This window comes from Photobacterium sp. TY1-4, assembly GCF_025398175.1.
Taxonomy (GTDB): domain Bacteria; phylum Pseudomonadota; class Gammaproteobacteria; order Enterobacterales; family Vibrionaceae; genus Photobacterium.
In genome coordinates, this window is sequence record NZ_CP099735.1 from 57672 (window position 1) to 173014 (window position 115343).

112 protein-coding genes, 1 pseudogene and 1 riboswitch (1 of these 114 only partly in view) are annotated in these 115343 nt (G+C 53.1%); of the genes and pseudogenes, 68 read left to right on the forward strand and 45 right to left on the reverse strand.

All coding sequences use genetic code 11. The features are described from left to right. Positions 1-897: the 5' portion of an NADP-dependent oxidoreductase gene (locus NH461_RS16825; RefSeq protein WP_261603770.1), read on the reverse strand. Its footprint begins 99 nt before the window's first position; only the first 897 of its 996 coding nucleotides appear in the window; it begins with the start codon at positions 895-897; the stop codon falls past the left edge of the window. Positions 898-1085: 188 nt separating this feature from the next. Here NH461_RS16825 and NH461_RS16830 point away from each other — a divergent pair, with 188 nt between their 5' ends. After that, complete coding sequence (locus NH461_RS16830) at positions 1086-1514, forward strand: MarR family winged helix-turn-helix transcriptional regulator (protein ID WP_261603771.1); 429 nt, start codon at positions 1086-1088, stop codon at positions 1512-1514. 179 nt (positions 1515-1693) lie between these two features. On the opposite strand, the gene NH461_RS16835 is transcribed toward NH461_RS16830, so the two are convergent. Next, positions 1694-1909, reverse strand: a complete 216-nt coding sequence (locus NH461_RS16835; RefSeq protein ID WP_261603772.1) for an acetyltransferase — start codon at positions 1907-1909, stop codon at positions 1694-1696. Positions 1910-2128: 219 nt separating this feature from the next. On the opposite strand from NH461_RS16835, the gene NH461_RS16840 reads away from it, so the two are divergent. Next, the gene (locus NH461_RS16840) at positions 2129-4768 is read left to right on the forward strand and encodes an ATP-binding protein (protein WP_261603773.1); all 2640 of its coding nucleotides are present in this window, start codon (positions 2129-2131) and stop codon (positions 4766-4768) included. A gap of 656 nt (positions 4769-5424) precedes the next feature. On the opposite strand, the gene NH461_RS16845 is transcribed toward NH461_RS16840, so the two are convergent. Both NH461_RS16845 and ylqF read right to left on the reverse strand, forming a co-directional pair. After that, positions 5425-6600 (reverse strand): MFS transporter, encoded by a 1176-nt coding sequence (locus NH461_RS16845; protein ID WP_261603774.1) that lies wholly within the window; start codon positions 6598-6600, stop codon positions 5425-5427. Between the two features lie 812 nt (positions 6601-7412). Then, positions 7413-8366: a ribosome biogenesis GTPase YlqF gene (gene ylqF / locus NH461_RS16850; RefSeq protein ID WP_261603775.1), complete on the reverse strand. Its 954-nt coding sequence runs from the start codon at positions 8364-8366 to the stop codon at positions 7413-7415. 453 nt (positions 8367-8819) lie between these two features. Here ylqF and NH461_RS16855 point away from each other — a divergent pair, with 453 nt between their 5' ends. From NH461_RS16855 to NH461_RS16865, 3 genes are all read left to right on the forward strand, one after another. Further along, complete coding sequence (locus tag NH461_RS16855) at positions 8820-9974, forward strand: M20 family metallopeptidase (protein WP_261603776.1); 1155 nt, start codon at positions 8820-8822, stop codon at positions 9972-9974. Beyond that, positions 9974-11518, forward strand: a complete 1545-nt coding sequence (locus NH461_RS16860) for an AbgT family transporter (RefSeq protein ID WP_261603777.1) — start codon at positions 9974-9976, stop codon at positions 11516-11518. The genes NH461_RS16855 and NH461_RS16860 overlap by 1 nt, the downstream gene beginning before the upstream one ends. A 611-nt stretch (positions 11519-12129) precedes the next feature. Beyond that, complete coding sequence (locus tag NH461_RS16865; protein ID WP_261603778.1) at positions 12130-12411, forward strand: hypothetical protein; 282 nt, start codon at positions 12130-12132, stop codon at positions 12409-12411. A 44-nt stretch (positions 12412-12455) separates the two neighbouring features. On the opposite strand, the gene NH461_RS16870 is transcribed toward NH461_RS16865, so the two are convergent. Continuing rightward, positions 12456-13481 carry a YdcF family protein gene (locus tag NH461_RS16870; RefSeq protein ID WP_261603779.1) on the reverse strand — a complete coding sequence of 342 codons (1026 nt, stop codon included), beginning with the start codon at positions 13479-13481 and terminating at the stop codon, positions 12456-12458. Positions 13482-13656: 175 nt separating this feature from the next. Here NH461_RS16870 and NH461_RS16875 point away from each other — a divergent pair, with 175 nt between their 5' ends. Further along, the gene (locus tag NH461_RS16875) at positions 13657-14046 is read left to right on the forward strand and encodes a VOC family protein (RefSeq protein WP_261603780.1); all 390 of its coding nucleotides are present in this window, start codon (positions 13657-13659) and stop codon (positions 14044-14046) included. A gap of 150 nt (positions 14047-14196) precedes the next feature. Here NH461_RS16875 and NH461_RS16880 read toward each other — a convergent pair whose 3' ends face one another. Beyond that, positions 14197-15825 carry an AMP-binding protein gene (locus NH461_RS16880; protein WP_261604640.1) on the reverse strand — a complete coding sequence of 543 codons (1629 nt, stop codon included), beginning with the start codon at positions 15823-15825 and terminating at the stop codon, positions 14197-14199. A 559-nt stretch (positions 15826-16384) separates the two neighbouring features. Between NH461_RS16880 and NH461_RS16885 the strand changes: the two genes are divergently transcribed. Then, a complete protein-coding gene (locus NH461_RS16885) occupies positions 16385-16576 on the forward strand; it encodes a YtxH domain-containing protein (protein WP_261603781.1) in 192 nt (63 codons plus the stop codon). 60 nt (positions 16577-16636) lie between these two features. Here the strand turns inward: NH461_RS16885 and sstT are convergent, their stop codons facing one another. The 7 genes from sstT to NH461_RS16920 all read right to left on the reverse strand — a co-directional run bounded on the left by sstT (position 16637) and on the right by NH461_RS16920 (position 25233). Next, positions 16637-17878, reverse strand: a complete 1242-nt coding sequence (sstT, locus tag NH461_RS16890; RefSeq protein ID WP_261603782.1) for a serine/threonine transporter SstT — start codon at positions 17876-17878, stop codon at positions 16637-16639. 292 nt (positions 17879-18170) lie between these two features. Next, positions 18171-19868 carry a BatD family protein gene (locus NH461_RS16895; RefSeq protein ID WP_261603783.1) on the reverse strand — a complete coding sequence of 566 codons (1698 nt, stop codon included), beginning with the start codon at positions 19866-19868 and terminating at the stop codon, positions 18171-18173. Between the two features lie 25 nt (positions 19869-19893). Continuing rightward, a complete protein-coding gene (locus NH461_RS16900; protein ID WP_261603784.1) occupies positions 19894-21831 on the reverse strand; it encodes a vWA domain-containing protein in 1938 nt (645 codons plus the stop codon). Then, complete coding sequence (locus NH461_RS16905; protein WP_261603785.1) at positions 21824-22789, reverse strand: vWA domain-containing protein; 966 nt, start codon at positions 22787-22789, stop codon at positions 21824-21826. The genes NH461_RS16900 and NH461_RS16905 overlap by 8 nt, the downstream gene beginning before the upstream one ends. After that, positions 22782-23333 (reverse strand): DUF4381 domain-containing protein, encoded by a 552-nt coding sequence (locus NH461_RS16910; RefSeq protein ID WP_261603786.1) that lies wholly within the window; start codon positions 23331-23333, stop codon positions 22782-22784. The genes NH461_RS16905 and NH461_RS16910 overlap by 8 nt, the downstream gene beginning before the upstream one ends. Further along, entirely contained in the window at positions 23330-24280 is a 951-nt protein-coding gene (locus tag NH461_RS16915; RefSeq protein ID WP_261603787.1) for a DUF58 domain-containing protein, read from the reverse strand. Before NH461_RS16915 ends, NH461_RS16910 begins: the two co-directional genes overlap by 4 nt. Continuing rightward, the gene (locus NH461_RS16920) at positions 24277-25233 is read right to left on the reverse strand and encodes an AAA family ATPase (RefSeq protein WP_261603788.1); all 957 of its coding nucleotides are present in this window, start codon (positions 25231-25233) and stop codon (positions 24277-24279) included. Before NH461_RS16920 ends, NH461_RS16915 begins: the two co-directional genes overlap by 4 nt. An 899-nt stretch (positions 25234-26132) precedes the next feature. Between NH461_RS16920 and NH461_RS16925 the strand changes: the two genes are divergently transcribed. From NH461_RS16925 to NH461_RS16945, 5 genes are all read left to right on the forward strand, one after another. Next, positions 26133-26873: an SDR family oxidoreductase gene (locus NH461_RS16925; protein ID WP_261604641.1), complete on the forward strand. Its 741-nt coding sequence runs from the start codon at positions 26133-26135 to the stop codon at positions 26871-26873. A 33-nt stretch (positions 26874-26906) separates the two neighbouring features. Continuing rightward, positions 26907-28121: an acetyl-CoA C-acetyltransferase gene (locus tag NH461_RS16930; RefSeq protein ID WP_261603789.1), complete on the forward strand. Its 1215-nt coding sequence runs from the start codon at positions 26907-26909 to the stop codon at positions 28119-28121. Positions 28122-28194: 73 nt separating this feature from the next. Then, the gene (locus tag NH461_RS16935; RefSeq protein ID WP_261603790.1) at positions 28195-28545 is read left to right on the forward strand and encodes a phasin family protein; all 351 of its coding nucleotides are present in this window, start codon (positions 28195-28197) and stop codon (positions 28543-28545) included. A 68-nt stretch (positions 28546-28613) separates the two neighbouring features. After that, positions 28614-30428 carry a class I poly(R)-hydroxyalkanoic acid synthase gene (phaC, locus tag NH461_RS16940; RefSeq protein WP_261603791.1) on the forward strand — a complete coding sequence of 605 codons (1815 nt, stop codon included), beginning with the start codon at positions 28614-28616 and terminating at the stop codon, positions 30426-30428. Positions 30429-30581: 153 nt separating this feature from the next. Next, positions 30582-31469, forward strand: coding sequence for a DMT family transporter (locus tag NH461_RS16945; protein WP_261603792.1), 888 nt, complete (start codon positions 30582-30584; stop codon positions 31467-31469). Positions 31470-32108: 639 nt separating this feature from the next. Here NH461_RS16945 and NH461_RS16950 read toward each other — a convergent pair. Then, a complete protein-coding gene (locus NH461_RS16950) occupies positions 32109-32669 on the reverse strand; it encodes a CDP-alcohol phosphatidyltransferase family protein (RefSeq protein WP_261603793.1) in 561 nt (186 codons plus the stop codon). A gap of 85 nt (positions 32670-32754) precedes the next feature. Continuing rightward, positions 32755-34761, reverse strand: a complete 2007-nt coding sequence (locus NH461_RS16955) for a cation:proton antiporter (RefSeq protein WP_261603794.1) — start codon at positions 34759-34761, stop codon at positions 32755-32757. A gap of 381 nt (positions 34762-35142) precedes the next feature. On the opposite strand from NH461_RS16955, the gene trpS reads away from it, so the two are divergent. Continuing rightward, positions 35143-36177: a tryptophan--tRNA ligase gene (gene trpS / locus NH461_RS16960; protein WP_261603795.1), complete on the forward strand. Its 1035-nt coding sequence runs from the start codon at positions 35143-35145 to the stop codon at positions 36175-36177. A gap of 43 nt (positions 36178-36220) precedes the next feature. Here trpS and NH461_RS16965 read toward each other — a convergent pair whose 3' ends face one another. From NH461_RS16965 to NH461_RS16980, 4 genes are all read right to left on the reverse strand, one after another. Continuing rightward, positions 36221-36529, reverse strand: coding sequence for an AzlD domain-containing protein (locus NH461_RS16965; protein ID WP_261603796.1), 309 nt, complete (start codon positions 36527-36529; stop codon positions 36221-36223). After that, positions 36526-37335 (reverse strand): AzlC family ABC transporter permease, encoded by an 810-nt coding sequence (locus tag NH461_RS16970; RefSeq protein WP_261603797.1) that lies wholly within the window; start codon positions 37333-37335, stop codon positions 36526-36528. Before NH461_RS16970 ends, NH461_RS16965 begins: the two co-directional genes overlap by 4 nt. A gap of 160 nt (positions 37336-37495) precedes the next feature. Beyond that, complete coding sequence (locus NH461_RS16975; protein WP_261603798.1) at positions 37496-37831, reverse strand: PBPRA1643 family SWIM/SEC-C metal-binding motif protein; 336 nt, start codon at positions 37829-37831, stop codon at positions 37496-37498. A gap of 238 nt (positions 37832-38069) precedes the next feature. Next, complete coding sequence (locus NH461_RS16980; protein WP_261603799.1) at positions 38070-38936, reverse strand: AraC family transcriptional regulator; 867 nt, start codon at positions 38934-38936, stop codon at positions 38070-38072. A gap of 168 nt (positions 38937-39104) precedes the next feature. Between NH461_RS16980 and NH461_RS16985 the strand changes: the two genes are divergently transcribed. Next, complete coding sequence (locus tag NH461_RS16985; protein WP_261603800.1) at positions 39105-39407, forward strand: YnjH family protein; 303 nt, start codon at positions 39105-39107, stop codon at positions 39405-39407. A gap of 116 nt (positions 39408-39523) precedes the next feature. Here NH461_RS16985 and NH461_RS16990 read toward each other — a convergent pair whose 3' ends face one another. The 6 genes from NH461_RS16990 to NH461_RS17015 form a co-directional block, all read right to left on the reverse strand. Further along, positions 39524-39688 (reverse strand): hypothetical protein, encoded by a 165-nt coding sequence (locus tag NH461_RS16990; protein ID WP_261603801.1) that lies wholly within the window; start codon positions 39686-39688, stop codon positions 39524-39526. Between the two features lie 282 nt (positions 39689-39970). Continuing rightward, positions 39971-40270, reverse strand: coding sequence for a YfcZ/YiiS family protein (locus NH461_RS16995; RefSeq protein WP_261603802.1), 300 nt, complete (start codon positions 40268-40270; stop codon positions 39971-39973). 150 nt (positions 40271-40420) lie between these two features. Continuing rightward, positions 40421-41926 (reverse strand): glycerol kinase GlpK, encoded by a 1506-nt coding sequence (gene glpK, locus NH461_RS17000; RefSeq protein WP_261603803.1) that lies wholly within the window; start codon positions 41924-41926, stop codon positions 40421-40423. A gap of 564 nt (positions 41927-42490) precedes the next feature. Then, positions 42491-42841: a DUF3316 domain-containing protein gene (locus NH461_RS17005; RefSeq protein ID WP_261603804.1), complete on the reverse strand. Its 351-nt coding sequence runs from the start codon at positions 42839-42841 to the stop codon at positions 42491-42493. Positions 42842-43013: 172 nt separating this feature from the next. Continuing rightward, positions 43014-44936 (reverse strand): ATP-dependent DNA helicase RecQ, encoded by a 1923-nt coding sequence (locus tag NH461_RS17010; protein WP_261603805.1) that lies wholly within the window; start codon positions 44934-44936, stop codon positions 43014-43016. A gap of 180 nt (positions 44937-45116) precedes the next feature. Next, on the reverse strand, positions 45117-46685 hold the full coding sequence (locus tag NH461_RS17015) for a methyl-accepting chemotaxis protein (protein ID WP_261603806.1): 1569 nt from the start codon (positions 46683-46685) through the stop codon (positions 45117-45119). Between the two features lie 409 nt (positions 46686-47094). On the opposite strand from NH461_RS17015, the gene NH461_RS17020 reads away from it, so the two are divergent. The 6 genes from NH461_RS17020 to NH461_RS17045 all read left to right on the forward strand — a co-directional run bounded on the left by NH461_RS17020 (position 47095) and on the right by NH461_RS17045 (position 52945). Further along, positions 47095-48738, forward strand: a complete 1644-nt coding sequence (locus NH461_RS17020; protein ID WP_261603807.1) for a methyl-accepting chemotaxis protein — start codon at positions 47095-47097, stop codon at positions 48736-48738. A 307-nt stretch (positions 48739-49045) separates the two neighbouring features. Beyond that, positions 49046-49885: an isopenicillin N synthase family dioxygenase gene (locus tag NH461_RS17025; protein ID WP_261603808.1), complete on the forward strand. Its 840-nt coding sequence runs from the start codon at positions 49046-49048 to the stop codon at positions 49883-49885. Between the two features lie 168 nt (positions 49886-50053). Then, positions 50054-50287: a hypothetical protein gene (locus tag NH461_RS17030; RefSeq protein WP_261603809.1), complete on the forward strand. Its 234-nt coding sequence runs from the start codon at positions 50054-50056 to the stop codon at positions 50285-50287. A gap of 29 nt (positions 50288-50316) precedes the next feature. Further along, a complete protein-coding gene (locus NH461_RS17035; protein WP_261603810.1) occupies positions 50317-50499 on the forward strand; it encodes a hypothetical protein in 183 nt (60 codons plus the stop codon). Positions 50500-50672: 173 nt separating this feature from the next. Next, complete coding sequence (locus tag NH461_RS17040; RefSeq protein WP_261603811.1) at positions 50673-52250, forward strand: ATP-binding protein; 1578 nt, start codon at positions 50673-50675, stop codon at positions 52248-52250. Then, positions 52250-52945: a response regulator gene (locus NH461_RS17045; RefSeq protein ID WP_261603812.1), complete on the forward strand. Its 696-nt coding sequence runs from the start codon at positions 52250-52252 to the stop codon at positions 52943-52945. Before NH461_RS17040 ends, NH461_RS17045 begins: the two co-directional genes overlap by 1 nt. A gap of 62 nt (positions 52946-53007) precedes the next feature. Here NH461_RS17045 and NH461_RS17050 read toward each other — a convergent pair whose 3' ends face one another. The 4 genes from NH461_RS17050 to msrP form a co-directional block, all read right to left on the reverse strand. Further along, the gene (locus tag NH461_RS17050; RefSeq protein WP_261603813.1) at positions 53008-54357 is read right to left on the reverse strand and encodes an MATE family efflux transporter; all 1350 of its coding nucleotides are present in this window, start codon (positions 54355-54357) and stop codon (positions 53008-53010) included. Continuing rightward, positions 54354-54977, reverse strand: coding sequence for a hypothetical protein (locus NH461_RS17055; RefSeq protein ID WP_261603814.1), 624 nt, complete (start codon positions 54975-54977; stop codon positions 54354-54356). The genes NH461_RS17050 and NH461_RS17055 overlap by 4 nt, the downstream gene beginning before the upstream one ends. 192 nt (positions 54978-55169) lie before the next feature. Beyond that, positions 55170-55802, reverse strand: a complete 633-nt coding sequence (gene msrQ, locus NH461_RS17060; RefSeq protein WP_261603815.1) for a protein-methionine-sulfoxide reductase heme-binding subunit MsrQ — start codon at positions 55800-55802, stop codon at positions 55170-55172. Continuing rightward, positions 55802-56818 carry a protein-methionine-sulfoxide reductase catalytic subunit MsrP gene (gene msrP / locus NH461_RS17065; RefSeq protein WP_261603816.1) on the reverse strand — a complete coding sequence of 339 codons (1017 nt, stop codon included), beginning with the start codon at positions 56816-56818 and terminating at the stop codon, positions 55802-55804. Before msrP ends, msrQ begins: the two co-directional genes overlap by 1 nt. Positions 56819-56973: 155 nt before the next feature. On the opposite strand from msrP, the gene NH461_RS17070 reads away from it, so the two are divergent. Then, positions 56974-57390, forward strand: coding sequence for a hypothetical protein (locus NH461_RS17070; RefSeq protein ID WP_261603817.1), 417 nt, complete (start codon positions 56974-56976; stop codon positions 57388-57390). A 123-nt stretch (positions 57391-57513) separates the two neighbouring features. Continuing rightward, entirely contained in the window at positions 57514-57996 is a 483-nt protein-coding gene (locus NH461_RS17075) for a hypothetical protein (protein WP_261603818.1), read from the forward strand. Here NH461_RS17075 and NH461_RS17080 read toward each other — a convergent pair. Beyond that, positions 57993-58661, reverse strand: coding sequence for a cupin domain-containing protein (locus NH461_RS17080; RefSeq protein ID WP_261603819.1), 669 nt, complete (start codon positions 58659-58661; stop codon positions 57993-57995). The two genes, NH461_RS17075 and NH461_RS17080, sit on opposite strands and share 4 nt — an antisense overlap. Before the next feature lie 367 nt (positions 58662-59028). On the opposite strand from NH461_RS17080, the gene NH461_RS17085 reads away from it, so the two are divergent. Beyond that, complete coding sequence (locus tag NH461_RS17085; protein WP_261603820.1) at positions 59029-59949, forward strand: L,D-transpeptidase family protein; 921 nt, start codon at positions 59029-59031, stop codon at positions 59947-59949. Positions 59950-60104: 155 nt separating this feature from the next. Here the strand turns inward: NH461_RS17085 and NH461_RS17090 are convergent, their stop codons facing one another. After that, positions 60105-60545 carry an Lrp/AsnC family transcriptional regulator gene (locus tag NH461_RS17090; protein WP_261603821.1) on the reverse strand — a complete coding sequence of 147 codons (441 nt, stop codon included), beginning with the start codon at positions 60543-60545 and terminating at the stop codon, positions 60105-60107. 153 nt (positions 60546-60698) lie between these two features. On the opposite strand from NH461_RS17090, the gene NH461_RS17095 reads away from it, so the two are divergent. The 12 genes from NH461_RS17095 to NH461_RS17150 all read left to right on the forward strand — a co-directional run bounded on the left by NH461_RS17095 (position 60699) and on the right by NH461_RS17150 (position 72966). Continuing rightward, positions 60699-61292, forward strand: a complete 594-nt coding sequence (locus NH461_RS17095; protein ID WP_261603822.1) for a LysE family translocator — start codon at positions 60699-60701, stop codon at positions 61290-61292. 163 nt (positions 61293-61455) lie between these two features. After that, entirely contained in the window at positions 61456-62403 is a 948-nt protein-coding gene (locus NH461_RS17100; protein WP_261603823.1) for a DUF4382 domain-containing protein, read from the forward strand. 400 nt (positions 62404-62803) lie between these two features. After that, the gene (locus NH461_RS17105; protein WP_261603824.1) at positions 62804-63076 is read left to right on the forward strand and encodes a lipid asymmetry maintenance protein MlaB; all 273 of its coding nucleotides are present in this window, start codon (positions 62804-62806) and stop codon (positions 63074-63076) included. A 101-nt stretch (positions 63077-63177) separates the two neighbouring features. Then, positions 63178-63537 (forward strand): response regulator, encoded by a 360-nt coding sequence (locus tag NH461_RS17110; RefSeq protein WP_261603825.1) that lies wholly within the window; start codon positions 63178-63180, stop codon positions 63535-63537. Between the two features lie 34 nt (positions 63538-63571). Then, positions 63572-65701 (forward strand): chemotaxis protein CheA, encoded by a 2130-nt coding sequence (locus NH461_RS17115; protein WP_261603826.1) that lies wholly within the window; start codon positions 63572-63574, stop codon positions 65699-65701. A gap of 25 nt (positions 65702-65726) precedes the next feature. Beyond that, on the forward strand, positions 65727-66275 hold the full coding sequence (locus NH461_RS17120) for a chemotaxis protein CheW (protein WP_315903258.1): 549 nt from the start codon (positions 65727-65729) through the stop codon (positions 66273-66275). Between the two features lie 22 nt (positions 66276-66297). Further along, positions 66298-66753, forward strand: coding sequence for a chemotaxis protein CheW (locus NH461_RS17125; RefSeq protein WP_261603827.1), 456 nt, complete (start codon positions 66298-66300; stop codon positions 66751-66753). 11 nt (positions 66754-66764) lie between these two features. After that, a complete protein-coding gene (gene aer2 / locus NH461_RS17130; protein ID WP_261603828.1) occupies positions 66765-69107 on the forward strand; it encodes an aerotaxis transducer Aer2 in 2343 nt (780 codons plus the stop codon). Beyond that, a complete protein-coding gene (locus NH461_RS17135; RefSeq protein WP_261603829.1) occupies positions 69092-69991 on the forward strand; it encodes a CheR family methyltransferase in 900 nt (299 codons plus the stop codon). The genes aer2 and NH461_RS17135 overlap by 16 nt, the downstream gene beginning before the upstream one ends. Positions 69992-70011: 20 nt before the next feature. After that, complete coding sequence (locus NH461_RS17140; RefSeq protein WP_261603830.1) at positions 70012-70662, forward strand: chemotaxis protein CheD; 651 nt, start codon at positions 70012-70014, stop codon at positions 70660-70662. Then, a complete protein-coding gene (locus NH461_RS17145; RefSeq protein ID WP_261603831.1) occupies positions 70656-71750 on the forward strand; it encodes a chemotaxis response regulator protein-glutamate methylesterase in 1095 nt (364 codons plus the stop codon). The genes NH461_RS17140 and NH461_RS17145 overlap by 7 nt, the downstream gene beginning before the upstream one ends. Then, positions 71743-72966 carry a methyl-accepting chemotaxis protein gene (locus tag NH461_RS17150; protein ID WP_261603832.1) on the forward strand — a complete coding sequence of 408 codons (1224 nt, stop codon included), beginning with the start codon at positions 71743-71745 and terminating at the stop codon, positions 72964-72966. Before NH461_RS17145 ends, NH461_RS17150 begins: the two co-directional genes overlap by 8 nt. Before the next feature lie 101 nt (positions 72967-73067). On the opposite strand, the gene NH461_RS17155 is transcribed toward NH461_RS17150, so the two are convergent. After that, on the reverse strand, positions 73068-73400 hold the full coding sequence (locus NH461_RS17155) for a DUF3392 domain-containing protein (RefSeq protein ID WP_261603833.1): 333 nt from the start codon (positions 73398-73400) through the stop codon (positions 73068-73070). A 128-nt stretch (positions 73401-73528) separates the two neighbouring features. Between NH461_RS17155 and NH461_RS17160 the strand changes: the two genes are divergently transcribed. The 5 genes from NH461_RS17160 (at position 73529) to NH461_RS17180 (ending at position 76822) form a co-directional block, all read left to right on the forward strand. After that, complete coding sequence (locus NH461_RS17160) at positions 73529-73675, forward strand: DUF2256 domain-containing protein (RefSeq protein WP_261603834.1); 147 nt, start codon at positions 73529-73531, stop codon at positions 73673-73675. Between the two features lie 195 nt (positions 73676-73870). Next, positions 73871-74284, forward strand: a complete 414-nt coding sequence (gene arfB, locus NH461_RS17165; RefSeq protein WP_261603835.1) for an alternative ribosome rescue aminoacyl-tRNA hydrolase ArfB — start codon at positions 73871-73873, stop codon at positions 74282-74284. 92 nt (positions 74285-74376) lie between these two features. Next, entirely contained in the window at positions 74377-74826 is a 450-nt protein-coding gene (locus NH461_RS17170) for a hypothetical protein (RefSeq protein WP_261603836.1), read from the forward strand. A 107-nt stretch (positions 74827-74933) separates the two neighbouring features. Next, positions 74934-75809, forward strand: a complete 876-nt coding sequence (locus NH461_RS17175; protein ID WP_261603837.1) for an aspartoacylase — start codon at positions 74934-74936, stop codon at positions 75807-75809. Between the two features lie 104 nt (positions 75810-75913). Then, the gene (locus NH461_RS17180; protein ID WP_261603838.1) at positions 75914-76822 is read left to right on the forward strand and encodes a DMT family transporter; all 909 of its coding nucleotides are present in this window, start codon (positions 75914-75916) and stop codon (positions 76820-76822) included. 3 nt (positions 76823-76825) lie between these two features. Here NH461_RS17180 and NH461_RS17185 read toward each other — a convergent pair whose 3' ends face one another. From NH461_RS17185 to NH461_RS17195, 3 genes are all read right to left on the reverse strand, one after another. Continuing rightward, entirely contained in the window at positions 76826-77146 is a 321-nt protein-coding gene (locus tag NH461_RS17185) for a DOPA 4,5-dioxygenase family protein (protein WP_261603839.1), read from the reverse strand. Between the two features lie 211 nt (positions 77147-77357). After that, complete coding sequence (locus NH461_RS17190; RefSeq protein ID WP_261603840.1) at positions 77358-78104, reverse strand: type 1 glutamine amidotransferase; 747 nt, start codon at positions 78102-78104, stop codon at positions 77358-77360. A gap of 126 nt (positions 78105-78230) precedes the next feature. Beyond that, the gene (locus tag NH461_RS17195) at positions 78231-79598 is read right to left on the reverse strand and encodes a glutamine synthetase family protein (RefSeq protein WP_261603841.1); all 1368 of its coding nucleotides are present in this window, start codon (positions 79596-79598) and stop codon (positions 78231-78233) included. 195 nt (positions 79599-79793) lie between these two features. On the opposite strand from NH461_RS17195, the gene NH461_RS17200 reads away from it, so the two are divergent. Beyond that, a complete protein-coding gene (locus NH461_RS17200; RefSeq protein ID WP_261603842.1) occupies positions 79794-81194 on the forward strand; it encodes a tryptophanase in 1401 nt (466 codons plus the stop codon). A 126-nt stretch (positions 81195-81320) separates the two neighbouring features. After that, positions 81321-82004, forward strand: coding sequence for a DNA alkylation repair protein (locus tag NH461_RS17205; RefSeq protein ID WP_261603843.1), 684 nt, complete (start codon positions 81321-81323; stop codon positions 82002-82004). Positions 82005-82138: 134 nt separating this feature from the next. Here NH461_RS17205 and NH461_RS17210 read toward each other — a convergent pair whose 3' ends face one another. Beyond that, positions 82139-82876, reverse strand: a complete 738-nt coding sequence (locus NH461_RS17210; protein WP_261603844.1) for a MaoC family dehydratase — start codon at positions 82874-82876, stop codon at positions 82139-82141. Positions 82877-83419: 543 nt separating this feature from the next. On the opposite strand from NH461_RS17210, the gene NH461_RS17215 reads away from it, so the two are divergent. Next, positions 83420-84514 (forward strand): serine hydrolase domain-containing protein, encoded by a 1095-nt coding sequence (locus NH461_RS17215; protein WP_261603845.1) that lies wholly within the window; start codon positions 83420-83422, stop codon positions 84512-84514. A 157-nt stretch (positions 84515-84671) separates the two neighbouring features. Then, positions 84672-84851 (forward strand): annotated as a pseudogene (locus NH461_RS17220) (alternative ribosome-rescue factor A); the annotation flags it as partial. 52 nt (positions 84852-84903) lie between these two features. Here NH461_RS17220 and NH461_RS17225 read toward each other — a convergent pair. The 3 genes from NH461_RS17225 to rimK all read right to left on the reverse strand — a co-directional run bounded on the left by NH461_RS17225 (position 84904) and on the right by rimK (position 87357). Then, complete coding sequence (locus tag NH461_RS17225; RefSeq protein ID WP_261603847.1) at positions 84904-85350, reverse strand: ATP-dependent zinc protease; 447 nt, start codon at positions 85348-85350, stop codon at positions 84904-84906. Beyond that, a complete protein-coding gene (locus NH461_RS17230) occupies positions 85347-86240 on the reverse strand; it encodes a mechanosensitive ion channel family protein (protein ID WP_261603848.1) in 894 nt (297 codons plus the stop codon). Before NH461_RS17230 ends, NH461_RS17225 begins: the two co-directional genes overlap by 4 nt. Before the next feature lie 211 nt (positions 86241-86451). Then, positions 86452-87357 (reverse strand): 30S ribosomal protein S6--L-glutamate ligase, encoded by a 906-nt coding sequence (gene rimK / locus NH461_RS17235; protein WP_261603849.1) that lies wholly within the window; start codon positions 87355-87357, stop codon positions 86452-86454. A 207-nt stretch (positions 87358-87564) separates the two neighbouring features. Between rimK and NH461_RS17240 the strand changes: the two genes are divergently transcribed. Next, on the forward strand, positions 87565-88596 hold the full coding sequence (locus tag NH461_RS17240; protein ID WP_410000152.1) for a succinylglutamate desuccinylase/aspartoacylase family protein: 1032 nt from the start codon (positions 87565-87567) through the stop codon (positions 88594-88596). Between the two features lie 156 nt (positions 88597-88752). Here the strand turns inward: NH461_RS17240 and NH461_RS17245 are convergent, their stop codons facing one another. Next, on the reverse strand, positions 88753-90342 hold the full coding sequence (locus NH461_RS17245) for a DUF1566 domain-containing protein (protein ID WP_261603851.1): 1590 nt from the start codon (positions 90340-90342) through the stop codon (positions 88753-88755). Positions 90343-90526: 184 nt separating this feature from the next. Between NH461_RS17245 and NH461_RS17250 the strand changes: the two genes are divergently transcribed. From NH461_RS17250 to NH461_RS17325, 16 genes are all read left to right on the forward strand, one after another. Beyond that, positions 90527-90982 carry a bacterioferritin gene (locus NH461_RS17250; RefSeq protein WP_261603852.1) on the forward strand — a complete coding sequence of 152 codons (456 nt, stop codon included), beginning with the start codon at positions 90527-90529 and terminating at the stop codon, positions 90980-90982. Between the two features lie 49 nt (positions 90983-91031). Continuing rightward, complete coding sequence (locus NH461_RS17255; protein WP_261603853.1) at positions 91032-91808, forward strand: metallophosphoesterase; 777 nt, start codon at positions 91032-91034, stop codon at positions 91806-91808. Positions 91809-91967: 159 nt separating this feature from the next. Then, the gene (locus NH461_RS17260; RefSeq protein WP_261603854.1) at positions 91968-92555 is read left to right on the forward strand and encodes a GNAT family N-acetyltransferase; all 588 of its coding nucleotides are present in this window, start codon (positions 91968-91970) and stop codon (positions 92553-92555) included. 1 nt (position 92556) lies between these two features. Further along, the gene (locus tag NH461_RS17265) at positions 92557-92898 is read left to right on the forward strand and encodes a 5-carboxymethyl-2-hydroxymuconate Delta-isomerase (protein WP_261603855.1); all 342 of its coding nucleotides are present in this window, start codon (positions 92557-92559) and stop codon (positions 92896-92898) included. Between the two features lie 229 nt (positions 92899-93127). Next, complete coding sequence (locus NH461_RS17270) at positions 93128-93736, forward strand: 2OG-Fe(II) oxygenase (protein ID WP_261603856.1); 609 nt, start codon at positions 93128-93130, stop codon at positions 93734-93736. 313 nt (positions 93737-94049) lie between these two features. Beyond that, the gene (locus NH461_RS17275) at positions 94050-94769 is read left to right on the forward strand and encodes an SIMPL domain-containing protein (protein ID WP_261603857.1); all 720 of its coding nucleotides are present in this window, start codon (positions 94050-94052) and stop codon (positions 94767-94769) included. A gap of 121 nt (positions 94770-94890) precedes the next feature. Then, positions 94891-95550, forward strand: a complete 660-nt coding sequence (locus NH461_RS17280; protein ID WP_261603858.1) for a hypothetical protein — start codon at positions 94891-94893, stop codon at positions 95548-95550. Between the two features lie 20 nt (positions 95551-95570). Beyond that, entirely contained in the window at positions 95571-96752 is a 1182-nt protein-coding gene (locus NH461_RS17285) for a sensor histidine kinase (RefSeq protein WP_261603859.1), read from the forward strand. Beyond that, complete coding sequence (locus NH461_RS17290) at positions 96752-97387, forward strand: response regulator transcription factor (protein ID WP_261603860.1); 636 nt, start codon at positions 96752-96754, stop codon at positions 97385-97387. The genes NH461_RS17285 and NH461_RS17290 overlap by 1 nt, the downstream gene beginning before the upstream one ends. 242 nt (positions 97388-97629) lie before the next feature. Continuing rightward, positions 97630-97857: a tautomerase family protein gene (locus tag NH461_RS17295; RefSeq protein ID WP_261603861.1), complete on the forward strand. Its 228-nt coding sequence runs from the start codon at positions 97630-97632 to the stop codon at positions 97855-97857. 32 nt (positions 97858-97889) lie between these two features. Continuing rightward, a complete protein-coding gene (locus NH461_RS17300) occupies positions 97890-98405 on the forward strand; it encodes a GNAT family N-acetyltransferase (protein WP_261604643.1) in 516 nt (171 codons plus the stop codon). Between the two features lie 53 nt (positions 98406-98458). Beyond that, entirely contained in the window at positions 98459-99280 is an 822-nt protein-coding gene (locus tag NH461_RS17305) for an aminoglycoside phosphotransferase family protein (protein ID WP_261603862.1), read from the forward strand. 39 nt (positions 99281-99319) lie between these two features. Further along, positions 99320-99919: a class I SAM-dependent methyltransferase gene (locus NH461_RS17310; protein WP_261603863.1), complete on the forward strand. Its 600-nt coding sequence runs from the start codon at positions 99320-99322 to the stop codon at positions 99917-99919. Further along, positions 99916-100431, forward strand: coding sequence for a GrpB family protein (locus NH461_RS17315; RefSeq protein WP_261603864.1), 516 nt, complete (start codon positions 99916-99918; stop codon positions 100429-100431). Before NH461_RS17310 ends, NH461_RS17315 begins: the two co-directional genes overlap by 4 nt. A 39-nt stretch (positions 100432-100470) precedes the next feature. Continuing rightward, positions 100471-101331, forward strand: a complete 861-nt coding sequence (locus tag NH461_RS17320) for a PhzF family phenazine biosynthesis protein (protein WP_261603865.1) — start codon at positions 100471-100473, stop codon at positions 101329-101331. A 59-nt stretch (positions 101332-101390) separates the two neighbouring features. Further along, the gene (locus tag NH461_RS17325; RefSeq protein WP_261603866.1) at positions 101391-101900 is read left to right on the forward strand and encodes a GNAT family N-acetyltransferase; all 510 of its coding nucleotides are present in this window, start codon (positions 101391-101393) and stop codon (positions 101898-101900) included. 18 nt (positions 101901-101918) lie between these two features. Here NH461_RS17325 and NH461_RS17330 read toward each other — a convergent pair whose 3' ends face one another. The 4 genes from NH461_RS17330 to NH461_RS17345 all read right to left on the reverse strand — a co-directional run bounded on the left by NH461_RS17330 (position 101919) and on the right by NH461_RS17345 (position 105933). Next, positions 101919-103283, reverse strand: a complete 1365-nt coding sequence (locus tag NH461_RS17330) for a TrkH family potassium uptake protein (protein ID WP_261603867.1) — start codon at positions 103281-103283, stop codon at positions 101919-101921. A 3-nt stretch (positions 103284-103286) separates the two neighbouring features. Beyond that, entirely contained in the window at positions 103287-103940 is a 654-nt protein-coding gene (locus NH461_RS17335; RefSeq protein WP_261603868.1) for a potassium channel family protein, read from the reverse strand. Positions 103941-104107: 167 nt separating this feature from the next. Continuing rightward, the gene (locus NH461_RS17340; protein WP_261603869.1) at positions 104108-104809 is read right to left on the reverse strand and encodes a response regulator; all 702 of its coding nucleotides are present in this window, start codon (positions 104807-104809) and stop codon (positions 104108-104110) included. Beyond that, complete coding sequence (locus tag NH461_RS17345; protein ID WP_261603870.1) at positions 104806-105933, reverse strand: DUF4118 domain-containing protein; 1128 nt, start codon at positions 105931-105933, stop codon at positions 104806-104808. The genes NH461_RS17340 and NH461_RS17345 overlap by 4 nt, the downstream gene beginning before the upstream one ends. Positions 105934-106250: 317 nt before the next feature. On the opposite strand from NH461_RS17345, the gene NH461_RS17350 reads away from it, so the two are divergent. The 4 genes from NH461_RS17350 to NH461_RS17365 all read left to right on the forward strand — a co-directional run bounded on the left by NH461_RS17350 (position 106251) and on the right by NH461_RS17365 (position 110194). After that, on the forward strand, positions 106251-107039 hold the full coding sequence (locus NH461_RS17350; RefSeq protein WP_261603871.1) for a GNAT family N-acetyltransferase: 789 nt from the start codon (positions 106251-106253) through the stop codon (positions 107037-107039). A gap of 65 nt (positions 107040-107104) precedes the next feature. Continuing rightward, positions 107105-107202, forward strand: a riboswitch (TPP riboswitch). A 209-nt stretch (positions 107203-107411) separates the two neighbouring features. Continuing rightward, positions 107412-108197, forward strand: a complete 786-nt coding sequence (thiM, locus tag NH461_RS17355) for a hydroxyethylthiazole kinase (protein WP_261603872.1) — start codon at positions 107412-107414, stop codon at positions 108195-108197. 11 nt (positions 108198-108208) lie between these two features. Further along, entirely contained in the window at positions 108209-108844 is a 636-nt protein-coding gene (thiE, locus tag NH461_RS17360; RefSeq protein WP_261603873.1) for a thiamine phosphate synthase, read from the forward strand. Positions 108845-108994: 150 nt separating this feature from the next. After that, a complete protein-coding gene (locus tag NH461_RS17365) occupies positions 108995-110194 on the forward strand; it encodes a DEAD/DEAH box helicase (RefSeq protein WP_261603874.1) in 1200 nt (399 codons plus the stop codon). Between the two features lie 151 nt (positions 110195-110345). On the opposite strand, the gene NH461_RS17370 is transcribed toward NH461_RS17365, so the two are convergent. After that, entirely contained in the window at positions 110346-110840 is a 495-nt protein-coding gene (locus tag NH461_RS17370; protein WP_410000136.1) for a GlcG/HbpS family heme-binding protein, read from the reverse strand. Between the two features lie 174 nt (positions 110841-111014). Here NH461_RS17370 and NH461_RS17375 point away from each other — a divergent pair, with 174 nt between their 5' ends. From NH461_RS17375 to NH461_RS17385, 3 genes are all read left to right on the forward strand, one after another. Beyond that, positions 111015-111695, forward strand: a complete 681-nt coding sequence (locus tag NH461_RS17375; RefSeq protein WP_261603876.1) for a response regulator transcription factor — start codon at positions 111015-111017, stop codon at positions 111693-111695. After that, positions 111673-113112, forward strand: a complete 1440-nt coding sequence (locus tag NH461_RS17380; RefSeq protein WP_261603877.1) for a sensor histidine kinase — start codon at positions 111673-111675, stop codon at positions 113110-113112. Before NH461_RS17375 ends, NH461_RS17380 begins: the two co-directional genes overlap by 23 nt. Before the next feature lie 176 nt (positions 113113-113288). Continuing rightward, entirely contained in the window at positions 113289-115262 is a 1974-nt protein-coding gene (locus tag NH461_RS17385; RefSeq protein ID WP_261603878.1) for a M13 family metallopeptidase, read from the forward strand. Positions 115263-115343: the final 81 nt, after the last annotated feature.

A 115343-nucleotide genomic window follows, 5' to 3' on the forward strand; every position in this document is an offset into this window, starting at 1 on the left:
TTTAATCTTATCTTCCGCGATCCACTGACCCATCTGCGCAGCAAAGTCGCCGTAATGTTGCCAGTGATCCATCACAATGAAGCCCTGCATTTTCAGCTTCTTGACGATCAGCAGACCGATGTTGCTCGGACCTGGTTGCAGCTCGGTTGCATTGTAGTCGGCAATCATGCCGCACACGGCGATACGGCCGAACTCGTTCATATTATTCAGGGCTGCGACCAGGTGCTCACCACCGACGTTCTCAAAGTACACATCAATCCCTTGCGGCGCAGCTTCTGCCAGGGCCTGCGTCAGATCACCCGCAGTTTTGTAGTTGATCACTGCATCGACGCCAAGCGCTTTCAGGCTTTCAACTTTTTCATCGGAGCCGGCAGAGCCGATCACGGTACAGCCCTGAAGTTTGGCCATCTGGCAGACGGCGCTGCCCACGGCGCCGGAAGCCGCAGAAACAAAGACTGTTTCGCCCGGCTTCAGTTCAGCGATGCGAAACAGACCCGTCCAGGCCGTCATGCCCGGCATGCCCATAATGCCGAGGAAGCTTTGCAGCGGTAGGGATGTGGACGGGAGTGGGGTTAGGTCGCTGCCATCACTAATAACATGGCTGCGCCAGCCGTAAGTATGGCTCACTTTGGTGCCAACCGGCAGCTTCGGGTTCTTGGATTCAATCACTTCACCAATCGCGCCGCCTTCCATGACCTCGTTCAGTTTGAACGGCGCAACATAGCTGGCCCGGTCGATCATGCGACCCCGCATGTAAGGATCAACGGACATCCATTGGTTGCTGATCAGTACTTCACCGTCTTCAATCGGTGCTAACTCACGCTCAACCAGGGAAAAGTTGTCTGCTGTTGGGGTGCCTTGTGGGCGGGAGATCAGATGAATCTCTTGTACTTTCATATGTCGCCTTCTTAACGTGTCGTGATATTATTGCTCCGCAAAAGTTTTGCGCGCAAAGTAATTGTGGGGATACACTAACCTGTGAACTTATGGTTGGCAACCCCTTTGCGTGAAAATATTTTGTGTGCAAAATATTTGGTCAGGCGTCGTTTTGTCGTATCATAAGCGGGATAGCGCAAGGAGTTTCCATGTCACAACAATTATCAGATAACGTCTGTTTCGCTCTGTATACCGCCACCAATGCATTGGTGAGAGCCTACCGACCGGTTTTGGATGAGTTTAATCTGACCTATCCGCAATACCTGGTGATGCAGTCACTGTGGTATCACAACGGGGTCAGCTTAACGCAGTTGTCGCAGGATACCCGCCTGGATCCCGGTACATTGACACCGATTGTCAAGCGCCTGGAAGGGAAAGCCTTGCTGACCCGTAATGTTTCGCCTGACGATGAGCGCAAAAAAATTATTCACCTGACCGAAACTGGTTATGCGCTGCGGGATAAAGCGAAGAATCTGACTCGCCAGTTAGAGCAGCAGTCGAAGATGGATCCGGACAAGGTTGAAGAGCTCCGCCTGCACTGTCTGGAGCTGGCGAAAAACCTCCAACTGGGCTCATAGCAATTCTCTATATCTGGACGCGAAAGGCACAACCAAGACGCGAAAGGCACATTGCGGTGCCTTTCGCGTTTTCAGATGCAGCCCAAGTACAGTCTAAGGCAAAATGCCAACCCAGATACACAGCTGCCTTAAAACGATTGAGTTACCTAAGAACAGGCCACAAAATGGCGGGTCCGCCGTTACTTTGTTTGTAAGCGATAGTAGCCGTTAATCCAGCATTCAGGCAGTCCTTCACCGGAAGGAAATGCGAGCTCTTGCTTGTCGATGGTGACCGGATCGGCAAGATCTTCCCCTGACTGAAACTGCACGGTGACATGCCGTGAGAATGGATTAATCAGCGATGCCATATCGACCACATCGACGAGATCCCCAGTCCGAGCCTCTTTCAAAAACATAGCAAGCCCCTCCTCAGTGGCAGATTGATGTTGCGTTAACGGTTTAAGTATGGCCGATTTTGCCGCCTTTGGTTGCAGACTACTTGTATGACGCAAATCAGGTGCTTAGCTCTCATTATTAGCGGTAAATTCATATTATTCGTTTTATTCCTCCTAAGATTAAACGAACGATATGCATTGATTGGAATAAAAGGCGCAGGGTTCTTTCAAGGAGAAGAGATGAGCCTGATGAACAACTTATCGATTAAGACCAAATTACTGCTGTTAGTGGCTTGTCCGCTGCTGTTTAGTTCCTGGCTGGGCCTGACTGCACTATCCGAGCTGTATCACGCTGAAACATCGCTGAACATGTATAGCGCGAAGGTCCAGTTTGCCGGTGATTTATCCCGTCTGATATCTGAGACCCATCAGATGAAATTCAAGTGGCTTTACCAGCAGGATACTGAAAGGGACCTGGCGCAGATCAAGGCCATGCTGCCGGCACTGTACTCGCAGGTCGACCTGGCGTTTGATCCGACCCAACGCAAAGAGATGGTGCGTGTGCTTGATGAGATACAAGCTTTGCTGGATGACTTTGCCGGGGTAGGAGACAAAGATTTCAGCAGCTGGATGAGTTGGATGGCGTTGCTTCAGGAACAATCCTTCCAACTGCTTGAAAGTGAGGGGAGCTATACCGCCATCACGGAAGTCGAGCGTCATCTGGCGGCGTTATATCAGTTGATCTGGTTCCAGTTCTGGGCTGGATTGGACAACTGGTATACCACCAGCTTGGCTTTGCATCCGGAGTTGGCGGATCAAGGCTATCAGAGATTGTGGTCTGCTCGGGAGAAACAGGCTTTTTATATTGAGCGTTTTTTGATGGTATACGCCACTCAGGACCAGATTGAGTTTCTCCGGAACAGTTTTGATCATCCTGCGTTTATTCAGTATGAACAGGCTCGTCCCCAACCTCATCCGGGGGATTATTTGCTGGGCAGTATTGAAAACTCTGAAGCACGATTCCAGCAGGTTCAGGATGTAACCGGGCAAATTAAGCAACAATTGGTGGTCGACATTCAGGCGTTAGTGCGGGAAATTCGCTGGAAAATGGTGCTGATTGCCAGCCTGATTGTGACGGGTTTTATTGGCATGTGCTATCTGGGGTGGAATATCACGACGCGATTTCTGTCTGCCGCGAATCGAATTCTGACCACGCTGAGACGTGTTGAAAGCGAGCCGCTGACCCGTAAGGATCTACGCATATCGGTGGACGGCGATGATGAGTTTACGACTTTTTTCCGTCAGCTCAATGAGTTGATTGATGAGCGGCGGAATAATCAGAAAAAGTTATTGCTCGCCAAAGAGTTGGCAGAGAAAGCGAATCTGGCGAAAAGCTCCTTCCTGGCAAATATGTCCCACGAAATTCGCACCCCATTGAACGGTATTATCGGGATGTCCGAATTGCTGGAAGACACGACACTGAATGCGGTGCAGCAGGAATACCTCCATACGATTGCCGCTTCTTCACAGACCTTGTTGTTGCTGATCAACGATATCCTGGATTTGTCCAAGATTGAGTCCGGAAAGCTGGTGCTGGTGCCAACGGCGACCGACGTGTGCGAAGTGGTGTATGAAACCGCCGGTATCATTCTCCCCAAGGTCAACCAAAGCGGGCTTCACTTCTCGATCCAGCTGGATCCTACAATTCCGCAGGCAGTATTGATCGATGAGCATCGGTTACGGCAAGTGATCATGAATTTGATGTCCAATGCCGTCAAGTTTACATCTGAGGGCCGGGTGGCAGTTCAGGTTCAGTGCGAGGCGATTTCTGCGTGCCAAGTGAGGTTAACGTTCGTGGTTGAAGATACGGGGATCGGTATTGATCCGGATAAACAGGCACAGATCTTTGCCCCCTTTATTCAGGAAGACGGCACGATCACCCGCCGTTATGGCGGGACGGGATTAGGGCTGGCGATCTGCCGCCAGTTGGTGACGCTGATGGGTGGGGAAATGACGTTGGATTCAGAAAAGGGAATTGGCAGCCGGTTTGGTTTTCATTTGACCGTGGATACTGTGACCGCTCACTTGCAGATAAACCCGGAAACAGATCCACTGCATTGCCTGGTGCTGGGAGAGCGTTGCGATACCGCGGAGCTGCTGCTTGCTGAATTGGGACGATGGCACATGAGCGCAGCCTATGAACCGGCTTTGGAGACAGGGACTGATTTATCAGGCTATCAATGTTGTGTCCTTTTTTCGACGGATGCCCGAGTTGTGCGGGAGATGATTACCCGGTTCAGGGGAATGGCACCCTCTACAGCGCTGGTGGTGTGTTGTCAGCATGATGAAGATTATCAGGAAATCGGTTTGATGTGCGATGGTCTGGTCGTATTGCCGTTGCTCGGACAGCGGTTTGTGAAGACGGTGCGCTCAGCTGTGGATCACGTCGGGAAACAGCGCTCATTTGCCACCGCCGCGGTATTACCGACTCGAATCGAAACGGGGAGCGATTTGGTGTTGGTTGCGGAAGATAGCCCGGTGAACCAGCGGGTGGCAGCGCTGTTTCTGGAAAAGGCCGGGTTTGATTTTGAACTGGTGGATAATGGCTGTGCTGCAGTGGAGGCCGTCAAACAAGGAAAGCCGTATCATGCTGTGCTGATGGATTGCATGATGCCGGTGATGGATGGGTTGGCGGCGACGAAAGCCATTCGGGCATGGGAGCAGGAAGTCGGCGTGGCGCGAAAATTACCGATTATTGCGGTAACAGCCAGCGTCCTGGATGAAGATATTCAGGATTGTTTTCATGCGGGAATGGATGATTATGTCGCCAAGCCGTATCGCAAAGAGGTCTTGATCGAGAAACTGAAGGCGCTGAAGTAGGTTCGGTTTTTGATGGACAGCGGCGTTTGTACATCAATTTCGCCATTGCCTTGTGCGAGATCTCTTACAAATGTGTGGGAAATGTAAAATAACTGAATAGATAATCGCGCGAGAGTCGATATCGATTTCTATGTTTTTCAGTGATTTAAGCTTTTTATTGGTTATTTTATAAAATATTTCTGAGAAATTGTGATCTACGCACATTGTATCAAATGAAAATTAACGTAATCTTAACGCCGTCGGAAGGAACTGACGGAACGGAACAGGAACAACGCCAAGGATTCTGGCAACCTCAGGAAGAGGACGGTGAATCAGGATGATTTATCGACAGGGACTGTGAAGGGAACCTCGGATGGAACCGAGAAGGCAAATAGGATATTTGCCGGTCAGGAAGACGAAAGGACCGCTTCAGGATGAAGTCAGGGACACCTCCAGGAAGGAGAAGAGAGTCGAAACAGGACGTATCGACGGGTCAGGGTAAGACCGAAGGACATCTCTGGGATAGAGACAAAGGGAACCGCTGAAGGAATCAGCTGAATCAAGGAATGATGCAGGGAGCACTAACGTAGCTGGATTGCTGCATGTAAGACCTAAGGGCGCGACATGATGTCGCGCCCGCTCTTTTTTCGGCGGCGCTAACCTGTTTTCCGGCGTCGCTAACTTGCCAAGGCCGTATCACTACGCTTCGCACTGGCCAGCAGCATATAAATGCTGGTTGCCAGCAACACAATAAAGAAATAGTCCATCAACCCATTGGACGGGTTGGCGAGGGGCTGCTCCAGAAAACTTCCCGCACCAATCGGCCCCAGGGCAGAGCCAATGCTGTAACTGAACAGCATCACCTGGGTGGCTGCCACAATGTAGGCCGAGTCTATCTTTTCACAAGCCAGCGTGATCGCGATCGGATACAAGGCAAATGCAGACATGCCTAGCAGCGCCAGCGCGACAACTAACCAGGTGTAATTGTTGCTCAAGTAGGTGAGACCGACTGCAAACACCCCGAGCAACGACATCAGCGCCAGCAATAGGGTTTTACTCATGATCACTGAGAGTTTACCGATAATCGGTTGAATGGCCATGCCACCCAGAACAATGGCCGCCATCAACACGCTGATTTGTTCGGCATCCAGCTGGCTTTGTCGCAGAGATAGCGGCATGAGGCCATAGATAGTCCCCATCACGATGCCGGAAACCGTGCAGCCGATAATCGCCGGCTTATTCAACCGGGTAATATCTTTCAGTGACAAGCTCAAATGTGCCTGCTGTTTTGGCGGCGACTGACGGAGCAATATGGCCGGCAGGGTGGCGGCCAGCAGTAGGCTCAGGACAGCAATGAACGGGCCAAAGCCCTGAACGCCAATGACACCGACCCCTAGCTGGCCGACGGTTGTCCCGCCATAGAGTGACGTCATGTAGATCCCCAGCCGTTTTGCACGCTGTTTTGGACAGTCGCTGATCAGCAGCCAGGATTCGACCACCACAAAAATGCCGGCCACAGCCATACCCGCAATCAGGCGTGCCAGTAGCCAGGCATCCCGGTTGGCAAACAACGGCAATACAATCACGGTTGAGGCCAGTAACAACAGGAAGCCGATAAAGGCCGCACGGTGACCGATTTTGCTGATGATTGGTTCAATCATCATTGAACCAATCAATAACCCAATATAATACGAACTGGCAAGCCAGCCTGCGTATTGGCTGTCAATGTTAAAGCTGGCCAATGACAGCGGAACTAAGCTCATTAAATAACCGGCGGCAATCGCAAACACGGTTAAACCGGCGACAGGGACAAAAATCCCGGATCCGGTCGCGGAAGTAGTGTTTTGGCTCACTACTGGAGTCTCCAAAATAAATCGTTGATTAATAAATCTATCTTATGGTTTCGAAAAACCAGAGCTTAGGGCTGCTGTCGGGTGGACAAGCGCCTTGAAGGAAGTATTGAATAAGATAGACAGGGTAAAGCCGCACTCCCGGTTGAAGGGATCAGCCGGTATTCGATTGGGTTCAGGTGGAATATGGAGCGGATTTTAAGATTCGTAAAGTGAGAAAAACTAATGCAAACGAGAAATTTGAGTCATCTGATATAAAATCATTTGTGTTATATCTATCGGAAAATGCTCCCTTCATGCTGTTCAGGCTCTGAAGGCAATAAAAAAACAATGATTTGTATGTTAAATGCCTGCTTCTCAGTAGGTTGTCACACAGAATTGATTAGAGTTATAACAAACAAAAAATGAAGCATGAGGCAAAAGTTTTTTTGGTTGCCTGGAATTGCCGTACGCGACTGGGTCATGCCGTGCAGTTCAGAGAAGCGGGCGTAAGCCGTGTGTCCGGAATGAGTGCAGTCAATCCTTGTTTTGGTGCAGTGCGGCGTAAAGCTGCCCCTTAAGGTATTGAAATTTCGTGGCTTAAAGTTGGCATCACAGTTGCAGATAAGTTCATGACAGTATCAGGCTGGTTCAGTATTGAAGAGGGTACCAGCGGGGAATGGCTGTCGTTGCTATGGTACATAATCCTTTGTCAGTTGACATCCGGGTGCTGCGCTCTGTAGCGGGAGAACAGCACCCGTTTTTTTAGACAAACGTCAATGGACCCGCAGAAGGAGTTCGTTGAGCCATTGTCCCTGAGTTTCAGCCCTGGGATGTTAGCGTTTGTTCTTCAGATAACGCTTACGGCGTTCTTCTTTTTTCTTGGCTTTTTCTTCGGCTTTGCGCTCTTCTTCAATGGCGACGTTGATCAGCTCTTGGGTGATCATCTCCGGTCGCTCCAGGGTAATGTGGCCTAGAGTGCCGTTTCGTAACTCATTGATCAGGATTTCAGATGCTTTATGCAGATCAACCCGGCCGCCACCTTTCAGGCAGCCACGTTTGCGGCCAATTTCTTCCATCAACTCGATTTCAGTTTCCGGCAGCTCGTCGTCCAGATTGTAGCGCGCCTTAATGAGTTCAGGATAAGCGTCTTTCAGATATTCAATGGTGAAGAAAGCAACATCCATATAGTCCATTGCTGTGTCTTTGACGGCCCCGGTCGCTGCCAGGCGAAATCCGCTATGCGGGTTTTCTACCTTCGGCCATAAGATCCCCGGCGTATCCGAGAGAACAATACCGTTTTGCAGGTTGATTCGCTGCTGCTGACGGGTCACTGCAGGCTGGTTTCCGGTCACTGCGACGGCACGGCCGGCCAGGGTATTGATGATGGTTGATTTGCCGACGTTCGGGATCCCCATAATCATGGTGCGAATCTGTTTGCCCATTTCCTCCCTGTGCGGTGCCAGCTTGCGGCAAAGCTCCATGATTTTATGGACTTCACTGACGTTTTCCGTGGTGATCGCCAGGGCTTTTACACCCTGCTCTTGCTCAAGGTGATCGATCCACAGTTGCGTCATTTCCGGATCTGCCAGATCACGCTTATTCAGAACTTTGACGACAGGTTTATTGTTTCTCTCACGAAAGCTCTTGATCAGCGGGTTCTCGCTACTGAAAGGAATACGGGCATCCAGCACTTCGATGATGACATCGATCTTCGGCAGGACTTCTTCGATTTCTTTACGGGCTTTGTGCATGTGGCCCGGGAACCACTGGATTGCATTGCTAGACATTTGAAAAATAACTCTTTTTTATGGCTTGTTGCTGATGGGATGCGAAATGAGGCAAGCACACAATCACTGACCGGGTGGTGCCTGGGGGTTTGTCAGTCAGACTTGCTCGTGAACACAGTTGTCAGTTCCATCAGGTTACCGATGAACAGGCCATTGAGACCTTGGTTTGAGAGGGAGTGTAGCGCACTCGCCCCCAGACATAAATTGGTTTCACCCTTCCTGCCGATAACTTGGTCGGTCTGCAAGAGAATGAAGTGAGATTGACAGTTCTGCCTGCGTTATGACAGGCATGAAATATGTCTCCTCAGGAGTCAGTCGGATGCACCGTGGTTCAGATTCACTTTTGCAGGTGTTGCTGGCTTGTGATGTATTCGTAATTGTTGTTGTCTTTTGTATGACTTATTGTGCAGATCTGGTTAATATCAACAAAAGAATCAACACGTGGATATAATCATGGACATAGATATCAACAAGTACATCGAGATTAGGAAAACACTCCACCGTAATCCAGAGCTTAAGTATGAAGAATTCGATACGGCGAAATTAGTCGCTGAACATTTAACTGACTTAGGCTATGAAGTGACCACGGGCATCGGGAAAACAGGGGTTAAAGCGGTTCTTTATACCCATCGACCGGGGCCGACGATTGCTTTTCGTGCCGATCTGGACGCGCTACCGATTTTGGAGCTCAACGAATTTGAGCATAAATCTCAAAATACTGGAAAGATGCATGCTTGCGGCCATGATGGGCATACTGCCAGTCTGCTGTGCGCTGCGGAATCCTTAATGGCAAACAAAGATGCGTATTGCGGTAACATTGTCATTATCATGCAGCCGGCAGAAGAGGGCGGAGCTGGCGCGAAGGCCATGATTGATGACGGGGTTCTTGAGCACCCGAGAGTTGATAAGATATTTGGCTATCACAACAGGCCTGGCTTTCAGCAAGGGCTCGTCTTTGTGAAATCGGGCTCTGCAATGGGGGGGAATACCAGTATCTCCGTTGAAATTACCGGGAAAGGGGGGCACGCAGCAATGCCTCATTTAACGCATGACCCAATCGTTGCAGGTGCAAGCTTTGTGACGCAAGTTCAAACCGTGGTGTCCAGAAAATTATCACCCCTGAACGCGGCGGCAGTGACTGTTTCAGAATTTCATTCAGGACAGGGACATAATGTCATTGGCTCAAAGGCGCAGCTCAGCTTAAGTGTACGCTCAGATACGAAAGAAACCGATGAGCTGCTGGTTCGTGAGATTGAAAAAACACTCAAATGCGTCTGTGAGCAATTCAACTGTACTTATGAATTCACCATCCTTTTATCAATTCCGGCGTTGGTCAACCATCGACAAGAAACCACAGATGTGATTGAAGCATGTCAGTACAGTTTTGAGAAAAACAACCTGTTAGAAATTGATTATATGCCAACGATGGGGGCAGAAGACTTCAGTTTTTATTTGTTAGAAAGACCGGGTTGTTACTTCTTTATTGGAAATGGTGAAGATTCTGCTTATTTACACAATCCTCATTACGACTTTAATGATGAAAATATCGCCGTAGCAAGGCAAGTCTACATGGATGTAGCACAATTTTACCTAGGGAGAGAGCAGTAGTGGAGCACGCACAACACAGGCCAGAAACAATCAAGGATAATCGCTTTTTATCGTGGGTTGAAACCACGGGGAATAAATTACCTCATCCGTTTTTATTGTTTGTCTACTTAGCCATATTTGTCATGGTGATTTCGGCGGTCTTAAATTATTTCAATATCAACACATACAACCCGAAAACCGCGGAAGCCTATCCGATCAAATCTTTGGTATCCGGTGACGGCATCGCTTACATGTTCACTAATTTTGTGAAAAATTTTGTGAACTTCCCACCTCTAGGCACCATCATCACGGTGATGCTGGGGATCGGTTTAGCCGAACGCGTTGGTTTACTCTCGACGTTACTAACACAAACGGTGGCGAAAGCGCCGCGTCATTTACTGACGTTTTTCGTGTTTATTGCCGGTATCTGTGGCTCGATTGCTTCCGACGCAAACTATCTCATTTTGATCCCGTTAGTTGCCATGGTATTCCATAGTGTCGGCCGTAATCCGTTAGCGGGGGCAGCAGCAGCTTATGCGGCGGCAGGAGCAGGCTTTGATGCCAGTTTGTTTATTACGGTCGGGGACGCTCTATTTGCAGGCATTGCAACAGACGCCGCAAGAATCATCGACCCTGATGCGTATGTCAGTGCGGTAGATAACTATTACTTTGTCGCCTCTTCTGTGTTTATTCTTGCTGTTGTCGGGACGCTTATCATAGATAAAGTCGTCGAACCGCGCCTGAATAATTTACATCCGTTGTCAACAATGATCAAAGAAAGACCCACGGCTGAAGTGAATATGACGGCGGAGGAAAAAACGGGTCTCAAGCGGGTAGCATTGTTTACGCTAGGCTACCTGGCTTTTGTGATGGCGCTTGTCCTACCTGATTCCTCAGCGCTGAGGAACGCTGATGGTGGTTTGATTCCGTCTCCCTTCCTGAAAAGTCTTGTGCCATTCATGTTTTTTTACTTTCTTGGTATCGGGGTGATTTACGGGAAAGCAGTTGGTAAAATCGAAAGGGTAGAAGATATTCCGGACCTAATGGCCGAGTCTGTGAAGGCTCTGGCGACAACGCTGGTTCTATTTTTAGCCATTTCCCAGTTTATTGCTTATTTCAAATGGACCGGCATTGGGAACCTGGTTGCCTTTGAAGGCGCACATTTCTTACAGTCTGTCGGTTTCGATGGGTATGCCTTGATCATCAGTTTCATTTTGATCACCTGTATCTGTAATATTTTCATGACCAGCGGCAGTGCTCAGTTTGCGTTATTTGCCCCGATATTTATTCCGATGCTAATGCAATTAAATATTGAACCTGCATTCACACTGGCGATGTTCAGAATTGGAGATAGTTCGACGAACATTATTTCACCCATGTCACCGTATTTCAGTGTGGCACTGGTGTATATGCAAAGCTATAAGCCTGAACTCCGTATTGGGACCTTGATGGCGACAATGCTTCCGCTCGCCATTGGTTTCCTGGTGTTCTGGACGGCGTTTTTACTGTTATGGACCGGTTTTGGCCTTGATGTTGGGCCTGGTGTGTCGATGTACATTAACTAAAGAATCCGCTTCCCCAGAATCAAACTGCGGGCACTAAGTTTGCCCGCAGTTTCAGTCGTGCTGATAGACACCATTCGCCCCGAGGTTTATGGCACAGCTGCTATGGCCAAGCGATATATGCAGTCGTTTTTACCGTCTTCAGAAATTACCTGACTATTTGCCCTGATAGTCTCTTTCCCGTAAATCAGATGAAAATTGAGAACTGCTGCGAATCTTTTGTTCAAAGGGGAGGAGAGTGGATATGAAAAGCAGACGATTTAACCTATGTTGGATTTATCGTTTAGTGTCGGGCAAAGGTTAGCGCGCAGAGGCAAATGCCACAATGCTCGATTGAAATCGAAAGAATTCGCGTGGAATGATCAAAGGTCGTCCCTTTGGCTCGATCACGCGTCGAATATTAAATCATGCAAGTGACTCAGTCCGAATGATGGCGTGTGATGCTGAGCAGATCTCACTGTTACAACAAAATCATGATGTCTGGACATCAATCTCATTCATAAGTTGAGGGTGGAATGTCTGGCTTTTTGCATACTTAATGTACGTATTTGCTTACTTTATGATTCAGCTTGGTTTGTGAGCATGCATCACGCTTCATTGAGCAGGAGATCACTATGTCTATCAGAATGGATAAACCTGTGCTGCAAACAAAAGTGGCTGCGGGAGCAACGTCGAACCCTGAGGCTTATGCGGCCTTAAATTGTAAGGTTTGTGGCGAAAAGTTGCATCTCCTGTTTTTGAACCGTGCCACGTTGGCGTTTTGCCCAGGCGCGGATTTATCTGGCTTGGAACCCATTGTGTCACGACTGAGAAATGCTGAAACGGAAGAACGGTGTGTGGTGTCGTGCCGTCGTCGGTCCGGCGAAAATCCTTTGGAAAGCATCCGGACTGATTAAATGGGAGCATGAAGGATTTCTGTTCGCTTTGATTTGATAAATCGCTACAGACAGACATAAGGCGGACAATCAAAGGCTGGCAACCCAATTGCCCGGAGCGCATCTATGTAGCAGTTCCGTTTGATTTGAGCCGAATGTCGGTCATCGATGGGTTGTTCTGCTGCGACGACGCAATGGTTCACCGAAATCGTCGGTTGGTTGGCGGTGAGCTGCAAAATCTGAAACAGCAACTGGGTGCGCTGCACATGGGCTTCACTGCTGATGACTGTCACAGCCCGAATGTTGCGCTGCTGAAGCTGTGCCAAGCTGAACCGGGCATTCTCGATCGTATTGGTTGCCAGAGGCTCTTCAATAATTCGTTGTTCATCAATGCCCTGCTCACACAACCACAGCTTCATTTGCCGGGCTTCCGTTTTGCCTTGTTGTGGCATGCCGCCGGTCACCAGGATCGAACTGGCCGGGAAACGCTGTGCCAGAGTTTTCGTCAGAGCAAGTCTGGCGATTAAAGCTGGGGCCAGCGCGCCACCCGGCTGGAGTTTGTATCCCAATGTGACCAGGGCATGGTCTGCTTCATGATGCGTTGTTGACCGGCACGGTGTCCGGTAGGTCGGGCTCTCTGCCTGAGGTTTCGGACTTGTCACAAGCGGTTGTGACAACACTGCTTCGATTTGCGTGATAAACCGGTCGAGAAATTCGGCGTATGAACAATCGTGTTGTCGCAGGCGGGAGAAATAGTGTGCCGTCAATGTATTGTCTTGTTCATAGTGATGCCAGGTGATCAGATAGGTGAGGACCCGACGTTGCTCTTCTGGACTCTGGCAGTGCGCCAGACACTGGCGATAGCGTGCGAGCGCGGTGTCAATGTCCCCTTGAAAAGTGTGCATGGTTGCCAGGGTCAGCAAGGTGTCGACATGTGTGGGCTGTTGCTGGTGTGCCTGCTTGAGAAAATAAATAGCGGCCTCAAGATTGGATACCCGGCGCTGGTGCAGCGGAACATTGTTGCGATCCGGATGTTGATATGCACTCAACGCGCGTTGTAACAGATCGTGGTGTGTTGCGTGAACTGCCATAGCTTCGCCCTTGCCGAGACGGTGATACGCTCATGGTAGCGTATTCTCACGATGCGGCAAGCTCCCGAATGGTCAGGAATTGAATGGTGTTCGCCGATTTAGAGCTGGGCAGCCCGGTGATTTTGTCTACTGTTAATGCTATGAGCAGGTAGAGAAGAGGCAGAAGGATATGCATATGTACAATCCATTTAAGCAGCACGGCGCATTTAGCTGGTCGGAGTTAATGACTGATGATCCGGTGAAAGCGGTTGCCTTCTACACCGATGTGATCGGTTGGGAGGTGGAAGCCATGGAAATGCCCGATGGGGTCTACCATGTGCTGAAGGCCAATGGGGAAGCGGTCGGCGGTATTATGGCTAAGCCGGAAGGGTATGAGCATATCCCCAACCATTGGGGGACGTATGTCACCGTGGATGATGTGGATGCGACACTTGAGCAGGCGGAGGCCATGGGCGGAAAGGCGGTTTATCCGCCGATGAATGTGCCCGGTGTCGGCCGCATGTGCGCGATTGCCGATCCGGATGGCGCAGTTGTCTCGGTGATAACCTACGAAGAGAAAGCGTGATTTGAGCCGATGAACGTCGCGCAATAACCGGCGCGAAATAACTGTGTGAGTTGAGGCGCAGTGTTCGGATATGGGTCAACGATCAAAGCCGCCGGTTGAAGGGCGGCTTTGACCGAGCGGCGTTAAATGCTCAAACGCTGGCTGCTGGGATTACTCTTCCCATTGGACGAGCTGACCTTTTGGCCAACTTGCACCGATGTCATGATATTTCTTCTCGAGCAGGTGGCGTTTAATTTTGAGTGTCGGCGTCAGGATACCGTTCTCAATGCTCCAGGGCTCTTTCATCATCAGTACACCCTTGATTTGCGCATGAGATTCCAGCTCTTGGTTGATGGTATCAATCACATGGCGTGCTTTACGCTCATAACGCTCGCGATCAAAATTCGGGAAGTCATGCGGGATAGCAAGCAGAATGGGGGCGGGCAAGCCTGAGCCGATCACGCACATCATCTCGATATTACTGAGTTCAAACAGGCGCTTTTCAATCGGCACCGGGGCGACAAACTTACCTTTTGCCGTTTTAAAGGTATCGTTCTTCCGGCCTTGAATAGTCAGATAGCCCTCGTCATCCAGGAAGCCGATATCGCCGGTATGGAGCCAGCCTTCAGCATTGAATGCCGCTTGGCTGGCTTCTTCGTTTTTGTAGTAGCCCGAGAACATCCCGGCGCCCCGAACCAGAATTTCTTCATCGTCGGCAATTTTGATTTCGATCCCTGGTCCGGCGTTGCCGACTGTGCCGATTTTTTCACTGCGGAACGGATGGTTGAGGGTGCTGTAGGCAAATGACTCGGTCATCCCCCAGGCTTCGGTGATGTTCAACCCGATATGCTCATACCAGCGGAGCAGGGCCGGAGATACCGGCGCAGAGCCACATCCCAGAACCCGTGCTTTATCCAGTCCCAGACCGTCCGCCAGCTTGCGCTTGATGACACCGGAGATAAACGGAATTTTCAGCAACAGATTGAGTTTCTGCTGAGGCAGCTTCTCAAGGATCCGTTGCTGGAACAGGGTCCAGAGCCGGGGCACTGAAATGAACAGGGTCGGGCGGTGCATTTTCACATCGTCAATGAACGTCTCGAGGGATTCCGGAAATGCGACCTGAATGCCGGCCATGACGGATGAACCGTAGATATAGACACGCTCGGTAATATGGGCCAGCGGTAGGTAAGAGAACAGGCGCTCATCTTCCTGCATCCCGATATGATCGACCAGGCGCTGGGCTGTCCAGGCAAAGGCGCCGAATGTCAGCAGAGCCCCTTTGGGTAAACCGGAGGTGCCGGAGGTGTAGACAATGGACATCAGATCGTCGGGTTTGTGTTCGGGGCGTTCATCGCTCGGCTCATGTTCTGCCATCAGGGTATCCCAGTCATGCCGGCAAGAGAGCACATTCGGATAAGGAAACGCTATGGTCGGCAGATCAGGATGGTTAGCCAGCACTGCATCGGTCGCTTTATTATCATCGAGTTTCCCGATGAACAGCGCTTTCGACTCGCTGTGGCTGATACAGTGTTCGATGGTGTCAGCGCCTGCGGTCGGGAAAATAGGAACGCTGATATAGCTGCCCAGCATCAGCGCCAGATCGGTAATGAACCATTCAGCGCAGTTTTTCGAAATCAATGCGACGCGATCACCCGGCTCGATCCCCATGCTTCGCAATGCACTGACCAGGCGCAGGGCCTGATCCAGCACCTCAGCATAGGTGAAGTCGACAAATTGTCGGTTTTTAATTTGGCGGAGATAGATATCGTCCGGGCGCTCTTCTGCCCATTTCAATAACATTTCATGTGGTAAAGACTGCGTCATGAGGGTGTCCCTTAAGCGTTCTGTGGGCAGAGGTAAAGTCATTTTGTCATCCTTGTCTTGTTATATTGTTGTTAAAATAAAGGGGTCGAACTGGTCCGTCAAGTCCATGTTTTGAATTAAACTCCTGTAATTAAGTATGAAAATGGCCCCGAACTTGTCAAATAAAAGTTACATTCCATTAGAGCAAATTGTTTCAAAATGCTACTAATGTACATCAGGGGTCTGCGGGAGAAATACCCGTAGAGACATTGAACAAGGGAAGACATGAAGCAAAGGGAGGCACGGAGCAAAGTGAGCAGGGGGATTCCAGCGCAAGCCGGATAGACTGCGGGAATGAATATCCGGTGAGCTGATGTGGTGCTTGGGTACTGACGTTCGAAGCAACAGATAGAGATCACAAACGCTAAGCTGCTGATTTGCATTGTGATGATGGTGAGGCCAGGTATAATTGTACCATCGAAACGATGGGTTCTGCTCGGGCTTGATCACGGCTCAGCGGGCTCAGTGACGGGTTTAACAACAGAACGAGAAAACGATGATTAAGTACATAATGTTATTGCTGGTTGGGATCGGTGTGTATCTCGGTGTGACTTACAAAGATCAGATCGAAGATTTTGTCGATTCCCGTCCGGCGGAAGAGATGCAGGATTTGCTGGAAGAGGCTAAAGATCAGGTGTCAGAGAAGGCTGAGGTCTTGTCGGATAAGCTGGACGAATTGAGCAAGTAACCGCCAGAGCAACAAAAGGCAGCCATTTGGCTGCCTTTTTTGTATGCGTGCGAGCCAGTATTATGACTTGGCTGTTTCAGCGCTCGCCAATTTGGCTTCTTCAGCCTTACAAGCAGCAGCGGTGAAAAGCACATCCGTTGAACTGTTCAGGGCGGTTTCAGCAGAGTCCTGAATCACACCGATGATGAAGCCAACCGCAACCACTTGCATTGCGACGTCATTCGGGATCCCAAACAGGCTACACGCCAGTGGGATCAGCAGCAGTGAGCCACCCGCAACACCCGAGGCGCCACAGGCAGAAATGGCCGCGACCACACTCAGCAGAATTGCAGTGGCGAGATCAACTTCAACGCCCATCGTATGCACGGCAGCCAGCGTCAGGACGGTGATGGTGATCGCCGCACCGGCCATGTTGATGGTTGCACCCAGTGGAATGGAAACAGAGTATGTATCTTCGTGCAGATCCAAGTCTTTACACAGTTGCATGTTTACCGGGATGTTAGCCGCAGAGCTACGGGTAAAGAATGCCGTGATCCCACTTTCGCGGATGCAACGCAGCACCAGTGGATATGGGTTGGACTTGGTTTTGTAGAACACGATCAGCGGGTTTACGATCAGCGCGATGATCAGCATGGAGCCCAGCAGCACACCCAGCAGATGACCGTAGCTTGCCAATGCGGCAAAACCGGTTTCTGCAAAAGTGTTGGCGACTAAGCCGAAAATCCCGATTGGCGCCAGACGAATCACGAAACGAACAATCAGCGTAATGCCGTTAGACACATCATGGAACACTTGCTTGGTTGCTTCACTGGCTTGATGCAGGGCAAAACCCAGAGCGATCGCCCAGGCAAGGATCCCGATGAAGTTACCGGTCATCAGGGCATTCACTGGGTTATCAACAATTTTGAACAGCAGCGTGTTCAGAACTTCCGTAATCCCTTCGGGAGGCGTGGTTCCTGTTGCGCTGGCTACCAGAGTTAAATGGGTCGGGAAAAGGAAACTCATAGTAACGGCAGTCAACGAAGCCATCAGGGTACCGAACAGGTACAGCATGATGATCGGCTTCATATTGGTATGGGCGCCTTTTTTCTGGTTTGCAATTGAAGAAGCAACCAGGATAAAGACCAGTACCGGCGCGACAGCTTTCAGCGCGCTGACGAACAGGTTGCCAAGAAAGCCGACTTTTACGGCAGATTCAGGGGCAACGGAGGCGAGAATAACACCGGCAATAATGCCGATAAGGATTTGAATCACCAGGCTACCGTTGGCAACACGGGCGAGAAAGGGTTGTGTTTGGTTCATATTACGTCCTGCATCATTTTATAATATGTTACGGAAGGATTAAATTGTGCTTCCGAGACGTTTTTTAACAGGAAATCCGATTATTTTCCACCTTTCTTTTCATATACTATCGGTTTACAGGAATTTAACACCCTTTCAATCTGCGTTCATTAACTTCAGGTGCCGCAAGCCTGTTTGAAAACTGTTCGTTAACATAATAGTGAAAAGGCTGGCTGGAATGTTAAAAAAGCTCACGCGGCGGTGAGCTTTGGGTGATGACAGCATGGGGCCGACTTAGGAAAATCCGCCCAAATTACCTTTCGGGGACTAAAGGTTCCAGTGCAGACGGCTTGTCGGGGGCACAATTTTGCTGCGGCGATTGCTGCGTGATTGCGTCAATCAAGCGGAGCAAGTCGCGGTTGTTCCAGCGTGTTTCCGATGTCTCTGATGGTTTTTGGTAGTGTGCAGCCATCATCTCATGGACGGCTTGTGCCATCTGCGATTGCTGCGGGTGGCCTTCGTGCTGCTGACACCATCGCTGGTAGTGTAGCTGAGCCTGAAGCGGTTGATTTGCCTGAACCGCCAGCCGCAAACTTTCCAGGGGCGTTTGCTCGATATCACGGGATGGTGATGGCTTAGTCTGGTGACGGGGATTGCGGCGCGCGTTGAACCACAGCCCGGTCGAGAGCAACCATAAACTGGCAAAAAGTGCCGTCAGCCACGGCCACCAGCCCGCATCTCGAATGACTTCAGGGTCTGGTCGAAGCACTTGAACGTTTAGCGATCGGGTGGCATCGCCTTCGGTTTGGAGGGGGAGTGCGGCATTATTCAGCGGATCGCCGGGTAACACCAACAACGTCAGGCCATCCAGTTGACTGACCTGTTGCGTGCTGGTTGTCGTATTCCACCAATTGACCGCCAAGGGAGGCAACGTCAGGCTGCCCTGAGCCCGAGGAATGATCACTTGCTTCAGGGTCATGACGGTATAATCGTTGACGTGACTGTAAACGGGTTTCTCATTGTACACTTTCACCGAGCCCGGATAATCCAGGGAAAGATTCGGCATTTTGCTCTGCTCGGTATTTTTCATTTTCAGGGTGATGGTTCGGGTAATTGGAGCACCGACCCGGATCTCATCATTTTCAGGCTGCCATTGTTGTGTCAGTTGCAGATCTTCGGTCGGCAGCCATAGCCCAAAATAGCCGGACGGAATGTCTTTGACTTCCAGTTCAAGATCATCGGCTTTCTTCTCAATCGGCATCCGTACAGTGGAGCCAAATCCCCGGCCTTGTTTTAGGATGTTGCCGCGAAACTCTGCGCCCTGAAGTTGGTGCCGGCCCGGCTGATTTGCCGTGATTTGGTATTCACGGGTGATTGCCAGATAGCGGCGGCCATTGAGTACCGGCTCCGCCTGACGATCTTCTCCGACCTGCTTCACTTCCAGACCTTCGGCAGCGGGCGGTACCAGGGTGGCCTGGCTCATTTGCTCGCCAATCATCAAACGGACGGTATAGCGCACGCTTTCACCCAGGTAGAGTGAATTTTTATCAATCTCGGTGCTGATTTTGATATCCGGCTGGTCGGAGACTTGTGCGCTGGTTTGGGTCGATGTGATAACAATCGGATCGGTGATGGTGGCACCAATTCGAAAGCGGGGGATCGTAAATTCCCCCACAGCTTTGGTTGCCAGCGCAATGCGCCATTCCGTTTGACGGGACACGACACCATTGAGCATTTTGGTCTGGCTGCTGGTGCGTGGCGTGCCGTAATTGAAGTCCGGTGCCAGAACGGATAAGTCCAGCGCATTGACATTGACGCTGTCATCGATACTGATGGTCAGCTGAAACACCTCGTTCACTGCCACCTGGTTTTTGGACACGGTGGCGACGGCTTGGGCAGCGTATGTCGGCCAGCTGACAAATATCATCAGGATCAAACCGAGCCAACAGGCATCAAGAGATCGCCGACCGTCGGTACGGCGCATGTGTGGGGGAATGTTGAGTCTCATCATTTCTCTTGTACCATGCATTGGTTTCTTACCATGAATTCTCTGTTTCAGGGGTTGTCTGTTTTTCTCGTGCTTGCAAAATCAACTGGGCGCGGATCAGGGCACTGGTATCATCCGGAACCTGCTCTAACTTTTTCAAAACTGGATCGCTGGCTGACAGGGAGTTGTGCGGTGACGCATCTTCTATGGGTTCGGCAACACCTCCCTCACGCTGTTGCTCCGTTGATAGCTGTTCCGTTGATCGTTGCTCCGTGGATGATTGTTCAGAGCTTTGCTGTGCTCCGGGCAACGGATTTTCCGGTGCGTTCGGTTCTCCGTCATCAGCGGCACGGGCCGAAGGCGTGGGATCCGGCTGCACTTCTGATGATTGCCCGATATCGTCAGAGGGTTGACCTTGCATTGCCGCTTGATCTTGATCGGATGCCTGCGAAGCATTGTTCTGATTCTGCTGATTCTGCTGATTCTGCTGATTCTGCTGATTCTGCTGATTCTGCTGATTCTGCTGATTCTGCTGATTCTGCTGATTCTGCTGATTCTGCTGATTCTGTTTGCTATCGCCTTTGGGAGCAGGGGATTGCTGCCCGCCGGGTTGAATTTGGTCCTGTGCTTGGTTTTGATCCTGCTGTTGCTGTTGCTGTTGCTGTTGCTGCGCCCGTTTGACCTGTTCCAGGTTCTGGCGGGCGTCCGTATCGTCCGGGTTGTTTTCCAGCACTGATTCATACGCCGCAATGGCCTGGTCATACTGGCCGGATTGCGCGTAGGCATTCCCCAGATTGAAGCGGGACTGATCATCCGATAGCGGCTTCAGGGTTTCAATCGCTTGTGCATACTGGCCGGCTTTGTATTGTGCTGCGCCTTTCCAGCGCGGGTCCGTAAACAGATCGGCGGCTTGCGCATAGTCCTGCTGGCCGAAAGCTTGATGGCCTTGCTGGTTCGTATTTAGCCAAGGGGAAGCCATGGCCGGATCTTGGGGGAACACGCATAACATGACGGCAAGAACCAGCCCGCGGCGAAACCCGAACAGGGACAGAAAGACCACCGGAATGAGCAACCAGAACCCATCATTGATGCGCTCCTCAACTGTTTTCTCCTGACTTTGCTCGGCAGTGGCCTGCGGATTGGCTGTCGCGGCGATCAGGCGTTCAACATCATGGTTTGTGGGTTGAAACAGCTGGAGTTGGCCACCGGTTTGTTTGACCAGGGGCAGGAGCGTGCTGAGATTAACCTTGGCAACAACGGTCTCTCCCTGGCTGTTGGTCAGCAAACGACCGTCCGGTAGCCGGATCGGGGCGCCCTGACGGGTTCCGATGGCCAGGACGGAAAGCCGGTACTGGCTGTCTTTCAGGAGCGCCAGGGCCTGCTCAGACTCCTGATGACTCAGCCCATCTGTGATCAGGATGATATCTCCCGCCGGATGGCCGGCTTGTTTGAGCAGGCTGATGGCTTCCTCGATGCCGGCTGCTGCGTTACTGCCCTGGATCGGCATAATGTCCGGGGACAGGTACGGGATCAGGCTGGCCAGGGTATGACTGTCCCGGGTGAGCGGACTGACGACAAAGCCATCGGCGGCGTAGGCGACGAGGCCGGTACTCCCTTCGGTCCAACCGGGCAACAAATCCAGGGCCTTAAAGCGGGCCTGGGTCAACCGATTCGGTGTGATGTCAGTGGCATACATCGAACGGGACATATCCATGATCAGCACCCGTGCCCCCGCGAGATGGTAGGCGGGGATCTCGGCTTTTTCCCAACTGGGGCCTGCCAGCGCCAGCACGCTGAGCAGCCAGCCGGCTGCCAGAATTCCCCATTGAGGGAAAGCGGACGCCGCCGGTTGTGCACCGAAATGGCGGTTTAGGTGCGGCGCAATCAGTGCGGTTTTCTTTCGCTTGCGAATGAGCCAGGGGAGAACTGCGAGCAGTGGCAGCAACGCCAACAGCCATTCCGGGTGCAGCAGTGTTAAATCAGCCATGCCGCCTCCTCAACAGTGCAATCAGCACGGTGAGTAAGAGTGCCAGCGCGAGCGGGTAGCGAAAGATCTCTTCGCGTGGACGCCAGGTTTGTTGTGCAGTATTCACAGGTTCCATTTGATCAATCAGTTGATAAATTTGTTCCAGCTCCTGAGGGTTTCTGGCCCGAAAGTATTGTCCGCCGGTCAGCTGGGCAATCTCAGTTAAGGTTTTCTCATCCAAATCCTGTGATGGATTAACGGTTCGGGTGGAAAAGAAAGTACGCTGTTGCAGGACTTCGGCACCGATCCCAATGGTATAGATGGTGACGTCACTGCGCGCGGCTAACTCAGCCGCTTCAATCGGCTGGATCACACCGGCAGTGTTGCTGCCGTCACTGAGTAAAATGATCACGCGTTGCGGGGCCTGGCTGTCGATAAACGTTTTGGCTGCGATCCCAAGCCCTTCACCAATGGCAGTGCTTTGGCCGATTAATCCCAGTACACTCCGGTGTAACTGTTGTTGCACGGTATCGCGGTCAAACGTCAGGGGGGTTTGCAGGTAGGCGTGTTGTGCAAACAACACCAGGCCCAGGCGATCGCCCTGGCGCCGCTCGATAAAGTCTGCGAGTACTTGTTTCACGGCTGTGAGCCGATCGATGTGGTCACCATTCGGGGTGATCATATCTTCGATCGACATGGATCCGGACAGATCGACCGCCAGCATCATATCTCGGTGCTCAGGGTTGATTGCTATCGGATCACCATACCAAACCGGGCGTGCCAGGGCGCCAAGCAGCGCACACCAGGCCAGACCGACCATCAGTTTACGCCAGCGTGTGTCGGGTTGCTGGTGGCCGATGCCATCCGGCAGCTTGGGGAGCCGAATGGCGACGGGCTGCGCGATCGGCTGGGCATATCGGTAAATCAGCCAAGGCAGGGGCAGCAACGCCCAGGCCCAAATCCAGAAAAACTCAAACATGCCTCTCCTCCGCAGCCGTGGACGGTTGAGTGGGTTGCTGGCGTTGCAAGGCAGGCAAACGCGCGGTTTTCAGCCATCGTTCGGCTTGTTGATAGCAGTGTTGAAAGTCCTGCGGATCAAGCGCTTGCTTGGAAAAGATCCCGCGATGCCAGTGTTCGGATAAGGCAGCAAAGCTTTGCGTCGATGGGGGCAAATGGGTATCCAGAAACGCCAGCCATTGCGCGCCGGTCAGGCTGGCAACCTGTTGGCGCGGATAATAAGACATCGCGGTTTGACGGAGCAGTAAGTTAATTGCGTTTAGTGCATCGGGTTGATTGAAATCCGGCAGACGGCGCAATGCTTCTTTGCGTGCTCTTTGTTGTTGTCTGGATTGCCGGATGTGGCGAATGCCCATCCACAGTCCGCCGATCAGCAGACACAGGCCGATAAACAGGCATACCCACCAGCCCCAGGCGAGCGGCCAATAGTCGGGCGCATCAGGGAGATGAATGTCTGCCAGGGGCAGGGGAGTTGGGAGGTCGTTGACCGCTGGTTGCTCAGTCATGAAGCGACTCCTGCAGTGTTTAATTGAGAGATTAACGGGTGAGCCGCGGAAATCTGATGGACCGGGATTGCCAGGCTCTGGGCCAGGGTTTGGATAAAGTGTTGGTGGTGCTGGTATTGCTCCTGAAGCTGCTGGCGGGTGCTGGTGGCCGCAAAGTTCACCCACTGTGTTTGGCGGCTGTCTCTGACATGCTCGGCGCCCCGGAACCGGGTTTGGCCTTGTTCCAGCGGATCGAAAACCTGAACAAATTGGATCCGGTTGTGTTGGCGCAGTTGACTCAGACGACGTTTGTCGGTTGGTGTCAGGAGATAAAAATCACTGATCACGACGATGTCGCTGCCTTTCGGACACAGATGATGAAGGTGTTTCAGGGCTGCTGAGAATTCAAGTTGGGTTTGCTCGCCCGCTTGGCCTGAGGTCTCGGGGCGGTGCGCTTCCAACAGGGCATTGATCACCCGGAGCGGCCCTTGCTGACGCGCCGTCGGTTTACACTCGATGAGTTGAGTCCCGGTATAGATGATCGCGCCGATGCGGTCCTGCTCTTTGGCCGCCAGCCAGCTGAGTAAACTGGCTAAATGGGCGGCCTGGACCGATTTCAACAGCAGGGTGGAGCCGAACTGCATGTTTGGGCTGAGATCTACGAGCAGCATCACCGGCTGCTCCCGCTCTTCAGTGAACAGTTTGGTGTGTGTTTTACCGGTGCGGGCCGTGACCCGCCAGTCGATGGCCCGAATATCATCCCCCGCTTGATACGGCCGAACTTCTGCGAAGTTCATCCCGCGACCTTTCTTTCGGCTGATGTGCTGCCCATTCAGCTGCGACCAGATACTTTGCGCCGGTGGCAGCCAACGCACTGCCTGATTCTTATATTGCAGGAGCTCCGCCAGACACAAATTCACACCGTCGCTATGGGCAGGCAGCGCCGGGATCGGGGTCGTGTCCGTCATGCGCACGCAACCTGCTCGATGATCAGGCGAATGATGGTGTCGCTCGCGATGCCTTCGGCCTGGGCTTCATAGCTGAGCAGCAGGCGATGGCGCAGTACCGGGTAAGCCATCTGCTGAACGTCTTCCGGCGTCACGAAATCCCGGCCACAGAGCCAGGCATGGGCACGGGCGCAGCGATCCAGTGCCAGCGTGGCCCGCGGACTGACGCCCAGTTGCAGCCAGTTCGCCAGTTGATCACTGTAGCGCTCCGGCTCTCGGGTTGCCATGGTCAGACGGATAATATAGTGCTCGACTTCTTCGGCCATGTGGATATTGAGGACTGCCTGACGCGCCTCGAAAATTTCTTTCTGGCTGATGTGCACCGGCTCGGCAACATGAACCCCCATGGCTTCCCCCCGGTTCAGGCGCAGAATTTCCAGTTCGCTGGCCGCGTCCGGATAATTCACATTGAGTTGCAGCAGGAAGCGATCCAACTGTGCCTCCGGCAGTGGGTAGGTGCCTTCCTGTTCGATCGGGTTTTGTGTTGCCATCACCAGGAATAATGCGGGCAAGGCATAGGTTTGACGCCCCGCGGTAATCTGTTTTTCTGCCATGGCTTCCAGCATGGCGGCCTGAACTTTGGCGGGGGCCCGGTTGATTTCATCAGCCAGCAGCAATGAGTTGAAAATCGGGCCGGGCTGAAATTTGAATTCGCCGGTTTCCGGACGAAAGATATCAGTTCCGGTGAGATCGGCCGGCAATAGATCAGGGGTAAATTGAATCCGGTGGAAGCTGCCTTCAATGCAATCGGCCAGTACTTTCACGGCTCGGGTCTTGGCCAGCCCCGGTGGGCCCTCGACCAAAATATGGCCATCAGCCAGCAGGGCAATCAGCAGTTGCTTAACGAGATCGGGTTGACCAATCACCTGGCTGTCCAGGTAAGTCTGCAGGCGTTGAAACGTCGATGTTAACATAATGTGGGTTAAATCCTTTAACTACAAAAAAGTCAATTAAAAGGTGAGTTTTCTGACCAGAAATTCTGGTGAGAGTTCATTTTCGACAGCGACTTAGCTTTAGATTTTTTTGTGGCGAAATAGTATACATCACCGAGTTTATGCTAAGAATTATAGCTTCTACATAGGGTTACCAGGCGACAATTTCAACCGTATCGGTGGAGAAAGGTATTTCCGTTTTCGCTGCCAGCCAACTTGTGACGTAAGAAGGAGGGCGGTGCGCTGTCTTGAACAATCAGTAACGTTGGTGTGAGGCGGAATGCGTGCAACGAGCTTGTACTCTAAAGAATAAAATTACATATCAAATAACTCTTTAGAATGAACGTTTCTTAAAAGTAAGGGCGCGGATGACGGTTGATGATGATGAATGACATATTCTTGTACAGTCTTCGATTGGTTTATTAAAAAATTATTGTTCAACTTAGCACTAATATTGTGCGTCCATGCATGAAATGAGTGCAACTCAAATGAATGTTTCATGAAGTTGTTTGGCATCTCCATAGTTAATCTAATTATTTCACAGATTGAAATTATTGGCACTTTTGATGCATGAGATTATTTCGCCAGAAGCATGTATTGAGTGGGCGAATGATAATGATCTGGCACGCGAATTCTTTAATGGAATATTGGTACGACCATTGATGCTGTGTGTTGATATTGGCATGCCTGTATGTTCTTATAATATTTATGCAATATGTAGGTCACGGTATTGACTTAATTGACCGATACGATGCATGAAAAGTTTAGGAAAATAATCAGTTAATTCAATTAGGTTGGTTAATCCTTGAAACTGAATGCAAGCCGCTTTTTATTTTCAAGGCAGTAATAGCATCATCAATGATGGAATGGAGTCTTCTGTAATGAGCAAAACAGCATTAGTAACTGGTGCGAAAGGTGGTATTGGGTCGTCAATCACAAATGCGTTAGTCGACGCGGGGTATCGTGTGATTGCAACTTATTTCCCGAATGGGGAAGAAAAAGCGAAACAATGGTTCAAAGAAAATAACTATTCAGAAGACCAAGTTAGGTTATTTCCTCTGGATGTTACCGATACAGCCTATTGTAAAGAAGCATTAACGACCTTATTAGCGGAAGAAGGTCATGTTGATGTTCTGGTAAATAATGCAGGTATCACGCGAGATACAACATTTAAAAGAATGACTGCCGAGCAATGGAATGAAGTCATTACGACGAACCTGAATAGCCTCTATAACGTCACACATCCGCTCTTTGCGTCGATGTGTGAAAAAGGGAATGCCCGGATTATTAATATTTCTTCAGTCAATGGCCTGAAGGGACAGTTTGGTCAAACAAATTACTCAGCGGCAAAGGCGGGAATGATTGGCTTTACCAAAGCCCTGGCAGCAGAAGGTGCCCGTTCGGGTGTAACCGTCAACGCCATTGCTCCGGGCTATACCGGGACGCCGATGGTTGAAGCCATTAAACCGGAAGTCCTGGACTCCATCAAAGCAGAAATTCCGATGAAGCGTCTGGCGGCACCCGCCGAGGTGGCAGCAGCCGTTACCTTCCTTGCCAGCGATGCCGCTGCGTACATCACAGGCGAAACACTGTCTGTGAACGGCGGTTTGTACATGCATTAATTCGCGACTCAGGTTATTGAAAGGACGCTAAAAATGACAAAAGTTTATATTGTTGCTGCAAAACGTACCCCGTTGGGGAGCTTTAATGGTTCTCTGAAAACTGTGCCTGCACCTCGCCTGGCGGCTGTGGCGATTCAAGCGGCACTGGAGCAGGCCAGTGTGGATCCGGGCCTGCTTGATGAAGTGATTCTGGGCAACGTGGTCAGCGCGGCGCAAGGCATGGGACCGGGTCGCCAAGCGGCTTTGTATGCCGGAATCCCGCAGGAAGTGCCGGCTTACACCCTGAATATGGTGTGCGGCAGTGGAATGAAGACGGTCATGGATGCCGCTGCGCACATTAAGGCGGGTGATGCTGATTTGGTTGTTGCCGCGGGTGCGGAAAATATGTCGCAAATTCCGTTTTGCGTGCCGGCATCAATTCGTGACGGCCAGAAAATGGGTGGCCTCGAGTTGGCTGACCTGCTGATCAACGATGGCCTGACGGATGTTTTCAACAATTACCACATGGGCGTGACTGCTGAAAATGTTGTGGCGAAGGTTGGCCTGACACGCGAGCAACAAGACAACTTTGCACTGGCCAGTCAGCAAAAAGCGGTCGCTGCGATTGAGCAGGGTAAGTTTGCTGAAGAAATTGTGCCGGTTGAAGTCACTGTTCGCCGTAAGACGGCGGTAGTGGATACGGATGAATATCCAAAAGCGGACGCCAGCATCGAAGGCCTCGCGAGCCTGCGCCCTGCATTTAAGAAAGAAGGCGGGAGTGTGACTGCCGGGAATGCCTCTGGCATTAACGACGGCGCCAGCGCCATCATTGTTGCCTCTGAAACAGCCGTCCAGAAATATGGTCTGACGCCGCTGGCTGAAATTGAGAGTTACGCACAAGCTGGCGTCGCACCGGAAGTCATGGGCCTCGGTCCTGTTCCGGCGGTGACTAAAGCCCTGGACAAGGCCGGGTTATCGATTGGTGACATTGGCTTGTTCGAGTTTAATGAAGCGTTTGCTGGTCAGGCACTGGGTGTGCTGCATGAACTGGCGGGCGAGTTGGATACTCAGGTCGAAGATTTAGCTGAGCGTTCAAACGTCAATGGTGGTGCGATTGCACTGGGCCACCCGCTGGGTGCATCCGGCAACCGTATTATCGTCAGCCTACTCCACGAGATGCGTCGCCGCGGGACCAAATATGGGCTTGCCACGCTGTGCGTCGGGGGCGGTATGGGTACGGCTATCGTACTGAAGAACGTTGAATCGTAAGTGTTTAGTTTGTACCTGGGCTATAGGTGGCCCGGGTACTCCATTCATACTTTCTAATTGAAGGAAAACCGCTATGTATACGGAAATGTTTAAATCTTTCTCTGAGCAAACAGAAAAATCTCTGGCACCATACGTGAAGTTCAACAAGCTGTTCACCAAGAACGTTGAAGAGCTGACTGAGCTGCAACTGGCGGCCGTTCGCGCTTACAGTGATCTGGGTCTTTCTCAACTGAAAGCGGTCAGCGAAGTGAAAGACATTCAGTCTTTCGCTGAGTTCAACAGCCATCAGCTGGAAGCGTTAACAAAGCTGTCTCAGCAATTGATCGATGACAGCAACAAATTTAGCTCGATTGCTCAGTCGTTTAAGACTGAAGTTGAAGAGTTGGTTGCGGAAAATGTAAAGCAAGCCACGCCTGCTGCATAAGTGAAATGACCGCTCAGCCGCCCCTTTCTGTGGGCGGCTATTTTAGTCCTAACACTGAGGTCATTGTAATGAACTATAACTTCTTTGCGGACTACTTTGCCAAGCTCCAAGACATAAACCAGGCATGGTGGAAGGAACTTGAATCTGGCAAGGCAGCCATAAATTCTCCCCTTAATAAAGCGCTGAATGAAATTAATTTAGAAGATAGTGTCGAGTTTTTCGAAAAAGCTGCAGCGCAGCCATCTGTTTTAGCGAAAGCGCAAATGGAATGGTGGGAAAACCAATTGAAGATCTGGCAACACGTCACGCTGGCCGATGGTGATGCGTCTGATCTTGTTCAGCCCGAAAAAGATGATAAACGCTTTGTTGATCCGGCATGGGAAAATGAAGCATTTTATAGCTATATCAAGCAATCTTATCTGCTTTTCAGCAACACCATGAAACAAACCATTGATTCAATTGAAGGTGTTGATGATAAAGCAAAAGAACGTTTGCACTTTTTCTCTCGTCAGGCGATTAACGCCTTGTCACCGACGAACTTCATCACCACGAACCCGGAGCTGGCGAAGCTGACGGTGGCGACGAATGGTGAAAACCTCGTCAAAGGGATGGAGTTACTTCAGGAAGACATGAAGGCCAGTGCCGATGTGTTGAAGATCCGCATGACCAATGACAGCGCATTTGAGCTGGGTGTGAATGTGGCAAATTCTGAAGGCCAGGTGGTGTATAAAAACGACTTGTTTGAGCTGATTCAATACAAGCCGCTCACCGAAACGGTGAACGCAACGCCGCTGTTGATTGTGCCGCCGTTTATCAATAAATACTACATTCTGGATCTGCGTGAGAAAAACTCCATGGTCCGCTGGCTGGTGGAGCAAGGACACACGGTCTTTATGATGTCCTGGCGTAACCCGGATGTCAGCATGGTCAATGTTGACTTTGAACATTACGTACTGGACGGTGTGGTCCAAGCCGTTGACGTGGTTGAGGCCGTAACTGGTGAGAAGCAGATCAACGCTGCGGGTTACTGCATCGGTGGTACTTTGCTGGCCGTTGCTTTGGCTTACTATGCCGGGAAACGGATGCGCAACCGAATTAAGTCGGCGACGTTCTTCACCACACTGCTGGACTTTTCTCAGCCGGGAGAGATTGGGGCATATATCAATGATCCGATCATTTCGGCAATCGAAGCCCAGAATGAAGCCAAAGGGTATATGGACGGGCGCTCGTTGAGCGTAACGTTCAGCCTGCTGCGCGAAAACAGCCTCTACTGGAACTACTACATCAACAATTACCTGAAAGGGAACAGTCCGATCGACTTTGATCTGCTGTACTGGAATGGGGATAGTACCAATGTTGCTGTTGCTTGCCACAGTACGTTGCTGCGCCAGTTCTACCTGGAGAACAAGCTGGTCAAACCACAGGGATATCAAGTGGGCGGCGTGAATATTGATCTGTCGAAGATCAAAGTGCCGGTCTACTTTATCTCGACTCAGGAAGACCATATTGCACTCTGGCAGGGGACCTACCGCGGTGCGAAGAACCTGAGCAGCAAGCTGACGTTTGTGTTGGGTGAGTCCGGTCATATTGCCGGAATCGTGAACCATCCGGCAAAGAACAAGTACGGGTATTACACCAGCGATAAAATCGTTGAGGATCCGGAAGCATGGCTGAAATCTGCCGAGCGTCAGGAAGGCTCATGGTGGAATCACTGGAATACTTGGTTGGCCGGGTTCGAATCCGCAGAACCTGTGGAAGGACGAACACCGGGGAACGGCCAGTATCCGGCTTTAGCACCTGCACCGGGGAGCTATGTCCTTCAAACGTTGCCGATTGAAGTGTCGAATGCCGTTGAAGCATTCCAGCAGCCCCAAGGGGCTTAGTTTCGGTCAGTCTATCTATCTGAATTCAAGCCAGCGTTTATCGCTGGCTTTTTTTATGGCTTGGTTTATCAAATGGTTGTTACGTTTTATATCACTTGGCGATAAAATGTCTTTTTCGCATGATAATCAGACGAAGCGTCTGAGTGGGTATTTATGACTTTGGATCGCCGCGCCGACCTGATTTTAATCGGCACTACGATGCTGGCTGCCGCCGGGTGGATTTTTTCGAAAGAGGCGATTCAGGGTCTGCCGCCATTCGGGTTTATCGGGGCGCGTTTTGTGCTGGCCTCTGTGTGTCTACTGCCGTTTTGTTACTCAGCCTTAAAGCAGCTCAGCCGTCAGGAGCTGATCCGGGCGATGGGGGTCGGGTGTCTGCTCGGATGCTCGCTGCTGCTGTGGATTTATTCTATTTCCGTCAGTGACACCTTAGGCGAGGGCGCATTTATTATGAGCCTCTCGATGTTGTTTGTGCCCCTGATTGCCTGGCCGCTGTTCCGGCAGCGGCCGCCGAGGATGTTTTGGTGGTCTATGCCACTTGCGGTTGGTGGGCTGATGTTACTGTCGCTTGGCGGCGGCGGTTGGCAACAGTCTGCCAGCCAGCTGTGGTTTTTGAGTGCGGCATTAGCCCTGGCCTTGCATTTTAATGTCAACAGCCGGGTGGTTCGGCATGTGCCGCCGTTGCTGCTGACATGTATTCAGTTATTTGTCACCGGTGTGATGGGATGGATTGCGTCTTTGAGTGTCGAAACCTGGCCGGAGAGCATTCGTCTATCGACTTGGGGATGGTTTGCCATGAGTGTGCTTCTGGCGACCAGCTTGCGTTATGTGATGCAAACGACCGGGCAGAAACATAGCACAGCGGCGAATGCGGCCATTATCATGGTCCTGGAGCCGGTCTGGACCGTGGTGCTTAGTATCATTTGGTATGGAGAGGCCATGCCGATGCATAAATTACTGGGCTGTTGTCTGATTTTGACGGCCTTGCTGTTTTACCGCAGTGGTCCGACGCTCTTGTCCTGGCTGAAAGCAAAAACACGCTGAGATAGGTTTTTTGTTCCGGGCTGTGCCCCGGAACAGCGCTGATTGACATTTTTTGTTCTCATTTGAACCGTAGATGGGAGATGTTCAAGAATATTTTATTTTCTTTTTGTCTTCATCAGCATTCACGCAGCGAACCTGTTTAAATTAGTTTATGAACCAACCGCTTACGATGATTTTTTCGATCCCGATACCCTCACGGCGGATCCATTGAGTCAGAATACCAACGCCCCATTTTTTGAACCAACATCATTATTAACGACTATATTGTTATCAGAGAGTGAAATTGGTCAAAAATTTGATGCGGCTTGATGAATGAAAATTGACTCAATCTTTTTTGATCATTTAATTTGCGGAGGAAATTGCCGCCTTGGTTATGAATCTAAAGTGAATTGAGGTATCGCGGTGGTTCGTTTGTATGCAATCTTCTCGTTCAATCACCCAGTTGTGCATGGCATAATTTTGCTGTCATTGTGTGTTTTTTTTGGCATCAGTATCTACCAATTGCTTGTCCACGAAGCATTAATTTTTTTACCCGCTATTTTCTTGTTGATCCTTCCGATAATTTTCTTTGCCAAAGCGTCGGACTATCGACGCAAGTATTTACATGACTGAGGAACGGCACTTGGCTGAATGTTGTCATCACCGTAGGGAACGCTGCGCCTTCCATAAGCGTCGCGCTTTGGTCGTCCAGGCGTAGACATATTGGACGCCGCTGATGAGGACAAGTAAGACGACCGCCATGAGTCCAAGTGAAAGCAGCGGTTCGGGAATGTGCGGGAACAGTTGGTGGCAAATGATCAGCAGGGCCAGCACAATCTGTCCTAATGTACATCCTTTACCCCACCAACTGGGTTTGAGCTGATACGGGCCGAAGCAGAGATAAAATACTCCCGCGCCCAGCAAAATGATGATGTCTCTGAGAACCATCAGTGCGACGGCCCAGAATGGCATCAGCCCAATTTGAAAGAATGCAATGTAAGCACAAAGCAGCATGGCCTTGTCAGATAGCGGATCGACCATAGCACCGTAGCGGCTCATTGCCTGCAGTTTGCGGGCGAGCCAACCGTCCAATCCGTCAGTGATCCCGGCGATGGCGATCACCCACAGGACTGTCGGGAAGTTGCGCTCCAGGATCCCGAAGTAAATCGGGATGGCTAACAGCAAACGTAGGGTTGTCAGGACGTTTGGTATTTGTTTCACAAGGCTTCGAGGCATGCGTCGTGGTGATTGATCAATAGATGCTTCTTTCAGTGTAAGCCCAATTGCAGCAGTTGCAGGCCATGGGTTAGAGATCCATGCTTTCGAGTTGCCTGAGTAGTTGGGCCGCATCATCTTCAGAAATCAGGCATTGTTGTACATACTGTTGAAGATGTTCGGCTTGGGCGGTACGTAAGAAATTGCGTACTAACTGTTGCTGTACCGCCGTTGCCGTGTCGGGCTGCAGGTGCTCAATCTGGCTGATTTGCGTCTCGCATTCTTGTTGCCATCCTTGCCAAATCCCGGCGACATGTGTCGCAACGGTTTCCGGGATCTCTTCATCGTCAATGATCAGCGCCAGTTCATTCAAAACATACTGACAGCTCATCAGTCTGGCCCAGGCCATTTCATAGATCAGGGCCTGACGTTGCGGGTGGGGGTGAGTGATTGGCTGCCACAGCCGGGTCAGCAGTCCGGATAGCCGTTGGGGGAAGTGGGAAAAAGTGGGTCGTTGATACTGGTGGCGGATCGCTTCCATCTGTTCATCAAGGGAGTTTTTCAGCTCCTGATAAACTGCCGCTTTAATTAGCCCTTGGTCAAACAGCCGGTACAGATAGCCGATTTCGAGACTGGCGCAGCGCAGCAGCAGTCGATTCCAGAGTCCAATCGGACCGACCTCAGCGCTGAACCACGCTTGGAGCTGCTTTTCCTGCTCTGCAATCAATGGGTCTAACTTGGCAGAGAGTGCTTGGGGGATCCCTCCGTGGGCCAGTTCGGAGTTGAGCAGGGACTGCAAAACCTTCCGGCTGTGGTGAAGCGTAGACAGGGTCAGCTCGGCGGTGGCGATGCTGTCGCTGAGCTCCTTCTCTTTCAATTGGAAATGGCGAGCCAACGGGGTGATGAGAATGCCTTGCAGCAGAATGGTCAGGAACACCACCCCGGTTGTGATGGAGAGCAGGGTCTCATCGCCCAGCACGCTCACCAGGCCCATGGCCAGCGCCAGGGTCACGGCTCCCCGCATGCCGCCGACAAACATCAGGTGGCGAAACGCCATGGGGGTGGATTTTGCCTGGCGTTGGAGATGGCCGATATAGGGCAGCAAGCCGTAGGCGATTGCGGCGCGGGACAACCAGATCGCGGCCAGAATGATGACAGAGATGGTGATGTTATCCCAGAGCAGGCCCAAATCCGTCCACAGCCCGACAATCAGAAAGATGCTGGCTGAGGCGATGAACGACAGATAGGACCAGAAATGGTTGAGGTATTGCTGAGATTTTTTGGAAACCGGAAGCGGCGCGTGGGTCGCCAGTGAAATCCCCGCCACCGCTGCGGCAACAATGCCGCTGACTTCCAGGGCTTTTTCCGCAAACAGATAGCAACCGAAGGCCATCAGCAGGCTGAGGCTGATTTCGGAAAAAGGGTCATCCGGCATTTTTTGTAAACTCCACAAGGCCAGCCGGGCAAACAGCCACCCACAAATCACCCCTCCCAGCAGCGTGATGGCGAACAGGCCGCTGCCGTGTCCTAACGTCGGCCAAAATCCGTGAGACAGGGCGAAGCTGAGTACCAGCACTTTGGTCAGGGTGATGGCCGTGGCGTCGTTAAACAGGCTTTCCCCCTCAATCAGCATGATGAGATCTTTGGGGGCATTGAGCTGGCGGAATGCGGCAATCACGGCTGTCGGATCCGTAGCACTCAAAATTGCGCCGAGTAGCAGCGCATATTGCCAACTCAGCGGGGTCAAGTAGTACACGATCGTCGCAACGACGATAGATGAGATGAGGACTCCGGGGATCGCCAGGACAAAAATGGCGACGCGGTTGGCTGTGAGCTTACTGATATCCAGGTTGTAGGCAGTTTCAAAGACCAGGGTCGGCAATAAAATGTAGAGAATGACATCATGGGCCAGCTCTTTTTCCGAGAGTGGGTCAATCGGCAGCGAAAAACTGGGTTGGATCGCATGCATCGCCAGCCCGGCGAGGATGAGGGTGATCGAGTAGGGGAGCCGGCTCCGGCGGGATACCTCTTTCGCAACTACGGCGGCCAGTAAAAAAGTAAACAGCGCGAGAATAAATGCAAAACTGGAATCCGTCACCGCAAGATACCTTTTCTGAATGAAACCCCAAAATAACGTCAAAGTGCTCAGCAAAGAAAAACCGGTCTATCCAAGCCAATCAAGCCAATTACCTTTCTACATTAGTGTGTTAGGTGCCTTTCTGCTGTTACTTGTCGCACGAAAATGCAGTTTGCATCGGCCTCATGAAATTTATTACGCCTGGGGTTGTATATCGCGTGGCACCTTGGTAAGTTGTCGGCATGACTGTGAATATTATGTCTTTCATCATCACTTGCTTCTGGTGGCGCTCTCTACGATAGAGCGGCGCTGGATCTCGTGTATTCAATAGCCGCCGGTAGGCAGCTATTGACGAATCACAATCATGGTGTCTCCGGCGGAACATAACTCTGGAGTATGATCATGACCCACCATCAAGCCGTTTCAACCCAGGCTGGCACCACCGAGAAAGTATTGACCGGAGACCGGCCGACGGGACAACTTCATCTGGGCCATTTCGTTGGCTCGTTGCAGCAGCGAGTACAGTTGCAGGATCGCTATGAACAAACGATCCTGGTGGCCGACTTGCAGGGCTTAACCGATAACGGTCATCGCCCGAATAAAGTGGCCAATAACATTCTCAATGTTGTGGCGGACTACCTGGCGGTCGGGATCGATCCCCTGAAAACCAGCATCTGTCTGCAATCGGCGATCCCCGCGTTAGCGGAGCTTGCGATGTATTACGCCAATCTGGTCACGGTGGCGCGTTTACAGCGTAACCCAACCGTGAAAAATGAAATTGCCGGGAAAGGGTTTGGGGCTTCTATCCCGGCAGGATTTCTGACTTATCCCATCAGTCAGGCCGCGGACATCACTGCATTTAAAGCAACGTTGGTCCCGGTAGGTGACGACCAGCTGCCGATGCTGGAGCAAACTAACGAGATCGTGCGTAAACTCAACCAGATCGCCGGGCAGGATATTCTGGTCGAGTGTAAGCCTTTGCTGAGCAATATGCCCCGGCTGCCGGCCCCGGACGGCAAGCAGAAAATGTCGAAATCGATGGGGAACTGTATCTATCTGGACGCGGATGATCGGGCGATCGCGCGTGCCGTGAAGTCGATGTATACCGACCCGAATCACCTGCGCGTTGACGATCCGGGGTGTGTGGCCGGGAATGTGGTCTTCACCTATCTGGATGCCTTTCATCCGGATCCCGGTTATGTGGCTGATCTGAAGCAACAGTATGAGGCGGGCGGGCTGGCAGACGGCACCACCAAGCAAATCCTCACCGATTGCCTGCAAACGCTGATTGCGCCGATCCGAGCGCAGCGCGCGGTGTATATGGCCGATAAAGCGCAGCTGGTGGCGATCCTGAAACAGGGCAGTGAGCAGGCTCAGGACGAAGCCGATGCCGTGCTGACACAAATCAAGCGTGCCTTTGGTCTGAAATTGTTCTGAAACGATTTGCCCCGCAGGGCTGAGTCCTTGCGGGGCGGATGGATCACCAGGCCGACAGCAGGAAAAACAGGGCCATACTGAGTACTGTGGTCAGCAGGACATTATTCAGTTTCCAGGACAACAGAACAGCCACAACGGCCGCGACCAGGTAGGGATTGTGCCACGAGATTGCCACTTCTCCCTCGGGGAGAAAGACAATGGGCGAAAAAATGGCGGTTAGGACTGCCGGACTCGAATAGCTCAGCAACTTTTGGGTTTCAGCACCCAGCTTGATCGGTAAGCCGGGCGCCAGGAACAGATAGCGGCTAGCAAAGACCAGCAGGGCCATGGCGCCAATTGACATCCAAATCATGCTTCTTCTCCGGTGGGTTGTTGGGGAACCGGACTCTTCCGGAATCGATCATAGCCATAACCTGCGACCATGGCAGACAGGCTGGCCAGCATCAGTCCCCCTTCGATCTGATATGCCTGGCAAAATACGGAAGCTACCATCGCGACCAGTACGGAGAGCAGAACTGACATATTTTTGATGGCCGGAACTACCAGAGCGATGAAGGTCGCCGCGATGGCAAAGTCAAGGCCCAGAGTGTCCAGGTTCGGGATGAACTTCCCGGCAACAATTCCGGCAAATGAAGCCAGATTCCAACAGAGATAGAACCAGAGCCCCGCCCCGAGCGCGTACCAGCGGTTAAACTGTTGGGGGGATTGGTGGCCACACAAGGCGAACAGCTCATCAGTGAGCAAGAATCCCAAACCCAGACGCCATTTGAGCGGTAATGGGCTGATTTTATTGCGCATACTGATGCTGTAGAGCAAGTGGCGCGAGGTAATGATCAGCGTTGTCATCAGCAGGGTCGCCAGTCCGGCCCCGACTTTCAGCAGTCCGGTTGCGACCAGTTGGGCCGACCCGGCAAAAACGATGGCAGACAGGGCCTGACTTTGAAAAGGATCCAGCCCGATTTCGATCGCAAAAGACCCGGCCAGAAGACCCCAGGGGATCACGGCGATACACAGGGGTGTGACTGCCAGTGCACCTTGTCGGAACAAGGCAAACTTCGGTTCGGTGCGCGTTTCATTTGGACTTCGTTCTGACGGCGCTTGAGTCAGCGCGATGGCATCAGTCCGGCCGTTGGTGGATTCGGAGGTTGGTGTTTGCATGGTGTCTCAATGTTTTTGATTGATTGAGTTTGTACCTTACGTGATGAAGGCAGTGCAAACTTGTACGTTATTGCGCAGGTGTTACGGTGGCGTGAAGCGTATATGAGGTGCGATAGACACCGTACGGGTTGTCGGTGTCTATCCGGCGGTGATGCTGCGGTTATTTCCCGCAGCACTTTTTGTATTTTTGCTGGCTGCCGCATGAGCAAGGATCATTGCGGTTGGGTGTTTTTTCAAACGTTGTCGTTTTGGGCGTCTTTAAGAGGGCATCCAGCGCTTGAATATTTTCAGGCTGCTCAGCATTTACTTCAATCGTCGCAAACAAGCCATGCTCATTCAGGCGTGTCTCCAGCTGTTCTTTTCTCTCATTCGTTTGGACGGAAAGCAACAAAGGGTGCGCTTTTGAGCCAAGTTTCGTTGTGCGCTTGGTGTTGTAACCGAAGCTTTCATGTTTTGGCTTTTTCTCGATTCGACCCTTGAAGAAAAACTTTGACATTGAAATTACCTGTAGCATTAGATGTTGAGGGGAGGGTTATACAGTAAAACATGCAACGGATAAATCTCTTTTCGGAGGGGGTTCTTATTTTCAGTGATTTCAAGCTGAAGTGAAGGGACGCTCCGGCGGCTTGATGTGGGTCGTCTCGGGTTGCTTGAAAGCGGTTATGTTCAGGTTCGCGCTCAATGAGAGGCTTTTATCGGCCGATGAGTTCAGGTGGCAGATGCTGCACTAACCATCAGGGATGAACTTGTTTGGCGAATTGTCCCGGTGTGATCCCCATGGCTTTTTTGAAGTGGCGATGGAAATGGCTCTGATCGTGAAAGCCGGCTTCCTGCGCCGCATCTGACAGAGCATGTCCCTGGCGGATCAGCCTTTTGGCCAGACGTAACCGCGCCTGGATTTGGTAACTGTGCGGCGGCAGGCCAAAGGCCTTTTGAAACGCGCGAACCAAATGATAGGGGCTGAAGGAAGCCAGGTTAGCCAGTTCCTGCAAAGAGACATCGGCACATGGAAAATCATCGAGAAACTCTTTCACCAGATTGACCTGACGTTGGGCTTTGGCGGGGTCATCCGGCAGGCAAGGCCTGCGGCCGTGTTTGCACATGAGTTTGGTCAGGACACTGTAGAGCAGGGTTTCCCGCAGCAGACGGTTGGTCGAATTTTCAAATGTTTTGAACACCAGCCGGAGTTGGCCGGCCAACTCCGGGTCATTCACAACCGGGGATGGGAAGTAGGGTGCACCACTGTGAGAAGTGCCCGATGCCAGTTCTCTACTGATCACTTCAAACTGTTCCGGCAGAGGGTACATGGCCTGATAAGACCAGCCCCCTTCCGTCGCGGAGTGCCCATTATGGATCTCATCCGCATTGACCAGGATGATACTGTGTTGCGGGGCGACGTGGTTGCCACCGGTACGGTAAAACTTTTGGGCGCCGTTCTCAATCACCCCGACGGTATAGCCTTCGTGGCTGTGGCGGGAAAAATTCTGGCGATGATATTGCGCGTTCAATAACTCAATGCCACCCAACTCTTCGGCCACACGATAAGTTGCCTGCTCTCTGGACGGAGGTTGATTGTGTGGAGGAACCCGGGTTGAGGTCATGCGCAGCGTTATCCTTGGTCAATATCCTTCCGTGAGTATATCGAAGATTTTTGGAAGGCGTTTGTACAAAATTGCGCATCTCGGTAGCCAGCTTTCCTGATCCCTGCTATGTATAGCAAATTGCTCGGGGGAATATCCTCCATCACGTTTCGATCAGTGAGAGAACAAATGCGCATGCATGTGCTTGATATCCAGGTGGGGTGCCTGCTGCTCGGGGTGTTGGCCGGGATGGCGGTTCCTGTTGCGGCCGCGCAACAGACCCATTCAACGGTCATACCGAAAGTAGAAATTCAGCCCAAAGGCGTCGATCACCGGATTTGCTGGTATGGCGGAAAAGAATACTCTCAGGGCGCGATTCTCATCGTGGGGCAGACGCAGCTCCAATGCCAGCCTGAGAATCAATTTGAAACCAATGGCCGCTTGTCCTGGCATCCGCTGGTGCAGCCGTCATCGGGGAATCCATCACCGTAAGTGATTGATGATTCAACGTCTATCGCGGGCGGTAAACCAAGCGGATACAAAAACGCAGTGCTATGATGCACTGCGTGATTCTCGCGGCGATTGATGGCCGCATAGACAATGGCGAATTAGCGAACCATACGACCTGAGTTTGGCGCAACCTTCCCGGTGCCCCCCTGATGGTGCTCCGTGCTGACTCCCATTTCCTGCATCAGCAACTCTTTCATTGCCGCAGACTCGCGTTCATTGGTGGGTTTCCAATTTGCAATCACTTTTGCTCTATGACTCTTCATCGGACGATTCCTTTTATTCCATGCCAAACTGACAATTTATGCTTATGTGAGCATATTGCGTTTTCATTGTCATACAAAGTGAAGGGTTTTACCAGTATAAAAACGCAAGATATCGCATATGCGCATTCACTAATAATAGATGCGAATGAGGAACGGGTCACATCAGACCAGTGATATCGGTCAACGAAAAGTCTTACGAGGCAGATGGGCCGAAAATGGCAGGTAGGGATAAAAGGCGGCCACCCCGACGGTGGCCTGAAGTTGCTGTGTTTCGCCAGAAAATTATCGCGCCAGTGAGCGACTTTTCAGTTCAAAAATCAGTTTTTCCGCGCTGCATTCAAATCGCAGTCGGGCATGCAGTGACTCGCTGTCGTCTTCAATCGGGCTCACTTCATACAGATAATTTGCGTTCACCTCTGCGGCCAGGGCCAGGTAACGTTGGAGTTCGGCTTCGAGGATCGCTTTTCCCTGACCTGTAATCTCTACCTCAGCGACATCATCACCTTCTTTGATAATAAAGCCCATTTCAGCGGAAACACCGCACGCATCGCAGGCTTGGTAGTCCAGTTCTTCGTTTGCCATAGTGATCTCTTCATGATCTGTACTGATATACCAGTGAGTGTAATGTGATGTGATCGGGATCGCTATGACCTAAAACAAGTTCCGGCTTGCAGGAGGAAGAAAAAGACCCGCCGGAGGCGGGTCTGTCGGAAAAGTTGTCGGGTGATGGGATTAGTGTTCGATCCAACCGCGAGAGCAGGCGACTGCACGTTTCCAGCCGGAGTAACGGCGCTCACGTTTCTGTTGATCGCCATCCGGGGCAAACAGGCGATCCAGTTTGGCTTTTTCCTTCACTTCATCCAGATCCTGCCAGAAACCCACAGCCATCCCGGCCAGGTAGGCGGCTCCTAAAGCCGTCACTTCAGTCACGACCGGACGGTGGACTTCGGTATCCAGCAAATCGGCCTGGAATTGCATCAGGAAGTTGTTGGCAACGGCGCCGCCGTCAACTTTCAAACTGTCGAGGGTAATGCCTGAATCGGCCTGCATGGCATCCAGTACATCCCGGGCCTGGTACGCAATGCTTTCCAGGGTCGCACGGATAATATGATTCGCGTTCACGCCGCGTGTCAGGCCGACAATGGTGCCGCGGGCATAGGCATCCCAGTACGGTGCGCCCAGCCCGGTAAAGGCTGGAACCACATAGACGCCATTGGCCGTCTCTACTTTTTCAGCGAAATACTCGGTATCACGTGCATCATTGATCAGTTTCATTTCATCCCGCAGCCACTGGATTGAGGCGCCGGCCATGAATACGGCGCCTTCCAGGGCGTAGCTGACATCACCATCCGGACCGCAGGCCAGGGTGGTCAGTAGGCCGTTTGATGAGGTCACTTTGTTCGGCCCGGTATTCATCAGCAGGAAACAGCCGGTGCCATACGTATTTTTCGCCTGGCCGGAGGCCACACACATCTGGCCGAACAGGGCGGCCTGCTGATCGCCCGCAATGCCGGCAATCGGGATCCGGGTGCCGCCTTTTCCGCCCAGGTTCGCCATGCCGTAGATCTCGGATGATTTGCGGACCGCAGGCATCATGCTCAGCGGGATATCGAATTCTTTTAACAGCTTCTCATCCCATTCCAAAGTGTTGATGTTAAACAGCATGGTGCGCGATGCATTGGTGTAATCCGTCACATGAACCTGACCCTGGGTCATTTTCCAGGTCAGCCAGGTGTCAACGGTTCCAAACAGAAGCTCACCGGCTTCCGCCTTTTCCCGGGCACCTTCCACGTTGTCCAGGATCCATTTCACCTTCGTGCCTGAAAAATACGGGTCCAGCACCAATCCGGTGTTTTCTTTGATGTAGGCTTCCAGTCCGCGGGATTTCAGGGTTTCACAAATTTCCGCAGTACGGCGGCACTGCCAGACGATGGCGTTATACACTGGTTTACCGGTGTTCTTGTCCCAGACAATCGTTGTTTCGCGCTGGTTGGTGATCCCGATGGCTGCGATTTCATCGGTGCGGATTTCGGCCTTGGCTAGTGCTTCAGTCAGGGTTGAGCTTTGGGTGGCGTAAATTTCCAGCGGATCGTGTTCTACCCAGCCGGCATTTGGATAAATCTGAGTAAATTCACGTTGAGCGGTGCTGACGATATTGGCGTCATGGTCGAGAATGACAGCGCGTGAGCTGGTTGTGCCCTGATCCAGCGCGACAATGTATTTTTTCTCGGCGTTCATTAGCTTTCTTCCTCTTCTTTATAATTTGGCTCTGTTTTGTAAGCTCAACTGACGTTGCTGCTCCGGCTTGCCTTTTCTCGACCTTGTTGTTGACTGTGAGTGCTGAACAAGCTTCTGGTTAACAATTTCGAAACACAATATAGGTCGGTGCGACTGATAATGTACATAAAACGAAACTAAACTTTTCGTATTTGTGTCCAAATTGTGACTTTTATCGCTCCTTCGAGCGTGTTGTGGTGTGTGTTTTCGCAACTTGATGGGAAAGTAAACATAGCTGGCCGGCAAAAATACTGTGGGTTTATATGGCCTGAAAGGAGATAAATGCTACTGTTTTCAGGGATAATACCGACATTTCGATGAGTTACGGGAGATTTTATCCGTACTGCAGAGGTGGGGCAATGTGGTTCTTGGGGTGTTCAGGAAGAAAATGAGCGAGATCGCGTCTTCTTGAGCTGATGGTTCATGCGGGATGTTTTGATAACAGCCGATGAAAGAGAGTACCGAAAGTACTCTCTTGGGTTCGGTGCATGGCGCGATGCCGGCGCACCTCAGGCTTGCGGTCGATTAGTCCCGGCTGCGATTCTGAACATCGTAGCTATAATTGACCTTTACGATGGCCTGATAGCTTGGTGTGCCGGATGCGGTGAGGTATTCCTGCACGGCGAGCTGGGTGTCTTCGACGCTAATTGAGCGTGAGCGCAGGCCATTGTCATAAATTCCCAGTGACTTTTTCAGCTGCTGCGGCGTGGCCGTTTCGATTGTCTTGGCGAGGGCAATACCTTGCTGCGTCACTTGCGCTTCGTTATCACCGGTTGCCGCGATGAGGTGGCGGGTGTCTTGATAGGACGTCCAGGAAAAAGCGTGTGCGGACAGACTGATCCCCGCGAGTACAACAGCACTAAGTAGCTTGATCATGATTCGCTCCTTGGCTTACAACATGGGTAAGCCGGGTTGGTTGATAGAACCTGGGATCAAGACCTTTCTGTTGCCGAAATATTTCAGAAAAATTTCATTTTTTACTTAAAATAGAGATGGTTAGGTCTATACCAGATGTGGGGGCGCCCAATTGCCCCAGCATCTCAGGGAGTTACTCCGACAGGTGCGGATAGAGTTCGGCAACCTGGGCCCGGATTTGTCGGAACGGATAGGCCTCCAGTTTGGCAAAACCGCTCATTTGCCGCGCTTTCAGTTGCGTATGCAAAGGGGAGGACATCCCGCTGAGAAAACGGGTGACGGCCGCGGGGGAAGGCTGTTGCGGACACGCACTCAGAAACGGATCGCACCATGCCCGAAGCATGTTGGTTGAGATCTCCGGCAACACAGCTTCGGCGGGCAGTGTTGCAGGCTCCCCCCGGCACACGGAGCAATGACCGCACTGTTCGGGCGCACGGTGGTCCGCAAAGTAATGGGCCAGCGAATGGCTGAGGCATTGTTCGCTTTCGAAGAATCCAATCATCTGTTGGATCCGGCCGATTTCGTTGGTTTCTTTATTCCTAAACAGCGTATACAGGGTCGAGGCTAAAGATGCGCGATCAAACTGCGGATCACAGATCCGGAATACGTCGGTCATCTGTTTGCTTTCCAGGGTAATCCAGCCTTTCTCGTTGAAATAATCAATCGCGGCTACCACACGCTTGCGATCCGTTTGGGCTTGTTGCCACAGCGCATCAAAATCAACCGTATGCCAGGTTCGTGCTTTTGGAGAGCAGGCAAAGATCTGGCTGACGAATTGACGCCTTTCTCCCTGGAATTGTTCGATGATGGCCTCCGGCGCCAGGATCGGCTTAAAGCGGTAATCGGCAAAATAGGTGTACTGCGGCTCGATAATGCCGTGCACTTCCAGGTAAACCAGCAGCGTTTTTAGCGGTAACAAGCGGACATTGCTCTCCCGGGATAGGCGAGACAGGATCACTTCCCATTGGCCGCCCGCACTCTGGATTTGACCCAGAACGGCATCAATGGCGGCGAGATCCGGCGTATCCCCATAGACAAAGTTTTCCAGTACGTTGAGGCTGGATTTATTCGCCAGCACCGTGCAATGCGATGTCTGGCCGTCACGCCCGGCCCGGCCGATTTCCTGACTGTAGTTTTCAATGGATTTGGGCAGATCATAGTGGATCACCCGGCGGATATCGGCCTTGTCGATCCCCATGCCAAAGGCGATGGTGGCGATGATGCAGTGGCAGGCGCCTGACATGAAATCCTGCTGGATCTGCTGGCGGCGCTCGGCATCCATCCCGGCATGATAGGCCCGGGCCTGGAAGCCCTGTTGATTGAGCCACAGGGCTAACTCTTCGGCGGTTTTCTGCAGCGTTACGTAAACAATTGTCGGCTGGGTTGGCGACAGCTGCGCGAGCAGTGCGGACTGTTTCTGGGATTCGGCAACCGGTGTGATGGTCAAATCCAGATTTGGCCGATAGAAGCCGGTGACCACGACATCCTCCTCGGCAATACTGAATTTCTCGCGCATATCTTCGATAACGGCAGGTGTGGCCGTGGCGGTCAGCAGAAGGACCTGCGGGATCTTCAGCCAGTCACGGTGTTGCGGCAGTTTGAGATAGTCCGGACGGAAGTTATGTCCCCATTCAGAAATACAGTGGGCTTCGTCAACCACCAGCAGTGAAATCGGAATGGTGGCGATGAACTGGCGAAAACGTTCGTTGTTTAAGCGTTCGACGGAAATCATCAACACCTTGATGCTGCCGTCCCGGATGGCTTGCATGACTTGTTGGTTTTCTTCCCAGCTTTGAGTGGAATCGATGGTTGCTGCCGGAATATTCTTGCTGCGCAGGAATGCCAGTTGATCCTTCATCAGAGCCAGCAGCGGCGAGATGACCAGCGTGAGGTGGGGCAGCTGGACCGCCGGAAGTTGGTAACACAGCGATTTACCGGAGCCGGTCGGAAAAATGGCACAAGCGGACTGGCCGCTGAGGACCCGGGTGATCACCGCGTCCTGACCGGGACGGAGGCTGTCGAAACCAAAGTAGTGTTGCAGGGTATCTTGATACATAACGCGAAATGCCTGGCTCAGAAGGAAGCCCTGATGGTAACGCAGCCGTACATCAGGTGCACGTTGGAGAAGATAAAAATGACGGTTTTCCGAGGGGCTTTCGGGTTGAATGCTCAGGAATGGAGCCGGTCTTGAAGCAAGGCAACGTGCCGCCACACGGCGTCGTGTGGCGGCTGGGGATTATTTTTCTTCGAAGCGTGCCGCGAGCCGATGGAAATCGTCGACTTTTTCTTTCAGCATCAGGCTGGTGTGTTCGACCTGGCTGACTTCATCGAGGTTTTGCTGCGAGGCTTGGGCAATGGCATGGACGTGCTGGCTGGTTTGCGCGGACAAGTGCTCCTGCTCGGATGCCGAGCCGGACACCTGGCCAATCAGCGCGCTGATGGCCTGCATGTTTTGTTCAACCTGCTCCAGGCATTCTGCGCCCTTCGCGGCAATATCAACACATTCGTTGGTTTTGTCCCGGTTGCTTTCAATCAGTGACTGCCATTCGTTGATGGTCAGTAACATTTGCGCAATGCTGGACTGGATTTGCTCCGTCGCACTCTGGGTGCGGGAAGACAGCGCGCGGACTTCATCGGCAACCACCGCAAAACCGCGGCCATGTTCGCCGGCGCGGGCAGCTTCAATCGCGGCGTTCAACGCCAGCAGATTGGTTTGTTCCGCAATCCCATTAATTTCAGCCATGACGGTGCTGACCTTGCTGGCTTCGCCGCTCAGCTGATGCGTGGCTTCAGTGGCTTGCTCGGCCTGCGCCGACAGGGCTTGCAGGCTGCCTTGGGTTGACGTGAGCTGATCCCGGGTTTGATCGCAGTGAAAACGCGTTTCATCGAGTAACCCATTGCTGTCCGAGGCATGGGCAGCGACGGTCCGGGCAGAATCGGCAATACTGCTCATGGCATCGACGACATGGCGGATGTTGCTGTCCTGAGTGGAAATCGCCTGGTTGACCCGGTGGGCGGAATCACTGAGCTGATCGGCCAAGTCGTGCAACGGGACGGCGGAGTCGGTCATTCTGCCCAGCACGGTACGAATCCGGGCAGACGCCATTTTCAGGTGGTAGTCTGCGACAGAAAACTGACCGTCGCCGGAGAAAATCAGGCGGCTGATACTGTCATACTGCTGGCGGAGCTCTTTCAGGCGCAGCGGGGTTTCAATTAACTCCTGGCGAAACAGCAATCCAAGCACGGCCAGCGGCGTGAGACTCAGCAGGTTCTGGACGCTGAGCCCATCATCGAGAAAGCCGCTCAGGGCCGGTAAAGCACAGGCGATAGCCAGTGCGCCGTATTTCACGCTGCCGGGCAGGGCAAACGCTTGTTTGCGGCCGCGTTGTTCGGCTTTCAGCAGCTGCTGGTAGGCCGTTGTCGCGACCTGAATCCATTGCGACTGTGGCTTCACACGTACGGATTGGTAGCCGGTGATTTGGCCTTGTTCGTAGATTGGGGTGACGTAAGCATCGACCCAGTAAAAACCACCGCTTTTAGTTCGGTTTTTCACCACGCCACGCCAAGCTTTGCCTTCGCGCAATCGGGCCCACATATCCGCAAAGGCAGCCTTGGGCATGTCCGGATGGCGGATAATATTGTGGTTCTGACCAATCAGCTCTTCTTCACGGTAGCCGGCGACCCGGCAAAATGAAGGATTACAGTAGGTAATAACCCCTTTGAGATTTGTGGTCGAGACCAGCTGCTCTCCCTCCGGAAAGGTAACTTCTTGAGCAATGTTGGGAATGGTGTGACTTGCGGACATTCTGAATGAGCCTGACATTAACGATGTTTGTTATAGGTGTAGTTGAGCGAAGGTATAAAAGCACAGAGACTGTGGTGTATCAATATATTAATGATAATACATATAATAATGTTAATTGTGACACGAAAAAAATGGCTATTCGACACGGGTGCTGTTTGAAAAATCACCGTGTGGCCACATATTTTATACCTTGTAATAAGGACATTATTACTTTTTGAATTGAGATTCAATTGTATTTGCAAGGTAACCATTCGCTCAGTTTGCTGCAAAGGCAGGGCTTTGTTTCATTAAAAACAAGAAGATAATCGTATATGTGTCATGTTGTATAGGTTTATTTCTGGCAGCGATGATACCGAATCGCTAATGTGGTGATTCAGTGTGCAACCTTCATACGCTCGAGGAAATAACAATGGCATGGTTTAGAGGCCTCTCTTTTCGATGGAAGTTTGTGGTACCGATCCTGGTGGTCGTCAGCTTGTTTACGGCCTTGTTTGCCTGGGTCGCAATGGCTTCCAAACAGCAGGGACAAACCGGTGCGTTGCTGACCGATGAAATGCAGCCGGTCCTGGAACAAATTGAAGCCGGATACCGTGATATTTATCAGGTTGTTGCTGCCGGACAGGCCATTGTGCTTGCTCAGCGTGATCCGTTGCTGGTGAAAAGTAATCAGCTCAAGCTGGAGCAAAGTGCAGCGTCGGCACTGCCCGCATTACTTTCGACAAGGCGGCTTGTCGAAGTCGGGTTTGTTCCCGAGCAGTATGAGGAACGACTTCAGGCGCTGGAGGGCTCTTTTGCAGCCTGGGTGAAACATTACCAGGCCATTGCCCAGCGTCCGGCAAGTGCCGAAGCCTACTACATGCAGCATCAGATGGAGATGAACGCGGCATTGAATCGGTTGAGCGAGGATATTCAGGCGATGGAAGCCGATATTAAGCAAGCTCAGGGGCAATTGTTGCAGTTGTTGGATGCTGAAATGGCGACCGTAACCTTCCTGATGGAGGCCGGTATTGTCTTTGTGGTTGTGTTGTCGTTGCTGGTGGCCTGGGTGATGTCCGGATGGGTCAGTGCTCCGATGAAGCGGCTGACCCTGGCCATGAAGGACATCGCAGTCGGCCATGGGGATTTAACCCAGCGGATTGAAGCGGACGGAAAAGACGAAATCGGCGAACTGGCCAATGCCTTCAATGAATTTGTTTCCCGGATCCACTGTACCATGATCGAGGTAGCCTTGACTCTGGAGGCTGTTCGTTATGAAACGGTGAAAATTGAGGAGGAAACGCAGAGGGTCGTCACCACGACATCCCGTCAGCAGGAAGAGAGTGCCCTGGCGGCCACAGCCGTCCAGGAAATGAGCCTGACCAGCGATAATGTCAGCCAGCATGCCAACGAGGCTGCCCGGGCGACCCAGCAAGCGAGTCAGGAATCGGCGACGACACGCTCTGTCCTGACAGAAACCGTCAATTCGATTCATCAGCTGGCCGGTGAAATCGAAACTTCGTGCGAAGTGATTGGCCATCTGGAGCGGGATGTCGGCAATATCGCTTCAATCTTGGATGTGATCCGGGGGATTGCGGAGCAAACCAATCTGTTGGCACTCAATGCGGCGATCGAGGCGGCCCGGGCTGGCGAGCAGGGACGCGGATTTGCGGTGGTGGCGGATGAAGTGCGGACGCTGGCCAGTAAGACGCAAGACAGCACCGGGGAGATCCAGGTGATGATCGAACGGCTGCAGCAAGGCGCTCGCGCCGCCGTGCAGGCCATGGAGTCGAGCCGAACGAGCGGGACATCCACGGTTGAGAAGGCCAATACGGCCAACCGGTCGATTGACGCGATCAGTGAATCGGTGAATGTGATCAATGAGATGAACCTGCAAATCGCGACGGCCGCGACTGAGCAAAGTCAGGTCAGTGATAACATTAACCATAATGTACAGGAAATTGCCAAGATGAGTACCGAAATGGTCGACAGGGTCAGGGCAACAGAGCGGGCATTTTCTACGTTAACCCAGCAATGCACTCAGCTTGAAGCAATGGTGGGTCAGTTCCGGACCTAGTCTGATTCAGCGTCTTGGTTCGAGCGCTGCTGCGATCCTTTGCGGGGTGTCGGGCAACCGGGGCCCCGCTGTTGTATTCGGCGCAAACGGTTAGGCAATCGTTTTATTGTTTCCATTGGTAAACGCAGTGTTTCGGTTTCAATTGTGTTTCTTTCTTGTGACACGCAGATAGAGTCAATAAAATTCGCCTGAGACTAAGGGTATGCGATATGGATGAACAGGGTCCGGCGACGTACCGGGCCTGGGTCGAATTTGTCTCTGAATCGCTATACTTCGTACGAATCTGTCAGCCAAAGAAGAAAAAGTTATGAAACTGGAAGCCGTCGATTACACTGCCGATAATGCCGAAGCGCTATTTGTTGAATCCCTACGCAACACAGGATTCGGGGTTCTGAAGAACCACCCGATCCAGCAGAAGCTGGTGAGCTCAATCTATGAGCACTGGAATACTTTTTTCAACAGCGAAGAGAAGCAGGACTACTACTTCAATGTCGAAACGCAAGACGGCTTCTTCCCGGCTGAAGTGTCTGAAATTGCAAAAGGCCATACCAAGAAAGACATCAAAGAATATTTCCATTTCTACCCGTGGGGCCAGTGCCCGGAAGCGCTGCGCGAAGAGCTGCAGAACTATTACGATGAAGCCAACAAGCTGGCTGCTGAGCTGCTGTCCTGGGTTGAAAAACACTCACCTGACCATGTTTCCGCGCTGTACTCCCAATCCCTGTCCAGCATGATCGACGGCAGTGATAAAACGCTGCTGCGTGTTCTGCATTACCCGCCGTTGAACGGGGATGAAGAGCTGGGGGCGATCCGTGCCGGTGCTCACGAAGATATCAACCTGCTGACCGTGCTGCCGGCAGCCAATGAGCCTGGCTTGCAAGTGCAAACCAAAGAAGGCGACTGGCTGGATGTACCTTGTGACTTCGGTAACCTGATCATCAACATCGGGGATATGTTGCAGGAAGCTTCAGGGGGTTACTTCCCGTCCACGACTCATCGGGTGATCAACCCGGAAGGGACCGACAAGACCAAAGCGCGTATTTCCCTGCCGCTGTTCTTGCACCCGAAACCTGACGTGGTGTTGTCTGAGCGCCACACCGCAAACAGCTACCTGATGGAGCGCCTGAAAGAGCTGGGCGTGATCTAACGGGCTGAATCCGGGGTGTCGGCTCAATCCGGCCGGCACCCGATTTCCTTCTTCTTTGCACATTTCATCCCTAATTCCTCCTCAATATCTCCTTACGATCATCGTCGTTCTCAAATGGCTCATCATGCGGTGGCCATGGATTGATGTTTCTTTAACGTAAGGATGAACATGAGCAAGTATATTGCGTTAGTTGTGTCACTTTTTAGTATCTACTTGTCTGTGATCGCTTCAGAGCTCTGGCTAATCAGCTTTTCCGTTCTGGGCTACTTCCTGGTCATCATTGCGTTTATTGTGGATGCAACAACCAGCCCGCACATTGCGGTCGCGCAACCCGAGTGTCACCCGAACGCGTTGCCGACTGATCCGAAGAGCCATCACTCAACCGACATGCTCGTGCCCTGAGCTGAATGCGCGGCTAATCACAGGAATGAATGATGCTGAAATATATCGCTTTGTCGTTGTCACTAATTTGTTTGTTGTCTTCTTTGTTTTTGGGCGAAATGGTGATTTCGCTGCTGTTTCTGGCGGGCTTTATGACCTTGCTGTATGCGGTGATCCGGGATGTGTGGGGATCATTGCGGCGTAAGCGCCAGATGTATTTTATTTATTACTGATCGGCGTGACTCCGTACGGCCCGGTGACGGAATCATCACTTATTCATTTATTCATTTATTCATCAAGTTAATAATGACGCCGACAAAGCAAAAAAGTATCTTATACATCCTTGCAACAAATGCAGCCTGGAAACGCTTGGATACAGGTCTTTAGAGCAGTAGGCGAACAGAATATGGGAAAAATGATACGGATGTTGACCGGGAGCGTCCGAAGCTACATCCGGTTAAAAGCCATCATCATGATCGTGGTGACGACCCTGATTGGCTCCGTCACCATGGTGGCGCTAACCAAGATCTCCATGGATAACGGGCTGATGCGCTATGTCAACAGCACGGAGCAACAACGAGTAGAAAAACTGATCGAGTTACTGGAGCAGGACTTGCCCGGTTACCTGGAACGCAGAGTGAGCCCGCATCACTGGTGGCCGACCATGGTGAATGGCACCAAGTTGGAAGATGAAGAGCCGCAATGGCAGCCGACCCAGTTGTCGGAGTATTCCAAAGAGTTTGATGCTGAGTTCTTACAGGACCAGCCGGGTAGTGTGATCCGCTATGATCGCCGACCGCCACCGCCCGGAATGACGGGGGCTGAAATGGCCGCGGACGGACCGGCGGGACTTCCACGACCACGGTTGGGGGATGTCGTTCCCAGTGATTTTGAGCTGCGGGTATTTTTGCTGGATGCGGAGAAGAAAAGAATCATTGGCCCGCTGCAGCATGAAGATCAGATCCTGCACCCTTTACATCATAACGGAGAGATTCTGGGTTACCTGGGTTATATCCAGCCCGAGACCCTGGCTGAGGCGACAGAAGCGCAATTTGTCGATGAATTCAATGCCAGCCTGATTTGGATTTGGGCGGTGTCTTGCGGCCTGACGTTGGCAGTTGCACTCCCTTGGGCCCACTCGTTAATCAAAACAATTGAAGTGTTTAACAATGGGGTCCGGCAATTAGCGCTGGGAACTTACGGTACCCGGGTGAAGATTCAGCGCGAAGATGAGTTGGGTCAACTGGCCAGCGATATTAACCATTTGGCCGCGGTATTGGAGCAAAATGAGCGGGCCAGGCAACAGTGGATTGCGGATATTTCCCATGAGTTAAGAAACCCGCTGGCCATCATGCAGGCAGAAGTTGAAGCCGTGCAGGATGGTGTCCGTCAAAACGGCGAGTCAACCATGAAGTCGATCCACCATAATGTGACTCACCTGTCGCACCTGGTGAATGATCTGTATGAGCTGTCGCTCAGTGATATCGGTGCGCTCAGCTACGATAAGTATCCGGCATCGCCCATCGCTCTGATGGAGCAGTGTGTCGATTTGTACCGGGATGCGTTCGATGAAAAAGGGCTGGCGCTGTCAATTCGCTACATCGGTGAGCGCGACATCATGGCGGGGCTGACCATGGAGTTGGATCAGATCCGGATTCAGCAACTGTTTTCGAATGTGTTGAAAAACTCACTGAAATATACCGATGCCGGCGGGAAACTTGAGGTGGTGTGTCAGCACCTGCATAACCGATTACATCTCGCATTTAATGACTCAGCACCGGGTTTGTCGGACAGCGATCTGGCACAGATGTTTGAACGGCTGTTCCGTGCCGATCCTGCTCGCCAGCGGAGTAAATCTGGTGGGGCAGGGTTGGGTCTGTCTATTTGCCGGAGTATTGCTGAAGCTCACGACATGCGATTATCCGCGCAACATTCAGAGCTTGGCGGCGTGAGTATTCAAATCGGCATCACCTTGGAGTCGTAATGGAACATATTTTAGTTGTGGAAGATGAAGTGCAGCTGGCTGCGCTGACCGAAGATTACCTCAAGGCGGCGGGCTATCAGACCAGTGCGTTGCATGAAGGCACTCAGGTCGTGGAATGGGTCAGGGCTAATCAGCCTGATCTGATCTTGCTTGATTGCATGTTGCCGGGGAAAGATGGGATTTCAATTTGCCGCGAACTGCGCACGTTTACGCAGGTGCCGATTTTGATGGTAACGGCCAAAGTCGATGAAATTGATCGCTTGATCGGCCTGGAAATCGGGGCAGATGATTATATCTGTAAGCCGTGCAGCTTGCGTGAGGTCGTGGCACGGGTGAAGGCTGTGCTCAGACGCTATGCACTGGTGCCGCAGCATTTAACGCCGGAGCGAGAGCAGGAAACACAAACGCCGGCGTTGCAACTGGACAAAGCGAAGTTCAAAGCCACCCTGAACGGATTGGACCTGGATCTCACGGCGGTAGAATTTGCCATGCTGGATATTCTGGCTTCGTCACCGGGCCGGGTTTATTCCCGTAGCCAACTGATGGAAGCCATTTACCGGGACAACCGGATTGTCAGCGAACGGACCATAGACAGTCACATTAAAAAATTGCGCAAGAAATTTACCGAAGTTCAGCCGGATTACGAACTGATCCATTCGGTGTATGGCGCTGGATATAAGCTCGAATTTTCATGAATAAAACCTGAAGAAAACAGAGCATCGAAAACAACACAGGCAGCCTCGGCTGCCTGTTCGCGTTATGCGGGAACGTAAGCCGGCCGGGCAATCTTTCTCAGGCTCAGCAGAAGCCAGACGGTGAGCAGGCTGCTGCAGACGGGGAGGGCAACCCAGACGCCTTCGGTGCCGGCGAGGGCGGCAAAACTGAAGATCAGCAGGCTGATCAACACCAACTTCCCGCCGGTCAGCAGCGATGCTTCCTTCGGACGGTTAATCGACTGGAAGTAGGTGGCACCCACCAGTAACAGCCCTTCCATCGGCAGCCCCCAGAAATAGAGCTGCATCCCCTGTACGGCATCCGGCAAGATACTGGTCTGGGGACCGGCAAACAGGTAGACAAAATAGTGCGGGACACTGTAAATCACAGCCACGCCACAGAGCGCAACCAGCAAAGTGACGGCAAACGCCAGATTCCGGGTTTGAATCACCCGGGCCGTCTGCCCGGCGCCGGTGTTAAAGCTGGTGATCGGCTGGATACCTAGGGCGATCCCTTCAAAGACCAGATAGAAAAATGCCTCGGTGTAGCTGACCACCCCATAGGCGGCGACATCCATCGCATCCCCGACCCAAAGAAACGCCTTGTTGTGCAGGGTCAGCACCACGGACAGGTAGAGATACATCAGCAGGCTGGAAAAGCCCAGTCGGCTGATTTCCCAGATGCTGTGCCAGGTTAATCGCAGCGTGGCTTTGCGGATCCGAAGCGTGGCTTTGGGACTGAAAAAATGTTGCAGGCAGAGTAAAGCGGTTACCGCCTGCGACAACATGGTCGCGATGGCGGCACCGGTCAGCCCCCAGGGAAGCACAACGATAAAGACCCAGTCGAGGACAACATTCAGGATCCCGCCGAAAATCATGATCAGTGTGACCCGGTTTGGTTGCCCGTCGTTACGCAGCAGGGCTGAAAATGCCATCGCTAAGATCGGAAACAGCCCCAGTGCGAAATACCAGAACAGGTATTCGGAGGCCATCTCGAGAATTTCACCTTCTGCACCGAGCCAGCGCAGCAAGTGATCGCCACTGGCGATCCCCAGGGTGCAAATCATGATCGCGGCAATGCCGCACAGTAATAAGGTCTGACCGGCAATTTGTTCGGCACTGCGTGTTTTGCCTTCGCCAAGGCGGATAGAAACCAGCGCGGAGGCGCCCATCCCGATCATGGCTCCTACGGCATACAAAATGGAGCCAATCGGATAGCCCAGCATGATCCCCGCCAGCCCCTGCTCGCCGATGAAGTGGCCGACAAACATGCCGTCCACTGTGACATAAATCCCGGTGACCAGCATCGCGGCAATAGTCGGTACGGTGTAGCGAATAAACAACTTGAGAATGCTGTCATCGCGCAGGGCAAGGTATGACGGGGTCGTTGTCATGAGAGGGGATACAAGGCGGTCAGTAACAGGTAGCGATGAACCGTTTTGCTGCTGCTGTGGCGTTTGAGCGGGTGGTGGATCTGACGCTCCCCGTCGGGGAGTGTCAGGCGTTGAGCCAGGCTTTGTTCGCAGCCAAGCAGACGAATGCCGTCTGCCAGATAATCGCCTGTATTCTCCGGGAGTTGTCCCAACCACCAGGCGGGTATTTCTTTGCTGGCCTTGCTGCGATCAAACCAGTGATCGGCGACCAGAATCAGGTAGTGCGGGTGGGCGTGTGGTTGCTTCTGGTATGCAGCCTTCACCGTTTCGACGGCGGCAATGAGCGATTCTCGTCGCGCCAGGTTGGCGCTGACCAGCCGGTGCGCAATCACCCAGAGGGTAAAGTGGGGGGTATCGAGGCGAAAAACCGGTTGATCTGCTGTGTTTTGATGTGCGACGACCTGAACCTGCGCCGGAATGTCAGCCTGATTCAAGGTGGATATAATGCGGCGGCACAATGCTTTACCGAGATGGTCTCCACGCATTCCCCGGTTATGCACCGTCGGATAATGCTGCTCACAGAGCTGCAAGCAGTCAGCTTTAAACTGCTGAATACTGGCGGAGAGAAGATCATTGATCAAGAAAGCTAAACCTCATCAAACCCGGCAGCCTGTCAATAAGAATGTTAGATGATAAGTGAGGCAGGCAGCCCGGAAACTCGCGAAGGCTTCATCGTATCAGAAAATTTGCGCAGGCCAGATGATTTTTCTGGGGATTCGTGAGCGAAAATGCAACCTGGCACTCAATTTGCGTCTCCAGGTTGCCCGCTGGGTTTAACTTCGCTCTGTTGACGTAGGCCGTATCGGAAGTCCCGGAAGCCAGCGGCGCAGGGTTTTATGACGAAAGCTGAGTAAAATCAGGGCTGTGACGATATAGAATGCGGGCTCAATGATCCCCGATTTGACGGACCAGTAATAATGGATCGGTGCCAGTAGGATGGCGAGGTAGACCCAATTGTGTAGCTTCTGCCAGCGCGGCCCCAGCCGGCGCTGCATTCCCTGCGTTGAGGTGATGGCAAGCGCCAGCAAGATCAGCCAGCAGACTGCACCGAGGGTGAGGTAAGGCCGGGTGATAATTTCGCTGATCAGCAGCGAACTATCAAAACCCAGATCCAGCGCCAGATACACGATCAGATGCAAGACGGCCCAGAAAAAACTGTACAACCCCAGCACGCGACGCACTTTGATCAGGGCGCCTTGCCGGAACTTCCGCGCAATCGGGGAAACCAGCAAGGTCAGGATCAGGGTATTGAGGGCCGCTTTCCCGGTAAAATGGCTCAGGCCTTCCACCGGATCGGCCCCGAAACCTTCAGTCAGGGTCCGGGTGATCAGGATGGCGACAAATGCCAGTGAAGTCAGGTGAATCATCACTTTTAATCCGGTGAGATGTGATGCCGTGAGTTTCATTAAAACTGCTTCCTTAAATCCATACCCTGATACAAACGCGCGACCTGATCTGCATAACCGTTAAACATCAGGGTCGGTTGGCGACGGCTGCTGAACAGGCTGCCTTCCCCGATGAATCGCTCACTGGCCTGGCTCCAGCGCGGGTGGTCGACCTGCGGGTTCACATTGGCATAAAAGCCGTATTCATGGGGTGCCAGCAAATTCCAGGTGGTGGGGGGCTGGCGGTCGGTGAGTTGAATGCGAACAATCGATTTGATGCTCTTGAAGCCGTATTTCCAGGGAACGACCAGACGGAGAGGGGCACCGTTTTGCGGCGCGAGTGTTTTTCCGTACAAGCCGACGGCGATGAGCGTCAGCGGATGTAGGGCTTCGTCCAGGCGCAGCCCTTCCACATAGGGATAGTCGATACCGCCACCCAGACGTCTTGATGCTTGCCCCGGCATTTGTTTCGGGTCATATAAGGTTTGAAATGCCACATACTTTGCTTTGCCCATTGGGTTGGCTAAACGCAGCAGGCTGGCGAGAGGAAATCCGATCCAGGGGACATTCATCGACCAGGCTTCGACACAGCGCAAGCGGTAGATCCGCTCTTCCAGCGGAAACCGACTGAAAATATCTTCGTATCCCAGGGTGAGGGGCTTGTGCACCAACCCGCTTACTTCAATCGTCCACGGGTTGGTCTGGAAGTTACCGGATCGGGCGGCCGGATCGGATTTGTCGGTCCCGAATTCATAAAAATTATTGTATTTGAGGATCTTCTCTTCGGGCGTCAGCGAAAGCGAACGATTTGAGTAAGTGGAGCTCCGGGTCGCCAGTGCCCGGCGTTTGTCAGGGGCAGGCTTGGATTCAGAGCCCAGTAGGCTGTCAAATAAACCGGCATCGGCGCGGCTGGCCAGCGGGATCCCAACCAGGGTAATGCCCAGCTTTTTCAGAATGTCTCGCCGCTGGCGGTAAATGGACTCAGGGGTGACATCACTTTCTTTCAGGGCTCCGCTGGGGGATTTCTTGAGATACATAATCGTCCTTTGACCTGTGCATGTCATATAAATAGTTGATGTAGGAGTAGACCCGGTCACACACATATAAATTTCATGATATTGCCCTTTGCATTTTTGCCGAAAGAGGTTATGTTTCGCCGCGATACTGAGAATCACAGCTTCAGGGAAAAAGGATGTATAGACGCGCATTATTATTGGCCATTAGTTTGACAGTACCGCAGCAGGTTTTCGCAGCCAAATCACCCTTATCGGCTGGCGTTTATGTGGGGGACCCTTCTTCCGGGCTGACGGTAAAATACCGACAGGATGCGCAGTTTTCGCTGGGATTGGATACATTCAGCGTCACTGCCGATGCGCTGTGGAATGTCGCCGATCTTAGCAGCGGGGCACTCTATTCCCCGTTTCACCTGATCACCGGGGTGCAATGGGTCGATGATGAACAATATCAACTGGGTGTCCGTGTCGGGTTGGGGATGGATATTCCTTTCGACAGCTTCGATCTATATGCCGAAGGGGTGATGGCACAATATTTCCATGAGGAGACCGATGCCGAGTTTGAAGGCGCGATCGGGATCCGTTTCCCGCTGTAATCATGGCTTCGCGACGCGCTGAATTGCAATTGCCTAAACGAAACGCGTCATTTCTCTAAACACGCGACTTTTTGAAACAGAGTTGCCGGCGCGCACCGCCGGTAACCTGATTGAATGCCTCTCATGAAAGACCTCAACGCTTATCACGCCAATCTGGAATTGCAGCATATTTACCTGGAAACGTGCGCAGAACGGTTTCAGTATCTTGAGCTGTATCTGGAAGGGTATTACTGCTATCGGCATCAATGTGTCACCCGTCAGGGCAAAGCGGACTGGACGCAAATTTTCACCCATGCTGAGCGATCCATGGCGGCAAGCCAGGTCGTCGATCACAAGCAATTGGTGCGGCTGTTTCGGCTACCGCGGTCTGTATTGACCGGCAAACTGAAAACCCTGGTGCGGGATAATGAACTGACCCTGTCTCGGCTTGAACAATGCCTGGATGAACATCTGGATTATGTGATCCTGACGCGCCAGGAGTGGCAACAGTTAAAAGCGGCCGGATTCGAGAACCGGATGCCGGCGGACTATTATCGACCAGACTCGGCATCCTATCAGCAGGCAATGTCCCGTTTTCAGGCTTTAGGGATTACGTTCCCGGCTTAAACCGGTAAATGACCGGTTTTCATCAGCATCAGGCATCCGTTCGTCGTTCCCGGTTGGTGCCGGCTGCCCGCCGGATTTCGGATCCAGGTGCCCGGACCGTATTCCCCTTGTTCGTCATGGTAACCGCCGGACAGGATAAACACTTCTTCCCCACCGTCATGGCGGTGGCTGTTCAAATTCGCGTTGCGCTCCCAGCGAACCAGATAGGTTTGCTCATTGTCGAAACCGTGTAGCGGCATCGTGTACACCTGAGCGTCAATCGCGGGTTGCCAGCTGGCATTGTGGGTGTCGAGCCGGAAGGTTTCATGATCAGCACTCGGAAACATGTTGAGTTTTACGTACAGCAGGCAGCCGCTGTCGCTGCGGGGAGCGTGACAGGAACCCGGCGGATTTCGAATATAGGTGCCGGCCGGATAACTGCCGTACTCATCCTGAAAGACACCTTCAAGGACAAAAATCTCCTCGCCATTCGGATGAAAGTGAGCTGCGAAATGGGTTTTCGGCTCATAGCGGACCAGACTCGTCACCTGCCCGGATTCTGCGGCTTCCCGTTCGAGCGGGATCCGCCACACACCAAGTGCCGGGGAGGCCAGCCATTCCTGCGCCTGGGTATTAATCATGACACGCTGGTGTCGGTCCATATTGAGGGGGGATAGCGGATTCATGGGGAGCTCTTTATCCGGTGTTCTCCTTATTGAGTTTATACCCAAACGGCCGGGAGGCACGATGTTCATCAGAGATGAGGGCATGCCCCTGATCGGGTGTTATCGCCTGTGAGCTGGAGGTGAATATTCAGTCGATTGGCGGGTGTGACACAGTTCAGAGCGTTTCTGGCGCGTGTTTTGACAGGGCGATGACGAAGCGCGGTGCGGCGCTTGGTAAGATCGCGTATATGCTTGGGAAGACCACGTATATAGAGAGGAGCCGGCTCAGACCGGTGTTCTGTGTCTTAATGTTGAGAAGTCGTTGGTACAAGCTCAACATCATGATTCTTTCAGCCATACTTATCTGTATCTTTGATGGAGGGTTTTCGTGTTTCGTTCGTTATTTTTCTCCCTACTCTGCTTTTGCTCCGTGACGGCGCAAGCCATAGAATATCAACGCCCTGCCGATGACAGTAAGCTGGTGGGGGTGATGGAATATTATCAGGTGAATGAAGGCGAGAGTCTGGCCGATATTGCCAACAAATTCGATGTCGGCTTTCTGGCGCTGATGGAAGCGAATCAGGGCGTGGATCCGTTTTTGCCGACACCGGGTACCTTACTGACGGTGCCGACTCAGTTGATTCTGCCGGATGTGAAGCGGCAAGGGATTGTGATCAATCTTGCGGAACTGCGGCTATATTATTTTCCTGAAAATGATCCGGATCGGATGTATGTGTTCCCCATCGGTATCGGCCGGGTTGGACGGGAAACCCCGGAGATGACGACCTCGGTCAGCCAGAAAATCGTGGATCCGACCTGGACCCCGACCGCAAACATCCGACGCGAGTACCGTGAAAAGCATGGTATCGAACTGCCTGGCGTGGTGCCGGCCGGACCTGAAAACCCATTGGGTGAGTATGCCATGCGGCTGGCACATGGCAGCGGGCAGTACCTGATCCATGGGACGAACAAAGACTTCGGCATCGGGATGCGGGTCAGTTCCGGTTGCATCCGGATGAACCCCTGGGATATTGAGTGGTTATTTCCTCAAGTTGCGAAAGGCACGCGGGTCAAAGTGATTAACCAGCCTTTGAAACAAACCATAGAGCCGGACGGGTCGGTTTATGTCGAGGTCCACCAGCCATTGTCGCGTTCAGAATCCCAGGTGGGAGAGCATAAACCGGTTTCTGCGACCAAGACATTGCAGACTGCCGTACAACACGATGTGGATGCAGAAACTCGTCTGAGCAGTGCGTTGGTGATGCAAACCGGTATTCCGCAAGCCTTGATTCGGGAAGCAGCCCTGTAGTGACCCGCTCACCATTGGACAGGTGATTCGGATTCAGCTTGCAGGCGCCCTATCAAGCCACCACCGTATCAAGCCATCTTTGATTTAGTGGGTTTGCGGTAAAGCTTCACCAGTTCTGTTCAATTCAATGGACCAGCGAGCGCGCCATGCGCTCGCTACCGTTCATCCTTGGGTGTTTCCATGACCACCAGCGTGGAGATGGCATTGACCTGAGGGATCTCCCCCAGCACATCCGAATGAAATCGCTTATAGGTACTTAAATCAGCAGTTTCAACGCGCAGTAAGTACTCGCTGTTTCCCGTGATGTTATGACATTCCGTAACTTCCTTCGCCGTTTGCAGCCGTTGTTCGAAATCGAGCTGTGAGCGTTTGCCATGGCTCGACAGACCGATGGTGACGTAGGCAATAAAGCCAATGCCCATTTTCCCCGGGTCCAGTACGGCCCGATAGCCTTTGATGATCCCGCTGCGCTCCAGCTCCTGCACACGTCGCAGGGTGGCGGAGGGCGAAAGCCCGATACGCTCGGCAAGCTCGACATTGGATAATCTGCCGTTTGATTTCAGCTCACGCAATATTCTTTCGTCAAATCTGTCCATGTTGATTACATCTTGCGAAATTAAAGAGATTAGCACACAGATAGACACAAAATTGTGACTACCTCTCGCTAATATATACCGAAACAACCTCAGGTGGCGATGGCCGGTGAGATGTGTTGGGTATACAGGAAATGTCATCAATAAGGAATCAATATGGATTATCAACACCTGCTGGCTTTGACGAGCTTCGCGTTTGTCTCGACGGTCTCTCCGGGACCCAACAACATTATGTTGATGGCCTCCGGGGCCAATGTCGGTTTTATCCGCACCATTCCTCATATGCTGGGCATTGTGCTGGGGTTTAGCCTGATGGTGATTTTGGTCGGCGTCGGACTCATGGGGATCTTTGCGGCTTATCCCGTTGTGCATCACGTTCTGCAAGGGGGTTGCCTGCTTTATCTGTTTTATCTGGCTTTCAAAATCGCCCGAAGCCATCCGGGAGGGCAGCGTGACTTAGACTATCGCCCGCTGAGCTTTTTGGCGGCGGCTAACTTTCAGTGGATTAACCCGAAAGCCTGGTCCATGGCCTTGACCGCAGTGAGTGTTTATAACATTTCAGCCAATTGGCAAGGTGTGGTGTTGGTCTCGGCGGTGTTTGCGGTTATTAATCTGCCGTCAGTCAGTATTTGGACGGTGGCCGGAAAACAATTGCAAAACCTGTTGAACAATGCCGAGCGGATGAAATGGTTCAACTATATGATGGCAACGTTGCTGGTGGCCTCAACCCTGCCGATGATGGAGTTTTAACCTGACCGCCAGGTTTGCTCAAATGAGCCGGACAGAAAAATCCTGAAAATAGGTACTTTGGTAAAATCTCTGTCAGTTTTCTTGGGGATGCTATTCATACGGTTGGGAGACTGCGCATTAGGGGATATGCTTCAAACAAATGATAAATGAATGAGTATTTTCAATGCGCAAAATTCTTCTGGCTTCCCTGATGAGTGTGGCACTGGTGGGGTGTAACTCGAGCGACTCTGATAGCAGTCAAACGGGGACAATGAATCTGGCTTTTTCCGATGCGCCGGTTGATAACCTGACCAAGGTGTGTGTAGCGTTTGATCAAATCAAAGTTCACCATACCAATGGCAGCGAATCCAGTTGGGGCACCACCTCTTTTGCTGCAGATCAGAGTTCACCTGAGTGTATTCCGCCAGGTTTGTCCATTCCGGTCGATACGGACGGTCATCCGGCGTTTATGGTGATCAACCTGATGGCTTATCAGGGGGCGGAGGCTCTACAGGTACTGAGCGATGAGCAAGTGACGGCCGGTCAGTATACGCAATTGCGTCTGTCGGTCCTTGAGAAAGGCAGTTATACCAATGGTACGCCATACTCGCATGTTGTCACGGATACCAATGCTGTTGAGGGCATTCGGGTGCCGAGTGGCGAGCTGAAACTGGATGGTTTCAATGTGGAAGCGAATGCGACCCAAGCCTACACGCTGGAATTTGATTTGCGTAAAAGTATGGTCAGCAATGCCAATGGTTATCAGCTCAAGCCGCGCGGTGTCAGATTGGTGAATAATGACGCAGTCGCCACCATTTCAGGCCAGATTGCAGTAGCAAGCCCAGCCTGTGGCGGTAACATTGATGATGCGTATGTCTACGTTTATCAAGCGCCGACGGGTGGCGTCTATGGCGATCTCGGGGCTGCCACAGAGCCGTATGCAACGGCTGGGGTTGATACCGGGACGCGTGCGTTTGAGATCGGTTATCTGCCGCTGGGTAGCTATGATGTCACGTTGGTATGTAACGGTTCTGAAGACGATCCGGAACAGGGGGGTGATTCGCTGACGTTCGACAGCCAGGTGTTTGCTGATGAAGTGCTGTCCGCTTCCGGGGCAACCTATACATTTTAATGCGCTAATTTTAAGTGTATTTTAAGTGATTAAACCCGCCGGTCCGGCGGGTTTTTTTCATCCTGAAAGTAGGGTGCCGTATTTCGATAGGCGTCACCTCAGGATAAAATGCTTTGATTTTGAAGAAGGGCACGTTTTCACTGGTTTATCTCACTTAATTCTCAGTGAACGCTACGATTGGATATTCTTCCGCTGAACATTCTATGTTGACCAATTTATTTCTCCCCTGATGTTCATGAGTTTCATCTTGCCGTGAGCGAATCAAACCCGAAGCATTCACTAGAATAAATTGATGAATTCACCTGTGTATATTTTGAGACTTGTATAAATAAAAATTTGCTTTTTCTGGGTTCGTATCTCAAAACTATATTTACATGCGGCATGTGTTTTCTGGGGATTTATGAGTTTTTCTCTTGGGACGAATTTAGACATCACGCAAGTCATCGAACTGCAGCAACAATATCTGGCTTTCATTCGCCAGGAACCACAATGGCAGGTGGATGGCGGGGAGGTGTGCCGTGTGGATACTGCCGGGCTGCAGCTCTTGTTGTCATTGTTTGCAACCGTTGATCCTGCTGAGCGAAGGGTGCGTTGGCTCAGCTATTCCTCGGCGCTTCTCGACGCGGCAGTGTGTGCCGGGTTGGATGAAGCGTTGGGAATGAAAAAAGTTTGAACAAGCCCGGTGGCAAATTAGAAGCGTCACAATAAAAACAGTACGACCCATGAATAATCGTTAGCTAAGAACTTGCGAAATTTGCATAGAAGAGGTGAACTATGCCAAAAGTACTAACCGCCGATGATTCTTTATCCATTCGACAAATGGTCAGTCATACCCTGAAAGATGCGGGGTTTGAAGTGGACACTGCGAATGATGGCGCGGATGCGCTCAATAAAGCCAAGCAGCAACGTTATGATGTAATTATTTCCGACGTTAACATGCCGAATGTGGATGGTCTCGAGTTAGTGCGTCAACTCAGAGCCACTGCGCAATATAAATTCACGCCGATTTTAATGCTGACCACGGAAACATCCCCGGAAAAAAAGGCCGCAGGAAAACAAGCTGGGGCAACCGGCTGGATTGTGAAGCCATTTAATCCCGATACCTTATTGAAAACCCTGAGTCGTGTGATCTAGACGAGCAAGAACAGAGACCCTTGAGGATGGCGATATGGCGTTGGATATGGAACATCTGCGCACGGTTTTTTATCAGGAGTGCCGGGAAAATCTTGAGATCCTGGAAAATGAGCTGCTGGCCCTGGATCCGGATGGTGAGATGGATCTGGAGGTAGTGAATACTATCTTCAGGGCTGCGCACTCGATAAAGGGCGGCGGTGCCACGTTCGAATTGTATGAAATCAGTCAGTTTACTCATGCGATGGAAACCTTACTGGATGAAGCGCGCGAGGGGCGTCGCCAGCTCGATCGGAACAGTATTGATGTGTTGCTTCAGGGCGGCGATTGCATTCGCGACATGCTTGACGCTTATGAGAGCAACACCGAGATTGCTCCGGCTTTAACCGTCTCTGTTTCGGCTGCCCTGACCGAGCTACTTTCCAGTCCTCCGCAGACGCTCGCTCATGTATCCCCCTCAGTCACTTCAACTGACTTTACGGAGGAAGTGGCTGCACCCCCTGATGAGGTCTATTTGGGTGAGGAATGGGAAATTCATTTTACCCCCCATCGGGAGATCTTCTTTAGCGGCAATGATCCGGTGCGGATCCTGCGCGAACTTCAGGCGCTGGATCCAACTTGCCGGATCAAGGCGGACACTGCAGCAATGCCGGCTCTGGAAGCGCTGGAGCCTGAACTCTGTTACCTCCGTTGGGTGATCCGGCTGAGTGGCCGTGTCTCCCGGCAGGAGATCGACTTGATTTTTGAATGGGTCGCCGATGAGTGCGATCTCGACATACGGTCCGTGGAAGCTGCTGAGCACATGCCTCTGCAAGGCGTTGATGAGACAACGCTTGATACAAAGGCTCTCGACGTCAAAGAGACCCTCGGCACGAACGGCTCGTTCGAGATCCCACCAGAAATGTCTTCGGCCCAGATGCCGTCCGTTCAAACGTCACAAAACCGCGCTGCTGCGGCGACTCCCCGGATTGGCAACAGTGTGAGTTCAATTCGGGTTGATATCGAGAAAGTGGACGAGCTGATCAACTTGGTCGGCGAGCTAGTGATCACCCAATCGATGCTGACAGAGCTGGGTCAGGATTTTGATACCTCGAAGTTAGATCGGTTGCAGGCCGGGCTGGATCTGCTGCTGCAAAATACCAAATCCCTGCAGGAAAGCGTGCTCAACATCCGAATGCTGCCGATCAGTTTTGCCTTTAACCGCTTCCCGCGTCTGGTAAGAGATCTCTCTGCCAAGCTGGAGAAACAGGTGACGCTCAAGATTTCCGGCGAGCATACTGAGCTGGATAAAACGGTGCTGGAGCGGATCACCGACCCCTTGGTTCACCTGGTCCGCAACGCAATCGACCACGGCATTGAAGTACCGGAGGTGCGGCAGGACAAAGGTAAGTCGGAAACGGGCACGATCACCCTGGAGGCGTTTCATCAGGGCGGCTCCATTGTGATCCTGGTGCGCGACGATGGGGCCGGGTTGGACTGTGACAAGCTGTGGCGCAAAGCCATGGAGAAGTCCTTGGTGCCGTCGGGCAGCCAGCGGGATGATTTCACGCCCAACCAGATTTATCACCTGATTTTTGCACCGGGCTTCTCGACGGCCGAGCAGGTCTCCGATATCTCAGGTCGTGGTGTAGGGATGGATGTCGTAAAGCGCAACATTGAGGATCTGGGGGGCCACATTGAAGTGGATTCCACGCTGCATCACGGCAGTTGCTTTACGATTAGTTTGCCGTTGACGCTGGCAATCCTCGACGGGCAGTTGGTGAAAGTCGCTTCGCAAGTGTTTGTGATCCCGTTACTGACCATTATCGAATCGGTCCAGATGCAACCGGAGCGGCTGAAAGTTGCTGCTGGTGGTGTCGAGCTGTATCAGCTCCGAGAGGAAAATGTGCCGATCGTTCGTTTGGATGAAGTGTTCGGGCTCGGTACAAGCGATGGTCTGCACGGACGATTGTTGTGTTTGGTGGAAGCCGGGGGGAGTCGGATCGGATTGCTGCTCGATGAACTCCTGGGACAACAGCAGGTGGTGATCAAGAGCCTGGAAAACAATTACACCAAAGTCGACGGGATCTCCGGGGCCACCATTCTGGGGGATGGCTCGGTGGCACTGATCCTGGATGTGCAGGGATTGATTACGGCGCATGCCTCCGGGCGAACCATCGCCGCCTGATTCAGAGTAGAGGGATATGATGGAGATGTGGCAACACAGTCCGGGTACGCCGGATGAACATAAAGTTGAGCCGGCAAAGACGGTTACTGCGGATGGGAAGGGGATGCCTGAAGCATCGGACTTAATGTCCGGTGCTGAAGAAGAAGTGCTTGGGTTTGTTTTGGGTAATGAACTGTACGGCGTCGATATTCAGCAAATCGAAGAAATCCGAGTCTGGGAAACGCCGACGCCCATTCCCCGCGCGCCGGACTTTATCAAAGGCGTGATTAATCTGCGCGGCATGATCGTTCCGATTATGGATTTACGGATCCGCTTCTCCATAGGCATCGTGGATTACCTGAAGACGACCGTCGTGTTGGTGCTGCGGGCGCAGACGGATCACGGAGAAAAAATGATGGGGATTGTGGTCGATGCGGTGTCAGATGTCGTGGACATCAGCAAGCAGGAAATTGGCAGTACGGTCGGTGGAACTCCGGTTACCCCATACATGACCGGGATTGTCAACGTCGATCAGCGGGTGTTGACGCTGTTGAGTGTCGAGCAGTTGCTGAGCATCGATCGGTTCATGGGGTAAGGTGCAGGACAGGGTGCAACGGATGAAGGAATACTTGACGTTTCTGATCAATGGCGAAGAGTACGGGGTCGATATCCTGACTGTTCGGGAAGTTCGTGGCTGGTCTGCGATCCGGGCGCTCCCTCATACTCTGGATTATGTCCTCGGGGTGCTTGAGTTACGGGGGGAATACATTCCAATTGTCGATTTGCGCCAACGCTTTCAGATGCCGCCGACCGACGTAACGGGCACGACCGTTGTGGTGATCCTGAGAAATCAGGCGGAACAATCGTTGGGCATTGTTGTGGATGCGGTGTCTGAGGTCTATCAGTTTGCGCCGGCACAAATTAAGCCGGCGCCGGCGCTGGGCGACCCCGGCCGGCGTGGGTTTATTTCGGGTCTTGTCAGCGTCAATCAACGGCATGTGGTGCTGCTGGCGATAGAACGATTGTTTGATTTCGAGTTACTGGAAGAGCTATCTATTTCTGAAATTGAATGAGGGTGAGTGCAATGATGTGGTGGAAGAAAAAAGCACAGGGAAAATCATTGTCGAATGAGCAGCAAGTCAACAATCATATGGCGGTAGCCCTGGATGGCGCACAAACAGCCCTGATGATGATCGACCGTGATTTTAAAATTACGTATCTCAATAAGCGGTCGCTTGCGCTGATGCAAAAGCACGAAGCTGTTTTTCAAACCTTGTTTCCGAACTTTAAAGCCAACCAGGTTGATCTGCTGGGGCAATGCATCGATGTGTTCCATAAGAACCCGGCCCATCAGCGTGATATGTTGTCGGACCCGAACAACCTGCCTTACGAAACAACCATCAAGGTACAGGATGTCTCGTTGCGGTTGAATATCGGTGCAATGATAGACGCCCAGGGCAATTATCTCGGCAATACCCTGGAGTGGGATGACATTACCGAGAAGTGCCTTGCGGATGAGTCGATTGCCAGGTTACAGGCTGCCGTGGATCAAGCCCAGACTGCGATGGTAATGATTGACCGGGATCTTGAAATCACGTATGTCAACCAACAGACGATTACGTTGTTTGCTGAACATGAGGCGGAGTTCCGTACGGTCTGGCCGGAGTTTACGGCGAGCGAGTCCTGGCTGGTCGGGCGCTGCATTGACCATTTTCACCGACATCCGGCACATCAGCGCAAAGTGCTGGGCGATCCGGCCAACTTACCCTTTCATAGCGATATCACGATTGGTTCGGTCAAGATCGAGCTCAATGTCTCGGCGATCCATGACCGACAAGGCAACTACATCGGCAATACCCTGGAATGGCGGGATGTCACTCAGGAGCGGGCCATGGCAACCCAGGTCGGCCGCCTGGTCTCAGCTGTCGAAGGGATGACGACAAATCTGATGATGGCCGATAGCGATGGGGTCATTCAATACCTCAATCCGGCGCTTCAAACCTTGCTTTCTGAGCGGGAAGCCGCAATGGCGAAACACTTTCCCGGCTTTAAGGTGGATAATCTGGTTGGCCAGAGTATGGATATTTTCCATCAAAATCCGAAGCACCAACAGGCGATTATCAAAGATCCCAGCCGATTACCGTTCTCCGCCAAGGTTAAAGTGGGCGAGTTGGAGTTCATGCTGACCTGTATTGCGATGCATGATGACAAAGGCGTGTTCATTGGCCCGGCATTGCAATGGGAAGATATTACCGAGCAAATGGATGGTCAGCGCCAGGTGGACCGATTAATCCAAAACGCCATGCAGGGACAACTGGACAGCCGGATGGATACCTCCGTTTACGGCGGTTTCATGCAGGAGCTGGGCAATGGGATCAACGGCTTGCTGGATACGGTAGTTGAGCCGCTGAACCAGTGTATCGAAGTGATGTCGCAAGTGGCCGATGGTAACTTGCAACAGACCATGTCCACCGAACATCAGGGTGATTTCAGCAAGCTGGCCGATTCAGTCAATACCTCGATCACCAACTTACGCAAGATGGTCGATAAGATCACGACCTCCTCAGCCCGGGTTGCCACCGCCTCCACCGAAATTGCGGAAGGCAATAACGATCTCAGCCAGAGAACGGAAGCGCAAGCGGCCAGTCTGGAGCAGACGGCCGCGGCCATGGAAGAGATGACGGCAACGGTGAAACAGAATGCCGATAGTGCCAAGAGCGCCAACAAACTGGCCAACGATGCTTCCCATAAAGCGCACAAAGGGGGTGAAGTTGTGGGTGAGGCGGTCTCGGCGATGTCAGAGATCAGCACTGCCAGTAAGAAGATCTCAGACATTATCAGTGTCATTGATGAAATTGCCTTCCAGACGAATCTGCTGGCACTCAACGCTGCGGTCGAAGCAGCCCGCGCCGGTGAGCAGGGGCGTGGATTCGCTGTGGTTGCCGGTGAAGTGCGGAACCTGGCTCAGCGCAGTGCCGAAGCGGCGAAAGAGATTAAGGCGCTGATCAAAGACAGTGGCAATAAAGTCGCCGAGGGATCGCGGCTGGTGGATGAGTCCGGGGAAACACTAAAAGAAATTGTCGCTGCGGTGGGAGAAGTCTCAGGCTTGATTGCCCAAATTGATGCGGCCAGCCAGGAGCAGGCTTCCGGAATTGATGAGATCAGCAAAGCCATCGTCAAAATGGATGAGATGACGCAGCAAAATGCAGCGTTGGTCGAAGAAGCCACCGCGGCGAGCCAGTCTTTGAAGGAAGAAGGTGGAGAGCTGCTGGAACTGATGAACTTCTTCGAGACCGGGGATCACAGCTCGTTGAGCGCATCCGCCACACCCGCGAGGGCGACGCCGATGGCTCGTCCGGCCAAAGCAGGAACGCTTCATGCGGTGAGTCCCGCGTTACAGGGCGATGATGAATGGGAAGAGTTCTGATCTCCCCGCCGACGGAACCCAAGACGATGGAACCCACGCCGGTGTCGACGCATGAGCGTGAGTTCCGTTTTACCGGGCAAGATTTCGAACAAATTCGGCACAAATTACGTGCGGTCACCGGGATTCATCTGTCCGAACAAAAAATGTCGATGGTGTACGGGCGTTTGTCCCGCCGGATCCGTGAACTCAAGTTGAGCAGTGTGGCGGCGTATCTGCAGTATCTGAAGATGCACCCTGAGGAATATGAGTTTTTTATCAATGCGCTGACGACGAATAAAACCCATTTTTTTCGTGAGTTGCACCATTTTGACTATCTGGCGCAGACGCTGATCCCACAGTGGCGACAGCGCCCGCAGCGCCCGCAGCGCCCGCAGCGCCCGGTGCATATTTGGTCGACGGCATGCTCAACCGGTGAAGAGCCCTATAGCATTGCAGCCACTGTGCTCGCCGAGGGGGCAGATATTGCTGCGCGGGTGAAAATTCTGGCCACGGACTTGGACACCCAAGTATTGGCGACTGCCCGCAAGGGGATCTATCGCGGATCGGCAATGGCCGGGATCCCGGCGCCTTATCTGAAAGCCGGGTTTGTCCGGGGCAAAGGGGAATTTCAGGGCATGATGCAGCCGAAGTCATGTTGCCGGGAGATGATTTTATTTAGACAGCTCAATTTGTTTGCCCGTTGGCCGTTTAAGCAGCCGATGGATGTGATTTTTTGCCGGAATGTCCTGATTTATTTTGATAAGCCGACTCAGCATCAGTTGCTGGAACGCTTCTGGCAGCTGCTCTCTCCGGGGGGCGTGTTATTGCTCGGCCATTCGGAGTCGGTTGGCCCGCTCGCACATCAATTTACGGCAGTGGGCCAAACGTCTTATCTCAAACACTGATGATCGTGGGAGGTTGTGCGATGAAGGTGTCGACACGTCATGAGCCGCGAGGGGGTGAGTCTTCAACGGCTCAACCCGTGGCCCGGTTTTATCACGAGAAGCGTCAGATCATGATGGTGAAAATTAAGCCCGGTGAAGTCTATGTTTCTTCGCGGAACGAGCTGATCACAACCAACCTGGGATCATGTATTGCGGCCTGTATCTGGGACCCGGAACTGAGCATTGGCGGGATGAATCATTTGATGTTGTCCCATGCCCATGAAAACACGGCTCGCAACAGCACGACGTTCGGTGCTGGATCGGCCCGGACAGCCAAGTACGGCGATGTGGCCATGGGGATGCTCATTGCGCAATTGATCGAGCGGGGCGCAATGAAACACCGGCTTAAAGTGAAGTTATTCGGAGGCGGGCAGGTGATGGGGCAGTTTTCTTCCATCGGCCACGACAATGTCGTGTTTGCTTTGCAGTACATCAAGGATGCGGGATTGTCATTGATGGGTTCGGATTTAGGGGGCCAGGTGACCCGGCAATTGATGTTCGAACCAACCAGCGGCCGGGCCTGGGTGCGCCGCTTCCCGGCGATATTGCATCCGGCACAGGCACGAGCTGGAGCATCGCACCAGTCACAGCCTCGGCGCGGGTGTCAGGATAAGGAAATATCAGCGTGCTAGAGAAAAAGAAAATCAGGGTGCTGGTGGTGGATGACTCGGCGGTGTTCCGGGCTTTGCTGTGCGAACTGCTGGGCAGTGATCCCGAACTGGAAGTGGTCGGTACGGCGGCGGATCCGTATCAGGCCCGGGATCGCATCAAGCAGCTCGAGCCGGACGTGCTCACCTTGGATATCGAAATGCCGAAAATGAATGGCGTGCAGTTTTTGAAAAATCTGATGCGATTGCATCCGATGCCGGTGGTGATGGTCTCAACACTTACGCAGCATGGCGCCGAAACGACACTGGCCGCTTTAGAGCTGGGCGCGGTCGATTACTTTCCCAAACCGACCCAGGCCATCAGTCAGTTGGCCGAGTATCGAATCCAGGTAATAGAAAAAGTCAAAGCGGCAGCAAACGCCAATGTGATGAAGACGAATGTGCCCATTGCGCGGCCGAGGGCGAATTTCCCGGCGGATGATGCTCTAACGAACCGGTCTCCTGATGCACGAGAGCGAGTTCGTGCCGTAAAGCAACACAGTCGCCATAAGCTGATTGCCATCGGGGCGTCAACCGGCGGCACAGAAGCGATCAAATCGATTCTGGAGGCTTTGCCGGCCCAGATGCCGCCGATTGTTGTGGTGCAACATATTAAGCCGGTGTTTAGTGACTCGTTCGCGCAAAGACTGGATCGACTTTGCCGCCTAACGGTTCGGGAGGTGCAGGGGCGCATGCCGCTGGTCGCTGGCCACGTGTATATTGCACCGGGCGACCAGCATCTACAGGTGATTCGCCGGGGCGCCCAGCTCTATTGCCAACCGCTGAACACGGAGCCGGTCAATCGGCATTGTCCGTCGGTTGATGTGTTGTTTCACTCGGTTGCAGAGGTGGTGCCGTCTGAGAGTGTCGGGGTCTTATTAACAGGAATGGGCAAAGACGGTGCCCAGGGGCTGATGGCGATGCGGCAAAGTGGCGCGGTCACCATCGCACAGGACGAACAAAGTTCGGTGGTTTGGGGAATGCCGCGTGCGGCGATTGAATTGGGAGCGGCGGGAAAAACGCTGGCGCTCCCGCAGATAGCGACCTATTTGTTGGAGCAGGTTTATGGATGAGCTGAATTTTTCCGCCGGGCGCACGACGGGGCCCGCCGGGCAGGAAAACCGGGGTCAGCAGCACGGAGGGGCCCGGTGGGTATTGCCGTTGTTGATCAGCGCCGGAGCGGTCGTTGGGGTTGGGCTCACCGCTGAGGGACTGCTCCAGGGGATTGTCATCTTGATGGCGATGTTGAGTTGGGGGCAATGGTGGCTGGAAGGGGTTCAGACCAATCGGCAGATTGCGTCAGCACTGGCGCAGAGTAGGCCAGCGCCGGATATGCGGGTGTGCCTGCAGCAGTTGGAAGCCTTGCTGAAGGATGAACTGGCGTCGATCCGGGACTCGTTGCAAAAGCAACGTGGGGTGTTGGATGATTCGGTTGAAACCCTGAATAATAGCTTTTTCGGGATGGAAAGCGCCTGTCATGAGCAAAAAGATCGATCGGTGAGTCTGGTCAATAATCTGCTTGCCAATCGTGACAGCGATTATGCCCTGGACAAAGTGGTCGCGACCACTGAAGGGGCAATTGCAGAATTTATCCAGCAGCTCAATGAAATCAGCAGCAAGAGCCAATCGGCAGAGCACTCCATTCAGGAAATGTCCGCCAAATTGGATGATGTTTTCCAGCTGCTGGTTCGGGTCAAAGGCTTATCGGAGCAGACGAATTTACTGGCCTTGAATGCAGCCATTGAAGCCGCCCGGGCTGGTGAGCAGGGACGTGGCTTTGCTGTGGTTGCCGACGAAGTTCGGGCACTGTCCAAGCAAGCTTTTGAGCTCAATGATGCGATTCATAGCCATATCCAGGTGGCACAGGAAACGGTTCATGTTGCCAGCCGGACGGTCGGAGAAATTGCGGCGTTGGATATGGGGCAGACACTCACGTCGCAGCAGCATGTGGCTACGTTACTGCAAGGGGTGCAGGCGGTAAATGCAGAAGTTCGGAACGAAATGGATAAAGTCGCGGAGATCAGCGATAACCTGAAACAGGAAGTCGGAAACAGTATCCGGGCGTTGCAATTTGCCGATATCGTGACGCAGCAGGGGGAGCACGCGATGTACAGCCTGGTGTTGCTGGAAGAGCTGCATGACTTGGTTCGGGACCATGCCACCGCTGCAGAGATCAACTGGCATGACTTCAGCCAGGCATTGGCGGCCCTGACCGCAAGAGCCGGCCAAAGCATGCACACCATTGCGCAGCAAAGTTCTTTAGCAGAAGGGGATGTCGAGCTGTTCTAAACCTCTTCTCGTTTCATTGAAAATCAACGCAAGGCCCTTAACCCATCCCTCGGTTTGTTGCCGGGGGATGGGTTGCAGCTTTGGGTGACAGCGTTGAGTGCTCAGATTTGTCGGTGGCGTTGCGCCCAGGTGCCGATAAATACAAAAGTTGTCACGATCACCCCAACCAGCCAGACATTGGGGAGCTGGCTTAACTGGCGGCTGAGCCACGGAGCGGCCGAAACAATCAGGAAGCCAAACCCGAACGCATTGATGAGAATGAAGACGGCGGTGCGGAGAATAAAGTTGGTTCCGGAAAGCTGTCCTCGCAGCAGACGGTTAATATCGGCCCCGAAAACCACTAATAGGCAGGCGACCATGGCGGTGGCGATATCACCCATCCAAGGACGGATAAACTGGCCGAAATCTGATAATAATCCGATGATTGTATCCATAAAACATCACGTAAAAACCAAGCGATGCCTGAGGATACGGCGTTCTGAACCAATGGCCTATGGCTGCAAAGCAGGCCCGTAAGCAGGATCACAGAACCACCCGGCGCGGTTCGCTCGGAAATGATCCCATGAAGAAAACTGAACTGCCTGAGAAAGTCTGTCCGATCTGCGGACGGCCATTTCGCTGGCGAAAAAAATGGAAAGATTGCTGGCCTGAGGTGCGCTACTGTTCCGAACGGTGCCGACGGAAGCGCCAAAGCGGTCGAGTCAATTAATGCCATTGGGCGCGTCCAAGTATTTGGGCGCATGAATGTATACGGGGGCGTTAAAGTATACCGGGGCGTTAATACAAGCAGACCCATCCAAGCCATAGGGGGCACGTTAAACAATGCATGAGGCTGCAAACTCCAGCCCGGTTGAGGTTATACTATTGATCAGCAACTCATTGAGAACAGACGTACAGTTTTATCATGCTAGCGATTTCAAATACGGTGCAATTGGCGGATTGGGAAATAGATATTTCCGCGATCCGGGCTCAGGGCTCGGGTGGCCAGAATGTGAATAAGGTATCCAGTGCCATCCACCTACGGTTTGACATTAAACGGTCATCGTTACCTGCTTTTTATAAAGAGCGCCTGCTGCAACTTGCTGATCAGCGCATCACCAAGGATGGCGTGATCATCATCAAAGCGCAGCAGTATCGGACCCAGGAGCAGAACCGGGAAGATGCTTTGCTGCGTCTGCAACAGTTGATCCAGTCGGTTGCGGTACAACAGAAAGCGCGCAAGGCCACCAAACCGACCAAAGGTTCGCAACAACGCCGGATGGACAAAAAATCTCAGCGCGGGCAGGTGAAAACCATGCGCAGCAAGGTGAAGTTTTGAGCAGGTTAACAGTTTTGCGCTTTATCTCGTGAAAGGCGGCTAAGAAGCGTTTAGCTTCTTGGCTAACGTCATGAAATGTATAGGTGATACGGATGTCGGAAAAGAAAAACCATCAGCTGCTGCAGTTGTATTTACGTGAGTCTGAACGGGTTCGGCTGGCGGATTTGTCAGCATTACCGGCATTGGATGACAGCGAACAGGCCGACATGGCGCACTGGCTGACAACCAAACGCCAGTTTTCTGAAGCAGAAATTCCGGCGCAGCCCTGGCTCAAAACCTGTAGTGCCGGTCATGTCACGGAATTGGTATTTCACCCGGATGGCTCTGTCCGGGAGACGGCATTGTTTCAGCGCCAGCAGGGGACGGGTACCTGGCGGGTGGCAGATGGTGTCCTGGAGATTGCGCTTCATCGTGGTGATGACCGGTATGATTTTTCCGTGATCGCTAACAAGCAAAGCAGCCTTCATTCCGCGATTGAGTACAAAAACCATGCGCTGCACTCTTATCTCAAACTGGCACAAATGCGCCCGGTGAATATCTAGGCGGTTTGTTGGGTTGTTTTCTGGTTGAAACTAATTTTTATTTCAGTATCTTGGAATAAATATTGAGTGAAGTGAGAGTCAGGCTTGTGAACACAAAGACGAATGCAATGAAATCGGTCGCGGTAGTTGGCGGGACCCATGGGAATGAATTCAGTGGCATTTATCTGCTGCGAAAATGGCAGCAGCAACCGCAACTGATCGCCCGGGAAACCTTCACGACCCAAATGGTGTTTGCGAACCCGAAAGCGTTTGAGGAAAACAAACGTTACCTGGATGTGGATTTGAATCGTCAGTTCGGACTGGCTGACTTGAACAACCCGGAGCTGGCAAATTACGAGCAGAGTCGTGCCAAGGTTATTAACCAAAAACTGGGGCCGAAAGGGCATGCAAAAACCGATTTTATTATCGATCTGCATAACACCACCAGTAATATGGGACCAACGCTGATCCTGCTGCAATCGAATGCGTTCAACCGCCAGCTCGGGGCCTACGTCAAAGTGCAGATGCCGGAAGCAGTCATCGTGCTTGAAGATCAGGTCTCTGTTGAAGATCATCTGTTCCTCAGCTCCATCACCCCGCAAGGCGTGATAGTCGAGGTGGGGCCGCAGTCGCAATCGGTGTTGCGTCAGGATGTTCTGGATTGGATGGAGACGATGACCCGCCACATTCTGGATTTTATCGAGCTGCACAATACCGGGGCGATCCCGGCGCTGCCGGCGTCCTATGAAGCGTTTAAATATGAAGAAACCCTGAAGCTGCCGGAAGATGAGCAGGGTGAGCGTATCGGCATGGTTCACCGCAATGTGCAGGATGCAGATTTTAAACCGCTACTCCCGGGTGACCCGATTTATACCTTGTTCGACGGCACGGAAGTTTGCTGGGAAGGCGACTATGAAGCCTACCCGCATTTTATCAATGAAGCTGCGTATTATGATAACAACCTTGCGATGTCTTTGGCCCGGAAAGTGATTGTTGAAGTCTGAGCCGGCCTGAAAAAGATGCAGGTTGCACCCTGTCAAGAGCAGCTCTCGGAATGAAGCTGCTCTTTTTGTTTTGATTTCGGGTTCTCGACGCAGAGGATTTGACGATGACAACGCAACAATTCCCAACCCCACCGCGGCCTCCAGCGCCACGTCCCCCGGCATTCCCTTCGGGGCGGCTCTATGCGCTGATCGGGATCACCATGCTGGCATTTGCTGCCAATTCTCTCCTGAACCGGGTGGCACTCACCACCACAAACATTGATGCGGCGTCGTTTACGGCCATTCGTCTGTTATCCGGGGGCGTGATGTTATGGATGCTCACCCGAGTCAAATACGGCAAGGAGGCTCTGCGGGGAGATTGGTATTCGGCGTTGGCGTTGTTCGGGTATGCTGGGGGCTTTTCATTTGCGTATCTGAGTCTGCCGGCGGCAACCGGGGCGCTGCTGCTGTTTGCAGCCGTTCAGATCACCATGCTGGGCTATGGTTTGTGGACCGGGGAAAGGTTCCAGCGGCTACAGTGGGTCGGGTTTACCCTGGCGGTCCTCGGACTTGTGGTGTTGCTGTCCCCGGGGCTGAGTGCTCCTTCGTGGACCGGGGCCGGGTTGATGTTGATGGCCGGTATTGCCTGGGGGGTGTATTCGCTTCGCGGCAAAGGTGTTGGTGCCCCTTTACTGGTCACGACAGGTAATTTTATTCGCAGTGTCCCGCTGGCGGTGCTCCTGGTGGTGGTTACGTCGACGTCAGTCACAATCGATGTTGTCGGGGTCGCTTATGCGGTGCTCTCCGGCGCGTTGGCGTCCGGATTGGGCTATGCGCTCTGGTACCAACTGTTGCCCGCGATCCAGGCAACCACCGCCGCGACGGTCCAGCTCAGTGTGCCGGTGTTTGCCGCGGTGGGTGGCGTCTTGCTGCTTGGCGAACCTTTGTCGCTTCGGCTCCTGCTATCATCACTGGCCATTCTCGGGGGGATCGCACTGGTGTTGCGGGCGCCGGGGAAGCCGCGCCCTGACTAGCGGTTATTGATCAAAAATGTGGGTATGGATCGGCAGCGGGTTTCCGAGCCATTGAGCCCGCGAGGTGTGATCGGCCAGCTCTTCATCACTGACCGGATGGATCAGCACCGTCAGACCTTTTCGGTGTTGATCCAGCCACTCAATAAATCCCAAATCATTGTTGAGAAAGTGGACTTCGAACATCGGTTTGTCATGCGGGCCGACTTTCCGATGGACCAAGGGAAAAATGGCCGTAATGTCGGAACGTTCCTGACGAATGCGCTGATGGACCGCTTCGGCGGTGGTCTGCTCTGGCAGATCAAAGTAAACATGGGCATGAAACATGGCTTGCTTCTCCTGATATTGTTCATTCTCGTGCAATCGGTGATGCCAATTGCATTCCCTGCCTGAATCTGAGCCGATGGTTGAGACCATCTGATGTGCGGGTAGGGATTTGATGCAAGCTATTGTATATCAAGGGCGTATAAAGACCAGCAGCAGAACTTGACGGAATTGTTCGAAATATCTGATGAACGCTCGAATGCGTTGCAGCAGGTTAATCTGACGGCGGGTTTGATGCCTCCAGGTGGCGATGTTTGATGAAATGAATCAGCCACTGGGTGACCGCGAGGTGGTCTGTTTTTCCGGCCAGGGACTCGAGGGCAGCCCGGGCCGTAGCTGGGGGGTAACTGCTATGGCGCAGGGTGATTAAATCCTGCAGGTAGGTCGGGGTGAATTCCGGATGTCCCTGGATACCGAGAAAATGGGTGCCGACCAGAATCATGGCATAAGGGCAGCTTTGGCTACCGGCCAGAACCCGGGTATCCGGCGGGAGCTGGACAATTTGATCCTGATGACTGACCAATAAGGCATATTGTGGGGCAGAATGGGTTAGCCAGCTATGCAGGCGGGTTTCGGGAAGGTTCAGCTCGGCTCTCGCCAGGCCAAGCCCCCAGCCGGATTCAGCGCGGCAGACTTCTCCGCCGAGCGCCCGGGCGATCATCTGGTGACCAAAGCAAATGCCGACAAAAGGCAGGTGCTGCGCGTAGAGTTGATGGACGAACGATTCAAATACCCGGATCCACTTGATTTCGTCGTTGACCCCGAACCGGCTGCCGGAGGTGATGTAACCGTCACATTCGTCCAGCGCTTGCGGATACTGGCCTTCGGTTACCCGATAAAAGTTGAGGGTGATCGAGGAATCGACCTCGGAAAACAGCCGGGTAAACATTTCCGGGTAGTTCCCGTGGTGATCGCGTAGCGCTTGTCTGACGTCATCACAGAGCAGGACCCCGATTCTCATTGTGTTCTCCTACCATGTGTGGCTGTTGCGTGGGTGTTGTGTGTCTGTTTCGTGGCTATTGCGTAGATGTTGTGTGGTTTACCGGCGTGGCTTGGCGCAACATCGCAACGCCCGCGCGGTCCCGATTCAGATGATCTCAAAATAGCGGCTGAGCTCCCAGTCCGTGACATGCTTTCTGAACTCCCGCTCTTCCCATTCCCGCGAGGCGGCAAAGTGCTCGACAAAGGCATTTCCGAACAGGCTCCGGGCTGCTTCCGAGGCTTTGAACCGCTGGGTGGCATCCCACAAGGTGCGCGGTAGCTCCAATTCAGGCGCATGGGGTTGCTCGTAGGCATTGCCCACGACGGCTGGATAGGGTTCCCAGCCCTGGACGATGCCGTAAAGCCCGGAGCCGAGTGCTGCCGCCAGCGCCAAATAGGGATTGGCATCTGCGGCACCAATCCGGTATTCAATTCGCTGGCTTTTGGCCGAGCCGGTGATCACCCGTAGTGCCGTGGTGCGGTTTTCGATCCCCCAGGTCGCATCCGTCGGGGCCCAGAAACCGGGGATCATCCGGCTGTAGCTGTTTACCGACGGGGCAATCATACACAGCAGCTCCGGCATCAGGCGTTGCTGGCCGGCGAGAAACTGGCGCTGGAGTTGGCTCATGCCATCGGTCTGATTGGCATCGTAGAAGACCGGGGAGCCGTCTTTGTTTTTCAGGGATAGATGAATATGGCCGCTCTGACCAGGATAGTCATTGCTCCATTTGGCCATGAAGGTCGCCATCAACTCGTTCTTCTGCGCCAGTACCTTCATATAGGTTTTGAACAGCGCCGCTTTATCACCGGCCGCCCCGGCTTCATCCACGGCAATGGCGGCTTCAATGACGCCCGGTCCGGTTTCAGAGTGGATCCCTTCAATGGGGAAATCCATGGTTTCGCCCATGGCGAGAATGCTTTTGTACAACCCTGAGTAGGTTGAATTTCGGATCATCGAATAACCGAACCAGTCCGGGGTGATTGTTTCCAGGTTTCGAAATCCTTTCTCCCGGATCGAATGTGGCGTTTCACGGAACAGGAAAAATTCATATTCGAGTGCGGCCAGGGCCTTGAATCCCATCTCCGTGGCGAGATCGGTGACGCGTCGCAGCATCGCCCGCGGGCAGATCGGCTCGGCACTGCCGGCAAACTCGGCAATAAACAGCAGCATGCCATCTTCATCCAGCACATCCCGGCAACTGTCGGGAATGATCCGGACCGGTGCATCCGGGTAACCGGTATGCCAGCCGGTGTAACGGGCATTGTCGTAGAGCTGATCTTTCACATCCCAGCCGAGTACGACATCACAAAAGGCAAAGCCGTGGTCCAGGGACGAAAAGAATTTGTCGACGGACATATATTTGCCTCGCATGACGCCGTCGTTATCAAACAGCCCGACTTTCACGTGACTCAATCCGCGGGCTTTGATGATTGCTTTGGCATCATCAGCGGTCTTTACGTCTCTTGGTTCCATATGGCGGGTTCCCCAATGCTGCACCACAGCCGATTGATGTGTTGGTTGGTCCGGAGCCTTGCTGTCTGCAGTCGCCGCTGTTCTCGGGCAGCCGGTTACAAGGTTTTCCAGGTGGCTGATATATTTAACCTAGGAAGGTGACACATATTCGTCAACTTCCCCCTGTTGAATTCTCGGTCCGAGGGAGGTGGTGGCATGAAACGTGTTCCTGAGCCTTTTCGAATTAAAATGGTCGAGCCAATCCGCATGACCACGGCGGAAGAAAGAGCGATTGCACTAAAAGCGGCAGGCTATAATCCGTTTGCCCTGAAAAGTGAGGATGTCTATATCGACCTGTTGACGGACTCGGGCACCGGCGCGATGAGCGATACCCAGTGGTCCGCACTGATGATGGGCGATGAGTCTTACGCCGGAAGCCGGAGCTATTATCGCCTCAAGGAGGCGATTGACGACATCTTCGGTTACGCGGATTTTGTACCGACCCATCAGGGGCGGGGGGCCGAACAGATCCTGTTTCCCTGTCTGGTTGAAAAAATGCGCCAGGTGCGGGGCGGCACGCACCCGGTCTTTTTGTCTAATTACCATTTTGACACCACCACCGCACATGTTGAGATCTGCGGGGCAAAAGCGATCAACTTAGTCGATGAACGGGCTTTTGATACGGCCCGGCCTTTTCCCTGGAAGGGCAATATGGATCTCGAAAATCTCAACCGTGCGATTGTCCACTACGGCGCGGAAAACGTGGCCGGGATCATCATGACCATCACCTGTAACAATACCGGCGGGCAACCGGTGGCCATGGCCAATTTAAAGGCGGTCTATCAGTTGGCGCAGCAGCATGGGATTCCGGTGATCATGGACTCGGCCCGGTTTTGTGAAAATGCCTGGTTTATTCAGCAGCGTGATGAGCAGTACCGCAAGGTGTCGATCCAGGCCATTGTGGCCGAGATGTTTCGCTATGCCGATATGCTGACGCTTTCAGCCAAGAAAGATCCGATGGTCAACATTGGCGGCATCTGTGCGGTGCGCAATGATCCGGAGTTGTTTCGCCATGTCCAAGCTCGGTGTGTGCCGATGGAAGGGTTTGTGACTTATGGCGGCATGGCGGGTCGGGATATGGAAGCTCTGGCTCGCGGGCTGTATGACGGGATGGATGAAGACTGGCTGACGTATCGTATCAGTCAGGTGGCCTATTTGGCGGATCGGCTGCTGGAAGGAGGCGTCCCGATCCAGCAACCTGCTGGTGGGCATGCCGTGTTTGTGGATGCGAAAAGATTGTTGCCGCATATTCCGCCGGAACAATTCCCGGCGCAGTCGCTCTGTAATGCCCTGTATCTGGAAGCCGGGGTTCGGGCGGTGGAAATCGGTTCGCTGCTTGCCGGTCGTGACCCGGTCACAAATCGACAAAAGGCGTCTCCGATGGAGCTGATGCGCCTGACGATCCCGCGCCGGGTTTACACCAATGATCATATGGATTATGTCGCCGAAGCGCTGATTGCGGTCAGTCAACGGGCGGAATCTTTGTCCGGTCTGGTGTTTGACTATGAGCCGCCGCTGCTCAGACACTTCATGGCAAGGTTCAGGCCATTAGGGTAACTTTTTGCTCCCTCCGTTCCGCCCGGCTGAGAAAACGGTTTTTATGTGCCAGCGTCTGTGTTCCAATACGGTGATCGACCGCATTGATTTTTAAGACGTTCGTCAGCACGAGCAAGGAACTTCTCTATGTCACTCATCATTCCTATGGTGATTTTTATGCAGCAGCGTCTGGCTGAAACCGGTACCCCGGAGGAAGCAAGCGCGATGCAGGCTTATATGAAAACAAAGCAGCCGTTTTACGGGGTCAAAGCGCCTGAGCGCCGCGCCATTTTTCAACAGGCCCGGGAGCACACGCAGATCCGTGATTTTACCGATTACCGCCGCCTGGTACTTTGGTTATGGTCCGGCGAGAACCGGGAAGAGCAGTATCTGGCAATGGATGCCGCTGAGCACTACAAGGCGTTTCGCACCCTGGAAGCTTTCGACATCTACGAGGAGATGCTGCTCAGTGCCACGCACTGGGACACGGTCGATAAGATTGCCGCGAGTTTGATCGGCCCGCTGGTGAAAGAACATCGCGAGCTGGAAGCAAAGCTGCTGGCGTGGCGGGCGTCCGACAATCTATGGCTCCGCCGTGCGTCTCTACTGGTGCACCTCAAACACAAAACAGAGACCAATGTGCCTTTGTTGAGTGAAACCATTCTGATGCTGGCCGACGAGCAGGCGTTTTTTATTCGTAAAGCGATTGGCTGGGTTTTGCGGGAATACGGGAAAACGAACCCGGAATTCGTCACTGCGTTTGTGAAGGCGCATGCGCAGACCTTGTCTGCTTTGAGCCGCAATGAAGCGTTGAAAATTCTGTCCCAGTAACGAACGTATTGTCCCAGTAACGAATGCGCTGCCCCAGTATCATTGCTTGATGACAGCCCGCTCTCGGGTAAGGGGCATGAACGAGAAAGCCAGGCGGGTGAGCCTGGCTTCTCGATGTTCGGGGAGATGTTGCCTTAAAAATGGAGGTGGATCACCGACTCCGCAACACAGCCCGGACGACGCACACCTTCGATTTCAACGGTCAGTTCCTGAACAATTTCCAGGCCGCGCTTAATCGGTGTCACGCTTTGAATTCGGGTACTGGCCCGGACACGGTTGCCTGACTTCACCGGGTAAGGGAAGCGGATTTTGTTAAAACCGACATTCACCGTCATTTTCGCGGTCGGGAATTTCTGGTTCTCCGGGTCGACACTGTCGGTCAGCACGGAAAGTAGGGACAGCGTCAGAAAACCATGGGCAATGGTTGTCTTGAACGGTGATTCCGCCGCTGCTCGCTCAGGGTCCGTGTGGATCCATTGATGATCTTCGGTCACATCCGCAAAGCTGTTAATTCGCGCTTGATCCACCATGAGCCATTGCCCGACATGGATGACTTCACCCAGCGTCGCATTCAGCTCGTGAAACAATGCTTCCGCTTCCGGCTTCATCACGATGGCGGCAGGTTGTGGCGCAGGCTCTGCGGCAACCTTCAGCGCTGGCTCGGATTTCATCAACGGTGCAGTTTGCTCAACCGCGTCATCATTCGATGCGAGGTTATGACTATGAATAAATGCACCAATTTGCGTATTATTCGCCTTCTTCATGAGCTCAAGCCAGTAGTCACGCAACGAAGGTGAAAGGAAGTCTTTCAGTTCAAACTGTTGGCGCGATAGATCATCACGTTTTTGTTTAAAAAAATCGACTACATTCATGACTGTTTGACCTTATTAATATTCGTCTTGAAGTGGCTAAGGCGGCTTATTCTAGCCATTATTGAGAACAATTAAAGTGATTTTGTGCCATGGATCGCATTTTCCCCAACTCCGATTAATGAAAAGTTCATAATAATCAGATTGATAGGTCATTTGTTATTTTAGTGTAAATAATCTAACCTGTCCGGCAGCTGAACGATTATTTCTAATAAAACACTATTTTCAGCGAACACTTGTACACGGACTGACTTATTTTTAGCGTACACATGTAAGCAGAGTGAATTAACCAGAATACAGTGAAAGCAATAAAATGCGCAGGCGTAAAAATAAACAGCAATATAGATCATAGAGCAATTTGAAGTATATTTCTTGAACTATTTTGGCATGAATAACTTTTTTGTTCTATAGCCTGGAACCTTCTTGCTAACGCGTTTAATTCTCAATTCAGAGAAAAAGTAAAGGCACCAGCAGGCACTACGCTTAGTGAAAACTGACGAAGCTGGTGATCCTGTGTTGCATAAGCTGTACGGGTGGTGCCCGGTTATGCTCCTGCTGGTAGCGTTGTCTCTCGTCCCTGCCGAGGCGAAGGACGAGCTGGTTTTTGCCCTGGACAGTTATGTACAAAAGGCCGTAAAGCAGGGGATTCCCGGTGCATCTTTGGCCATTGTCGTTCACGGTAAAGTGCGATTGCTCCGCGGCTATGGTGTCACGCGATTGGGCGGGAAGCAGCGAGTCAATTCAGCGACGGTGTTTCCGCTGGCGTCGATTTCAAAAACCTTTACCTCGACCGTGGCAGCCATCCTGGTTTCCAGGGGGCTGATTGAGTGGGATACCCATGTGGTCCCTTATCTGGAACACGTCACATTCAGTGATCCCGAATTGGGTAAACATGTCACGCTGCGACATCTACTGTCGCATTCAAGCGGCTTGGTGCCGCATGCCTATACCGATTTACTGGAAGACAATGTGCGCTACCCCCGGATTTTGCAAATGCTCAACCGGGTCCGTTTTGTATGTGAGCCGGGAAAGTGCTACGGCTATCAAAATGTTCTGTATAACCTGGGGGGGGATATGCTGGCGATGGCGTCGGGAAAAGATTATTCGACATTGGTCCGGGAATTGATCTTTCTTCCGTTGCAGATGAGCCATGCCTCATTCGGATTATCCGGATTTCTCAATAGTCCCAATCGGGTTGAACCGCATGTCAAAGTGAAAAAGGGGTTTGCGGCGGTGAAACCGGCGGCGTATTACTACCGGGTCCCGGCGGCGGCCGGGGTGAACGCCAGCGCGCAGGATTTGGCCAAATGGATGCTGGCGCAGTTTGGTCACCAGCCGACGGTATTACGTCCTTCGGTGCTTGAAGTGATGCACAAACCCCATGTGAGGGCGAATCAGTACCGGTATCGCGCGAAGTTAAGCAATGTGTATTACGCGCTGGGGTGGCGGACATTTGATTACCAGGGAACGACCGGGTTTGTGCATCATGGCGGCTGGGTGAAGGGGATCCGTACTGAAATGGTGTTTAACCCGATCACCCAAACCGGGATGGTATTTCTGACCAATTGTGAAACCGATGTGGCACGGGAAATCGTGATTCAATTTCTCGAGCTGTATCAGCAATACATCGAGCAAAAATAATCACCAAAAGAGGCTCAATCTCATTGTGTCCACCGGCCAAATGGCCTTAAGATATTCCCGCCGACTGCGTAGGTGCAGGTGGTAAAACTTAATTCATTGAAGGAACCGAAACATGGCTAAAAAACGTCAGTTAAAACCGACTCATCCCGAACAGCCAGTGGCTGTCAATTCGGGATTGGCAACGCAGGGGACCGAGCTTGGCCGGGGCACGATTCAGGATAATGCGCTCAAAGCCGCTGTGACCAGCACCTTGTTCAGAACGCGGGTCGAGAAAGCGAAAAAAGGCAAAGGTAGTTTTCAGCGCAAGGCGAAGCATGCCGGACGAGAGTCCTATTCAATCGCCGCTTAAGTCTTTGACTTGAAGCGATTGCATAGGACTTTTCTCCGGGTTAGTGATGGGAAAGTTTTCTGCCCAGCAGAAATGACCGGGCAGAATCCACCATAAATCCCTGCTTGAGCACATTGCGACCCAACAGCATCCGAAACTTCATCGATTCGCGGTCCGTCAGGGTGATTTCAGCGGCCAGAATCTCATCCCCAAGGGCGATTTCAGTCTGGATCACATAGCGCATTTCGCGATGGCCACCCGAATCGGTGACTTGCCGCTGGTCACAGAGCCGGGCGTGGCATTCAACTACCGTATTGGTGTCGTTTTGCCAGGGGTGGATAAAGAATTGAACCCAGTCTTCTCCGTCTTTCTGATAGGGATTGACGATAAAGGCATGCAAGGCACTGGTCTTGGCGCCGGTATCCACTTTGGCTTTGATTGACGAAATCCCCAGGGCCGGCAGCGCCAGCCATTCCCGCCATCCGACAATGGTTTGCGTCGTTTTCATGAGGTGCCTCCGGCACTGATTTTTTCGGGGTCGTGTTTCTTGCTCTCTTTGTCTTTCTCTTTTTCTTTTTTGAGCCGGTTGAGCTCGGCATACCAAAATGCCATAAAGTCTTCGGTGAGCTGCTGTTCAATATTGACTGCTTCCTGGGTCGGGCAAAATATCGTGATGGTCATGACATTCTTACCGATATTAGACGTGCTTACCCGGACACTCGGTGCTGTCCCCTCCAGTTGGATCCCCAAACGTTTCTCGATGAGTCCGGTATAGCGTTGCGCCACTTCCTGGAAGGGGGCACAGTATTCATTGGCCTTTTCCAGGATGTAGGCTTTGGCATCAAACACATTGATGTCGGCCTCCCGGGTGAGGGTAAAGGAATGACTGATGTAGCGGCGCATGAAGTTGAGGTTCTGCACCGGACTGCCGACAAACTGATGGTTGGGGATCGACAGCGACTTCCCGGTATAGCCATAGCTGAGGTTCTCCATATCGATTTCCAACAGCGTGGTACTGAACCAGTCGCTGCGCGCAACTTCGCCGTAGTGCGAACCGATTTTGATCCAGTCGCCAATGACGAATGTCCGGTTGCTGGCGATATAGAGTGAGCCGAGGAAACATTGAATGAATTCACGGGTTGCAACCACCAGGGCAACCGCGAAGGCGGCGATCGACAGGGCCATATAGCGCAGCTCAGACAGCCAGATGATCATTAAGCCAAGCGCGATGGCCAGGTTGGTCAGGTTATTGATGGTGTTGATCCAGCGCTTGGGCTGTTCGTCATCACCATTCGGGCGCTGGCCCAGGTGGCGGACCGCCAGCCAGCGGATGACCCAGGCGATGGCGACCAGAACCAGTGATGCGATGAGTTTGTTACCGGTGATCAGCTCGTTCACCTGACGTCTCCTTTGTTCTCAGGCCGCGAATGACGGCGGCTGTTGTCTGCTTGACCATGCTAGCTTGGACCCTGTTGTCTCTTTGACTCTTTTGTCGCTTGAACCGCAGGATGTTGAGCGATTGCATGTTCGGGTATTGTATGTCCGGTCAGACAACATGAGAACTCAGTTTCAGTAACAATTGTTGTGCGAGCTATCCTGACCTTGCCCGCTAGCCTTTGCCCCGGGTCCGGGTGGTGCGCTGTTTGGCGTTGGCCTCCAGAAACATGATGATTTTGGCCGCAATATCGCGTTCCGAGGCCTTTTCAATCCCTTCCAGGCCCGGCGAGGAATTCACCTCCATCACCACCGGGCCATGCATGGATCGCAGCAGGTCGACCCCGGCGAGGTTGAGTCCCATGGTCCTGGCGGCACGCACCGCGGTGGAGCGCTCTTCCGGAGTGATCCGAACCAGGCTGGCCGAGCCGCCGCGGTGCAGGTTTGAGCGAAATTCACCTTCTTTGCCCTGACGCTTCATGGCTGCCACCACTTTATCGCCGATGACAAAGCAACGGATGTCTGCGCCACCGGCTTCCTTGATGAACTCCTGGACCATGATGTTGACATGCAGGCCGAGAAAGGCCTCGATCACACTCTCTGCAGCCGTCCGGGTTTCGGCCAGTACCACCCCGATGCCCTGGGTCCCTTCCAGCAGCTTGATCACCAGCGGAGCGCCCCCGACCATGTCGATCAGATCCGGGATATCGCTGGGTTTGTTCGCAAAGCCGGTGATGGGCAGGCCGATATTCTTGCGGGCCAGCAGTTGCAAAGATCGTAACTTATCGCGAGAGCGCGAGATCGCTACGGATTCGTTGATCGAAAATACGCCCATGGTTTCAAACTGGCGCAGGACGGCGGTGCCGTAAAAGGTGACGGAAGAGCCGATTCTGGGGATCACCGCGTCAAAATCTTCCAGGGCTTTCCCTTCAAAGTGTATGGAAGAAGCCTGGGAGTTAATGTTCATGTAACAACGCAGTACATCAATCACATGCATTTCGTGGCCGCGTTCTTCCCCCGCTTCGACCAGACGTTGTGTGGAGTAGAGTTTTTTGTTGCGAGACAAAATAGCAATTTTCATGGGATCGTCCTTAACGGTTGGGCCAAGGCTTGGTTTTGAACAAGACGTTTAAACACAAGCTAGCCGCAGATTCGGTACCATTGAGGCTTAGTCGTAAGAAACCGTTGAAAAAAACACACACTAACGAGTGTATACCATCCTCAGCCATTGCATTTCTGGACTATGCTGGTAAGTGTCCTGTCGGTACAGCGTGGCCCATACTGCATGGTGAAAAGAGGCAAACCGCCGAGGGAGTCGATCACCTTTGGTGAGGTTGAGGTGGCTGCCGGAGAGCGAAAAAGTATTTATCTGGATGTGGCCAGACTCTATACACACACCAGTCTCGATATGGTGGTGGAAGTGATTCACAGTAAACGGGAAGGCCCGGTATTGCTGGTTTCTGCCGCCATTCACGGCGATGAACTGAACGGCGTCGAAATTTGCCGCCAGTTGCTCAAACACAAAGCTTTGAACCGGATCCGCGGCACCTTGGTCATTGTCCCTGTGGTAAATATTTTCGGGTTTATTCACCGCTCTCGTTACCTGCCGGACCGGCGGGATATGAACCGCAGTTTCCCGGGCTCAGCCAAGGGTTCGGTCGGCGGTCGGTTTGCCTATCAGTTCCGGACTCAAATCCTCAGTCAGTGTACCCATGTGATTGACCTGCATACCGGCGCGGTGCATCGCAGCAACTTGCCCCAGATCCGGGCCAACATGGACAATCCGGTGGCGGCACAGATGTCGCTCAGCTTTGGTGCACCGGTGGTGATTGATTCCAAAACCCGCGACGGTTCTTTGCGAGAGTGTGCCGACAAGCAAGGGGTACCGGTTATTCTGTACGAAGCCGGGGAAGCACTGCGGTTTGACGCGGCCTCGATTAAGGGCGGGGTCCGTGGGATCCTCAATGTAATGCGCAGCCTTGAAATGTTGCCGACACCGAGGCTGGCAAAGAACACGGTCCAGCCGGTGATCGCACGGGCATCTTATTGGCTGCGGGCGGAAATCGATGGGATTTGCATGTTCATCGCCCGGCTGGGTCAGCGGGTTGCGGTTGGTGACGTCCTGGCGCTCATCTCTTCTCCCTTCAGTACCGATGAGTATCCGGTGATCAGCAGAACGGCCGGGATCATCATTGGCCGGAACAATATCCCCTTGGTTAATGAAGGGGATGCGCTGTTTCATATCGCCAAGTTTACGACTGTGGTCAAAGCAGAAAAAACAATCGAAACATTCCACTCTGAGATTGAAGAAGATTATTGACGGGTTTTGGCCCGGGGGATGATACAACGAGGCTGCGGAGCACCCGCAGCCTCGTTGTTTGTCCGATTTTCTGGGCGGCATTGATGCCTGCTGTTGGCAATGTCATTCGTTTGCGATGCTGGTTTCTTCCTATTGGGCTGATGGTGATGCCGGCGATCACGATGTCGGTGGTCGTGAGGGAACACAGGCCAGGACATCGTCAGTGGGTTTCAGGCAGTGGCCACTGAGTTTGCCATGCGGCGTCTCAACCTGGCACGGGCTATCCGGGGCTTTGTTCACGCAGGCCTTGATGGCTTCCGGTGGCGGCTGATGTCGGCCTTGTCTCGCTGGAAAGGACATGGGTTGTCGGTTATTGGTCGGGAAATCGGGTTGAGCACGTAAAGGATCGTCTGTCGCGGCCTGATGACGCCGGGGCGGCTGTATCATTGTTGAAGCGGTGTTGGCGGCTGCAGGGTAGGTCAGCGACGGACGTTGCCGGGACGCCGGTTGTTGCACCAATCGTGTAATCCCGCCCCGGACGCAGCGGGCCAGGTTTTGGATCCGGACTGCATCGCCTTGGGGGCCGCGGCCTTGCGGGTATTGGCCGGCGTTACCGGTTTTGGGATCGCTGCGTTGCGCTCCGGCGCCGTGAACGTCAAGCCAGCGTCCGTGCATGTAACCCATCGCGCGGCCAAAGGCGAGATAAACAGCGGCACCCTGATTGCGGACATTGGTATGCGTGGTGCTGCTCCAGTAAGCGCCGAAATCCTGTTGACCGGCTTCATTGATGATTGGGGTAGTGTTAAAGCTTGGGTCGATGGCGGCACTCTCGGTGGTATCCGGTGAGCGACGGTAATCGACGATTGATTGCAGGGCCTTGGCATTCGGCAGGCGCCAGTCGTGATAGCCACCCAGCGTCAGGCGGTCACAATAAGCCAACGCGTCCGGCCAGTTGAGAGGCTTCCCGCTGTCCCCCTGTTGCCAGATCAGCCCGGTCGCAACATCGGTAATAGTGCCGTTTTGATTGTCCGAAAACTGGTTTTGTCCGTAATTCGGCTGGTTGCGAACCAACATGACGTAGAAGGTTTTTTCTCCGTGCGGCGCCCCCGGTGGTGGCGTGCCAATGCCGTATCCTTTGATGCGCCCATCCATGAAGTTGACGCCGAAAATACTGTCCTGATTGCCCATGGTGGTGGCGACATACCGGGTACTGCTGGCGTACTGGCTGTCAATGAGCCGTTCTCCGGCATTTTGATCTCCGGGCCCGAATCCGAACACTGCAGCATCAATAAAGGGACGTAAGGTCAGCGTGCGTTGGCGGTTGCCCCCTTGCGCATCTGGTTCTTGTCCGTCAAACAGGATCAGTGAGTAAAGCGTTTTGATGTCCGGAAGCCGCCAGTCGTGATAACCGCCGATCGTCGCTGTGTCGGCGTATGCCAGTGCTTGCCGGTAGGTCAGCTTATCTCGGCTGTTAATGCTGCCGTCGCCGTTGAGATCGGTGGTCTGGGTCCACATCAGGCCGGTGACATTATCGGTGACCGTTCCGTCATGGTGATTGGTATAGCTGGGCGTCAGCCCTTGGTATTGGGCATCCTGGCCGAATGTGTGCTCACCCGGAGACGGACAGGTGCGCTGGCGGTGCATTTGGCCGGCGCACTCACTGAGATGCGTATCAACAATCGGAAAGCTGGATGTCGCTGACTCTGCTTGCGCCGTTGAACTCAGTGCAGCGGCCAAGGCGACAGTAGCCATTAAAGCAGTGTTCATGTCCTGTTCCTGGACTCAAGATGATTTCAATACAGAACAGTCTACCTGAACGACAGCCATCAAATACGGAAAAAATAAGGAAATGCGCACAGAGTATCTTGGCTAAAATGGTATTGATTGCTTACATAATTAGCCGTGATTGGTGTTGTGTGGTTGCCTCGTCACAGACAGGTAAGGATGAAAAATGAATGATACTGAAAAGAAACAAGTCATTGATCTGCTCAACAATATTATGGAACTTGAACTCGCCGGCGTGGTGCGGTACACCCACTATTCGCTGATGGTGTTTGGCTATAACCGGATTCCAATTGTTTCCTGGCTGAAAGGAAATGCCGACGAAGGTCTGCTGCATGCACAAAAAGCCGGGGAGATGGTGACGCTGCTCGGCGGACACCCGTCCTTAAAAGTCGGTCCGTTGCTGGAAACACACCAGCACGATATCGGCGATATGATGCGCGAGAGTTTGGCGCATGAAGAATCGGCGTTAGCGCTGTATTACAAACTGTTGAAACTGGTCGAAGGGAAGTCGGTGGTGTTGGAAGAGTACGCCCGGGACATGATTTCGCAAGAAGAGTTGCACCGTGATGAAGTGAACAAAATGCTGCGGCGGCCCGGCGAAACCCAACCGTTCGAAGAATGAACCGGCGCCGTGTAGGCGGCGCGTAGAATCGCTATCGCAGGGAGCGGGCATGCGTATTCAGTATCAGTCGGATCTCCATCTGGAGTTCATGCCGTCACTGGCAGATTATGCGCTTCCTCGGGTGGGGGCTGATGTGATTGTGATTGCCGGGGATATCGGGGTGCACAGTGATCCCCGTTATATTGACTGGACACTTGAAGCAACCGCTGGGACGCCGACGATTGTCGTTGCGGGCAACCATGAGCCTTATGGGTCGAGTCGGCAACAGAGCCTGCATATCTGGCGTCAGGCCACGGCAAACACCCATATTCACTTTCTGGAAAAAGCGCAATGCGAACTCCAGGGTGTCCGGTTTCTGGGGGCGACTTTATTTACCGACTATAACCTGCGGGGCGATCGGGAGAAGGCCATGCACGTGGCCGCACTCGGTCTCAATGACCATCGCATGGTGCAATACGGCGATCGGATGTTTACTCCGGACGATGCCTACACTGAGCATTGCCTGGCGCGCCAGTTTCTCGAAGATGCCCTCAGTCGTCATTTTCCGGGACCGACCGTCGTCGTGACCCATCACGCGCCCAGCCCCCAATGCTGGGGGAGCGGGGTGCCCGCCAAATTAGCCAGACCGGATGCGTTGGCTCCGGCCTATGTGAGCGATCTGGAATCAGTGATGGCCAAGCATGAGATTGCGCTTTGGTTCCACGGCCACCTGCATCACAGTGTTGATGTTGTCCGGCATGGTACCCGGGTGCTGAGCAACCCCAGAGGGTACTGGCCGGACGCTTTGAACCCAGCCTTTGAACCGGGGAAAGTTGTCGTGCTTTAACTTCTTATTCCGGCGGATACTGCCATGCTCAGTGGATCTATTCAGGATTGGCCGTATTTCCGATTGCGTTGTGCTTCAGTTGTTCTCTATCAAGGTGGTGAATCACGTGCCACCTATGGCATACTGATATAACCATCTGATTGTCAAAGGATTGAGATATTGGAAACGGAAAGGCTACGCATCGAGCCCCCGGCGATGTGCTGGGTTGAACCTACGTTTGAAGCGGTTTGTGCCCATCGCGACACGCTGAGTGTCTTCTTACCCTGGGTACCTCATCACCAGACGATTGAACAGGCCACGCAAGCCATGCGTGAGGCGATCGATAATTTTGAACATCAGCGCGGTGAACTCAGGTTTTTCGTGATCCGAAAGTCCGATGCCCGTCTGCTCGGGGCCGTCGGGCTGATCCTGAAAGATCCGGCCGTGCCGCTTTGTGAAATCGGTTACTGGCTTCGTAGTGATGAAGTCGGCAAAGGGTACATCACGGAAGCGGTGGCCCGGGTGGAACAATATGCGCTGGAGCACCTGAACGCAGAGCGTCTGGAAATCATCACGTCTGCGACTAATCTGCGTAGCCGGGCGGTTGCGGAGCGCAGCGGCTATCGTTTGGAAGCCCGGCTGGAAAAAGCGCGTCGGTTGCCGTCCGGATCATTAGACGACACCGTGATTTACTGTAAACATCGTTCATCATCTCCCCGTCCTGAACCAACTCAGCGGGTTGCGCCATCAAAAATAACAGGAGTGTGAAATGCCTCATTGCATTATTGAATATTCGAAGGGACTGGAAGCGGCGATTTCACCCGATGAACTCTCTTCAACCGTATTTGAGGGCGCGTTGGCGTCCGGACTCTTTACCCCGGCAGATATTAAAACCCGGGTGATCCCGTACACCAGCTATCAGGTGGGGGAAACCACGGCAGGGTTTATTCATGTGACGGCGCGGATTCTGGCCGGTCGCAATGAAACAAAGAAAAAGAATTTGTCTCATCAAATCCTGGAGAGACTCCAGCAGCTCGATCAACCCAATACCTCTTACACGGTCGAGGTGGTTGATATTGACGTTGCCAGCTACGCCAAGTCCGCCAGCTAGTACATTGACAGGACTGGCATTCAGAATCGCGGTGACCGAAGTGTTTTTCAGTCACCGCGATTTTGTTTGACTCCGCCAGTGGGTCAGCAAAGCACGCTTGAACGGCTGTTCAGATTGACTTCTTGGTCACTTCCATCAATTTTGCTTATCTACAGGATGAAAAAGATGATTTGTTCTGTTTCTCGGAGGTTTTTATAACAGCAGCATAAACTTTCCTTCGTAGATGCTGATGAACGTAGACACTTTAATTGATGCTATCCATACCCATGGCTGGTGTATTTGGGATGATTTCTTAACCCCGGAACAGGTGAGCGAATTACGCGCATCGATTCCCGCCAATTGGCAACAGTCCGGCATCGGCCGGGATATGGATTACGTTCAGGAAGCGCGGGTTCGCAAAGACAAGATCCAGTGGTTAGCACCTGAGATGGGTGTACCAGTGCAGTATTATTTGCAGCAGATGGAAGATTTGCGCGCGGCGGTGAATCGTCATTTATACCTCGGGTTGTTTGAGTATGAGGCGCACTTTGCCAAATATGAGCCGGGTGACTTCTACAAAAAGCATCTGGATAGCTTCCGGGGGCAGAGCAACCGCAAATTGACCACGGTGTTTTATCTCAATGATCACTGGGTGGCAGAAGATGGTGGTGAGTTGGTAATGTACGATCTGGACGATCAGCATCTGGCGCAGGTCGCCCCCAAAGCCGGTCGGCTGGTTGTGTTCCTGTCGGAGAATTTCCCCCATGAAGTGTTACCCGCACATAAGCGCCGTTACAGCATCGCCGGATGGTACCGGGTCAACGGCAACACCGGTGATCGGCTGGATGTCGCCAGATAAAGCCACTTAATCTTTGGCTAAGTCGCGAAACAATCAAGTCTTCACGGACAGGCACGCTCAGGCGTGCCTGTTTTTTTATGTTTAGCAGTGACGGCAGGGTGGGGGAAGCCGTATTGACGGTTCGGCCGGGGTGTGAGTCACACTGTGGCGATCGAATCGGAGATAATTGCACCAGAAACAGGACGAAGTAGCGACACAGGCTTTAGACTTATGGCAATACCAGCGCCGAGAAGTCGGCCGTGATCGCCCATGATGCGAGATCGCATTCGCTGTTGCTGGGTGGGTTCGAGTGGGGTCAGAGAAGGAGAGACGGATGCAGTCGATGAATAAAACAGCTAGCATCATCCTGGGGCTCGGCATTTTTTTGGGGCTGACGATGCTGGGGTATCAGCTGGGCCATGCGGTGATTGAGCATAAACTGTATGATCGCAGCGTGACGGTCAAGGGGTTATCTGAACGTGAGTATCCGGCAGACCTGGTCATTTGGCCGATCCAGTTCAATGTGGCGGGGAATGAACTGGTGGAAGTGTACCAAACCCTGGATGCGCATGCCGAAGCGATTCGGGCGCACCTGATCAGCCACGGGATTGCTGCGGATGATATTTCGCTGTCTGCCCCTTCCATTACGGACAAATCCGCTCAGCAATACGGCAATGATTCAGCCGCGCCATTTCGTTTTACCGCGCTGCGCAATGTGACGGTCTATTCGGAGAAGATTGCCGAAGTGCGCCAGGTGATGAATACCTTGTCTGTACTCGGGCAAAAAGGCATTGTCTTTACCGGGGATAATTACCAAAGCCAGACCGATTATCTGTTTACCCGCCTGAATGAGATCAAACCGGCCATGATTGAAGAAGCGACCTTGAACGCCAGAAAGGTCGCTGAAAAATTTGCCGCAGATTCCGACAGCCATTTGGGGAAGATTAAGCGTGCGTCTCAAGGACAGTTTACAATCAGTGCCCGGGATAAAAATAACCCGCATATTAAAAAGGTTCGGGTGGTGTCGACCATCGAATATTATCTGTCGGATTAAACCGCACGATTTTTCGCATCAGTTTTCTGCTTGCTGCCATGTCATGACTTTTGGCACATGGCAGTCGCCGCCGCATTGCTTAACCTGACGATACATTTTTTATCAGGATAAGGGATCGGTCATGAAAACTTCATGGTGGCGATATGGATTCATTGGGTTCGCGTTTTTGGCGGGTTGCTCCGAGGAAGATTTGGAGACATCCAACTTTGGTTCCGATTATTATAAGAACCAATATACGCTGATGAATGCGACAGACTACGAAATAGATTTTCATATGGCCAATACCGAGTTGGACGGTGATGAGCGAGATGTCGAAAACAGTAAATACCTGAAATATACTCTGGCTGCCGGTGCAGCGCCGGTTGAGATCACGCATGAGCACAATATAGAGCGACAGATTACCTTCTATGCTGCCGCGAGAAATCAACTGGGGTTGTTAGGCCGCGAAAAATTTAAAGTCACCAATGATCGGGATTATCACTTTCTGGCCTGGCAGCATCAGGGACAAATTGATGTCAGTATTTACGAGCAGGCGAAAGATGATCGGGGTGGCGAATTTGCGGTCCGGATCTTTGCCGCTGATCCGGTGAATCTCACGATAGAGGGCAGCCCGGTCGCACTCACCACCGGGACGATGAGCGGCCGCTATTTTGTCGACCAGTGCAATGGCGGTATTCAGATGAATGGTCAACCAATTTCCATCTGTGATGCATCCTTCGGGCGTTCTTACCTGTTGGTTGTCGACACTGACGGCCGCCAAGCCTTATACCTGGAATATTAAGTCAGACGATGGAGTCATGAATGGAAGCAATTGATGTGAGGCCGCCTTCAAGGGCCAGCTGGCAACACCTGAAGCTGGGGGGCACGGAAAGCTGGCTACACATGGGGTTAGTCTTATTCACCTGTTTAACCGTATTGGTCTTTACGGGTTACACCTCCTGGTTTGAACCGCAGTCATTACGCTTCCCATCCGATGATATCCGGCTGGCCATGGGGACCTTACTGGTTGTTTTTCTGGTGTTTATCGGCTGCCATTTGTATCGGCTGAGTACACACAAATCATCGGTTTATCCGCTGGTGACGCAATTTATTGCGATGCTGTTGCTCCTGGCGCTGGTCAATAACGGCATTATTATGATCCTGTGTATCGTCTTTATCGCCAGTATTCCCAAGATCTGGCCGATCCGGGTTTGTATTGCGCTGAGTATTGGCCTGCCGGCCGCTTATTTTTTGGTCTCCGATATTTCGTACGCACTGGTCAACGCAATTTTATTTACCACCTACAACCTGTTTGCCTTGCGGCTGTCTTACGCGATTGAAAATGAGCGGGCATCCAATCAGGCGAACCGGGACCTTGTCCGGGAGCTGCGGGCAACCCAGACCTTACTGTCGGATACCGCGAAGCGAGATGAGCGGCTGCGGATTGCCCGAGATATTCATGATGTGATGGGGCATCGGTTGACCGCATTGAACATGCAACTGGAATTGACGCTCCAGCTCTGTGCAAAGGACGATCTGGCTCAGATCCAGAAAGCAAAACGCTTGTCTGAGGAACTGTTGTCAGATATTCGTCAGGCCGTCAGTGATTTGCGCCGGTTTGATTCGATTAATCTGGAACAGGCGCTGTATGAACAGGTACGAGACCTTGATCAGCTGCAGGTGACGATCGACTTTCAGCCGGACTTGCGGATCAGCAACGCGCAGGTGGCGGAGTTGTTCTTCCGGGCGAGTCAGGAGGCGATCACCAACGTCACCCGCCATAGTGATGCCCGCCAGTGTCAAATCCGGCTCTGGCAGGATGATGAGCATGTCTACTGGCAGGCTAGTGATCCGGGCCGGATAAAACAGCCCATTCAGTTGGGGAACGGCCTGAAAGGCATGAAAGAAAGGGCTGCAATGCTCGATGGTGAAATGACTCTCGATACCCGTGAGGGCACGACGGTCTGTTTGAGTTTGCCGGTTTCATTACTAGGAGAAAAATAGTGGCGCGTGTCGTAGTCATTGATGATCAGAACCTGGTTCTGGAAGGGTTGTGCAGCTTGCTGGACTTGCATCCAGCAATTGAGGTGGTGGCCCGGGCCCATGATGCCCAGGATATTTTGACCTTTATTGAAACTCATGAGCCCGATGTGGTGATCCTGGATGTCAGGATGCCCAAAGTCTCGGGGATCGATGCCCTGAAAATGATCCGTAATGCAGGCATCGACATCCCGGTGATGCTCTTGTCGACATTTGATGAGCATGACTTAGTGCTCGAAAGTATCCGACTCGGAGCGCAGGGCTATTTGAGGAAAGATATTTCGTTTCAGGTGCTGACCGAAGCCGTGCTGTCGTTGCACCAGGGGAAGCGCTGGTTTCAGCCGGCGGTGACTCAGGGCATCACCAGTCGCAGCGAACTGGAGGCGTTAAACAATGAGCAGCCGTTTACACCGCTTTCGGACAGTGAGCTGGAAATTTTACGCCTGATTGCTGCGGGTTTCTCAAATGCTGAAATTGCCTCAGCTTTGTTTAAATCGACCGGAACCGTGCGTAATCAGGTGTCGTCCATTCTGACCAAGCTGGTGGTCCGGGATCGCACCCGCGCCGTCTTAAGAGGGATTGAGTTAAAGTTGATTTGATTGTGAACTGGGCAACGCTCATTCTCTGCACTTAGATAAATGATATTAAATACAGTCTCTTAGCTGTATTTTTATTGCAACTCCCTCTGCAACGCTTTACTCTGGCAACAGATTCATTGTTGTTCAACCGGCGCCTGAAAAGGATTGTCTTGGGTGCCGGTTATCAGAATCCCCCCATTTTTCACATGATGCCCCTGAAGCAGGGGCGCCGTGCGTGATCCATGTCTTCAGGGAGAAAAGTCATGCCATATATCAATGTCCAGATCACTAAAGGCGCCACTCGGGCTCAGAAAGCGCAATTGGTGAAGGAAATGACCGACACGTTGGCCAGAGTGCTGAATAAGCGGCCCGAGCATACCCATATTGTGATCCAGGAAATTGAAGAGGAAAACTGGGGGTATGCCGGTGTACTGACCGATGATTGGAAAGCGCAGCAAGCATCCTCATCTGAAGATCACCTGCTGGATTGATTGAATACGGAAGATATTGCACAAGGATAGTTATGGAACTCATTTCCCCCTCACTGGCCGATGAAACGGCGTTCTTAACCTTTTATCACGATTTTCTGCACAATGACACGGAAAATGCGGATTTTTACCGCCCGGCAACGGTTGATTTTGCCGTTTATGTGGAAAGTCTAATTAACGAATCAAAAGGGATCGGATTACCGGAAGGTTATGTCCCTTGTCATCACTACTGGCTCAGGCATGACCACGGCGATATTGTGGGTGTGATCCGCATTCGGCACCATATTGATAATCCTTTTTTATCGCTCGAAGGCGGCCATATCGGCTATGACGTTGCCCCAGCCCATCGAAGACAAGGCTATGGCACGGCTCTGCTGGCATTGGGGCTAAAAAAAGCGAAGGCGATTGGTTTATCTCAAGTGCTGGTCACTGCCGATGAAGATAATCCCGGCTCCCGGAAAATTATCGAAGCCAACGGCGGGGTACTGGAAAATATTGTGATGGGTAAGGTTTTTCCCAATCCGATTGCTCGCTATTGGATCACGATTTAAAGCAGCTCACTGGCCGAGCTGTTGGGAATCGTCGAGTCACGGAAATTCAAGGCATGGATGAAGGGGAGAAGCTGGTGACAGAGCTGGCCCGATTAGGCAAAGCAAGTGTCAGGCAAATCATGTTAGGCGGGAAAACATGCATTGAAAAGCAGCCGGTTTCAGAGACGGAGCTGCTTTTCTACCAGCATTACGCTGACCGGTTGAATGCGCGCGGCATTTTCTCACCGGCGATCACGGCGTTGGACGCAGACGAAAAACGGATCGTGATGGAGTTGATTCCGCACGCTGTCGAGCTGGCCGAACTTCAGACACCCGCCGTGTTTCAGCATTTGGCCGGGATCCATGCGATGGAAGTCGAAGATCCCTCGCTGCCATTTTACCGGGCTTACTGGACTAAGGAAGCCACGGTATCAGCGTTGGCTGCGTTGGCGCTGCCGCCGAAACCTGCTGATATTTTTCACGCGGTTCAGGTCCAGTCTGCGGTGATCTTTGCCGGTAACCGATTGCTCACCGGAGACAGTAATCCGGGGAACTGGGGGCGCAGAGCCAACGGTGAACTGGTGCAGTTTGACTGGGAGCGGTTGACGATGGGTTGTCCGAGTATTGATTTGGCACCGTTGATCAAGGGCATGGGAAATCCGGCACAGTATGAAGCGTATGCCGGGCAGTATCTGGCATGCCGCCGTAGGGTGTCAGATGTGCCGACGATTGCGCCGGAAACGTTGGTGAGCCATATCGCGATGGCCAAAGCCTGGATTGTGATAGAAGTGGTCAATATTCTGGTCAGTTCCCGCCACCGGGATTCGGCGATGTATCTGGATTGGTATCGACAGCAACTCCCGACATGGTGCGATGAGATTGCCGGCCTCCTGTAAATCACCGCGCTCTGTTTCAGTTTCAATAGGATAATTAGTATGGCATCAAGTACTGCCGAGCGCTGGCGGGGATATTATGACAAAGCTATTCAGCGCTCGCATCATCCCATCACCGAGATGGCCGTTGCGGAGAATCACTCCGGGTTGAATGTGGCGGTCGATTGCGGCTGTGGCGCAGGCGGCGATATTCAGTTCCTCCGTGAGCAGGGTTATCAGGTACATGGATTTGATATCAATGTGGACTCGATTGAGATTTGTCGGCAGCGTTTTGAACAAGACCCGTTGATTGATATTGCTCAGGACAGCTTCGAGGATTTTGACTATCCAACCACTGGCGTGCTGATCGCCAATGCCAGCTTGTATTTCGCCGAGCCGACGCAATTTGCGCGGACCTGGCAGAGCATCACCGATGCGATTGAAATCGGCGGGGTTTTCGCGGGTGGGTTCATGGGCGTGGCGGATGATTGGGCGACGCATTCCGATCATACCATCACGGCTTTAAGCCGGTTGCAGGTGGAAGCTTTGTTCGACGGATTCACGATTTTAAAGTTTGATGAGCGAAATCAGCCGGGGAAAACGGCGCTCGGCAGACACAAGCATTGGCACACGTTTAGTGTGGTCGCAAGGAAAATACGATGAGAAAAATTGAAGTGGTTGCGTACCGTGCGTCCTGGGCGGACGATTTTGAACAGGAAAAGCAGGCCATCGCAGGGTGCCTCTGTGCTGACAACCTTGCGGGGATCCACCATATCGGCAGTACCTCTGTTGCAGGTCTCGCTGCCAAGCCCTTGATTGATATTCTGCTGGAAGTGAACGATCTGGCGGCGCTGGACCAACAGACGGCCGCGATGGAAGCGTTAGGGTATGTCGCCAAAGGCGAGTTCGGGATCCCGGAACGGCGCTTTTTCTATAAAGGGGAAACGGAGCGTACACACCATGTGCACGCGTTTGTGAAAGACTCACCCGGCTCGGTGCGTCATTTGGTATTTCGTGATTATTTGCGCGCGTTTCCTGAAGTTTGCGAGCAATATGCGACGCTGAAGCAGGAAGGTGCTGCGCAATGTCATCACGACAATGCGAAATATTGCGCTCATAAGAACGATTTTGTTCAGTTGCATGAACAAGCGGCGTTGAAATGGAAGTTTGGCTGAAGTCTCTATTTTGATGTGTTCACGGATGAAAAAGTCTGAATGATGAAAGCTTATCTTTTGACGGTGTTTAGCGGGGAACAAGCTGTCGGAAATCCGGCGGGTGTCGTCGTGCTTGATGACTGGCTGGACACGGCAGCCTTGCAACAAATCGCCCGACACCTGGCCCAACCGGTGACGACGTTTGTTGTCTATGATGAATCTCACGGTGGATCTCAGTACGCCGTTCGCTGGTTCTCCCAGCAGGCTGAAATCAATCTGTGCGGTCATGGCAGTCTGGCTGCGGCAGCTGTGTTGTTGGAATTTGGGGAGCAGGCGCCCGGGGATGCCGGAACCGAGACTGAGGTTGATGCTGATGCTGATGTTGAGCCAGAGGCTGAGGCTGAGGCCAACATGGTGACCCTGACCAGCGAACACGGTACGGTGATCGTGCGCAAAGATGGCCCACGGTATCACATGACGCTGCCGGGCTGGCAGCCGAACCGTTTACCGGATCTAAAGCGGTATCTGAAGCAAATCGGCCTGCCGGTGATCGACAGCTTCGCCACCCGGGATTTGGTGCTGGTGGCGGAAAGCCCGGACGTGGTGCGTCAGTTCACGCCGGATATGGCGGTGCTGGCGGCGATTGCAGATTATCATGCCGTGATCCTGACGGCGCAGGACGGCCGTGATAGCTATGTGCTGCGATATTTTGCGCCCAAAATCGGGATTGATGAAGATATCGCGACCGGATCAGCCCAGTGCTCGCTGGCACCTTACTGGCTGGAACAACTGGGCCGGGAAACGCTCAAAGTTACCCAGCTTTCGGCGAAAGGCGGGGCATTTGTGGTCCGGCAACAAGGTGAAGGACATATCTCGTTGCAGGTTGAGGTCCGCTTGGTGTCGGTGCTCAACCTTCCCTGATGGCTGTGCCCTAATCGTCGGCTGTCAGGAAAAGGGTTACTCAGGGAGGGAGCTTGCCCATGATGAAAGAGACACCCCAACTCACGTTCACAGCGGTGGATATGGATCGGGATCTCGAGTTGTGCCTTGAATTTCGCCGGGAGACGCACCGGGTCAGTTACGGCAATCTCGACCATTTTAGCCGGGAGGAAACGCTGGCCTGGTTTGAGGCATTGGTTGCCAATCCGGATGCCGGTTTTTTGCATGTGCGTGACGCCGGGGAGATCATCGGTCAGCTGGAATATCAGTGCCCTCGCACTGACGCTGAGGGTCAACGCTACGGCTACATTAATCTTATTTACCTGGTTCCGGCGTTCCGGCATCGGCATCTCGGTGGTCGGCTTCAGGCCTACATGCTGGATCAATTTCAAGCACAGGGCTGTACCCAAGCCCGCCTGCGGTACTTGCCGCACAATACAGCAGCGGGCGAGTTTTATCGCAGGCAGGGTTGGCAACCGGTTGGCGTCGTTCAGCCCAATGGCCAGTTGATGGACAAATCCTTGGCGGGTCGGTTTCGGGCAAGGGAATGATTTCCCCTGCGAACCAGCTCAGCCAATCGCCAGTCGGGCTTCCGGATGACGAACCCGCTTGGCATGGGGGCTCGCCAGACAGTAAGCCACCGTTAAGGGCCCCAAACGGCCCATGAACATCAGAAAAATGATGATCACTTCCCCGGCGTCGGAGAGCTCGCCAGTTAATCCGCGTGAGAGGCCGACTGTCCCGAGGGCAGACACCGCTTCAAAGACCACATCCAGCATCGGCGCATTTTCCGTCAGGAGCAGCAGGAAAATCGCCAACCAGGTCACCCCAATCGAAATCAGCCCCATTGCCAGTGCTTTGCGAATCGTGTCTGTTGCGATGCGGCGCTGAAACACATGAATGTCCTGATTTCGTTCCAGAAAACCATAGGTCGCCATGACCAGCACCATGAAGGTCACGACCTTGATCCCGCTGGCGGTACTGAGCGAACCGCCGCCGATAAACATCAGGACCAGAATCAGTGCCGTGGTGGCATCTTCCAGTTGATCAATCGCCAGCGTGTTGAACCCGGCCGTGCGTGGGGTCACGGCCTGAAACCAGGCCGCCAGCCATTTGCCGCCTTCTGAGAGGGGGGCCAGGGTATTGGGGTTGTGATACTCAATACAATAAATGGCCAGCAGGGCAACGCCGTTGATGATCACGGTGCCGGAGAGCATCATTTTGCTATAGGTGGATAACTGGCGCCAGCAGCGCTTTTGCCACAAATCCATCCATACCGTGAATCCCAGCCCACCGGTAATAAACAGCGCGGTAATGGTCAGGTTGACGGTCGGATCGTCGACATAGGGCATCAGGCTGTCGCTGCTCAGGGCAAATCCGGCGTTGTTGAACGCTGAAATGGTATAGAAAAAGCTGTGGAACAGGCTGGTTTGCCAGCCCAGCGTTTCGGCCCAGCGGATAAAGAGGATCAGCATCCCCAGACTTTCGACGATCAGCGCAAATAGAAACACCGACTTGGCGGTGGCCATAATGGTTGATGCATCGGTCTGGTTAAACGCCTCCTTGGCAACGGTCCGCTGTAAAAAGCCGATTTTTCCGCCGAGGGCAATCAGGGTGACGATGGCAAACGTCATGATGCCGAGGCCGCCCAGCTGGATCAGCAAGGCGATGATGATTTGTCCCAAAGGGGTGTAGGCCGTGCCGGTATCAACGACGACCAATCCTGTGACAGTCACGGCGGAAGTGACGGTAAACAGACTTTCCAGCCAGGTGATGGGCTGGGTGGTCGACCAGGGGAGCTTCAGGGCCAGGGTGCTGAGGGTGATAAACAGCAGGAAGCTACCGCAGAGGATCAAGGGCGGCGCCGCGAGGATCTTCTTGCCTGCTTTGGGTTTTCTCTCAATCGGAGAGACAGAAGGATGCCAAGTGATCATGGGTTATACCAACCTTGGTGCCAGTTGAGTGAGTGCTGCACGCGAGCCGCTGAGCAGCAGGATGTCATCGGGCTGGACGCGAAAATCCAACGGGAGTTGCGTCAGGGTCTGCTGATCCCGCTTGAGCAGCAGTACATCGATTGAGGTGCTGGTGCGCTCGAGGATCTGGCTCAAGCTTTGATCCTGCCAGGCGGATTTCACGTGGACTTCAACCACATACATGCCATGGCCGAGGGCAAGGTAGTTGTGCACCATCGGGTAATGGAGCGCCTGAGCAACCCGCATGCCCATTTCTTCTTCCGGATGGATAATCCGCGACACACCGAGTTTCGAGACGATGGTGTGGTGAGCCTTGGTGCTGGCTTTGACCCAGATTTCCCGAACGCCGATATTTTTGAGGCTCAGCGTACACAGCAGGCTGGACTGCATGTCGGCCCCGATCGCGACCAGCACGGCATCGCTGTTGGACAAGTCCAGTTCGCGCAGGGCATTTTCATCGGTGGCATCGCAAATGACAGTTTGGGTGAGTTCCTCGACATATTTGTCGGCAACCGTGGCACTTCGGTCGACCCCGGTCACGGTATGTCCCAGATGAATGAGTTCCAGACTGGCTGCGATGCCGAAGCGGCCGAGCCCAATGACGGTAAAGTGAGCCATATTATTCCTCGTTTCGATTTAATCTCTGTGTTGAAGGTGTACAAAGCCGACCCGAGTCATTTCGGGCGTGCTTGAGCCGGCATCCCGTCAGAAACGGGCTGCCTGATGCTGTGGTCTATGCGGGTATGGAGCCGAGTGTAACCATGCGGCTCGGTGGTGCCGCGGGTCTATTCGCGATGGATCAGCTCGGGCAAAAAGCGGTAGCCGATCCCCGGTTCGGTTTTGATAAACCGGGGCTGGTCAGCATCATCATTTAATTTTCGCCTGAGCTGGCTGATGAAGATCCGGAGGTAATGGGTATCGTCCTGATGCGTCTCTCCCCAGATATCGCGCAGCAAGTGATCTTGCTTGACCAGCTCCCCGGCGTGGCGGGCCAGCGTCGAGAGCAGGGCGAACTCTTTTTTCGACAGGGAAAGCGGCTGGTGGTTGAGCAGCACCTCGTGGCGTTCGATATCCAGGGTCATTTGTTCAAACACCAGCTTGTTCGCCGGCTTTTCGGCAGGGATGAGATCGCGCAGCAGCACTTTGATGCGGGCCATCAGCTCGCGGATCCCGAACGGCTTGCTTAAATAGTCGTTGGCGCCGAGTTCGAGCAGGCGGACTTTTTCATCCTCTTCATCCCGGGCAGTCAGCACCAGCACCGGCGTGGGCTGGTCACGGCGCAGGCGTTGCAGCAAATCGCTGCCGTCCCCGTCCGGTAAACCCAAATCCAGAATAATCAGGTCGGGCGCCGCTGTGTTGATTTGTGCCTGCGCCTCAGCCAGATTTGTTGCACTGACGGACTGAAATCCTTCGGCCGCAAGGGCAATGCGGATGAAAGTCTGGATTTGCGGCTCATCATCAATGATGAGGATGGTGTAGGGCGTCATGACAGATCCTCGCGGCAGCGCTCTTTGTGGTATAGCTCTTTGTGACAGAGCTCCTCGTAACAAGGAAGCTGGATTCGGATGGTGCAGCCGTGGTCAACCGGCACAATGGCAATGGTGCCCCGGTGGGCGTCGATAATACTTTTAGTGACGGTCAGGCCCATACCTGATCCGCCGTCCGCCTGATTGCCGGGGTGCTGGGAGTAGAACAGGTCAAATACCTGTTGGTGCTGGTCCGGCGGGATCCCCGGACCCTGATCGCAGATATCCAGGGTTACCTGATCGCCGTCTAGGTAGACCTCAACCCTGACTTTCTCCTGCGCCGGAGAATAAGCGACTGCATTATCAATCACATTGAACAGCGCCTGTTCCAGCAGGGAAGCCTGAACATGCACCCGGGGTAGATCCGGGATGATGTGCAAAACAATCCGATCGCTGCGCTCCCGGCGGCAGGCTGCATGCACGATCGGGGCAATTGATTGTTCCGTGGTTTGCAACGTGACTTGATCCCATTGCAGTTTCGTCGCCTGCAGCAGGTTCTCGATATAGTGGTGCAAGCGATGGCTTTCATCCATTGCACTTTGTAGCAACTCTTCCTGTTGCGGCTCTGCCAGCTTGCTGCGATACGCCTGCAAGGTGCTGAGTGTTCCGATAATGGTGGAGAGCGGCGTGCGCAGATCATGGGAGACGGACAGCAGAATGTTACTGCGCAGGGTTGCTTGTTTCAGCGCCTGTTGCTGACGGCGGTAGTGCTCGGCCAGCTGGCTAGTGATCAGGGCAACGAGCAGGAACACCCCCAGGTTCATGATGTCACTGGGGTGGAACATCTGGAGGGAAAAGCGTGGCGCAGTAAAGAAAAAGTTGAAACTCAGCGCGCTGCACACGGCGGCGGCAAACGCCCGGAACCGATCCCCATGTAAAGCCACCCAAACCACACCGAGTTGCAGGATCAGCAAAACTGCCGCGGTGGAGTGAAGCCAGTGATCGAGCAGGGCACTCACCGCCAGCGCGGCGAGGGTGGTGCCGGCCGCAAACAGCCACGGCTTGGTAAAATACCGTGTACCGGCGCAATTCGCTTGGGTGAAATGCTGCGCCTTGATTGTCTGTTGGGGTGCAGAGGCTTTCATAACTTGGGGTCGTTGACTGAACATGGGGTGACTTTATCAGAGTTTGGGGAATGCTGGCCGTAAAGAAAGCGTAATTTCTTTTGAGTCAGCAGGTTAACAGCGGCAATGGCGATAACCTATTCGTCGAGTTGAGAGCAAATTCAAGTTTCCAGGCTGTACTTCTGTTTGTCTCTCAATATTGCTGTGATGTGAAATCAGTGTCACTTATACTGAGCTCGATTTTGATTGCAGCTGCAATCTCTGTTGTGCTGACGCTGCGCCGGATAGTCCGATACGGTTTGGCGTCATGCATTTCAATAAGAACAAAAGGAATTGGTTTGATTCATCAAAATAACATTCGTCAGTTTTATGAGGTTGAAGTCGCGTACAGCCGCTTTAATAATTTGCGCACCTTCTCGACCGGACTGCCCAGCGAGATGCGGGTGATCGAACAAGCGGGCTTGACGGTTTTTGTTGATCCCACTCGTCCGTATGATAACCGGATCCTCGGGCTGAATGCAGACAATGAAGTTCACCTGGAGACTGTGCTCGGCGAATATCCCGAACCGATTGCACCCTATCTCGAACTCGAACCCGAAGCGGTGTCGCAGGTGCTGTCGAACCGGCTGGTATCGCTGGGCTATCTGCCGGTGTTGTCTCTGGAATATCTGGCGTTACCTCTGGAGCGTTATGATGCCGCACAGTGCCCGACGGATATTCATGTCGAGCGGTGGGGACCGGAACGCGCGGATGATTTCCTGGCGCTGCTGAAAACTTCCGGCGTCCAGTGCAGTGATGAGATTTGGGCGCTGAAACGCCAGTTTTACTGCACCGAGCAGTTTCGCTGTTTTGTCGCCATGGTCGATGAGCAACCCTGCGCCTGGGCCACATCATTCATCGAGCAGGGGACCGCGCTGCTGGCTAATGCTTATACCCAGGAAACGAGCCGTGGACGGGGATGCCAGACTGCGTTGCTGCATGCCCGTGCCAGAGACGCGCAGTCACTGGGCTGCACTGACTTGCTGACGGATGTGCTGCCGCAAAGTCAGAGCGCGCTGAATTGTAAAAAACTGGGCTTCTCAACCCTGACGGTGCGTTCGATTTGGGAGCGGACTGTCGCGGGATAAGCTATTGAAGTGGCTGAAAGTGCAACACGGCTTGTTGCGCTTTCAGTCAATATTGATATCATCGCGGGAAATAGTCGGGGAGCCGGAAGGCTGAGATCGCATTGCGAGACCCGTTGAACCTGATTCAGTTAACACTGGCGTAGGGAACTATACCGCTTGCGATGGAAGGTATCATGCCTTCGCCTCAATAAATGGATCGCCGGGCGCTGTTCTCTCTTTCCAGCCCGATGTATCTGCCTGATGAATCCAGCCTTCGTGTGTCGTCAAATGGCTGTTTCCCGCTGACATCGTTTCTGATCAGGTATTCCCCTAAATGAACCGCTCACCGGTGAGCGTGACAAGGCCGCGTCACAGCGACGTCTGAGGAAGCATATGAATACCGAAACTATCGTCTCCGCACTGAATGCCGTGCGTCAGCAAAAGCCGCTGGTGGTCAATATCACCAATTACGTTGTCATGAACAACACCGCCAATGCGTTGCTGGCACTGGGTGCATCCCCGATCATGGCGCATTCGCGTGAGGAAATGGCTGAAATGATGCGTTTTGCCGGTGCGTTGGTGGTGAATATCGGCACCCTGGATAGTGCCTGGACGCCGCGCATGGCTTATGCCGTTGAGCAAGCGAATCGACATGGTAAGCCGGTAGTGCTGGATCCGGTCGGTTGTGGGGCCAGCACCCTGCGTACCCAAACGTCGCGTCAGATCGCTCAGGCGGCAGCGCAGCTGATCATCCGCGGCAATGCCTCGGAGATTATTGCGTTAGCCGGAGAAGCAGGCCAGAACAAAGGGGTCGATGCATTGGACAGCAGTGAAGCTGCCGTGGGGGCGGCGCGTCATCTGGCCGAGGTCTATGGTTGCAATGTGGTGATTTCAGGCGCGACCGACGTCGTGGTGACCGCGGAAGGCGAGGTTCGGCTGCGCAACGGCCATGCCATGATGCCGTTTGTCACCGGGATGGGCTGTACGCTGTCGGCGCTGACCGGCGCCTTTGCGGCAGTGGGCGAAACCACGGGTCTTGCTGCCGCCGCTGTCCTGGGGATTGCCGGAGAAATCGCCGCTGAGCAGTCCGCCGGGCCCGGAAGCCTGCAGCTTAACCTGCTCGATGCGCTGTATCAGCTCGATGAAGCCACGTTGCGCCAGCGCCTGAAGTTGGCCTAAGGAAAGCTGTTGTGAACCCATATCGTTTATATCTGGTGACAGACGATCAGCAAGATCTTGCGACCCTGACCTCGGTTGTGGCACAGGCCGTTGCGGGTGGGGTGACCATGGTGCAGGTGCGGGAAAAGCACGGCGATGTTCGTGCGTTTATCGAGCGGGCACAGGCAGTGAAAGACATCCTTCGCGGCACGGGTGTGCCTTTGATCATCAATGATCGCGTCGATGTCGCCCTGACGGTCGATGCCGATGGTGTCCATCTGGGGCAATCGGATATGCCAGCGGTACTGGCGCGCCAACTGATTGGTGAAGACAAGCTGCTCGGCTTGTCGATTGAAAACGAGCAGCAGCTCATTGAAGCCGAATCGTTGCCGTTGGATTATCTGGGCCTGAGTGCGATTTTTACCACTCCGACCAAAACCGATATCAAAAAAGCCTGGGGCATTGATGGGCTGGCCATGGCGATTGCCCAAAGCAGTTATCCCATCGTTGCGATTGGCGGGATCAACGCCGCCAATCTCGATGCGGTGGTGGAAACGGGCGTTGACGGGATTGCGCTGGTCTCAGCCATTTGCCACGCCGACTCACCGCGTGATGCGGCGGCTGTTCTGCGGCAACAGCTGGCTGCGCAGGAAACCGTGCGTGAATGACTCCCGGTGATCGACGCTTGTCCCTGAAGTCGGTCATTTCACGCCGAAAAATGCTCAGCGCTTGCCGGGGTTCATGATAGAATCCCGCGCTTACTTGTGTTGCGCCGGTTTCAGGCGCAACCTGATTGTTTGATGAACCTGAGGCGATCCATGCCATTCTCTAAACTTGGACTGAGCAAACCACTGACGCAAGCGGTGGCAGCGCTCGGTTATACCCAACCGACCACGATCCAGGCCAAAGCGATCCCGGTGATCCTGGAAGGCAAGAACCTGATTGCCGCTGCGCAAACCGGCACCGGTAAAACGGCCAGCTTCGTGCTGCCTATCCTGGAAAAGCTGAGCCAGGGACAGACGAAAAAGAAAAAGCGGATCCGTGCACTGATCCTAGTCCCGACCCGCGAGTTGGCCATTCAGGTTGAAGAGAAGATCACCCAGTATGGTCAGGACCTGGGGCTGACGTCGCTGGCGATGTATGGCGGGGTCGACGAGCAGCAGCAGAAACAGCGTCTGATTGAAGGCGTGGACGTGTTGGTGGCAACGCCGGGTCGTCTGCTGGATTTGTATGGCCAGCGGGCTGTGTATTTCGAAGAAGTCGAAATGCTGGTGCTGGATGAAGCCGACCGCATGCTGGATATGGGCTTTATCGATGATCTGAACAAGATCCTGGATCGCCTGCCGGAAGACATTCAGCAGTTGCTGTTTTCCGCGACGTTGTCGCGTAAAGTCCGTGATCTGGCGAAGTCTGCGGTGATCGATCCGCATGAAATCACCATCGCCGCCAATCAGGCATCGAAAGCCAATATTGAACAGTGGTTGATCACGGTCGATAAAGATAAAAAGTCGGCTTTGCTGAGCCACTTAATCAACGAAAACCAGTGGGATCAGGCGCTGATTTTTATCGAAACCAAACACGGCGCGGCAAAGCTGGTGTCCCAGTTGGAAAAACGCGGCATTGCAGCGGAAGCGTTCCACAGCGGGCGCAGCCAGGCCGCACGTGCTCAGTTGCTGGAAGATTTTAAAGCCGGCAGCCTGAAATATCTGGTGGCAACCGGGGTTGCGGCGCGCGGGATCGATATCGAAGAGCTGTCGCGTGTGGTGAACTATGATCTGCCGTTCCCGGCGGATGAATATGTCCACCGGATTGGCCGGACCGGCCGGGCAAATGCCTCGGGTGAGGCGATCTCGTTTGTCTCGAAAGACAACTTCAAAAACCTGTGCATGATCGAAAGCCGCCTGGGCCATCTGATTGAACGCCGGGAAGTGGAAGGTTTTGCACCGAAAAAACCGGTGCCGATCTCGATTCTGAACTACGTCCCGAAAAGCAAGCGACAGCCGCAGGACAAAGGCTGATGTAGCCTTTACTTCATGTAGCCCTTACTTCATGTAATCCGGACTTCAACGAAAACAGGCGCTCAATCGAGCGCCTGTTTTTTTATCAGGTTTGGCACAACCCATCGGAGCGGATGGCTCACGCCGACTCATATTGTTGGGGGCAATGTGATCACAGCACCTTGTTGATCGCGGCTTCAGCGCACTGCACATCCAGGTGGCCACCCGGCGCGCCGCCGACACCAATGGCACCGATCACCGTATTGTTGACGGTCAGCGGCAGGCCGCCAGCCAGGAGCAACAGGTTGTCATCCATATCTTTCAGCGGTTGCAACATCGGCTTATCCGCGATGGTCTTCATCAGGTTGGCCGTCGGTTGTTTCATGCTCGCGGCGGTGAAGGCTTTTTTGCGTGAGCTGTCGAGGGTGTGCTTACCCGCATTGTCTGCGCGAAGCTGTGCAATGACGTTGCCGGTGACATCCACAACGGTGGCGGTGACTGTGTAGCCTTTGGCTGAACACTGCGCGACAGCCTCCTGGCTCAGCGCAAATGCCGTGGCTGATGAGATTTGGGCAATCGAAATCGTGGCTGCCTGATTCTCGGCACTGGCCTGGAAAGACGTTGCAGCCAGACCTGCGAAGAGGGTGCTCAGTAGCGTTGTTTTCAAAGATGTCATGTGATCCTCCATGAACGGGTGATGTTTGGGTACATGCAGTCAGGTTAGCGACATCGGGATTGCCGGAGGCTTTCAGGAACATTACAAGCGTGTAATGTTCCTGAAATTCGCCCAGAAAAGCTGATACAGTGAGCGGGTTATTCCCCACACAGGTTGATAGATTCAGTGAACGTATTACTGATCGAAGATGATCTGCACATCACCCGGTTTCTGACCCAGGGCTTTATGCAGGAAGGTTACACTGTGACTCAGGCAGGCGATGGCGTTGACGGGCTGCATTATGCGACCACCGCCCACTATGACGTGATTGTGCTGGACTTGATGTTGCCGAAGAAAGACGGGCTGCAAGTGCTTGCCGAGCTGCGCGGCATGGGGCATACCACCCCGGTGATCATTCTCAGCGCCAAACATTCCGTGGAAGAGCGGGTGTTGGGGCTTCGCTCCGGCGCGGACGACTATCTGGTCAAGCCGTTTGCCTTTTCCGAGCTGCTGGCCCGCTGCCAGATCTTAACCCGCAGAAGCCCGTCTCAGGCCGCACCTGCGCATCAGCTGAGTTATCATGATCTCACCCTGGATTTACTCAAACATAGCTTGCACCGCGGCGGACAGCCGATCCCACTCAATCAGCGGGAGTTTATGTTGATGCAGTTGTTGTTGCAGCATCCGGAAAAAGTGCTGTCGAAAACGGCGATCCTGGAGCAGGTGTGGGGCTATCAGTTTGATCCGCAAACCAATGTGGTTGATGTACTGGTCTGTCGTCTGCGCGGCAAAGTGGATAAGCACTTTGACTTACCCTTAATCCACACCATCCGAGGCGTCGGCTATGTCCTCAAAGCAGAAGGTTGAAGTTGCCCTGGCTCTGACTCAGCGCCAGCTGTTTCGCAAGTTTATGGCCATTTTGCTGTTGGCGTTGCTGGTGATTGAAGCCGTGGTCGGCGGCATTTTCTTCTATGACCTGTATCGGGTTGAGACCAAAATCATGACGTCCTTGTCGGTGGAGTACCAGCGGATCCTCAAGTTTGAGTCCGATGACAAGCTGGACCATGTGATCCGAGCCAATCCGCAACGACTGGTGGACAATCATATCGCGGCGTTTGTTGTACCAAACCCCGCTGCTGGAGCGACGTCCGGTGAGAGAGCCCAAGTCCGGTTTCTGGCCGGGGAGGGGCAAATTCCTGCGGATCTCGATTTTTCAGCCTTTCAGGTCGGTGATCATTCCTGGATCAGCGCGTTTCTCGCCAATCCCTACATGACGCTCAAGATGCAGGGGAAGGATCACGACTTTTGGTTGGTGCTCGATAACCAGGCCCGCTACCCGGTAGCGATGAAACAGTGGCTGATGACTTTCCTGGCCTTGGTTCTACTGGCGTGTTTCACTTCGGTGTTTATCTGGCGATTGATCCATAATACCTTGCAGCCGCTCGTGGTGTTGGGCCATCACCTGGATGATTTGAGTCGGGGCACGCTGGATGCTTTTGCCCGGCATGCCGGTGAAGCGGAAGTACCGCAGGGACTGGCCGCGATTAACCACAGCGTGCGCGAGGCCGTTTCGCGGCTGCATGGCGTCGTGACGACCATGGATCGGACTCTGGATGCGATTGCCCATGATATTCGAACGCCGCTGTCGCGAATTCAGTTGTCGACGGAAAACGCCTTGCTGAGCGCGCTGCAAGGTGACGAAAAATCGGCCTTGCAGGCCAATGCGCTGGCGGATTGCTCCGAATATGCGGCCCAGGCGAGTAACCTGCTGACCGCGTTGATGAAGCTCAACGATGAGCAAACCGGCAAACGTACGGTGCAGCGAATCCCGGTGAACGTGAACGACATCTTGCGGCGTGTGGCGAGTTGGTATGAGGACATTGCCGAACTCAAAGGGATTGAGCTCCAATGTGATCCGGCCCCAAGTCTGATGATGGACTCAGACGCAGACAAATTGACGCAAATCCTGGTCAATCTGGTCGATAACGCGCTGAAGTTTACTGAAGCTGGCGGGCGGGTGACGCTGACATCGGCAGCGCTGGCACAGGGCGGAGTCGCCCTGCAAGTGGCCGATACCGGGATTGGGATTGCCCCGGAGCATCAGGCGCTGGTCTTTAAACGCTTGTACCGCGTCGATGAAAGTCGCAGTAATACGGAAGGTTACGGGTTGGGGCTCTCTCTGGCAGCGGCGATGGTACGCAATCTTGGCGGGACAATGACGCTGACCTCTGCGCCGGGGCAGGGCAGTACCTTTTGCGTGCTGTTTCCGAACGCGGTTGAATAACCGGCGGCGGAGAGCCTGCATAAGATGCGAGGCGATGGGCTTGCGGGAGCTAGGGCTGCTGCCAGTGTGCATCGGGTTGCTTTAGTCGAAAAGAGATCTGGCTTGTAGAATTTGAACATGATCGTGTGTGGTCAACGTCAATCAGCCAATGAGACTGGTTTCTCAGGAGCATCCCCATGCAAACGATAGTGTGGCATCAGTTGGTCCGTTCAATCCTTATTCTTCTCTGGCTCGTCGCCGCCGGTGCGCAGGCCAAGCCAGAGCCTCAGCAAGATTATTATCATTTCGCCAATGCAGCATGGTTGGACAATACGCCGATCCCGGAGGATATGCCGGGCGTGGATAATTTTGTCCAGCTGACCCTCAAGGTCAATGCGCTGGTGCGGGAGTCGCTTGAAGCGCTGGAACAACGCAAGACGCCGTTAACGGCTTATGAGCAGCAACTCCTGGATCTCTATCATTCCTATCTCGACACCGACCGGCGCAATCAGCTGGGGATCACTCCGCTGGTGCCTGAGCTGAAGTTGATTGCCGATGCGAAGGATCATCAACAGCTCGCGGGCGTGTTTGCGGCGTTTCAGCGCCAGGGCATTGGTGTTCCCCTGGTGATGGCGGTCATGCCCGATCCCAAGCAGTCGACACGGCATGTACTGGGTGTGGTTCAGTACGGACTGGGGCAGAGCCAGGCGGTGTTAGTCGGCGAGGATGATCGCTCGAAAAAAATCCGCGAGCTCTATCAAACCCATATCGCCAAGATGCTTTCGTTGGCCGGTATTACCGGGGCAGCGGAAAAAGCCCCTCAGGTCTTGACGCTGGAGCAGCAACTGGCCCGGATCCAGTGGACACCGGCTCAGAATCGGGATCCCCGCAAGAAATACAATCCTTTCACCCTGGCTCAGTTGCAACAGACGCTGAGTACCTTTCCGGTGCAAGCCATGATGTCTGACTTGGGAGTCGCATCGGTTGAGGGCGTAGTGGTGCAGCAGCCATCGTATCTGGAAGCGCTCAATGCACTCTTTCCCTCAACCAAGGTGGCGGTGTGGCAAGACTATCTGCGGATGCGTTTGCTGGCTGAAAGAGGACCGTTGCTGACCCAGGATTTCCAGGATGAACTGAATCGTTATCAACGGGCGCTGGGCGGCTCACAGAAAGAAATGCCGCAGTGGCTCAGAGCGGTGCTGTTTTTGGGAGAAAGCGTAGATATGCTGGTTGGCCGGGTGTACATCGAACAGCAGTTCAGCCGTGAAGCGCTGGCCCAGGTGAATCACATTGTTCAGACCATCAAGGAAGAATACAGCATGGCGATTGAAGGCTCGACGCTGTTCAGTGATGCAACCAAAGCGGAGGCGCTCGCCAAGCTGAAGAACATGCGCTTTTATGTTGGCTATCCTGAAGTGTGGAAAGACTACAGTACCTTGAAAGTGGCCCCGGATGATCTCGTTGGGAATGCCCGGGCCATCGCCCGCTTTGATCACGAGTCTATGGTGGCGAAGCTGAGCCAGCCGGTCGACCCGGATGAATGGCTTCAGTCACCGACCGTGGTCAACGCTTATTATCAACCGTCGGCGAATAAATTTATCCTGCTGGCTGCGATCCTGCAGCCGCCGTTTTTCGATGCGGCTTGGGATGATGCAGCGCAATTTGGCGGGATTGGTTTTATTATCGGCCATGAAATTGGTCATGGCTTTGATGATCAGGGGAGTCAGTTTGATGCCGAAGGGAACCTGAGGAACTGGTGGACAGCAGCAGATCGTAAGAAGTTCAATGCGGTGGCGGCGCGGGCCGTGGCTCAGGCCAATGCGTATGAAATTTTGCCGGGACATTTTCTCAATGGCGAACTGGAGCTGGGCGAGATCCTGGGAGACCTGAATGGGCTGCATATCGCCTACCGCGCGCATCGGCGCATCATGAGCACGGAGCAGGATCCGCAGCAAGCTGATCGTACGTTCTTTGAACAGGCGGCTAAGGTGTGGCGCAGCAATCTTCGTCAGCCCATTTTGCTGAAGTTCCTTGAAACCGATGGCCACCCGCCCGGAGAGTATCGGGTAAACGGCATCTTTCCGCATCTGGATGCGTTTCATACCCTGTATCAAACTCAGGTCGGGGATGGGATGTACCTCGCGCCAAAAGACCGGCTTAAAATTTGGTAGCAGAAAATTGGATCGTGGCGTTGGGGGTAAATAACCAACAGGTTGCATTGACAGGCGGCACGGATTTGGGTAGATTCGCCC

Bases quoted from the DNA above. Each gene is read 5' to 3' on its own strand.
- NH461_RS17330 (WP_261603867.1), bottom strand. From the start codon at position 103,283: ATGATCACTTGGCATCCTTCTGTCTCTCCGATTGAGAGAAAACCCAAA.
- NH461_RS16925 (WP_261604641.1), top strand. From the start codon at position 26,133: ATGAGCAAAACAGCATTAGTAACTGGTGCGAAAGGTGGTATTGGGTCG.
- NH461_RS17265 (WP_261603855.1), top strand. From the start codon at position 92,557: ATGCCTCATTGCATTATTGAATATTCGAAGGGACTGGAAGCGGCGATT.
- NH461_RS17185 (WP_261603839.1), bottom strand. From the start codon at position 77,146: ATGTTTCATGCCCATGTTTACTTTGATCTGCCAGAGCAGACCACCGCC.
- NH461_RS16970 (WP_261603797.1), bottom strand. From the start codon at position 37,335: ATGCAAACACCAACCTCCGAATCCACCAACGGCCGGACTGATGCCATC.
- NH461_RS17325 (WP_261603866.1), top strand. From the start codon at position 101,391: ATGATGAAAGAGACACCCCAACTCACGTTCACAGCGGTGGATATGGAT.
- NH461_RS17030 (WP_261603809.1), top strand. From the start codon at position 50,054: ATGAGCAAGTATATTGCGTTAGTTGTGTCACTTTTTAGTATCTACTTG.
- NH461_RS17045 (WP_261603812.1), top strand. From the start codon at position 52,250: ATGGAACATATTTTAGTTGTGGAAGATGAAGTGCAGCTGGCTGCGCTG.
- NH461_RS16870 (WP_261603779.1), bottom strand. From the start codon at position 13,481: ATGGCAGTTCACGCAACACACCACGATCTGTTACAACGCGCGTTGAGT.
- NH461_RS17015 (WP_261603806.1), bottom strand. From the start codon at position 46,685: ATGTCCGCAAGTCACACCATTCCCAACATTGCTCAAGAAGTTACCTTT.
- NH461_RS17305 (WP_261603862.1), top strand. From the start codon at position 98,459: ATGGATGAAGGGGAGAAGCTGGTGACAGAGCTGGCCCGATTAGGCAAA.
- NH461_RS17075 (WP_261603818.1), top strand. From the start codon at position 57,514: ATGAAAGACCTCAACGCTTATCACGCCAATCTGGAATTGCAGCATATT.
- NH461_RS17040 (WP_261603811.1), top strand. From the start codon at position 50,673: ATGGGAAAAATGATACGGATGTTGACCGGGAGCGTCCGAAGCTACATC.
- NH461_RS17345 (WP_261603870.1), bottom strand. From the start codon at position 105,933: ATGAAAGCCTCTGCACCCCAACAGACAATCAAGGCGCAGCATTTCACC.
- NH461_RS17070 (WP_261603817.1), top strand. From the start codon at position 56,974: ATGTATAGACGCGCATTATTATTGGCCATTAGTTTGACAGTACCGCAG.
- NH461_RS17280 (WP_261603858.1), top strand. From the start codon at position 94,891: ATGAAAACTTCATGGTGGCGATATGGATTCATTGGGTTCGCGTTTTTG.
- NH461_RS17210 (WP_261603844.1), bottom strand. From the start codon at position 82,876: ATGAATGTAGTCGATTTTTTTAAACAAAAACGTGATGATCTATCGCGC.
- NH461_RS17175 (WP_261603837.1), top strand. From the start codon at position 74,934: ATGAAATCGGTCGCGGTAGTTGGCGGGACCCATGGGAATGAATTCAGT.
- NH461_RS17270 (WP_261603856.1), top strand. From the start codon at position 93,128: ATGAACGTAGACACTTTAATTGATGCTATCCATACCCATGGCTGGTGT.
- sstT (WP_261603782.1), bottom strand. From the start codon at position 17,878: ATGAACCAAACACAACCCTTTCTCGCCCGTGTTGCCAACGGTAGCCTG.
- NH461_RS16965 (WP_261603796.1), bottom strand. From the start codon at position 36,529: ATGATTTGGATGTCAATTGGCGCCATGGCCCTGCTGGTCTTTGCTAGC.
- NH461_RS17110 (WP_261603825.1), top strand. From the start codon at position 63,178: ATGCCAAAAGTACTAACCGCCGATGATTCTTTATCCATTCGACAAATG.
- NH461_RS16990 (WP_261603801.1), bottom strand. From the start codon at position 39,688: ATGAAGAGTCATAGAGCAAAAGTGATTGCAAATTGGAAACCCACCAAT.
- NH461_RS17335 (WP_261603868.1), bottom strand. From the start codon at position 103,940: ATGGCTCACTTTACCGTCATTGGGCTCGGCCGCTTCGGCATCGCAGCC.
- NH461_RS17205 (WP_261603843.1), top strand. From the start codon at position 81,321: ATGTCACTCATCATTCCTATGGTGATTTTTATGCAGCAGCGTCTGGCT.
- NH461_RS16980 (WP_261603799.1), bottom strand. From the start codon at position 38,936: ATGACCTCAACCCGGGTTCCTCCACACAATCAACCTCCGTCCAGAGAG.
- NH461_RS17300 (WP_261604643.1), top strand. From the start codon at position 97,890: ATGGAACTCATTTCCCCCTCACTGGCCGATGAAACGGCGTTCTTAACC.
- NH461_RS17315 (WP_261603864.1), top strand. From the start codon at position 99,916: ATGAGAAAAATTGAAGTGGTTGCGTACCGTGCGTCCTGGGCGGACGAT.
- NH461_RS16865 (WP_261603778.1), top strand. From the start codon at position 12,130: ATGTCTATCAGAATGGATAAACCTGTGCTGCAAACAAAAGTGGCTGCG.
- NH461_RS17020 (WP_261603807.1), top strand. From the start codon at position 47,095: ATGGCATGGTTTAGAGGCCTCTCTTTTCGATGGAAGTTTGTGGTACCG.
- aer2 (WP_261603828.1), top strand. From the start codon at position 66,765: ATGATGTGGTGGAAGAAAAAAGCACAGGGAAAATCATTGTCGAATGAG.
- NH461_RS17255 (WP_261603853.1), top strand. From the start codon at position 91,032: ATGCGTATTCAGTATCAGTCGGATCTCCATCTGGAGTTCATGCCGTCA.
- NH461_RS17050 (WP_261603813.1), bottom strand. From the start codon at position 54,357: ATGACAACGACCCCGTCATACCTTGCCCTGCGCGATGACAGCATTCTC.
- NH461_RS17200 (WP_261603842.1), top strand. From the start codon at position 79,794: ATGAAACGTGTTCCTGAGCCTTTTCGAATTAAAATGGTCGAGCCAATC.
- ylqF (WP_261603775.1), bottom strand. From the start codon at position 8,366: ATGTCTAGCAATGCAATCCAGTGGTTCCCGGGCCACATGCACAAAGCC.
- NH461_RS17225 (WP_261603847.1), bottom strand. From the start codon at position 85,350: ATGAAAACGACGCAAACCATTGTCGGATGGCGGGAATGGCTGGCGCTG.
- thiM (WP_261603872.1), top strand. From the start codon at position 107,412: ATGAATACCGAAACTATCGTCTCCGCACTGAATGCCGTGCGTCAGCAA.
- phaC (WP_261603791.1), top strand. From the start codon at position 28,614: ATGAACTATAACTTCTTTGCGGACTACTTTGCCAAGCTCCAAGACATA.
- NH461_RS16880 (WP_261604640.1), bottom strand. From the start codon at position 15,825: ATGTTATTGAAATGGGCAGAAGAGCGCCCGGACGATATCTATCTCCGC.
- NH461_RS17310 (WP_261603863.1), top strand. From the start codon at position 99,320: ATGGCATCAAGTACTGCCGAGCGCTGGCGGGGATATTATGACAAAGCT.
- NH461_RS16915 (WP_261603787.1), bottom strand. From the start codon at position 24,280: ATGACGGACACGACCCCGATCCCGGCGCTGCCTGCCCATAGCGACGGT.
- NH461_RS17385 (WP_261603878.1), top strand. From the start codon at position 113,289: ATGCAAACGATAGTGTGGCATCAGTTGGTCCGTTCAATCCTTATTCTT.
- NH461_RS16885 (WP_261603781.1), top strand. From the start codon at position 16,385: ATGATTAAGTACATAATGTTATTGCTGGTTGGGATCGGTGTGTATCTC.
- NH461_RS17035 (WP_261603810.1), top strand. From the start codon at position 50,317: ATGATGCTGAAATATATCGCTTTGTCGTTGTCACTAATTTGTTTGTTG.
- arfB (WP_261603835.1), top strand. From the start codon at position 73,871: ATGCTAGCGATTTCAAATACGGTGCAATTGGCGGATTGGGAAATAGAT.
- NH461_RS17160 (WP_261603834.1), top strand. From the start codon at position 73,529: ATGAAGAAAACTGAACTGCCTGAGAAAGTCTGTCCGATCTGCGGACGG.
- NH461_RS16945 (WP_261603792.1), top strand. From the start codon at position 30,582: ATGACTTTGGATCGCCGCGCCGACCTGATTTTAATCGGCACTACGATG.
- NH461_RS16975 (WP_261603798.1), bottom strand. From the start codon at position 37,831: ATGTCAAAGTTTTTCTTCAAGGGTCGAATCGAGAAAAAGCCAAAACAT.
- NH461_RS16935 (WP_261603790.1), top strand. From the start codon at position 28,195: ATGTATACGGAAATGTTTAAATCTTTCTCTGAGCAAACAGAAAAATCT.
- NH461_RS17105 (WP_261603824.1), top strand. From the start codon at position 62,804: ATGAGTTTTTCTCTTGGGACGAATTTAGACATCACGCAAGTCATCGAA.
- NH461_RS17215 (WP_261603845.1), top strand. From the start codon at position 83,420: ATGCTCCTGCTGGTAGCGTTGTCTCTCGTCCCTGCCGAGGCGAAGGAC.
- NH461_RS16930 (WP_261603789.1), top strand. From the start codon at position 26,907: ATGACAAAAGTTTATATTGTTGCTGCAAAACGTACCCCGTTGGGGAGC.
- msrQ (WP_261603815.1), bottom strand. From the start codon at position 55,802: ATGAAACTCACGGCATCACATCTCACCGGATTAAAAGTGATGATTCAC.
- NH461_RS17250 (WP_261603852.1), top strand. From the start codon at position 90,527: ATGAATGATACTGAAAAGAAACAAGTCATTGATCTGCTCAACAATATT.
- NH461_RS16835 (WP_261603772.1), bottom strand. From the start codon at position 1,909: ATGTTTTTGAAAGAGGCTCGGACTGGGGATCTCGTCGATGTGGTCGAT.
- NH461_RS17010 (WP_261603805.1), bottom strand. From the start codon at position 44,936: ATGTATCAAGATACCCTGCAACACTACTTTGGTTTCGACAGCCTCCGT.
- NH461_RS17275 (WP_261603857.1), top strand. From the start codon at position 94,050: ATGCAGTCGATGAATAAAACAGCTAGCATCATCCTGGGGCTCGGCATT.
- NH461_RS17095 (WP_261603822.1), top strand. From the start codon at position 60,699: ATGGATTATCAACACCTGCTGGCTTTGACGAGCTTCGCGTTTGTCTCG.
- NH461_RS16995 (WP_261603802.1), bottom strand. From the start codon at position 40,270: ATGGCAAACGAAGAACTGGACTACCAAGCCTGCGATGCGTGCGGTGTT.
- NH461_RS17245 (WP_261603851.1), bottom strand. From the start codon at position 90,342: ATGAACACTGCTTTAATGGCTACTGTCGCCTTGGCCGCTGCACTGAGT.
- NH461_RS17100 (WP_261603823.1), top strand. From the start codon at position 61,456: ATGCGCAAAATTCTTCTGGCTTCCCTGATGAGTGTGGCACTGGTGGGG.
- NH461_RS17170 (WP_261603836.1), top strand. From the start codon at position 74,377: ATGTCGGAAAAGAAAAACCATCAGCTGCTGCAGTTGTATTTACGTGAG.
- NH461_RS17365 (WP_261603874.1), top strand. From the start codon at position 108,995: ATGCCATTCTCTAAACTTGGACTGAGCAAACCACTGACGCAAGCGGTG.
- NH461_RS16840 (WP_261603773.1), top strand. From the start codon at position 2,129: ATGAGCCTGATGAACAACTTATCGATTAAGACCAAATTACTGCTGTTA.
- NH461_RS17025 (WP_261603808.1), top strand. From the start codon at position 49,046: ATGAAACTGGAAGCCGTCGATTACACTGCCGATAATGCCGAAGCGCTA.
- NH461_RS16895 (WP_261603783.1), bottom strand. From the start codon at position 19,868: ATGATGAGACTCAACATTCCCCCACACATGCGCCGTACCGACGGTCGG.
- trpS (WP_261603795.1), top strand. From the start codon at position 35,143: ATGACCCACCATCAAGCCGTTTCAACCCAGGCTGGCACCACCGAGAAA.
- NH461_RS17150 (WP_261603832.1), top strand. From the start codon at position 71,743: ATGGATGAGCTGAATTTTTCCGCCGGGCGCACGACGGGGCCCGCCGGG.
- NH461_RS17115 (WP_261603826.1), top strand. From the start codon at position 63,572: ATGGCGTTGGATATGGAACATCTGCGCACGGTTTTTTATCAGGAGTGC.
- NH461_RS17125 (WP_261603827.1), top strand. From the start codon at position 66,298: ATGAAGGAATACTTGACGTTTCTGATCAATGGCGAAGAGTACGGGGTC.
- glpK (WP_261603803.1), bottom strand. From the start codon at position 41,926: ATGAACGCCGAGAAAAAATACATTGTCGCGCTGGATCAGGGCACAACC.
- NH461_RS17140 (WP_261603830.1), top strand. From the start codon at position 70,012: ATGAAGGTGTCGACACGTCATGAGCCGCGAGGGGGTGAGTCTTCAACG.
- NH461_RS17090 (WP_261603821.1), bottom strand. From the start codon at position 60,545: ATGGACAGATTTGACGAAAGAATATTGCGTGAGCTGAAATCAAACGGC.
- NH461_RS17080 (WP_261603819.1), bottom strand. From the start codon at position 58,661: ATGAATCCGCTATCCCCCCTCAATATGGACCGACACCAGCGTGTCATG.
- NH461_RS16920 (WP_261603788.1), bottom strand. From the start codon at position 25,233: ATGTTAACATCGACGTTTCAACGCCTGCAGACTTACCTGGACAGCCAG.
- NH461_RS16875 (WP_261603780.1), top strand. From the start codon at position 13,657: ATGTACAATCCATTTAAGCAGCACGGCGCATTTAGCTGGTCGGAGTTA.
- NH461_RS17005 (WP_261603804.1), bottom strand. From the start codon at position 42,841: ATGATCAAGCTACTTAGTGCTGTTGTACTCGCGGGGATCAGTCTGTCC.
- NH461_RS17340 (WP_261603869.1), bottom strand. From the start codon at position 104,809: ATGACGCCCTACACCATCCTCATCATTGATGATGAGCCGCAAATCCAG.
- NH461_RS17155 (WP_261603833.1), bottom strand. From the start codon at position 73,400: ATGGATACAATCATCGGATTATTATCAGATTTCGGCCAGTTTATCCGT.
- NH461_RS17180 (WP_261603838.1), top strand. From the start codon at position 75,914: ATGACAACGCAACAATTCCCAACCCCACCGCGGCCTCCAGCGCCACGT.
- NH461_RS17120 (WP_315903258.1), top strand. From the start codon at position 65,727: ATGTGGCAACACAGTCCGGGTACGCCGGATGAACATAAAGTTGAGCCG.
- NH461_RS16985 (WP_261603800.1), top strand. From the start codon at position 39,105: ATGCGCATGCATGTGCTTGATATCCAGGTGGGGTGCCTGCTGCTCGGG.
- NH461_RS16905 (WP_261603785.1), bottom strand. From the start codon at position 22,789: ATGTTTGAGTTTTTCTGGATTTGGGCCTGGGCGTTGCTGCCCCTGCCT.
- NH461_RS17135 (WP_261603829.1), top strand. From the start codon at position 69,092: ATGGGAAGAGTTCTGATCTCCCCGCCGACGGAACCCAAGACGATGGAA.
- NH461_RS17285 (WP_261603859.1), top strand. From the start codon at position 95,571: ATGGAAGCAATTGATGTGAGGCCGCCTTCAAGGGCCAGCTGGCAACAC.
- msrP (WP_261603816.1), bottom strand. From the start codon at position 56,818: ATGTATCTCAAGAAATCCCCCAGCGGAGCCCTGAAAGAAAGTGATGTC.
- NH461_RS17320 (WP_261603865.1), top strand. From the start codon at position 100,471: ATGATGAAAGCTTATCTTTTGACGGTGTTTAGCGGGGAACAAGCTGTC.
- NH461_RS17380 (WP_261603877.1), top strand. From the start codon at position 111,673: ATGTCCTCAAAGCAGAAGGTTGAAGTTGCCCTGGCTCTGACTCAGCGC.
- NH461_RS17295 (WP_261603861.1), top strand. From the start codon at position 97,630: ATGCCATATATCAATGTCCAGATCACTAAAGGCGCCACTCGGGCTCAG.
- NH461_RS16900 (WP_261603784.1), bottom strand. From the start codon at position 21,831: ATGGCTGATTTAACACTGCTGCACCCGGAATGGCTGTTGGCGTTGCTG.
- NH461_RS16830 (WP_261603771.1), top strand. From the start codon at position 1,086: ATGTCACAACAATTATCAGATAACGTCTGTTTCGCTCTGTATACCGCC.
- NH461_RS16910 (WP_261603786.1), bottom strand. From the start codon at position 23,333: ATGACTGAGCAACCAGCGGTCAACGACCTCCCAACTCCCCTGCCCCTG.
- NH461_RS16855 (WP_261603776.1), top strand. From the start codon at position 8,820: ATGGACATAGATATCAACAAGTACATCGAGATTAGGAAAACACTCCAC.
- NH461_RS17190 (WP_261603840.1), bottom strand. From the start codon at position 78,104: ATGAGAATCGGGGTCCTGCTCTGTGATGACGTCAGACAAGCGCTACGC.
- rimK (WP_261603849.1), bottom strand. From the start codon at position 87,357: ATGAAAATTGCTATTTTGTCTCGCAACAAAAAACTCTACTCCACACAA.
- NH461_RS17195 (WP_261603841.1), bottom strand. From the start codon at position 79,598: ATGGAACCAAGAGACGTAAAGACCGCTGATGATGCCAAAGCAATCATC.